At 67.0% G+C, this 111,312-nt stretch carries 108 protein-coding genes, 2 tRNA genes, 1 other RNA gene and 1 pseudogene (1 of these 112 only partly in view); 64 read left to right on the forward strand and 48 right to left on the reverse strand.

The window, feature by feature from the left end:
• Window positions 1–179: 179 nt before the first annotated feature.
• From hda to VG561_RS08370, 3 genes are read right to left on the reverse strand one after another with little or no spacing between them, the layout of a single operon-like run.
• Window positions 180–887 carry a DnaA regulatory inactivator Hda gene (gene hda / locus VG561_RS08360; protein WP_262093212.1) on the reverse strand — a complete coding sequence of 236 codons (708 nt, stop codon included), beginning with the start codon at window positions 885–887 and terminating at the stop codon, window positions 180–182.
• Complete coding sequence (locus VG561_RS08365) at window positions 887–2,056, reverse strand: AI-2E family transporter (protein WP_014646246.1); 1,170 nt, start codon at window positions 2,054–2,056, stop codon at window positions 887–889. The genes hda and VG561_RS08365 overlap by 1 nt, the downstream gene beginning before the upstream one ends.
• Window positions 2,053–3,192 (reverse strand): DUF2066 domain-containing protein, encoded by a 1,140-nt coding sequence (locus VG561_RS08370; RefSeq protein ID WP_032957235.1) that lies wholly within the window; start codon window positions 3,190–3,192, stop codon window positions 2,053–2,055. Before VG561_RS08370 ends, VG561_RS08365 begins: the two co-directional genes overlap by 4 nt.
• 99 nt (window positions 3,193–3,291) lie before the next feature.
• Between VG561_RS08370 and purM the strand changes: the two genes are divergently transcribed.
• The 7 genes from purM (at window position 3,292) to VG561_RS08405 (ending at window position 8,218) form a co-directional block, all read left to right on the forward strand.
• Window positions 3,292–4,350 (forward strand): phosphoribosylformylglycinamidine cyclo-ligase, encoded by a 1,059-nt coding sequence (gene purM, locus VG561_RS08375; RefSeq protein ID WP_134808578.1) that lies wholly within the window; start codon window positions 3,292–3,294, stop codon window positions 4,348–4,350.
• Between the two features lie 21 nt (window positions 4,351–4,371).
• Window positions 4,372–4,860 carry a hypothetical protein gene (locus VG561_RS08380; protein WP_032957615.1) on the forward strand — a complete coding sequence of 163 codons (489 nt, stop codon included), beginning with the start codon at window positions 4,372–4,374 and terminating at the stop codon, window positions 4,858–4,860.
• Complete coding sequence (locus VG561_RS08385; RefSeq protein WP_014646242.1) at window positions 4,857–5,279, forward strand: hypothetical protein; 423 nt, start codon at window positions 4,857–4,859, stop codon at window positions 5,277–5,279. The genes VG561_RS08380 and VG561_RS08385 overlap by 4 nt, the downstream gene beginning before the upstream one ends.
• Window positions 5,280–5,320: 41 nt before the next feature.
• The gene (locus VG561_RS08390; RefSeq protein ID WP_014646241.1) at window positions 5,321–5,983 is read left to right on the forward strand and encodes a DUF2238 domain-containing protein; all 663 of its coding nucleotides are present in this window, start codon (window positions 5,321–5,323) and stop codon (window positions 5,981–5,983) included.
• The gene (purN, locus tag VG561_RS08395) at window positions 5,980–6,639 is read left to right on the forward strand and encodes a phosphoribosylglycinamide formyltransferase (protein WP_262093210.1); all 660 of its coding nucleotides are present in this window, start codon (window positions 5,980–5,982) and stop codon (window positions 6,637–6,639) included. The genes VG561_RS08390 and purN overlap by 4 nt, the downstream gene beginning before the upstream one ends.
• Window positions 6,640–6,707: 68 nt before the next feature.
• The gene (locus VG561_RS08400; RefSeq protein WP_046429311.1) at window positions 6,708–7,532 is read left to right on the forward strand and encodes a DUF3108 domain-containing protein; all 825 of its coding nucleotides are present in this window, start codon (window positions 6,708–6,710) and stop codon (window positions 7,530–7,532) included.
• Window positions 7,533–7,534: 2 nt separating this feature from the next.
• Window positions 7,535–8,218 (forward strand): DUF3108 domain-containing protein, encoded by a 684-nt coding sequence (locus VG561_RS08405; protein WP_014036249.1) that lies wholly within the window; start codon window positions 7,535–7,537, stop codon window positions 8,216–8,218.
• Window positions 8,219–8,306: 88 nt separating this feature from the next.
• Here VG561_RS08405 and VG561_RS08410 read toward each other — a convergent pair whose 3' ends face one another.
• The 3 genes from VG561_RS08410 to VG561_RS08420 are packed head-to-tail and all read right to left on the reverse strand — an operon-like array spanning window position 8,307 to window position 10,144.
• Window positions 8,307–8,624: a hypothetical protein gene (locus VG561_RS08410; RefSeq protein ID WP_032957609.1), complete on the reverse strand. Its 318-nt coding sequence runs from the start codon at window positions 8,622–8,624 to the stop codon at window positions 8,307–8,309.
• On the reverse strand, window positions 8,621–9,892 hold the full coding sequence (gene murA / locus VG561_RS08415; protein WP_014646237.1) for a UDP-N-acetylglucosamine 1-carboxyvinyltransferase: 1,272 nt from the start codon (window positions 9,890–9,892) through the stop codon (window positions 8,621–8,623). Before murA ends, VG561_RS08410 begins: the two co-directional genes overlap by 4 nt.
• Before the next feature lie 21 nt (window positions 9,893–9,913).
• Window positions 9,914–10,144 (reverse strand): BolA family protein, encoded by a 231-nt coding sequence (locus tag VG561_RS08420; protein ID WP_005408396.1) that lies wholly within the window; start codon window positions 10,142–10,144, stop codon window positions 9,914–9,916.
• A gap of 54 nt (window positions 10,145–10,198) precedes the next feature.
• On the opposite strand from VG561_RS08420, the gene VG561_RS08425 reads away from it, so the two are divergent.
• The 17 genes from VG561_RS08425 (at window position 10,199) to VG561_RS08505 (ending at window position 24,351) form a co-directional block, all read left to right on the forward strand.
• Window positions 10,199–11,200, forward strand: a complete 1,002-nt coding sequence (locus VG561_RS08425) for a KpsF/GutQ family sugar-phosphate isomerase (RefSeq protein WP_014646236.1) — start codon at window positions 10,199–10,201, stop codon at window positions 11,198–11,200.
• Between the two features lie 67 nt (window positions 11,201–11,267).
• Entirely contained in the window at window positions 11,268–11,816 is a 549-nt protein-coding gene (locus VG561_RS08430) for a KdsC family phosphatase (RefSeq protein WP_014036245.1), read from the forward strand.
• On the forward strand, window positions 11,813–12,388 hold the full coding sequence (gene lptC / locus VG561_RS08435) for an LPS export ABC transporter periplasmic protein LptC (RefSeq protein ID WP_262093209.1): 576 nt from the start codon (window positions 11,813–11,815) through the stop codon (window positions 12,386–12,388). Before VG561_RS08430 ends, lptC begins: the two co-directional genes overlap by 4 nt.
• A gap of 101 nt (window positions 12,389–12,489) precedes the next feature.
• Window positions 12,490–13,056, forward strand: a complete 567-nt coding sequence (lptA, locus tag VG561_RS08440) for a lipopolysaccharide transport periplasmic protein LptA (RefSeq protein WP_032959333.1) — start codon at window positions 12,490–12,492, stop codon at window positions 13,054–13,056.
• Complete coding sequence (gene lptB, locus VG561_RS08445; protein WP_005415558.1) at window positions 13,056–13,775, forward strand: LPS export ABC transporter ATP-binding protein; 720 nt, start codon at window positions 13,056–13,058, stop codon at window positions 13,773–13,775. Before lptA ends, lptB begins: the two co-directional genes overlap by 1 nt.
• Window positions 13,776–13,815: 40 nt before the next feature.
• A complete protein-coding gene (locus tag VG561_RS08450) occupies window positions 13,816–15,237 on the forward strand; it encodes an RNA polymerase factor sigma-54 (RefSeq protein WP_014646233.1) in 1,422 nt (473 codons plus the stop codon).
• Window positions 15,238–15,295: 58 nt separating this feature from the next.
• Window positions 15,296–15,613 carry a ribosome hibernation-promoting factor, HPF/YfiA family gene (gene hpf, locus VG561_RS08455; protein WP_005415556.1) on the forward strand — a complete coding sequence of 106 codons (318 nt, stop codon included), beginning with the start codon at window positions 15,296–15,298 and terminating at the stop codon, window positions 15,611–15,613.
• 21 nt (window positions 15,614–15,634) lie between these two features.
• Window positions 15,635–16,087 carry a PTS sugar transporter subunit IIA gene (locus VG561_RS08460; RefSeq protein ID WP_032130191.1) on the forward strand — a complete coding sequence of 151 codons (453 nt, stop codon included), beginning with the start codon at window positions 15,635–15,637 and terminating at the stop codon, window positions 16,085–16,087.
• Window positions 16,084–17,034 carry an HPr(Ser) kinase/phosphatase gene (hprK, locus tag VG561_RS08465; RefSeq protein WP_005408388.1) on the forward strand — a complete coding sequence of 317 codons (951 nt, stop codon included), beginning with the start codon at window positions 16,084–16,086 and terminating at the stop codon, window positions 17,032–17,034. Before VG561_RS08460 ends, hprK begins: the two co-directional genes overlap by 4 nt.
• A gap of 27 nt (window positions 17,035–17,061) precedes the next feature.
• Window positions 17,062–17,946 carry an RNase adapter RapZ gene (gene rapZ, locus VG561_RS08470; RefSeq protein WP_014646231.1) on the forward strand — a complete coding sequence of 295 codons (885 nt, stop codon included), beginning with the start codon at window positions 17,062–17,064 and terminating at the stop codon, window positions 17,944–17,946.
• Window positions 17,947–18,426: 480 nt separating this feature from the next.
• Window positions 18,427–18,819, forward strand: a complete 393-nt coding sequence (locus tag VG561_RS08475) for a PTS sugar transporter subunit IIA (RefSeq protein WP_032958481.1) — start codon at window positions 18,427–18,429, stop codon at window positions 18,817–18,819.
• Complete coding sequence (locus tag VG561_RS08480; protein WP_005408385.1) at window positions 18,812–19,081, forward strand: HPr family phosphocarrier protein; 270 nt, start codon at window positions 18,812–18,814, stop codon at window positions 19,079–19,081. The genes VG561_RS08475 and VG561_RS08480 overlap by 8 nt, the downstream gene beginning before the upstream one ends.
• 2 nt (window positions 19,082–19,083) lie before the next feature.
• Complete coding sequence (gene ptsP / locus VG561_RS08485) at window positions 19,084–20,853, forward strand: phosphoenolpyruvate--protein phosphotransferase (RefSeq protein WP_032958484.1); 1,770 nt, start codon at window positions 19,084–19,086, stop codon at window positions 20,851–20,853.
• 228 nt (window positions 20,854–21,081) lie between these two features.
• Window positions 21,082–22,443 carry a magnesium transporter gene (gene mgtE, locus VG561_RS08490; protein WP_008266103.1) on the forward strand — a complete coding sequence of 454 codons (1,362 nt, stop codon included), beginning with the start codon at window positions 21,082–21,084 and terminating at the stop codon, window positions 22,441–22,443.
• A 106-nt stretch (window positions 22,444–22,549) separates the two neighbouring features.
• Window positions 22,550–22,816, forward strand: coding sequence for a hypothetical protein (locus VG561_RS08495; RefSeq protein WP_032958486.1), 267 nt, complete (start codon window positions 22,550–22,552; stop codon window positions 22,814–22,816).
• A 71-nt stretch (window positions 22,817–22,887) separates the two neighbouring features.
• A complete protein-coding gene (locus VG561_RS08500) occupies window positions 22,888–23,688 on the forward strand; it encodes a prolyl oligopeptidase family serine peptidase (RefSeq protein ID WP_080469254.1) in 801 nt (266 codons plus the stop codon).
• Between the two features lie 171 nt (window positions 23,689–23,859).
• A complete protein-coding gene (locus VG561_RS08505) occupies window positions 23,860–24,351 on the forward strand; it encodes an REP-associated tyrosine transposase (RefSeq protein ID WP_014646227.1) in 492 nt (163 codons plus the stop codon).
• Window positions 24,352–24,443: 92 nt separating this feature from the next.
• On the opposite strand, the gene VG561_RS08510 is transcribed toward VG561_RS08505, so the two are convergent.
• From VG561_RS08510 to VG561_RS08520, 3 genes are read right to left on the reverse strand one after another with little or no spacing between them, the layout of a single operon-like run.
• Window positions 24,444–25,394: an aspartate carbamoyltransferase catalytic subunit gene (locus VG561_RS08510; RefSeq protein WP_014646226.1), complete on the reverse strand. Its 951-nt coding sequence runs from the start codon at window positions 25,392–25,394 to the stop codon at window positions 24,444–24,446.
• A 15-nt stretch (window positions 25,395–25,409) separates the two neighbouring features.
• Window positions 25,410–25,904, reverse strand: a complete 495-nt coding sequence (gene ruvX, locus VG561_RS08515) for a Holliday junction resolvase RuvX (protein WP_046429259.1) — start codon at window positions 25,902–25,904, stop codon at window positions 25,410–25,412.
• Window positions 25,897–26,463, reverse strand: a complete 567-nt coding sequence (locus VG561_RS08520) for a YqgE/AlgH family protein (RefSeq protein ID WP_262093207.1) — start codon at window positions 26,461–26,463, stop codon at window positions 25,897–25,899. The genes ruvX and VG561_RS08520 overlap by 8 nt, the downstream gene beginning before the upstream one ends.
• Window positions 26,464–26,554: 91 nt before the next feature.
• Between VG561_RS08520 and VG561_RS08525 the strand changes: the two genes are divergently transcribed.
• Complete coding sequence (locus VG561_RS08525; protein WP_262093206.1) at window positions 26,555–28,342, forward strand: DUF4153 domain-containing protein; 1,788 nt, start codon at window positions 26,555–26,557, stop codon at window positions 28,340–28,342.
• Window positions 28,339–28,884, forward strand: a complete 546-nt coding sequence (locus tag VG561_RS08530) for a DNA-3-methyladenine glycosylase I (RefSeq protein WP_134808574.1) — start codon at window positions 28,339–28,341, stop codon at window positions 28,882–28,884. The genes VG561_RS08525 and VG561_RS08530 overlap by 4 nt, the downstream gene beginning before the upstream one ends.
• A 60-nt stretch (window positions 28,885–28,944) precedes the next feature.
• Here VG561_RS08530 and VG561_RS08535 read toward each other — a convergent pair whose 3' ends face one another.
• Together VG561_RS08535 and VG561_RS08540 are read right to left on the reverse strand one after the other, a co-directional pair.
• On the reverse strand, window positions 28,945–29,652 hold the full coding sequence (locus VG561_RS08535) for a YitT family protein (protein ID WP_014036228.1): 708 nt from the start codon (window positions 29,650–29,652) through the stop codon (window positions 28,945–28,947).
• Window positions 29,653–29,762: 110 nt separating this feature from the next.
• Complete coding sequence (locus VG561_RS08540; RefSeq protein WP_014646220.1) at window positions 29,763–29,975, reverse strand: DUF4287 domain-containing protein; 213 nt, start codon at window positions 29,973–29,975, stop codon at window positions 29,763–29,765.
• A 298-nt stretch (window positions 29,976–30,273) separates the two neighbouring features.
• Between VG561_RS08540 and VG561_RS08545 the strand changes: the two genes are divergently transcribed.
• A complete protein-coding gene (locus VG561_RS08545) occupies window positions 30,274–31,170 on the forward strand; it encodes a LysR family transcriptional regulator (RefSeq protein WP_014646219.1) in 897 nt (298 codons plus the stop codon).
• A gap of 62 nt (window positions 31,171–31,232) precedes the next feature.
• Here VG561_RS08545 and VG561_RS08550 read toward each other — a convergent pair whose 3' ends face one another.
• From VG561_RS08550 to VG561_RS08560, 3 genes are all read right to left on the reverse strand, one after another.
• Complete coding sequence (locus VG561_RS08550) at window positions 31,233–32,216, reverse strand: aldo/keto reductase (protein ID WP_049405029.1); 984 nt, start codon at window positions 32,214–32,216, stop codon at window positions 31,233–31,235.
• Window positions 32,217–32,337: 121 nt separating this feature from the next.
• Entirely contained in the window at window positions 32,338–33,480 is a 1,143-nt protein-coding gene (locus VG561_RS08555) for a PilT/PilU family type 4a pilus ATPase (protein ID WP_005408369.1), read from the reverse strand.
• Window positions 33,481–33,579: 99 nt separating this feature from the next.
• Entirely contained in the window at window positions 33,580–34,617 is a 1,038-nt protein-coding gene (locus VG561_RS08560) for a type IV pilus twitching motility protein PilT (RefSeq protein ID WP_004147099.1), read from the reverse strand.
• Between the two features lie 87 nt (window positions 34,618–34,704).
• Here VG561_RS08560 and VG561_RS08565 point away from each other — a divergent pair, with 87 nt between their 5' ends.
• Window positions 34,705–35,382: a YggS family pyridoxal phosphate-dependent enzyme gene (locus VG561_RS08565; protein ID WP_032958502.1), complete on the forward strand. Its 678-nt coding sequence runs from the start codon at window positions 34,705–34,707 to the stop codon at window positions 35,380–35,382.
• An 18-nt stretch (window positions 35,383–35,400) separates the two neighbouring features.
• Window positions 35,401–36,222 (forward strand): pyrroline-5-carboxylate reductase, encoded by an 822-nt coding sequence (gene proC / locus VG561_RS08570; protein ID WP_262093204.1) that lies wholly within the window; start codon window positions 35,401–35,403, stop codon window positions 36,220–36,222.
• Window positions 36,223–36,281: 59 nt separating this feature from the next.
• Here proC and VG561_RS08575 read toward each other — a convergent pair whose 3' ends face one another.
• Window positions 36,282–37,157 (reverse strand): LysR family transcriptional regulator, encoded by an 876-nt coding sequence (locus VG561_RS08575; RefSeq protein ID WP_014646215.1) that lies wholly within the window; start codon window positions 37,155–37,157, stop codon window positions 36,282–36,284.
• A 71-nt stretch (window positions 37,158–37,228) separates the two neighbouring features.
• On the opposite strand from VG561_RS08575, the pseudogene VG561_RS08580 reads away from it, so the two are divergent.
• Window positions 37,229–37,858 (forward strand): annotated as a pseudogene (locus VG561_RS08580) (short chain dehydrogenase); the annotation flags it as partial.
• Window positions 37,859–37,930: 72 nt separating this feature from the next.
• On the opposite strand, the gene soxR reads toward VG561_RS08580, so the two are convergent.
• Window positions 37,931–38,365, reverse strand: a complete 435-nt coding sequence (gene soxR / locus VG561_RS08585; RefSeq protein WP_021202603.1) for a redox-sensitive transcriptional activator SoxR — start codon at window positions 38,363–38,365, stop codon at window positions 37,931–37,933.
• Between the two features lie 29 nt (window positions 38,366–38,394).
• Here soxR and VG561_RS08590 point away from each other — a divergent pair, with 29 nt between their 5' ends.
• Window positions 38,395–39,816 carry an MFS transporter gene (locus VG561_RS08590; RefSeq protein WP_423179529.1) on the forward strand — a complete coding sequence of 474 codons (1,422 nt, stop codon included), beginning with the start codon at window positions 38,395–38,397 and terminating at the stop codon, window positions 39,814–39,816.
• Window positions 39,817–39,903: 87 nt separating this feature from the next.
• Here the strand turns inward: VG561_RS08590 and VG561_RS08595 are convergent, their stop codons facing one another.
• A complete protein-coding gene (locus VG561_RS08595; RefSeq protein ID WP_014646211.1) occupies window positions 39,904–41,925 on the reverse strand; it encodes an esterase/lipase family protein in 2,022 nt (673 codons plus the stop codon).
• Window positions 41,925–42,899 carry a DUF4105 domain-containing protein gene (locus tag VG561_RS08600; protein WP_014646210.1) on the reverse strand — a complete coding sequence of 325 codons (975 nt, stop codon included), beginning with the start codon at window positions 42,897–42,899 and terminating at the stop codon, window positions 41,925–41,927. Before VG561_RS08600 ends, VG561_RS08595 begins: the two co-directional genes overlap by 1 nt.
• A 171-nt stretch (window positions 42,900–43,070) precedes the next feature.
• On the opposite strand from VG561_RS08600, the gene VG561_RS08605 reads away from it, so the two are divergent.
• Entirely contained in the window at window positions 43,071–43,475 is a 405-nt protein-coding gene (locus tag VG561_RS08605; protein ID WP_014646209.1) for a GFA family protein, read from the forward strand.
• Window positions 43,476–43,753: 278 nt separating this feature from the next.
• On the opposite strand, the gene VG561_RS08610 is transcribed toward VG561_RS08605, so the two are convergent.
• Entirely contained in the window at window positions 43,754–45,271 is a 1,518-nt protein-coding gene (locus VG561_RS08610) for an MFS transporter (protein ID WP_423179530.1), read from the reverse strand.
• 106 nt (window positions 45,272–45,377) lie between these two features.
• Here VG561_RS08610 and VG561_RS08615 point away from each other — a divergent pair, with 106 nt between their 5' ends.
• Window positions 45,378–46,295, forward strand: a complete 918-nt coding sequence (locus VG561_RS08615) for a LysR substrate-binding domain-containing protein (RefSeq protein ID WP_262093201.1) — start codon at window positions 45,378–45,380, stop codon at window positions 46,293–46,295.
• A 49-nt stretch (window positions 46,296–46,344) separates the two neighbouring features.
• On the opposite strand, the gene VG561_RS08620 is transcribed toward VG561_RS08615, so the two are convergent.
• Window positions 46,345–47,208: a DMT family transporter gene (locus tag VG561_RS08620; protein WP_032958514.1), complete on the reverse strand. Its 864-nt coding sequence runs from the start codon at window positions 47,206–47,208 to the stop codon at window positions 46,345–46,347.
• A 133-nt stretch (window positions 47,209–47,341) separates the two neighbouring features.
• On the opposite strand from VG561_RS08620, the gene VG561_RS08625 reads away from it, so the two are divergent.
• Complete coding sequence (locus VG561_RS08625; protein WP_069117551.1) at window positions 47,342–48,721, forward strand: PLP-dependent aminotransferase family protein; 1,380 nt, start codon at window positions 47,342–47,344, stop codon at window positions 48,719–48,721.
• A 98-nt stretch (window positions 48,722–48,819) separates the two neighbouring features.
• A complete protein-coding gene (locus VG561_RS08630; protein WP_014646204.1) occupies window positions 48,820–49,494 on the forward strand; it encodes a class I SAM-dependent methyltransferase in 675 nt (224 codons plus the stop codon).
• A gap of 3 nt (window positions 49,495–49,497) precedes the next feature.
• Here VG561_RS08630 and smqnr read toward each other — a convergent pair whose 3' ends face one another.
• On the reverse strand, window positions 49,498–50,145 hold the full coding sequence (gene smqnr / locus VG561_RS08635; protein WP_014646203.1) for a SmQnr family pentapeptide repeat protein: 648 nt from the start codon (window positions 50,143–50,145) through the stop codon (window positions 49,498–49,500).
• 160 nt (window positions 50,146–50,305) lie between these two features.
• On the opposite strand from smqnr, the gene VG561_RS08640 reads away from it, so the two are divergent.
• On the forward strand, window positions 50,306–51,082 hold the full coding sequence (locus tag VG561_RS08640; protein ID WP_046429230.1) for a DeoR/GlpR family DNA-binding transcription regulator: 777 nt from the start codon (window positions 50,306–50,308) through the stop codon (window positions 51,080–51,082).
• Window positions 51,083–51,093: 11 nt separating this feature from the next.
• Window positions 51,094–52,227 carry an MFS transporter gene (locus VG561_RS08645; protein WP_014646201.1) on the forward strand — a complete coding sequence of 378 codons (1,134 nt, stop codon included), beginning with the start codon at window positions 51,094–51,096 and terminating at the stop codon, window positions 52,225–52,227.
• 9 nt (window positions 52,228–52,236) lie between these two features.
• Here the strand turns inward: VG561_RS08645 and VG561_RS08650 are convergent, their stop codons facing one another.
• From VG561_RS08650 to VG561_RS08660, 3 genes are all read right to left on the reverse strand, one after another.
• Complete coding sequence (locus VG561_RS08650) at window positions 52,237–53,742, reverse strand: PepSY domain-containing protein (RefSeq protein WP_041863128.1); 1,506 nt, start codon at window positions 53,740–53,742, stop codon at window positions 52,237–52,239.
• A gap of 11 nt (window positions 53,743–53,753) precedes the next feature.
• A complete protein-coding gene (locus tag VG561_RS08655) occupies window positions 53,754–55,892 on the reverse strand; it encodes a TonB-dependent receptor (protein WP_262093200.1) in 2,139 nt (712 codons plus the stop codon).
• A gap of 129 nt (window positions 55,893–56,021) precedes the next feature.
• On the reverse strand, window positions 56,022–56,417 hold the full coding sequence (locus VG561_RS08660; protein WP_014646198.1) for a DUF2946 family protein: 396 nt from the start codon (window positions 56,415–56,417) through the stop codon (window positions 56,022–56,024).
• A 241-nt stretch (window positions 56,418–56,658) separates the two neighbouring features.
• Here VG561_RS08660 and VG561_RS08665 point away from each other — a divergent pair, with 241 nt between their 5' ends.
• A complete protein-coding gene (locus VG561_RS08665; protein ID WP_032958533.1) occupies window positions 56,659–57,237 on the forward strand; it encodes a hypothetical protein in 579 nt (192 codons plus the stop codon).
• 32 nt (window positions 57,238–57,269) lie between these two features.
• A complete protein-coding gene (locus VG561_RS08670; RefSeq protein ID WP_014646196.1) occupies window positions 57,270–58,367 on the forward strand; it encodes an XVIPCD domain-containing protein in 1,098 nt (365 codons plus the stop codon).
• Between the two features lie 34 nt (window positions 58,368–58,401).
• Here the strand turns inward: VG561_RS08670 and VG561_RS08675 are convergent, their stop codons facing one another.
• The gene (locus VG561_RS08675; protein ID WP_014646195.1) at window positions 58,402–58,782 is read right to left on the reverse strand and encodes a tautomerase family protein; all 381 of its coding nucleotides are present in this window, start codon (window positions 58,780–58,782) and stop codon (window positions 58,402–58,404) included.
• A gap of 564 nt (window positions 58,783–59,346) precedes the next feature.
• On the opposite strand from VG561_RS08675, the gene VG561_RS08680 reads away from it, so the two are divergent.
• A complete protein-coding gene (locus VG561_RS08680) occupies window positions 59,347–59,775 on the forward strand; it encodes a hypothetical protein (RefSeq protein WP_014646194.1) in 429 nt (142 codons plus the stop codon).
• Between the two features lie 199 nt (window positions 59,776–59,974).
• On the forward strand, window positions 59,975–61,021 hold the full coding sequence (locus tag VG561_RS08685) for an RHS repeat-associated core domain-containing protein (protein WP_080281850.1): 1,047 nt from the start codon (window positions 59,975–59,977) through the stop codon (window positions 61,019–61,021).
• A gap of 595 nt (window positions 61,022–61,616) precedes the next feature.
• On the opposite strand, the gene VG561_RS08690 is transcribed toward VG561_RS08685, so the two are convergent.
• The 14 genes from VG561_RS08690 to VG561_RS08755 all read right to left on the reverse strand — a co-directional run bounded on the left by VG561_RS08690 (window position 61,617) and on the right by VG561_RS08755 (window position 72,969).
• A tRNA-Val gene (locus VG561_RS08690) sits at window positions 61,617–61,691 on the reverse strand.
• Between the two features lie 117 nt (window positions 61,692–61,808).
• Window positions 61,809–62,162, reverse strand: a complete 354-nt coding sequence (locus VG561_RS08695) for a PilZ domain-containing protein (protein ID WP_005412452.1) — start codon at window positions 62,160–62,162, stop codon at window positions 61,809–61,811.
• Complete coding sequence (locus tag VG561_RS08700; protein ID WP_046429215.1) at window positions 62,159–63,115, reverse strand: DNA polymerase III subunit delta'; 957 nt, start codon at window positions 63,113–63,115, stop codon at window positions 62,159–62,161. Before VG561_RS08700 ends, VG561_RS08695 begins: the two co-directional genes overlap by 4 nt.
• Window positions 63,112–63,777: a dTMP kinase gene (tmk, locus tag VG561_RS08705; protein ID WP_262093186.1), complete on the reverse strand. Its 666-nt coding sequence runs from the start codon at window positions 63,775–63,777 to the stop codon at window positions 63,112–63,114. Before tmk ends, VG561_RS08700 begins: the two co-directional genes overlap by 4 nt.
• Entirely contained in the window at window positions 63,774–64,835 is a 1,062-nt protein-coding gene (gene mltG / locus VG561_RS08710) for an endolytic transglycosylase MltG (protein ID WP_046429210.1), read from the reverse strand. Before mltG ends, tmk begins: the two co-directional genes overlap by 4 nt.
• Before the next feature lie 192 nt (window positions 64,836–65,027).
• Window positions 65,028–66,392, reverse strand: a complete 1,365-nt coding sequence (locus VG561_RS08715; RefSeq protein ID WP_262093185.1) for an aminodeoxychorismate synthase component I — start codon at window positions 66,390–66,392, stop codon at window positions 65,028–65,030.
• Between the two features lie 92 nt (window positions 66,393–66,484).
• Window positions 66,485–67,747 (reverse strand): beta-ketoacyl-ACP synthase II, encoded by a 1,263-nt coding sequence (gene fabF / locus VG561_RS08720; RefSeq protein ID WP_134808562.1) that lies wholly within the window; start codon window positions 67,745–67,747, stop codon window positions 66,485–66,487.
• A 143-nt stretch (window positions 67,748–67,890) separates the two neighbouring features.
• Complete coding sequence (gene acpP / locus VG561_RS08725) at window positions 67,891–68,130, reverse strand: acyl carrier protein (RefSeq protein ID WP_005415509.1); 240 nt, start codon at window positions 68,128–68,130, stop codon at window positions 67,891–67,893.
• Between the two features lie 152 nt (window positions 68,131–68,282).
• Window positions 68,283–69,026, reverse strand: coding sequence for a 3-oxoacyl-ACP reductase FabG (gene fabG, locus VG561_RS08730; protein WP_005408312.1), 744 nt, complete (start codon window positions 69,024–69,026; stop codon window positions 68,283–68,285).
• A gap of 82 nt (window positions 69,027–69,108) precedes the next feature.
• Window positions 69,109–70,053, reverse strand: coding sequence for an ACP S-malonyltransferase (gene fabD, locus VG561_RS08735; RefSeq protein ID WP_032958546.1), 945 nt, complete (start codon window positions 70,051–70,053; stop codon window positions 69,109–69,111).
• Window positions 70,054–70,228: 175 nt separating this feature from the next.
• Entirely contained in the window at window positions 70,229–71,011 is a 783-nt protein-coding gene (locus VG561_RS08740; RefSeq protein WP_014646187.1) for a serine/threonine protein kinase, read from the reverse strand.
• 77 nt (window positions 71,012–71,088) lie between these two features.
• Window positions 71,089–72,066: a beta-ketoacyl-ACP synthase III gene (locus VG561_RS08745; RefSeq protein ID WP_014646186.1), complete on the reverse strand. Its 978-nt coding sequence runs from the start codon at window positions 72,064–72,066 to the stop codon at window positions 71,089–71,091.
• Between the two features lie 91 nt (window positions 72,067–72,157).
• A complete protein-coding gene (gene rpmF, locus VG561_RS08750) occupies window positions 72,158–72,352 on the reverse strand; it encodes a 50S ribosomal protein L32 (protein WP_004154640.1) in 195 nt (64 codons plus the stop codon).
• 107 nt (window positions 72,353–72,459) lie between these two features.
• Window positions 72,460–72,969, reverse strand: coding sequence for a YceD family protein (locus tag VG561_RS08755; RefSeq protein WP_049404889.1), 510 nt, complete (start codon window positions 72,967–72,969; stop codon window positions 72,460–72,462).
• A 113-nt stretch (window positions 72,970–73,082) separates the two neighbouring features.
• Here VG561_RS08755 and VG561_RS08760 point away from each other — a divergent pair, with 113 nt between their 5' ends.
• Window positions 73,083–73,652, forward strand: a complete 570-nt coding sequence (locus VG561_RS08760; protein WP_046429198.1) for a Maf family protein — start codon at window positions 73,083–73,085, stop codon at window positions 73,650–73,652.
• Window positions 73,653–73,753: 101 nt separating this feature from the next.
• Here VG561_RS08760 and VG561_RS08765 read toward each other — a convergent pair whose 3' ends face one another.
• The gene (locus tag VG561_RS08765) at window positions 73,754–75,589 is read right to left on the reverse strand and encodes a glycosyltransferase family 39 protein (RefSeq protein ID WP_262093184.1); all 1,836 of its coding nucleotides are present in this window, start codon (window positions 75,587–75,589) and stop codon (window positions 73,754–73,756) included.
• Between the two features lie 42 nt (window positions 75,590–75,631).
• On the opposite strand from VG561_RS08765, the gene VG561_RS08770 reads away from it, so the two are divergent.
• Genes VG561_RS08770 through VG561_RS08785 form a run of 4 tightly spaced genes read left to right on the forward strand, consistent with a single transcriptional unit; the run spans window position 75,632 to window position 79,998 of the window.
• Window positions 75,632–76,585 carry an AAA family ATPase gene (locus VG561_RS08770; protein WP_032958559.1) on the forward strand — a complete coding sequence of 318 codons (954 nt, stop codon included), beginning with the start codon at window positions 75,632–75,634 and terminating at the stop codon, window positions 76,583–76,585.
• 23 nt (window positions 76,586–76,608) lie between these two features.
• Window positions 76,609–77,532, forward strand: coding sequence for a DUF58 domain-containing protein (locus VG561_RS08775; protein ID WP_049441032.1), 924 nt, complete (start codon window positions 76,609–76,611; stop codon window positions 77,530–77,532).
• Window positions 77,525–79,474, forward strand: a complete 1,950-nt coding sequence (locus VG561_RS08780) for a transglutaminase TgpA family protein (protein WP_197574231.1) — start codon at window positions 77,525–77,527, stop codon at window positions 79,472–79,474. The genes VG561_RS08775 and VG561_RS08780 overlap by 8 nt, the downstream gene beginning before the upstream one ends.
• Window positions 79,471–79,998: a Slp family lipoprotein gene (locus VG561_RS08785; RefSeq protein WP_014036182.1), complete on the forward strand. Its 528-nt coding sequence runs from the start codon at window positions 79,471–79,473 to the stop codon at window positions 79,996–79,998. The genes VG561_RS08780 and VG561_RS08785 overlap by 4 nt, the downstream gene beginning before the upstream one ends.
• Before the next feature lie 103 nt (window positions 79,999–80,101).
• Here VG561_RS08785 and VG561_RS08790 read toward each other — a convergent pair whose 3' ends face one another.
• The 4 genes from VG561_RS08790 to dnaX form a co-directional block, all read right to left on the reverse strand.
• The gene (locus VG561_RS08790; RefSeq protein WP_014646179.1) at window positions 80,102–80,461 is read right to left on the reverse strand and encodes a histidine triad nucleotide-binding protein; all 360 of its coding nucleotides are present in this window, start codon (window positions 80,459–80,461) and stop codon (window positions 80,102–80,104) included.
• Window positions 80,462–80,528: 67 nt separating this feature from the next.
• Window positions 80,529–81,128, reverse strand: a complete 600-nt coding sequence (gene recR, locus VG561_RS08795; RefSeq protein WP_014646178.1) for a recombination mediator RecR — start codon at window positions 81,126–81,128, stop codon at window positions 80,529–80,531.
• A gap of 82 nt (window positions 81,129–81,210) precedes the next feature.
• Window positions 81,211–81,531, reverse strand: a complete 321-nt coding sequence (locus tag VG561_RS08800) for a YbaB/EbfC family nucleoid-associated protein (protein WP_005408298.1) — start codon at window positions 81,529–81,531, stop codon at window positions 81,211–81,213.
• A gap of 6 nt (window positions 81,532–81,537) precedes the next feature.
• Entirely contained in the window at window positions 81,538–83,604 is a 2,067-nt protein-coding gene (gene dnaX, locus VG561_RS08805) for a DNA polymerase III subunit gamma/tau (protein ID WP_262093183.1), read from the reverse strand.
• A gap of 143 nt (window positions 83,605–83,747) precedes the next feature.
• Here dnaX and VG561_RS08810 point away from each other — a divergent pair.
• From VG561_RS08810 to VG561_RS08890, 17 genes are all read left to right on the forward strand, one after another.
• Window positions 83,748–83,840 (forward strand) — tRNA-Ser (locus tag VG561_RS08810).
• 1,004 nt (window positions 83,841–84,844) lie between these two features.
• Window positions 84,845–85,174, forward strand: coding sequence for a hypothetical protein (locus VG561_RS08815; RefSeq protein WP_126411778.1), 330 nt, complete (start codon window positions 84,845–84,847; stop codon window positions 85,172–85,174).
• A gap of 20 nt (window positions 85,175–85,194) precedes the next feature.
• Entirely contained in the window at window positions 85,195–86,226 is a 1,032-nt protein-coding gene (locus tag VG561_RS08820) for an OmpA family protein (RefSeq protein WP_032958215.1), read from the forward strand.
• Window positions 86,227–86,765: 539 nt separating this feature from the next.
• Window positions 86,766–87,038, forward strand: a complete 273-nt coding sequence (locus VG561_RS08825) for a hypothetical protein (protein ID WP_014036176.1) — start codon at window positions 86,766–86,768, stop codon at window positions 87,036–87,038.
• Window positions 87,039–87,228: 190 nt separating this feature from the next.
• Window positions 87,229–88,680 carry a pilus assembly protein TadG-related protein gene (locus VG561_RS08830; protein WP_100449536.1) on the forward strand — a complete coding sequence of 484 codons (1,452 nt, stop codon included), beginning with the start codon at window positions 87,229–87,231 and terminating at the stop codon, window positions 88,678–88,680.
• Window positions 88,677–89,462 carry a hypothetical protein gene (locus VG561_RS08835; protein WP_014646173.1) on the forward strand — a complete coding sequence of 262 codons (786 nt, stop codon included), beginning with the start codon at window positions 88,677–88,679 and terminating at the stop codon, window positions 89,460–89,462. Before VG561_RS08830 ends, VG561_RS08835 begins: the two co-directional genes overlap by 4 nt.
• Before the next feature lie 15 nt (window positions 89,463–89,477).
• On the forward strand, window positions 89,478–90,293 hold the full coding sequence (locus VG561_RS08840) for a TadE/TadG family type IV pilus assembly protein (RefSeq protein ID WP_014036173.1): 816 nt from the start codon (window positions 89,478–89,480) through the stop codon (window positions 90,291–90,293).
• Window positions 90,277–90,945 (forward strand): hypothetical protein, encoded by a 669-nt coding sequence (locus tag VG561_RS08845; protein ID WP_014646172.1) that lies wholly within the window; start codon window positions 90,277–90,279, stop codon window positions 90,943–90,945. Before VG561_RS08840 ends, VG561_RS08845 begins: the two co-directional genes overlap by 17 nt.
• 10 nt (window positions 90,946–90,955) lie before the next feature.
• The gene (locus VG561_RS08850; protein ID WP_014646171.1) at window positions 90,956–91,141 is read left to right on the forward strand and encodes a hypothetical protein; all 186 of its coding nucleotides are present in this window, start codon (window positions 90,956–90,958) and stop codon (window positions 91,139–91,141) included.
• The gene (gene cpaB, locus VG561_RS08855; RefSeq protein WP_014036170.1) at window positions 91,138–91,932 is read left to right on the forward strand and encodes a Flp pilus assembly protein CpaB; all 795 of its coding nucleotides are present in this window, start codon (window positions 91,138–91,140) and stop codon (window positions 91,930–91,932) included. The genes VG561_RS08850 and cpaB overlap by 4 nt, the downstream gene beginning before the upstream one ends.
• Entirely contained in the window at window positions 91,919–93,415 is a 1,497-nt protein-coding gene (locus VG561_RS08860; RefSeq protein WP_014646170.1) for a type II and III secretion system protein family protein, read from the forward strand. The genes cpaB and VG561_RS08860 overlap by 14 nt, the downstream gene beginning before the upstream one ends.
• 13 nt (window positions 93,416–93,428) lie before the next feature.
• Complete coding sequence (locus VG561_RS08865) at window positions 93,429–95,153, forward strand: ATPase, T2SS/T4P/T4SS family (protein WP_080342718.1); 1,725 nt, start codon at window positions 93,429–93,431, stop codon at window positions 95,151–95,153.
• On the forward strand, window positions 95,146–96,000 hold the full coding sequence (locus VG561_RS08870) for a type II secretion system F family protein (protein WP_014646168.1): 855 nt from the start codon (window positions 95,146–95,148) through the stop codon (window positions 95,998–96,000). Before VG561_RS08865 ends, VG561_RS08870 begins: the two co-directional genes overlap by 8 nt.
• Window positions 95,997–96,887 (forward strand): type II secretion system F family protein, encoded by an 891-nt coding sequence (locus VG561_RS08875; RefSeq protein ID WP_049404978.1) that lies wholly within the window; start codon window positions 95,997–95,999, stop codon window positions 96,885–96,887. The genes VG561_RS08870 and VG561_RS08875 overlap by 4 nt, the downstream gene beginning before the upstream one ends.
• Before the next feature lie 10 nt (window positions 96,888–96,897).
• On the forward strand, window positions 96,898–97,281 hold the full coding sequence (locus tag VG561_RS08880; RefSeq protein WP_262093182.1) for a DUF192 domain-containing protein: 384 nt from the start codon (window positions 96,898–96,900) through the stop codon (window positions 97,279–97,281).
• Complete coding sequence (locus VG561_RS08885) at window positions 97,278–97,964, forward strand: TadE/TadG family type IV pilus assembly protein (RefSeq protein ID WP_032958205.1); 687 nt, start codon at window positions 97,278–97,280, stop codon at window positions 97,962–97,964. The genes VG561_RS08880 and VG561_RS08885 overlap by 4 nt, the downstream gene beginning before the upstream one ends.
• A 1-nt stretch (window position 97,965) precedes the next feature.
• Entirely contained in the window at window positions 97,966–98,592 is a 627-nt protein-coding gene (locus VG561_RS08890; RefSeq protein ID WP_032958203.1) for a hypothetical protein, read from the forward strand.
• Between the two features lie 100 nt (window positions 98,593–98,692).
• Here the strand turns inward: VG561_RS08890 and VG561_RS08895 are convergent, their stop codons facing one another.
• Together VG561_RS08895 and VG561_RS08900 are read right to left on the reverse strand one after the other, a co-directional pair.
• Window positions 98,693–109,585, reverse strand: a complete 10,893-nt coding sequence (locus VG561_RS08895; protein WP_423179531.1) for an autotransporter-associated beta strand repeat-containing protein — start codon at window positions 109,583–109,585, stop codon at window positions 98,693–98,695.
• Between the two features lie 359 nt (window positions 109,586–109,944).
• Window positions 109,945–110,262, reverse strand: coding sequence for a DMT family transporter (locus VG561_RS08900; RefSeq protein WP_005415486.1), 318 nt, complete (start codon window positions 110,260–110,262; stop codon window positions 109,945–109,947).
• A gap of 301 nt (window positions 110,263–110,563) precedes the next feature.
• On the opposite strand from VG561_RS08900, the gene ffs reads away from it, so the two are divergent.
• Window positions 110,564–110,660, forward strand: an RNA gene (gene ffs, locus VG561_RS08905) — signal recognition particle sRNA small type.
• A 90-nt stretch (window positions 110,661–110,750) separates the two neighbouring features.
• Here ffs and VG561_RS08910 read toward each other — a convergent pair.
• On the reverse strand, window positions 110,751–111,140 hold the full coding sequence (locus VG561_RS08910) for a DUF4440 domain-containing protein (RefSeq protein ID WP_053495267.1): 390 nt from the start codon (window positions 111,138–111,140) through the stop codon (window positions 110,751–110,753).
• Window positions 111,137–111,312, reverse strand: partial view of an MBL fold metallo-hydrolase gene (locus VG561_RS08915; RefSeq protein ID WP_046429135.1) — the 3' end only. 592 nt of this gene lie beyond the right edge of the window; only the last 176 of its 768 coding nucleotides appear in the window; the start codon falls outside the window, past its right edge; it ends in the stop codon at window positions 111,137–111,139. Before VG561_RS08915 ends, VG561_RS08910 begins: the two co-directional genes overlap by 4 nt.

Consider the following 111,312-nt stretch of genomic DNA (forward strand, 5'->3'; position numbering starts at 1 on the left):
AGGCGGGGCGCTGTGGGCTTGCGGGGTGTGAGCCGCATGGATGCGGCGACCAAGCCCCCAGGGACGGGTTTACGGCGGCCCCGCAAGCCCACAGCGCCCCGCCTCCCCTCAGGAAGCCAGCTTTTGACGTTGACGTTGCTTCTGCGGGTGCAGGGCGCAGCCCTGCCGAACAACATCCCTCAGTAACGAGGCCGGCCTTCTTCCAGCACCTGGCGCAGGAACGGCACGGTGATCCGCCGCTTCGCCGCCAGCGATTCGCGGTCCAGCCAGTCCAGCAGGGTGATCAATCCACCCAGCTCACGGCCGGTGTGCGACAGCAGCCACTCGATGGCCGCTTCGTCGATGGCCAGGCCGCGTCGCAGTGCACGCTCGCGCAGCACGGCCGCCCGCCCTTCCTCATCCAGCGGCTGCAGCAGTACGCGCACGCACTGACCCAGCCGCGAGCGCAGGTCCGGCAGCACTAGGCCCAGTTCGCTCGGCGCCTTCTGTGCCGTGTACAGCACGGTCACGCCCGCAGCGCGCGCACGGTTGTGGAAATCGAACAGCGCGATCTCATCCTCGCGGTTGCCGGCAACCTCGTCCAGGCCGTCCAGCGCCACCAGTTCGCGCGCTTCCAGCCCATCAAGCGCCGCACGGACACGGCCGGCGGCGCTGGCCAGCGGCACGTACGTCGGCAACCGTCCGGCCTGCTCGGCGCTGGAGCACATCGCCAGCGCCTGGTGGGTCTTGCCGGTTCCCGCCGCACCTTCCAGGTAGACCCAGTCGTGGCTGGCGCCAACCGCGATCGCGCGCAGCTGCGCCAGCGCGCCATCCGGCGCGCCGATGAAGGTCTCCAGGCGCTGGTCCCGCGGGTAATGCAGGGCCAGCGGCAGTTGCGGCACACCCATCACTTCAGGTCGGGGCCCTTGTCGTCCGGAACGATGATATGGGGCGCGTCGACCACGCCATCAAGCACGATCGCCGGCTTCTCGCCCACGTACAGTTCGCTCTGCCGATAGCGCTGGTGGGCATAGCGCAGCAGCACGTTGGTCACCGCCGCTACCGGCAGCGCCAGCAGCATGCCGAGGAAGCCGAACAGCTGGCCGCCGGCCATCACCGCGAAGATCACCGCCACCGGGTGCAGGCCGATCTTGTCGCCGACGATGCGCGGGGTCAGCACGTAGCTTTCCAGCAGCTGGCCCACGGTGAACACCACGCCGACCAGGATCAGCAGCTTCAGGTCGAAGCCCTGCGCCTGCACCAGCGCGGCGATCACCGCCATCAGCACGCCGGTGGTCGCGCCCAGGTACGGGATGAAGCTGATCAGGCCGGCAATCAGGCCGATCAGCAGGCCCAGCTTGAGGCCGACCAGCGACAGGCCACCGGCGTAGATCACGCCCAGCGCCAGCATCACCAGGAACTGGCCACGGATGAACGCACCCAGCACCTCGTTGGATTCACGCGCCAGCGCGCTGATGGTGCCGATCTGGTTGCGCGGAATCACCGAGGCCACCCGCTCGACCAGCTTGTCCCAGTCGCGCAGGAAGTAGAACGCCAGGATCGGCAGCAGCAGGATGTTGACCACCCAGGTCACCATCGCAAAGCCCGAACGCGAGACGTAGCCCATGAACGTGGTGGCGAAGCCGCCGGCCTGCTGCCAATGGCTGCGCACCCATTCGATCAGGCGGTCCGGATCCAGCCACTGCATCACTTCCAGGCCGGTCTTGTGCTCGAACCAGGGGATGCCGGTCTGCATCAGCCACGCCTGCGCCTGCGGCGCGGCCGCGATCAGGGTGGTGATCTGGCGCTCGATCATCGGCACCAGCACCAGCAGCAGTGCCACGATCACCAGCACCATCGCTGCGAACACCAGCACCACGCCGGTCATGCGCGAGCGGCCGGTGGCCTCGATGCGGTCCACCAGGGGGTCACCCAGCCAGGCCAGCGCCAGTGCCAGCACGAACGGGGTCAGGATCGGCGCCAGCAGCCACACCACCCAGCCGATCAGGCCGGCGAACAGGATGTACTTCAGCCGGCGCAGGAACTGCGCGATTTCAGCTTCCGGGCTCAGGATCATCGCAGGCGGTACTCGTTGCTGACCGGCGCGGCCACCGGGGCACCGGTGGTGTCATCGATCGGGGTCGGCAGGGCCGGCAGCGGCGCGCTTGGCACCAGCACGCCGTTGTCGCCAAGCATGCGGTTGAAGCCGGCCAGGCCGGTGGTCATCTCCACGCTCAGCTCCAGTTGGCCGGCCGAGGCGTGCAGCGGGGTGACGTTGCGCACCACCGGCACCTCGCGCAGGCCAGCGGCCAGCCGCAGGTAGTCATCGGCGCTGTTGATGCCGGTCACCACCAGGCGGTAGGTGCCGGCCTGGCCGACGGCAACGCCGGCCTTGGCATAGCGCTTGACCAGCGCATCGGCGGCACCGTCGGCACCGGCGGCCATCGCGCGCATGGCGTTGGCGTCCTTGCTGGTCCACTTGTTCAGTTCGCGGCCGTTGTCGACGAACACCCAGTCCGCCTGCCAGCCACCGTTGGCGCGGTAAAGCTTGCCGATCAGCTGCATCGGCGGCGAGTAGCGCGAGGAGGCACGGGCCACGGCGGCGCTGTCCTGGCGCCAGATGGCACCGGCCAGGGCCTGTTCGGCAGCACCGCCGCTGGGCAGGCCCAGCTTGTAACCCCGCTCGATGGCGCGGTTCAGCAGCGGGCGGGCGGCATTGGCCTGCTGCACGCTGACCAGGCGCGGGCCACTGCCGTCGTCGACGGCCAGCCACAGCACCGGCTTCGGTCGCGGCTGCGGCCACAGCGGCAGGCCCAGCGCCGAGACCAGCGAATCGACGTCATCCTCGCGGAAGCGGGCCACCAGCAGGGTCCGGAAGCTCGGTGCGCCGCTGGCACCCACGCTCTGGTCCTGCTTGTAGTCGTAGCTGGCCACGTAGTCCTTGGCATTGCGCAGCGCCTGCACCACGCCGGGGCGTGACATCACGTTGCGGTCGCCGGACAGCTTGCCCAGCACCACGCTCAGGGCACGGGCCAGGGCACCGTTGCGATCGGCCTCGGCCTGGCTGTTGACGGGCACTTCGGCCTCGTAGGCCCCCGAAGCGGTGGCGACATCTCCCTCGGTGCGCAGGCCGCTCTGGGCCATCGTGGCCACCGGCAGGCTCAGTGCAAGGAGCAGGGTCAGAATCAGGCTGCGGCGCATCAGGACATCCATTGGCTCGACGAATCCGGGGGAATTGTTGCCCGAATACGGCCTTTGCGCCAATGCGGCCTGTTAAAATCGCTCATTCAACCCCTGCCAGCGCCGACGCCCGTGACCAACACCCCGTCTTCCGCCCCTTCCCCCCTCACCTACCGTGACGCGGGTGTCGACATCGACGCCGGCAACGCGCTGGTCGAGCGGATCAAGCCCCTGGTCAAGCGCAGCTTCCGCCCGGAAGTGATGGGCGGCCTGGGCGGCTTCGGCGCCCTGTTCGACCTGTCCAACAAGTACCGCGAGCCGGTGCTGGTGTCGGGTACCGATGGTGTGGGCACCAAGCTGAAGCTGGCCCACCAGCTGAACCGCCACGATACGATCGGCATCGACCTGGTCGCCATGTGCGTGAACGACGTGCTGGTGCAGGGTGCCGAGCCGCTGTTCTTCCTGGACTACTTCGCCACCGGCAAGCTGGACATCGACACCGCCGCAGCGGTCGTGGGCGGCATCGCCAACGGCTGCACCGAGGCCGGCTGCGCGCTGATCGGCGGCGAAACCGCTGAGATGCCCGACATGTATGCCCCGGGCGAGTACGACCTGGCCGGCTTCACGGTCGCCGCGGTCGAGAAGAGCGAGCTGAAGGACGGCGCCAGCGTGGCCGCCGGCGACGTGCTGATCGGCATCGCCTCGTCCGGCCCGCACTCCAACGGCTACTCGCTGGTGCGCCGCATCTACGACCGCGCCGGCCGCCCGGCCGACCTGGAGCTGGAGGGCGGCGTGAAGCTGGTCGACGCGCTGATGGCACCGACCCGCCTGTACGTGAAGCCGATCCTGGCACTGCTGAAGTCGCACGGCGAGGCCATCCACGGCATGGCCCACATCACCGGTGGCGGCCTGACCGAGAACATCATCCGCGTGGTGCCCGACGGCCTCGGCCTGGACATCCGGGCATCGTCCTGGACCCTGCCGCCGGTGTTCCAGTGGCTGCAGAAGGAAGGCGCCGTGGCCGACAGCGAGATGTGGCGCACCTTCAACTGCGGCATCGGCTTCGTGCTGATCGTGGCAGCCGACCAGGTCGCCGCCGTGTCCGAGGCGGTCAAGGCGCAGGGCCTGGACCACTGGACCATCGGCCAGGTGGTCACTGCTGAAGGCGCCGAGCGCGTCCACATCGGCTGAACCCGGCCCCGAGGAGCCCGCATGGACGCAATGCCCCCGCTGCCCCCTACCCCCGTGCCGCCGCCAACGACGGCGGTACCGGCGTTCAGCCCCCAGGACGCCGACCACCTGCGCATGCTGTCAATCGCGCACTACGTGGTCGGCGGCCTGATCGCGCTGTTCTCGCTGATCTTCATCGTCCACATCGTGCTCGGCGTCACCGCGCTCACCGGCAACCTGCCGATGAACTCCGGCGGCCAGCCCTCGTCGCCGGCCGAACAGCGCGTGTTCGGCTGGATGTTCGTCGTGATCGGCTGTGTCATCGTGTTCGGTGGCGTCACCCTGGGCGCGTTCGTGGCCTACGCCGGCCGTTGCCTGGCCCGCCGCCGCCGCTACCTGCTGTGCCTGATCGTGGCCGGGCTGGCCTGTCTGTTCACGCCGATCGGTACCGTGCTGGGAGTACTCAGCCTGATCACGCTGCTGCGTCCGCAGGTCAAGGCCGCGTTCGACACAGCGGGCACGGCGGCATGACGAGCCCGGGCGCACCGCCGCCGCTGCCGCAGCAGACCCTGGCGCACCTTCAGCTGGGCAGCCACCTGCAGACGCTGAAGGTGCTGTTCTACGCGCTGGCGGTTTTCCACTGGATGGCCGCGCTGGCCTTCCTCGGTTTCATCGGCCTGGTTGCCAGCTCGCGCGGGCTGGACGATGGCGCGGTACTGGCCACCGTGTACGGCGTCGTTTCAGCGCTGGCTGCCGCGCTGGGCTTCGTGCAGCTGCACACCGCGCGCCTGCTGTCGCGCCGCACCGGGCTGGCCTGGTGCCAGCGCGCGGCCTGGCTGGCGGTGCTGGCCGGCCCGCTGGGCATGGCCCTGACCGCCTATGCCTGGGTGTTCCTGTCCAAGCCTGACATGGCCGCCCTGTTCGACCGCGGCGACCATCTCCGCGTCTGAACTTGCCGGCAGACGCCCCGCCCTTTCCTGATCGACTTCCCATGTCCGCGCCTGCCCTCCCCACGACCGCTTCGCCCAGCGCCTTCCGTTTCTCGCGCCCCAAGAAGCTGGCCTTCGCTGCCGTGCTGGCGGTATTCGCGGTCAGCTGGATCCAGCCGCTGTGGCCCACCGAGCAGGCGCTGCACAGCACGCTGACCGTGATCGGCCTGGGCGCCCTGCTGTGGGTCGACCGCCGGGGTGGCTGGCTGGGCAACGGTGCCTTCATCGCGATCTGCGGCTTCATCGCGCTGCACTGTGTGGCCGCCCGCTGGCTGTACTCGAACGTTCCCTACGACGCGTGGACGCAGGCGCTGATCGGCTGGTCGCCGAATGCGGCGTTCGGCTGGCAGCGCAATCATTTCGACCGCCTCATCCACTTCCTGTTCGGCGTCTGTTTCACGCCGGCACTGCTGCAGCTGGCACGTCACGCCTGGCCGGCGCTGCGCCGCGGCCAGGCCTTCGCCCTGGCGGTGATGACGGTGATGTGCGCCAGCCTGGTCTACGAGTGGTTCGAATGGGCCATCGCGCTCGCCCTGTCGCCGGACGCCGCCGAGGCCTACAACGGGCAGCAGGGCGACATGTGGGACGCCCATGCCGACATGCTGATGGCCACCGTGGGCAGCCTGCTGACCTGGCCGCTGATCCGCCGGAGTACCCCGCAATGACCGCGCCCACCCGCATTGCCGTGCTTGCCTCCGGCCGCGGCAGCAACCTGCAGGCCATCCTCGATGCCATCGCTGCGGGATGCCTGCGCGCCGAGGTCGTCGGCGTATTTTCCGACCGCCCGGCCGCCGCCGCGCTGCAGCGGGTCAGCGCCAACCTGCGCTGGGCGCATGCGCCGAAGGAATTCCAGGACCGCGCCGCCTACGAGCAGGCACTGGGCGACGCACTGGCCGCGGTCGCACCGGACTGGATCGTCTGCGCCGGCTACATGCGCATACTCGGCGCCGCCTTCGTGCAGCGCTTCAATGGCCGCCTGGTCAACATCCACCCGTCGCTGCTGCCGCTGCACAAGGGGCTGGACACGCATGCGCGGGCACTGGATGCAGGCGATGCCGAGCACGGTGCCAGCGTGCACCTGGTCGTACCCGAGCTGGACGCCGGCGCCGTGCTGGCCCAGGTGCGGGTACCGGTGCTGCCCGGCGATGACGCCGACACGCTGGCCGCGCGTGTGCTGGCGGTGGAGCATCCCCTGCTGATCGCCACGCTGCAGCTGCTGTGCGCCGGCCGCCTGACTGAACGGGAGGGCCAGCCGCAACTGGACGGTCACCCCCTGTTTAGCCCGCTGGCCCTAGATTCCGCCGGGAACCTGAACCGGTAACGCCCACGCACACGCCCCGCTGACTGCGGGGCTGGCATCCTGCCCACCTCCTGCGGCTCCTCTCTTCCATGAAGACCACGACCCTGCTGTCCACTTCGCTGCTGCTGTCGCTTGTCGTGCTCCCCGGCGTGGGTTGGGGCCAGGCGCAGGCGCCTGCCTCGCCGGCTCCGGCGCCGGTGCCAGCGGTGCAACCGCCGGCCGAAGCGGCGGCCCCGGCCCTGCCGGCCTTGGCGTGGGAACCGCCGCCGCTGCAGCCGTTCAGCGCCACCTACCAGGCCTTCTACAAAGGCAAGGAGGCCGGCGACGCCAGCATGCAGGTCACCCATACCGGCGGCAACCAGTGGCGGGTCGACATGCAGGTGGTCGGCCGCCGCGGCTTTGCCAGCGTGCTGGGCCTGAACATCGAGCAGAGCACGGTGTTCGAGGAGCGCGCCGGCGCCTATGCACCGCTGAGCCAGAGCACGGTGCGCAAGGGCCTGTTCCTGGGCAAGAAGGCGGTCGGCACGTACAACTGGCAGGCCGGTACCGCGCAGTGGACCGGCGACGTCGAGAAGAAGCGTGCGCAGCCGATTCCGCTGCAGCCGGGCGACCAGAGCGCCCTGCTGATCAACCTGGCGATCATGCGGGATGCCCGTCCGGGTGCCACCATGCACTACCGCTACGTGGACATGGGCAAGGTCCGCCAGCACGACTACCAGGCCGCGCCGCAGACCGAGAACGTCGAGGTCGGCGACCTGTCCTACAACGCGCTGCGGGTCTACCGGACCAACGGCGGCAACAACGAAACCATCCTCTGGATCGCCAACGGTGTCCCCACCCCGGTGCGCATCCTGCAACGCGAAGACGGCGAAGACCGCGTCGATCTGCGCCTGATCGAATACCAAGGAGTCTGAGCATGAGCACCCTGACCCGCCCCCTCACCTGGATCGCTGCAGCCGCGCTGTCGGTGGCCAGCCTGCCGGCCATGGCCCTGCAGCCGTTCAAGGCCGATTACCTGGCCAGCTACATGGGCATGCAGGCCAATGGCAGCATGACGCTGAGCAGCGAGGGTGCCAACAAGTGGCGCTACACGCTGCAGGTGAAGAACCAGCTGGCCGACCTGAGCCAGAGCACCGTGTTCGAAGAAGTGCGCGGCCAGCTGCGCCCGCTCAGCAGCCAGGACCGTTCGGCGCTGCTGGTGAAGAAGCGCAACGTGCAGGCCAACTACAACTGGACCAGCAACCAGGCCACCTGGACCGGCGACATCAAGCCGGACCGCGCTGGACCTATCGCACTGAAATCCGGTGACATGGACGCGCTGCTGATCAACTTGGCGATCGCCCGTGACCTCGCCGCCGGCAAGCCGCTGACCTATCGCATGGTCGACGAAGGCCGCATCAAGAACATGACCTACCGCGTGATCGGCAAGGAGTCGATCACCGTGGGCGGCAAGAGCTACGAAGCGACCAAGGTCTCGCGTGCCGACGGCAACAAGGAGCTGATCGCCTGGATCGTGCCGGAGTTCCCGGTGCCGGCGCGCATGCTGCAGCGGGAGAACGACCGCGATGCCCTGGACCTGACCATCAAGGCGATGAACTGAGTGCCGGGGTCGGATCCCATTCCCTCGGGGATGGGCTCCGACCCCAGGCCCCGCGAAAAGAAAACGCCCGCTTTCGCGGGCGTTTTTCTTACTTCTTTTCTTCGGCCGCCGCCGGCTTGAACTCGGTACGGCAGTCCACGCGGATCTGCTCGCCGGTGCTGCGCCAGACGAAGGTGCGGCAATGGCGGTTGCCGTCCTGGCTGTCATTCACCGCAACCGCATAGAACGACTCGATGATCTCGTCGCGCGAGACCGTGCCATCGCCATTCCAGTCCATGTCCTTCTGCTCGATGCCCTGGGTGATGGCGATGTTGGCGTACCAGGCGTAGCCCAGCCACGCCAGCACGATCAGCACCAGCGCCAGCAGCGCCTTGCGACGCGGGCTGAACTTGCCGCGCAGGATCATGGCACGCGCCGGATGGTGGCACCGAGCGAAGACAGCTTCTCTTCGATGTTCTCGTAGCCACGGTCAAGGTGGTAGATGCGGTCGATGGTGGTCTCGCCGCTGGCCATCAGGCCGGCCAGGATCAGCGAGGCCGAGGCACGCAGGTCGGTGGCCATCACCGGTGCGCCACTCAGGTGCTCGCTGCCCCGCACGATGGCGGTGTGGCCTTCGACCTGGATGTCCGCGCCCAGGCGCAGCAACTCGTTGACGTGCATGAAACGGTTTTCGAAGATCGTTTCGTTGATCACGCCGACGCCGTCGGCCACGCAGTTGAGCGCCATGAACTGCGCCTGCATGTCGGTCGGGAACGCCGGGTACGGTGCGGTGGTCAGGTTGACCGCCTTCGGCCGCTTGCCCTGCATGTCCAGGGTGATGGTGTCGTCGGTGGTCTCGATCTTCGCACCGGCTTCGACCAGCTTGGACAGCACCGCGTCCATGGTGTTCGGGCGCGCACGGTTGACCGTGACCTTGCCGCCGGTCATCGCCGCAGCCACCAGGAAGGTGCCGGTCTCGATGCGGTCGGGCAGCACTTCATGGCGGCCGCCGGACAGGCGCTCGACGCCTTCGATGACCAGGCGGGCAGTGCCCAGGCCTTCGATCTTCGCGCCCAGCGCGATCAGGCAATGCGCCAGATCGGTCACTTCCGGTTCCATCGCACAGTTGTCGAGGATGGTGGTGCCTTCGGCCAGCACCGCGCCCATCAGCACGTTCTCGGTGCCGGTAACGCTGACCATGTCGAAGGTGAAATGGCCGCCCTTCAGGCGCTTGGCCGTGGCCTTGATGAAGCCGTTCTCGACCACGATCTCGGCGCCCAGCGCCTGCAGGCCCTTGATGTGCTGGTCGACCGGACGCGAGCCGATCGCGCAGCCGCCGGGCAGCGACACTTCCGCCGCGCCGAAGCGGGCCAGCAGCGGGCCCAGCACCAGGATCGAGGCGCGCATGGTCTTGACCAGCTCGTACGGGGCGACATGCTGGTTGACCGGACGCGGGTCGACCACGATCGCACTGCCGCGCGACAGCGTGCCCTGGTCGATGGTGACCTTGGCACCCAGTTCACCCAGCAGCTTCACCGTGGTGACCACATCGTGCAGGTGCGGCACGTTGGTGATCTCCACCGGCGCATCGGCCAGCAGGGTCGCGCAGAGAATGGGGAGGACGGCGTTCTTGGCGCCGGAGATGCTCACTTCACCGTGCAGCGCAGCGCCGCCGGTCACAACGATCTTGGCCATGTATTCGGGATCTTCTGCGGTTCAGCCGGCTTCGGCCGGGGTCACGGTTTTCAGCGCCAGCGCGTGGATCGCGCCGCCCATCAGGTCGCCCAGGGTGGCATAGACCATCCGGTGGCGGGCCAGCGGCATCTTGCCGGCAAAGGCCTCGCAGACCACGGTCGCTTCGAAATGCACGCCATCGTCGCCCTGCACGTCGGCGCGGGCGCCGGGCAGGCCGGTTTCGATCAGGTTGCGGATGGTGTCGGCGTCCAACGGGCTTTCCTAATAAAATGTGCCTCCATTCTACTTCCGCTGCGTGGCGTCCGCATGGCCGAATCCCTGTTGCCCCCCCGTTCCGTCGACCCTGCCGGCCTGGTCGCCAGCGGCCGCCGCGTCTTCGAGATCGAGCGGCAGGCGCTGGATGCCGTGGCCGACCGCCTCGGCGAGGCCTTCCAGCAGGCTTGCCAGGCGATCCTGGCCAGCCGCGGCCGGGTGGTCGCCACCGGCATGGGCAAGTCCGGGCACATCGCCCGCAAGATCGCCGCTACGCTGGCCTCCACCGGCACTCCCGCGTTCTACGTGCATCCGGGCGAAGCCGGCCATGGTGACCTGGGCATGATCACCGAGGCCGACGTGGTGCTGGCCCTGTCCTATTCGGGCGAATCGGACGAAGTGCTGATGCTGCTGCCGGTGCTCAAGCGCCAGGGCAACGTGCTGATTTCCATGACCGGCCGCCCGCAGTCCAGCCTGGCCACCGCCGCCGATATCCACCTGGACGTCAGCGTGCCGGCCGAGGCCTGCCCGCTGGCGCTGGCGCCGACCTCCAGCACCACCGCCTCGCTGGCGATGGGCGATGCGCTGGCCGTGGCCCTGCTCGACGCACGCGGCTTCACCGCCGACGATTTCGCCCGCTCGCACCCGGCCGGCAGCCTCGGCCGCCGCCTGCTGCTGCATATCACCGACGTCATGCACACCGGGGAGGACCTGCCCAGCGTGGGGGCCGACGCCAGCCTCAGCGAGGCGCTGGTCGAAATGAGCCGCAAGCGGCTGGGCATGACCGCCGTGGTCGATGCCGACGGTGTGCTGATCGGCCTGTTCACCGACGGTGACCTGCGCCGGGCGCTGGACAGCGCGCTGGACGTGCGCACCGCGAAGATCGCCGATGTGATGACCCGCAACCCACGTACCATCGGCGCCGACCAGCTGGCGGTGGAGGCTGCCCGGCTGATGGAGACCCACAAGATCACGGGCCTGATCGTGGTTGACGACCAGGGCCGGGCGGTCGGTGCCCTGAACATTCATGACCTGTTGCGGGCCCGGGTGGTTTAACCGACAGTCCGTAGACCCCATTCAGTCTGTACCGTCCCAACCCGAATCCACCGAGCCTGCCACCCTGATGCCCTGGTCCCCCCTGCCCGCCTTCCCCGCCCACCTGCATGCCGCCGCGGCCCGCGTCCGCCTGGCCTGCTTCGACGTGGACGGCACCCTCACCGACGGTCGGCTGTACTACGACAAGGACGGCAACGAGAGCAAGGCGTACTTCGTGCAGGATGGCCTGGGCCTGAAACTGCTGCAGCAGCACGGCATCCACCCCGTGCTGATCACCGCGCGCAACAGCCAGTCCGCGCTCAGGCGCGGCGCCGACCTCGGCATCGATACCCAGATCGCCGTGGGCGACAAGCTGGCCAGCGTGCAGGCGCTGTGTGCGCAGCACGGCATCGGCCTGGAGCAGGTGGCCTTCATGGGCGACGACCTGCCTGACCTGGCACCGCTGGGCGCGGTCGGCCTGGCGGTGGCGCCGGCCAACGCCCACCCGTGGATCGCCGAGCGCGTGCATTGGCAGACCCGCGCCGATGGCGGACGTGGTGCAGCCCGTGAGCTGTGTGACATCCTGCTGGCCGCGCAGGGACATGTGGACGCGGTCCTGGCGAGGTTCGGCGCATGAACCTGCCGAGCCTGAACTGGCGCACCCTGCTCGGCATCGGCCTGCTGCTGGCGGCCCTGCTCAGCAGCTGGGCGGCCCTGCGCAACCGCGACAAGGGTCCGGCCACTGCCGGCCAGGATGTCGGCGTGGACTACGTCCTGCACGACTTCCAGGTCGTCGCCCTGGATGAGCACGGCAAGGAATCGACCACCCTGCGCGCACCGTTGCTGGAGCGCCAGCGTGGCGACCAGACCATCAACATCGCCACGCCGCTGTTCGAGATGCCGGACAAGGATGGCAAGCACTGGACCCTGCGTGCCGAGACGGGCTGGCTCAGCGCCAAGGGCGACCAGATGAAGCTGCGCGGCAATGTCGCCGGCGACAGCCCGGCCGATCCGGGCGTGGTGCCGACCACCTTCCGCACCGACCACCTGGACGTGTTCCCGAAGGAGAACCGTGCCCGCACCGATGCGCTGGTCACCATGACCCGCCCCGGCATTGAACAGTCCGGCGTTGGCTTCGAGGTGGATTCGAAGAACAACACGTATCATTTCCTCAGCCAGTCCAAGGGCCGTTACACGCCCCGACGCTGATTCCGCCGCCCTCCTGCGACGTCCCCGGACAGGCGCAAGGCAGGCAGCCCACCCATCCGCCCCCGGTTTCCCGGGCGGCCCCACCGGTAGAACGGACCCCGATGAAGATTCCCTTTGCAGCCGTACTCGCGCTCGGTCTCCTTGTTCCCAGCGCTGCCTTTGCCAAGTCCACCGACCGCAACGAGAACATGAACATCGACTCCGGCGCGCAGTCGGGCGTGCTCACCGGCGATGGCAAGACCGTGCTCTCGCAGGGCGTGACCGTCACCCAGGGCTCGCTGGACATCCGCTCGTCCGAAGCCGAGATCTACCTGAAGGACGGCGAGGCCGTGCGTGCGGTGTTCACCGGCAAGCAGGCCACGATGAAGCAGCAGCTCGACGATGGCACTTGGATGGACGCGGTGGCTGATCGCATCGACTACGACATCAAGACCGAGATCATCACCCTGACCGGCAACTACAAGGTCACCAGCGCGCGCGGCACCAATGCCGGCCAGCGCATGGTCTACAACACCCGTAGCGGCGAAATGAATTCCGGTGGCGATGGCAGCCGCGTGCGCACCGTCATTCCGCCGAAGAACAAGAACGCGGCGGCACAGCCGGCGGCCACGCCCAAGGCGGCGGCGCCGGCCAGCACGTCGGCCAAGCCGGCCGGGAGCAAGAAGTAATGCTCGTCGCCAAGGGCCTGCGCAAGCGCTACAAGCAGCGCGAAGTCGTGAAGGACTTCGGGCTGACCCTCGACGCCGGTGAAGTGGTGGGCCTGCTCGGCCCCAACGGTGCCGGCAAGACCACCTGCTTCTACATGATCGTCGGCCTGGTCGCCGCCGATGCCGGCAGCATCGTGCTCGACGGCAAGGACATCACCAGCGATCCGATGTACACCCGTGCCAAGCAGGGCGTGGGCTACCTGCCGCAGGAGCCGTCGGTGTTCCGCAAGCTGACGGTGGCCGACAACCTCCGCCTGGTACTGGAGCTTCGCGAAGACCTGGATTCGGCCGGCCGCGAACGCGAATTGAACAGCCTGCTCGACGAATTGCAGCTGGGCCATGTGGCCGACCAGCTCGGCGCCAGCCTGTCCGGTGGCGAACGTCGTCGCTGCGAGATCGCCCGCGCACTGGCCGCGCAGCCGCGCCTGATCCTGCTCGACGAACCGTTTGCCGGTGTCGACCCGATCTCGGTGGGTGAAATCCAGCGCATCGTCACCCATCTCAAGCAGCGTGGCATCGGCGTGCTGATCACCGACCACAACGTGCGCGAGACCTTGGGAATCTGCGACCGCGCGTATATCCTCGCCGAGGGCACCGTGCTGGCCCAGGGCTCGCCGGAGGCGATCCTGGACAACGCCGACGTACGTCGCGTCTACCTTGGGGATTCCTTCAAGCTGTGACCGCAGGCGCCGGGTCCCTTTCCTTCCGTTCGGCACAGGCATGAAGACTCGGCTGCAGACATCGTTGGGACAACAGCTGGTGCTCACGCCCCAGCTGCAGCAGGCGATCAAGCTGCTGCAGATGTCCACGACCGAGCTGGAGCTTGAAATCGCCCAGGCCGTGGAGAGCAATCCGCTGCTGGACTGGGCCGACAGCAACGACAGCAGTGCCGCCAATGAGGCCAGCGACAGCACCGATGCCGACGCGCCCGCCGAACGCACCGACAACGGCGACGACTGGGCGCCGGCCGAACTCGACTGGAGTGCCGCCGGCAGTGGTGGCAGCTTCGACGATGACGATGACACCGGCAGTGCCGCCGAGCGCGTGGCGGAAACCGAAACGCTGGCCGACCACCTGCTGTGGCAGCTGCACCTGTCGCATCTTTCCACGCATGACCGCAGCATCGGCGCTGCACTGATCGATGCGCTGGACGACGATGGTTACCTGCGCGAACCGCTGGCCACCATCGCCGAAACCCTGCTGCCGGCGGTCCATGCCGGTGAGGATGAAATCCTCGCGGTGCTGCATCGCATCCAGCGTTTCGACCCGGTCGGCGTTGCCGCGCGCACGCTCGGCGAGTGCCTGCAGCTGCAGCTGGACGTGTTGCCTGCCGACACGCCGGGGCTGGCGCTGGCGCGACAGATTGCCGCAGGCCCGCTGGAACGGCTGCCGCGCAGTGGCGTCTCCGGGCTGGCGCATGAACTGAAACAGCCGCTGGACGAGGTCGAGACGGCGGTCGCGCTGCTGCGCTCGCTGGACCCGCGTCCGGGCACGCAGATCGCCCCGCTGTCGCAGGACACCTATGTGGTGCCCGACGTGGTGGTGTGGCGGCAGAACGGCATCTGGCGCGCAGCGCTGGCGGCCCATGCCGGGCCGAAGGTGGTGATCCACCGTGGCTACGAACAGCTGATCCGCCGCTGTGGCGAGGCCGACGCCGGCTACCTGCGCGGCCAGCTGCAGGAGGCGCGCTGGCTGCTGAAGGGCCTGCAGCAGCGCGGTGAAACCCTGCTGCGGGTGGTGCGCAGCCTGATCCTGCAACAGGCCGGCTTCCTCGAATTCGGCGAGCAGGCGCTGCGCCCGCTGACCCTGCGCGAGATCGCCGCCGAGCTGGGCCTGCACGAATCCACGGTGTCGCGCGCGATCGCCCGCAAGCACGTGCGCACGCCGCGCGGCACCCTGCCGCTGCGCGCCTTCTTCGCCTCGGGCATCGATACCGAAGGCGGTGGCGAGGCGTCCAGCACGGCCATCCAGGCGATGATCCGCCGCCTGATCGACGACGAGAACCCGCGCAAGCCGCTTTCTGACGCCAAGCTGGCTGACCTGCTCAAATCGTCGGGAATTCCAGTAGCGCGACGCACCGTGGCGAAGTATCGTGAAGCCATGAACATTTCCGCCTCGCACGAAAGGGTCAGAATCGCTTGACGCGCCGCCGCGCCCGGCGGAGAGGTTCATTGGCACATCCGAACACAGGAGAAACCCGATGCGCATCGAAACGTTTGGCAAAGACGTCGAAGTCACCCCGGCCCTGCAGTCCTATGTAGAGGAGAAGCTGGCCCGGATCGGAAAACACTTCGACCAGCACTGCGAAGCGCGGGTGACCCTCAAGCTGCAGAAGACCGAACACCACGTCGACGCCAGCCTCAACATTCCGGGGCAGACCCTGCACGCCGAGGCGGGCGGCCAGACCATGTATGCCGCGATCGACCTGCTTGCGGACAAGCTTGACCGCCTGGTCATCAAGCACAAGGAGAAAAAACAGCAGCACGCACCGCTGCCGGTGGGCGACAATGGTGGCTGATCGCCACCGTTCCCCGCAGACATGCCCCTGACTGACCTCCTGGCGGCCGTGCAGACCCAGCTCTGCACGGCCACCGACCGTGACAGCGTCCTGCAGGCCGCCGCCGGGTTGCTGGCCTGCCGCCAGGCCAACGCCGAACAGATCTATCTGAACCTGTGCCAGCGCGAAGCCCTGGGCAGCACCGCGATCGGCCACGGCATCGCCATCCCCCACGGCCGCGCGCCGACCCTGGACCGCCCCCGTGGCGCCCTGCTGCGACTGGCGACCCCGGTCGATTTCGGCGGCGACGAACCGGTGGACCTGGTGTTCGCGATGGCCGTCCCCGCCCACTACACCCACCAGCACCTGATGCTGCTGTCCGAGCTGGCCGAGCTGTTTTCCGCACCGGACATCCGCCAGGCCCTGCGCGAAGCCGGCGATGCCCGGGCGCTGCGCGAGGCGCTGGACATGACCCCACCTGCGAGTGCCGCATGAATACCAGCATCACCGCCCGTGAACTGTTCGAACAGCAGCGCGAGCGGCTGGGGCTGCGCTGGGCCGCTGGCAAATCCGGTGAGAAACGCGAGCTGGAGGCCGGCAACACGGTCTCGCGGCGTCCGTCGCTGGCCGGCTACCTCAATGCGATCTATCCCAACAAGGTGCAGATCCTGGGCACCGAGGAACTGTCCTGGCTGGACGCGCTGGAACCCCGCCAGCGTTGGGAGACCATCGAGAAGATCATGCAGTCGCATCCGCTGGCGCTGGTGCTGACCCGCAACCAGGCGTGCCCGGAAGACCTGCGCGCGGCCGCCGATGAATCCGGCACACCGCTGTGGCTGTCGCCCAAGCGCGGCCACGAACTGCTCAACCACCTGTCCTACCACCTGGCGCGCACGCTGGCGCCGCGGGTGATCCTGCATGGCGTGTTCATGGAGATCTATTCCATCGGCGTGCTGATCACCGGTGAGGCCGGGTCGGGCAAGAGCGAGCTGGCGCTGGAGCTGCTAAGCCGCGGCCATCGCCTGGTAGCCGACGATGCGCCCGAATTCACCCAGATCGCCCCGGACGTGCTCGACGGCACCTGCCCCGAACTGCTGCAGGACCTGCTGGAAGTGCGCGGCCTGGGCGTGCTGAATGTGCGCGAGATGTTCGGCGACACGGCTGTAAAGAAGAACAAGTACCTTCGGCTGATCGTCCACCTGACCAAGCCGATGACCGAACCCACCCCGCATGGCTACGAGCGCCTGACCGGCGACTCGGGCACCCGCCATGTGCTGGACCTCGACGTTCCGCTGATCACCCTGCCGGTGATGCCCGGCCGCAACCTGGCCGTGCTGACCGAAGCCGCCACCCGCCTGCACATCCTGCGCACCAAGGGCATTGATCCGGCAGCGATGTTCATCGCCCGCCACAGCAATCTGCTGGAACGGCGAACACCCTGATTCCCCTGCCCCTCGGAGAGCCTGTTCATGAGCACCGCCACCCCCTCCGCCCCGACCCTGATCATCGTCAGCGGCCTGTCCGGCTCGGGTAAATCCGTCGCCCTGAAGACCTTCGAGGATCAGGACTACTACTGCTCGGACAACCTGCCGATCCACCTGCTGCCGGACTTCGTGCGCAGCCTGCTGGCCAACCACGATGGTAGCGCGCCGCGCCGGCTGGCGGTGGGCATCGACGTGCGCGGCCAGGCCGACCTGAGCCAGCTGGGCGACTGGCGGCAGCTGGCCACCGACGCCGGCGTGGAAGTGAAGGTGCTGTTCTTCGAGGCCAGCGACGAAACGGTGCTCAAGCGCTATGCCGACACCCGCCGCCGCCATCCGCTGAGCCAGCTGGGCCTGTCATTGCCCGAGGCGATCGCCCGCGAGCGCGAGCTGACCGCGCCATTGCGCCGCGAGGCCGATGCGGTGATCGATACCAGCAACCTCAACGTGCACCAACTGCGGCGGCGGATCATCACCGAGTTCGCGATGGACCATGCCACCGGCCTGTCGCTGCTGTTCGAATCATTCGCCTACAAGCGCGGTGTACCCGCCGAGGCAGACTTCGTGTTCGATGCGCGGGTGCTGCCCAATCCACACTGGGACCCGGACCTGCGTGCGCTCAGCGGCCGCGAACCGGGTGTGCGCGACTACCTGGAAGCGCAACCGGACGTGCAGCGCTACCTGGCCCAGCTGATGGATTTCCTCGATACCTGGCTGCCGAAACTGGGTGATGGCACCCGCAGCTACGTGACCGTGGCGTTCGGCTGCACCGGCGGCAAGCACCGCTCGGTGTTCCTGGCCGAGCGCATGGCCCGGCATGCCCGCGAGATGGGCTGGCAGGACGTGGCGACGTACCACCGCGAACAGGATTGAGGGGGGCCGGCCGGGCTGCGCCCGGCACCCGTCGGTAGTGCCGGCCGCTGGCCGGCAACAGCAACAGCAAAAGCGGCATTCCGTGGGATGGCGGGGCGGTGTGGGTAGGCAGGACACGCCGTGAACCCCCCTCCGGGGTCCGGCCCAGCCGCTGGCGGCTGGGCGTTCGGGCGCTTGCGAAGCAGTGCTTCGCAAGCAAAGCGCCCTCACCCATGGGGGCTCGATGGCGCCAACGGTCCTGCCTACCCACACCGCCCCGCCTCTGACAGATTCCGTGCGCTGTTGGTAGGTGTCGACCTTGGTCGACACGATGGATCCACACCATGCCTGGATGAATCGCTGCCAGGCATCGAAAAACGCATGGGGTCGGATCCCTTTTCCAGGGGAAAAGGGCTCTGACCCCGATAACGCTGAATACGGGACACAGTGCCCCTCATCTGCTGCTATCGCCGATTCACCTTGACCTGTTAACGTGCAGTAATGACCTGTGGCATTCTCCTCGTAACACATCCCGGGGTCGGGACCGCCCTGCTTGACGTGGCGACCCGGCTCCTGCGGCAATTGCCGCTGAAAACCGAAGCTTTCGAAGTACCGTTCGACGCAGACATGGACGCCCTGCTCCCGCTCGCCTCGGCCGCCCTGCGGCGGGTCGACAGTGGTGAGGGCGTGCTGATCCTGACCGACCTGTACGGCGCCAGCCCCGCCAACCTTGCAGGGCAGCTGGCCCGGCTGGGGACCCCGGTTCGCCGGGTGTCGGCACTGAGCCTGCCGATGTTGCTGCGGGTGATGAATTATCCGGAACAGGGACTGGATCAACTGCCCGCCACAGCCGCGGCGGGTACCCGTAATGGAGCGATAGTCGACGATGCTTGAACGAGAACTCACCGTCAGCAACCGCCTGGGCCTGCATGCCCGGGCCACCGCCAAGCTGGTGCAGACCCTGGCGCCGTTCCGCTGCAACGTGACCATGGCCGCCAAGGGCCGTGAGATCAACGCCAAGAGCATCATGGGCGTGATGCTGCTGGCCGCCGGCCAGGGCACTCCGGTCACCGTGCGCATCAACGGCGAAGATGAAGCCGCCGCGATGGAGGCGGTGGTCGGCCTGTTCGAACGCCGCTTCGACGAGGACAGCTGAGCGTGCCACGCGCACGCGCCGGCCAGCTCCCTTCCGGCCAACGGCCGGTACAGCTGTTGGCCGGCCATGGCGCGGCGCGCGGAACGGCGATGGGCCGGGCGCGCGTGCGGCTGCCGCATGCACTGGAAGTGGCCGAGCAACGCGTGGCCGCCCATCAGGTCGAGGCCGAACTGGCCCGCCTGCACCGTGCGCTGGATGCCGCGCGTACGGAAATGCACGAACTGCGTCAGCGCCTGCATGGCGCACTGAACCAGGAAGTGGGCGAGTTCCTCGACCTGCACGCGTTGCTGCTGGACGACCCCGAGCTGCTGTATGGCCTGGACGAACTGATCCGCAGCGGCCCGTACAGTGCCGGCTACGCGCTGCGCCTGCAGCGTGACCGCCTGGCCAAGGTCTTCGATGGCATGGACGATGCCTACCTGAAGAGCCGCATGGACGATCTCGACCATGTGATCGGCCGCATCCACGCCTTCCTGCAACCCGAACGCCCGCCGGTGATGAAGGGCCTGGCCGGCGAGATCCTGGTCTGCGACAACATCGCCCCATCCGAACTGGCGCAGCTGCAGGCGCAGGGCGTGGTCGGCATCGTCACCGCCGCCGGCAGCGCGCTGTCGCACAGCGCGATCCTGGCGCGCAGCCTGCACCTGCCCCTGATCGTCAATGTGCCGCAACTGCTCAGCCGCGTCGCCGACGGCGACGTGCTGATCATCGACGGTGCCGACGGCAGCATCACCGTCAACCCGCTGGCCGACAACCTGCGTGACTACCGCGCACGCCTGAAGGAACACGCGCGCGAGCAGCGCGAGCTTGGCCGCCTGCGCAGCAAGCCCAGCCGTACCCGCGACCAGGTCGACATTGCCCTCCTGGCCAATGCCGAATCGCTGGAGGACGTCACCCAGGCGCATGCGCTGGGCGCGCAGGGGCTGGGCCTGTACCGCACCGAATTCCTGTTCCTGCAGCGCAACGAGCTGCCGGACGAAGAAGAACAGTTCCAGACCTACCGTGATGCCGCACTGGGCATGAGCGGCCGGCCGGTGACCATCCGCACGCTCGACCTGGGTGCGGACAAGGCCGATCGTACCGGTCTGACCCTGAGCAACGAAGAGAACCCGGCACTGGGCCTGCGCGGCGTGCGCCTGTCGCTGGCACGGCCCAAGGTGGCCGACACCCAGCTGCGCGCGATCCTGCGCGCCTCGGCCTACGGCAAGCTGCGCGTGCTGGTGCCGATGGTCAGCACCCGCGAGGAACTGCTGGCGGTGCGCCGGCGCATGCTCAAGCTGAGCGAACAGCTGCGCAGCGAAGGCCATATGGTGTCCGAGCACGTGCCGCTGGGCGCGATGATCGAAGTCCCGGCGGCGGCATTGGCGCTGGAGAGTTTCATCGATCTGGTCGATTTCCTGTCGATCGGCACCAACGACCTGGTGCAGTACCTGCTGGCCGCCGACCGCAACAACGAGGCGCTGGGTGAGTTGTATTCACCGTTGCACCCGGCGGTGCTGCGGCTGTTGCAGATGGTGATCGAGACCGGCGCACGCCACCGCATTCCGGTGGCGGTCTGCGGCGAGATGGCCGGTGATGCGCGGATGACCCCGTTGCTGCTGGCGCTGGGCCTGAGCGAGTTCAGCCTGCATCCCGGTACGTTGCTGGAGGTGCGCCGTGCCATCCGCGAAGCCGATCTGGGTGCGCTGCGCGCCCGTGCCCCGAAGCTGCTGGCCGCGCGCGACCGCCGCGCCATCGAACGCTGGCTGGCGCTGGTGGCCGATACGCCCTGACACCACCCGCTCGCCGGGCATGCACGCCTGGGGTCAGATCCCTTTTCCGCGGGAAAAGGGATCTGGCCCCGTCTCGTTGAAGGCCAAGAGGTTGCCGGCCAGCGGCCGGCACTACCGCCACCCGGCGGCTATGCGCTGAAACATCCCCTTGCGATAATGACGCGCTGAACACCCCTGTTGCCGCATCCTTGCCGGGATCGCGGCTTTTCTTATCCCGCGGGAGCTGCGATGGCTGAAGCTGTACGCCACGACAAGACTGCGCGCCAACTGCGGATGTTGTCCGATGCACTGGACAGCGGCCGGCTGGGCCCGGTACGTCGGCTGGTCAACACCCTGGCCCCGGCCGAGATCGGCAACCTGCTTGAATCGCTGCCGCCGGGCAAGCGCGAGGTGGTGTGGGGCCTGGTTGATCCGGAAGATGACGGCGAGGTGCTGGTCCACGTCGGCGAAGACGTGCGCGAGAGCCTGCTCGCGGACATGGACCCGGACGAGATCATCGCCGCGGTCGAAGACCTGGACATCGACGACCTGGCCGACCTGGTCGAAGACCTGCCCGATACGGTCATCGACGAGGTCCTCAAGTCGATGGACCGCGAGAACCGCGAGCGCCTGGAGCAGGTGCTGTCCTATCCCGAGGACAGCGCCGGCCGCCTGATGAACCCGGACGTGGTGACCGTGCGCGCCGACGTCAATGTCGACGTGGTGCTGCGCTACCTGCGCCTGCGCGGCGAACTGCCGGACCATACCGATCACCTGTTCGTGGTCAGCCGGCGCCATCAGTACCTCGGCCGGGTGTCGCTGGCGGCACTGGTGACCCACGAGGACACCACCCCGATCAACCGCCTGATCGACGACGAGCAGCCGGCCATTGACGTCGGCGAGAGCGACCAGGAGGTCGCCCGCCAGTTCTCCGACCATGACTGGATCTCCGCGCCGGTGGTGGACGACAACAACATCCTGATCGGCCGCATCACCATCGATGACGTGGTCGACATCATCCGTGGCCAGGCCGAGCACCAGGCACTGGGCGCCGCCGGCCTGGACGAGGACGAAGACCTGTTCAGCCCGGTCTGGCGCGCCATGCGCCGACGCTTGATGTGGCTGTCGGTGAACCTGTGCACCGCCTTCCTGGCCTCCAGCGTGGTCGGCCACTTCGAAGGCACCATCGACAAGCTGGTGGCGCTGGCCGTGCTGATGCCGATCGTGGCGGGCCTGGGCGGCAATGCCGGTACCCAGGTGCTGGCGCTGATGGTGCGCGGCCTGGCACTGGGCCAGGTGGGCGCGTCCAACGCACGCACGCTGCTGTGGAAGGAGGTGCGGGTCGCCTTGTTGAACGGCGTGATGCTGGGTTCCGTGCTGGGGCTGATCGTGCTGGCCTGGTTCCACTCGCCCGGGCTGTCGGCAGTGATCGCCATCGCGCTGACCTGCAACCTGCTGTTCGCCGCACTGGCCGGCGTGCTGGTGCCACTGACCCTGAAACGCTTCGGCTTCGACCCGGCGCTGGCCAGCGGCATCTTCCTGACCGCCGTGACCGACTCGATGGGCTTCTTCACCTTCCTCGGCCTGGCCACGCTGGTGCTGCTGCACTGAACCCTGCAGGGTCCGATCCCCGCCGCGCGGAGTTCCGACCCACGCCAAAACCCAGGGTCGGATCTCCCGCTGCGCGGGGCTCTGACCCGTTTCCAACTGGACACCCATGGCCACCACGATCGAAAACTATTTCCAGCCCGGCTGGCGCGACCAGCAGCACACCTGCCCGGCCTGCGAATGGAAGGGCAGCTCGCGTGCCATGGAGATGGAGCTGGACGAGGACGCCACCGAGTACGCCTGCCCGGTCTGCGAGAACCCGCTGCTGGTGGTGCTGCATCCGGACATCGCGCAGGTGCAGGCGGCCGCCGCCGAGGGCAATGCCGAAGCGCAGGAGCAGCTGGACATCATTGCCAGTTTCCCGCGACCGGAGTGACGCGCCGCACGATGCCGCGTTGACCTGCGGCGGGCTAGGATGCAGCTGACCCTGCCGCCCCGGGAAATCCCATGGTCCGATCGATGTCGCGCTGGCTGCCGCTGCTGGCCTTTCTGATGATGAGCGGTTGCACTTCGCTGCCGGACAGCGCGCGCGGCCGCTTCGAGGGCCGCGCAGTGAAGGTGGACGGCGAGACCGCCTACTACCAGGTGTTCATTCCGGCCGGCGTTCAGGCCACCGCTCCCACCAGACTCCCGGTCATCCTGTTCCTGCACGGCTCCGGCGAGCGTGGCGGCGACGGTGTCAAGCAGACCCATGCGGGGCTGGGGCCGCACCTGCGCAGGCACGCGGCCGACTTCCCCGCATTGGCCGTATTCCCCCAGGTGCCGGGCCACCAGGAATGGAGCGGGCGCAACAACCGCGTTGCGCTGGCCGCCCTGGACGCCACCATCGCCGAGTTCGGTGCCGATCGCTCACGGCAGTACCTGACCGGGATGTCGATGGGCGGCTATGGGAGCTGGAACATCGCGCTGGATGACCCCGGGCGCTTCGCCGCGATCGTGCCCGTGTGCGGCGCGGTGCTGGCGCCACGCGCGGTGCGCCCGACCCTGTTCGTCGAGCAGGTCGCCCAGGAAACCGATCCGTATGCGGCCATCGCCCAGCGCCTGAGAGGCACGCCGATCTGGATCTTCCACGGTGCGCTGGATGATGTAGTGCCACCGGACGACGATCGCAGACTGCACGCCGCATTCCGGAGCGCCGCTGCACGCGACGTGCGCTACACCGAGTACCCGGAAGGCAACCACAACGCCTGGGACGCCACCTATGCCGACCCGGCGATGTGGGCATGGCTGTTCGCGCAGAAGCGCTGAGCCGCAGCTTCAGTAGTTGCCAACCTTGGTTGGCATTGACTGCCCTGGTAGTTGCCAACCTTGGTTGGCACTGACTGCTCTGGTAGTTGCCAACCTTGGTTGGCACTGGCCTACCTGAAACCAACCCATTCCCCGATGTTCACTGGAAGCAGGCCCGTCCATGCTTGCTCCATGCAGAACACACGTCTCCTGCTCGGTCGTCGCTCCAGCATCGGCCTCAGCTATATCCTCACCGCCGTCGTCCATGACCGCGCGCCGCTCTTCACCAACGCCGCAGCGGCCGCCTTGGCAGTCCGCGAATTCCAGCGACTGGATCAGGAAGGCTTCACCCGCTCGATTGCGTACGTGGTCATGCCCGACCACATCCACTGGCTGGTCGAACTACGTGCGGGAACGCTGGAAACCGTCATGAAGCGTTTCAAGTCGCGCACAGCCCAGCAGGCAAACCGGTTGCTGGGGCGAGTCGGGCGCTTCTGGCAGGCCTGCTATCACGATCATGCGATCCGCTCTGACGAATCGTTGCACCGGCGTGCGATGTACCTGATGGGAAATCCGATCAGGGCCGGACTGGCGACGCGGCTTGGGCAATATCCCCATGCATGGTGCGAATGGGAGCTTGGGGCTTCGTGTGATCCGCTCGACAACTTGGGCGCGGATGGATAGTGCCAACCAAGGTTGGCATCTACCAGAGCGGTGCGCGGACAAGCCGCGCGGCAAGTGTGTCAACCAAGGTTGACACCTACCAGAGCGGGTGGTCAGCCCAGCAGGGTTTCCAGCACGGCCATGCGCACGGCGACGCCGTTGGCGACCTGGCGCAGCACCCACGACTGCGGGCCGTCGGCCACGTCGTCGGTCACTTCCACGCCGCGGTTGATCGGGCCCGGGTGCAGCACCGCGGCATCCTTGCCGGCGCGCGCCAGGCGCTCGCGGGTCAGGCCGTACTGGGCGTGGTACTGCTCCAGCGACGGCACCAGGCCTTCTTCCATTCGCTCGCGCTGCAGGCGCAGCATCATCAGCGCGTCGACGCCTTCCAGCATCGCGTCGAAATCATCGCCGACCACGCAGCCCTTCAGGGTCTCATCGTCCGGCAGCAGCGACTGCGGGCCGCACACGCGGATCTCACCCACGCCCAGCGTGCGCAGCGCATGCAGGTCGGTGCGGGCCACGCGCGAGTGCTTCACGTCGCCGACGATCACCACTTTCATCTTCGAGAAATCCGGGCCCTTGGCCTGGCGCAGGGTCAGCATGTCCAGCAGGCCCTGGGTCGGGTGCGCGCTGCGGCCGTCACCGGCGTTGATCAGTGCGGTGCCCTCGCCCGCCGCTTCTGCCAGTGCGGCTACCGCGCCATCCTCCGGGTGGCGCACCACGAAGCCGCGCACGCCCATCGCTTCCAGGTTGCGCAGCGTATCGCAGGCGGTTTCGCCCTTGCGGGTGGACGAGGTCGAGGCATCGAAGTTGAGCACATCGGCGCCCAGGCGCTGCGCGGCCAGCTGGAATGAGCTGCGGGTGCGCGTGGACGGCTCGAAGAACAGCGTGCACACCGCCGAACCGGCCAGCACGTGGCGCTTGTTGCCGACGCGGCCGACTGCGGCATCGCGGATCTGACCTGCCCGGTCAAGCAGCTGCAGCAGGGTCCCGCGCGGCAGGCCCTCCAGGGTCAGCAGGTGGCGCAGGCGTCCGGAGGCATCGATTTGCTGGGCGGTCATGGCGGTGTCGGGCAGTCAGGGAATGGGGGTGGCGTCGTCGGGGGACGACAGCCAGCGGTCGATGATCACCGCCGCGGCCACGGCATCGAGCGCGGCCGCATCACGGCGGCGCTTGCGCCCTTCGGCGCGCTCGACGGCGAAGCGGCGGGCGGCCTCGACCGAGCTGGAACGCTCGTCGATCATCACCACCGGCAGCTTGAAACGTTCCCGCAGCTGGCGGGCGAAGCCCTGCGCGCGCTTGCGGTTGGGTTGGTCCTGGCCGTCCAGGGTCAGCGGGTCGCCGACCACCAGGCCGTCGGGCTTCCATTCCTTGAGCAGGCGTTCGATCGCGGTCCAGTCCGGGCCATTGCCGTGCACATCGACCACCGCCACCGCGCGCGCATGCGCAGCGAAGGCACTGCCGATGGCCACGCCGATCCGCCGCGAGCCGACGTCGAAACCCAGAACGGTGCCGTCACGGCGGATCGCCGGGACAGCAGGAGCCGGTACGGGCGTGGCCGGCTCAGACATGGCCGCTGTAGTCGGTCAGCCGGAACAGGTCCACGCCGATGCGCGAGGCCGCACCCTGCCAGCGCTGCTCCAGTGGCAGCTGGAACACCAGCTCGGCATCGGCCGGCACGGTCAGCCAGCTGTTCTCGGACAGCTCGCTTTCCAGCTGCCCTGCGCCCCAACCGGCACAGCCGAGGGTGACCACGGCATTGGCCGGGCCTTCGCCACGCGCCATCGCTTCAAGGATGTCGCGCGAAGTGGTCAGGTACAGGCCGTCACCCACGATCAGGCTGGAATCCCACGCCCGCGCGTCGTCATGGATGACGAAGCCGCGCTCGGGATGCACCGGGCCGCCGTTGAGCACCATGCGCGCCTGCAGGTCGCCGTCACCGGTGGCGATGTCCATCTGTGCAAGCACTTCACCCAGCGTGTACTCGGAAGGCTGGTTGACCAGCACGCCCATCGCCCCGTTCTCGTCGTGCTGGCAGATCAGCGCGACGCTGCGGGCAAAGGTCGCGTCGAGCAGCGACGGCAGCGCGACGAGGAGGTGATCGGCGAGGGAGGTCGGCGTTACAGGCATGGTCCCATTCTACCTGCTGGGGGCGGGATGGTCGCGCAATGGCGGCGAACCGCGATGGGCTAGGATGGTGCTTTGCCATGGAAGGTCATCGATGCAGTCTTCATCGCCCCTGACCCTGCCGGCACGCAGCGCCATCGTCCTGATTGCCCTGCTGCAGGGTCTGATGCTGTATGCCGCGCAGGAACTGTCCGATGCGTGGCCGTTCCGCGATATCGGCTGGCGCTACTGCTGGTACGCCTGGGTGCTGGCCATTCCCAGCGCGGTGGCGCTGAGCCTGGTCGAGCTGGGCCAGCGCCGCCTGTGGCTGCAGGCCGTGCTCGGCTCGGCGGTGGTGCTGGCGCTGGCCGCCTGGATCGGCTGGAACCTCACTGGCGAGACCGCGCTGGAGTCGAGCGCGCTGCAGTTTCCACTGACCCTGGGCATGGCCGTGGCGGTGTTCGTGGTGCTGCCCTGGTGGCAGTTCCAGCTGCAGCACGGGCACTGGCGCGCCAGCTACCCCGGGCTGTTCGAGCGCGCCTGGCAGAACGGTTTGACCCTCGCCCTGGCGGCACTGTTCACCGGGCTGACCTGGCTGCTGCTGTGGCTGTGGGCGGCGCTGTTCCAGCTGCTGGAGGTCACCGTCTTCCGCGACCTGTTCCGCCAGGATGCCTTCATTGCGCTGGCTACCGGCAGCCTGGCCGGGTTCGGCGTGCTGATCGGGCGCACCCAGCACCGCGCGATCCAGATCACCCGCCAGGTGCTGTTCGCGATCTGCCGCGGACTGCTGCCGCTGCTCTCGTTCATCGCCGTATTGTTCGTGCTGAGCCTGCCGCTTACCGGGCTGGAACCGCTGTGGAAGACCCGCTCGGCCGCCAGCCTGCTGCTGGTGCTGTCGCTGTTGCTGGTGACGTTCACCAATGCGGTCTACCAGCAGGGGGACGACACCGCGCCCTACCCCGTCGTGCTGCGCCGTCTGGTTGAAGCCAGCCTGCTGGCGCTGCCGGTCTACGCCGCACTGGCGCTGTACGCACTGGGGCTGCGCGTGGTGCAGTACGGCTGGACCGTGGACCGGTTCTGGGCGGTACTCGTCGCAGTGGCCGTGGCCGGCTATGCCGTGGGCTACGCGCTGGCGGTGCTGCGCCGGCAGCGCCGCTGGTTGCAGATGCTGGAGCCGGTCAACCGCTGGATGTGCTGGGCGGTGCTGGCACTGGCATTGCTGGGCAACTCGCCGCTGCTGGACCCGGTGCGGCTGACCCTGTCCAGCCAGCTGGCGCGCCTGCGTGCCGACCCGCCCGCGATCACCAGCAGTGACGTCAACGTGCTGCGCTTCGATCTTGGCCACCGCGGCGTGCGGGCGCTGCGCGAACTGCAGCGTGATCCAGCCATCACCGCCGATGCCAACGCGCCACAGGTGATCGCTGCCGCGCTGGCACGTACCTCGCGCTGGGATGACGGCCAGCGCCTCGACAAGGGGCCGCAGGACGTCGTCGCCCTGCAGCGCGCGTTGAAGCTGGCCAAGGGATCCAGCTCGCCACCGGACGACTGGTGGCAGGCACTGGCCACGCGCGCGATCGATGGCGAATCCTGCGCCCAGAGCGAGCGCGACTGCCTGATCGTGCATCGCGATCTGGATGGCGACGGGAACACCGACGTGCTGCTGTGCGAGCTGTACACCATCCGTGGGCCGGACTGCGTGCTGTACGCACGTGGCAGGGATACCCACTGGCGCCGGGCCGGTTCGCTGTTCGGCACCGCCAGCGGCCAGGCCGAGGCGATCAACCAGGCGCTGCGTGATGGCAAACTCACTCTTGAACCGCCGCGCTGGCCGATGCTGTCCATTGGTGGGCGCCCCGCAGTGGCCATCGATCCCGAACCCGAATCCAGCGAGTCTTCCCCATGAGCGGCTACTGCCTCATCGCCCCGGGCCATCCGGTGCACGACTACTACCACGCCAACGAGTACGGCTTCCCGCAGCGTGACGAGGGCGAACTGTTCGAGCGGCTGGTGCTGGAAATCAACCAGGCCGGGCTGAGCTGGGAGACGATCCTGAAAAAGCGCGAGGGCTTCCGCGCGGCCTATGACGGCTTCGATGTCGACCGCGTGGCGGCCTATGCCGAGCAGGACATCGAGCGCCTGCTATCGGACGCGGGCATCATCCGCAACCGGCTGAAGGTACTGGCCGCCATCCACAACGCGCAGGTGATCCAGCGGCTGCGGGCCAGTCATGGCAGCTTCGCGGCGTGGCTGGATGCGCATCATCCGCGCAGCAAGGCCGACTGGGTGAAGCTGTTCAAGAAGACCTTCCGCTTCACCGGTGGCGAGATCACCGGCGAGTTCCTGATGAGCCTGGGCTACCTGCCCGGCGCGCACGCCGAGGATTGCCCGGTGCATGCGCGGCTGCTGAAGCTGTCGCCGCCGTGGTTGCAGGCCGCCGTCCGCTGAGGGATCTCCGCGCGTGGATGCCGGTAGTGCCGGCCGCTGGCCGGCAACCCCGTTGAACGGTCACACGCCCATGTAACGGCCGGGGCGGTGGTTGAACATCAGCACCAGGCTGAGCACCACCGCGCCGATGGCCGAGTACAGCACCTTCGATGGCGACAGCACGAAGAACGCGGCCACCATCAGGCAGGCGTCGTAGGACATCTGCACCTTGCCGGCGCTCCAGCCTCGGGTGCGCTGCAGGTACACCGCCAGGATGCCGATGCCGCCAAGGCTGGCGCGGTGTCGGATGAAGAACAGGATGCCGAGGCCGGACAAGGCACCACCGACGATCGCCGAATACAGCGGGTTGATGTGCGAGAAGTCGATCCAGCGCGGCAGCAGGTCGGTCAGCACGCCACAGGCGGTGACCGCAGCGAAGGTCTTCAGGGTGAATTCCCAGCCCATGCGCCGCAGCGCCACCCAATAGAACGGCAGGTTGACCAGCACGAACACCAGGCCGAAGTTCCAGCCCATCGCGTAGTGCAGCAGGAAGGCCATGCCCGCCATGCCGCCGATCATCAGCCCGCCCTTGGCGAAGATGGCCAGGCCCAGCGAGGCCACCATCGTGGCCAGCACCATGCCCTGCACGTCCTCGGCGATCGAGTGACGCAGCGCTTTTTCGTCGGCGGTGGTGCCAGCACTGTCGGGCGGCGGGGTCAGCGGACCGGCGGTGACCAGGTGGCCGTCAGCGTCGTCGCACGGCGCGGGGCCATGGGAAGGAAGGGACATGCGGTGGGGGAACAGCAGGTGGGGAGCGGTATTAGACACGATCTGCATGACAGTTGCAGATGAAATCGTTCAGCTGAATGCGCCTCGCACTGCCCCGGGCTCGGCGCTGCTCAGCCCTTGCCGGCCAGATGGTGAGCCACCAGTGCGTTGGCATGGCCATGGCCCAAGCCATGTTCACTCTTCAGGAAGCTGACCAGTTCCATGTGTTTCAGGCCCTTCTTCCCGGCCAGCAACCCGAACCAGTGCGCCACCGGCTGCCCGTAGGTCTTCTCGATGGAGGGGAAATACGAGGCCGGGCCTTTCGGCTTGGTGTCAGTGCTCATGTGCAGCTCCCGTTGAAGTCATTCATTCGACGAACCACAGACGCAGAAATCGACACACCCAAACGTCCGACCCCGCCTCGCCCGACAGGCCGCAGCCAACTGTCGAAGGCGGGGTGGGTCCGGTTGAGGGGGTGTGAGCGGCATGGATGCCGCGACCAAGCCCCCGTGGATGGGTTTACGGCGTCCCCCTCAATCGGGCCCACCCCGCCATCTCACGGATAGCCAGTTTTTGAAGTTGACGTGGCCGTTGACGTTGCTTCGGCAGGTGCCGGGCGCAGCCCGGCCGTATCATTCCAGCATGCCCCGCGAAAACCTCAACGACCTGCAGGCCTTCGTCCACGTTGCCCGCGAGGGCAGCTTCACCCGGGCCGCCGCCCAGCTGGGCGTGTCCCAGTCCGCGCTCAGCCATGCCATGCGCGGCCTGGAACAGCGCCTGGGCGTGCGCCTGCTGACCCGTACCACCCGCAGCGTATCGACCACCGAAGCCGGTGCCCGCCTGCTCGACACCCTGGGCCCACGCCTGGCCGAGATCGAGGACGGGCTGGCCGCACTGGCCGAGTACCGCGAACGCCCGGCCGGCACCATCCGCATCAACGCCACCGGCCATGCCGCCGAGTACATCGCCTGGCCGCGGCTGGCGCCGTTGTTGCAGCGTTATCCGGACCTGAAGGTGGAACTGACCACCGACTACGGCCTGGCCGACATCGTCGCCGAGCGCTACGACATCGGCATCCGCCTCGGCGAGCGCCTGGCGCGCGACATGGTCGCGGTGCCGATCAGCCCGCCGCTGCGCATGCGCGTGGTCGGTGCACCCAGCTACTTCCGCCAGCACGTGGTGCCGCAGCATCCGGACGACCTGGCCAAGCACAACTGCGTGACCCTGCGCCTGCCTACGCATGGGGGACTGATGCCGTGGGATTTCGGCCAGGATGGCAACGAACTGAGTGTGCGCGTTGGCGGGCAATGGACGTTCAACACCATGGGCATGACCCGCGCCGCTGCGCTGGCCGGCAGCGGACTGGCCTGGCTGCCGGAAGACCAGGTGCAGCCGATGCTGGACGATGGCCGCCTGCAGTCGGTGCTGGACGACTGGTGCCCGCACTTCGATGGCTACTACGCGTACTACCCGTCGCGCCGCCACGTCACCGTGGCGATGCGCACGGTGCTTGATGCGCTGCGCGGGCCGCTGGGGTGAGGGGCAAGGCGTGCGGACCAACGGTCCGCACCCACCACCAACGGTCCGCACCCAGCTGGTGATCAGCCCTTGGCCTGGGCGGCACGCTGCGCGTTGTAGCGCTCGCCGACGATCGACACTTCGTCCAGCGCCTGTGCGATGCGTTGCAGCTCCTCCGGTGCCAGCTGCAGGTCGGCCGCGCCCAGGTTTTCTTCCAGGCGATGGATCTTGGTGGTGCCTGGGATCGGCACGATCCACGGCGCCTGTGCCAGCAGCCAGGCCAGCGCCACCTGCGCCGGCGTCGCGCCCCGTGCTGCGGCAATCGTACTGATGCGATCCACCAGCGCCTGGTTGGCGCGGCGCGCCTCCACTTCGAAACGCGGAACGCTGTTGCGGAAATCGTTGGCATCGAAGGTGGTGTCGGCATTGATCGTGCCGGTGAGGAAGCCGCGGCCAAGCGGGCTGAATGGCACGAAGCCGATGCCCAGCTCCTGCAGCGTCGGCAACAACTCGCGCTCCGGTTCGCGCCACCATAGCGAGTACTCACTCTGCACGGCGGCAACCGGCTGCACCGCATGCGCGCGGCGCACGGTGGCAGCGCTCGCCTCGGACAGCCCGAAGTGGCCGACCTTGCCTTCGGCGATCAGGTCGCGCACGGTGCCAGCCACATCCTCGATCGGCACGTTCGGGTCGACGCGGTGCTGGTAGAACAGGTCGATATGGTCGGTGCGCAGGCGCTTGAGGCTGGCTTCGGCGACGGCACGGATATTCTCGGGGCGGCTGTCCAGGCCGTCATCGGTGCGCGCGCCCTTGAATCCGAACTTGGTGGCAATCACCAGCCTGTCGCGGTAGGGCGCCAGCGCCCGGCCGAGCAGGTCTTCGTTGGTGTACGGACCATACACCTCGGCGGTGTCGAAGAAGGTCACGCCGCGCTCGACGGCGGCCTGCAGCAGGGCGATGCCCTGGCCCTGCTCCACCGGCTGACCGTAGGCATGGGTCAGGCCCATGCAGCCCAGGCCGAGGGCGGAAACCTTCAGGCCACTGCGGCCCAGTTCGCGTGTCTGCATCGTCGTGCTCCAGAGGGGGAGTGATGACGATACGCCTGTCGTGGCGCTGGATTGAGCCAGCCCGGCCGCAGTCGGTCATGACCGGAATTCATCAATCCAGCCACGACCGATGCCGGCCAGGTCAACGGATCTCGGAGATCTCCACGCCGTCCAGCCCCTGCGACAGGGTACGTGCGTCGCCGCCCTGGCTGAGCTTGATGCGCAGGCGCACCTCGTTCTGCGAATCGGCGTAGCGCAGCGCGTCCTCGTAGCTGATCTCGCCGGCCTGGTACAGCTCGAACAGGCTCTGGTCGAAGGTCTTCATGCCCAGCTGGACCGAGTCCTTCATCACTTCCTTCAGCTTGTGGATCTCGCCGTCGCGGATGTAGTCCTGCACCAGCGGCGTGCCCAGCAGGATCTCCATCGCCACCTTGCGCGAGCGGCCATCGGGCGATGGCACCAGCTGTTGCGCGACCACGCCCTTGAGATTCAGCGACAGGTCCATCAGCAGCTGGTTGCGGCGGTCTTCCGGGAAGAAGTTGACGATGCGGTCCATCGCCTGGTTGGCGTTGTTCGCATGCAGGGTGCACAGCACCAGGTGGCCGGTTTCGGCGAACGCGATGGCGTGATCCATGCCTTCGCGGGTACGCACCTCGCCGATCATGATCACGTCCGGCGCCTGGCGCAGGGTGTTCTTCAGCGCGGCTTCCCAGCTGTCGGTATCGATGCCGACTTCGCGCTGGGTGATGATGCAGCCCTCGTGCTTGTGCACGAACTCGATCGGGTCTTCGATGGTGATGATGTGGCCGGTCGAGTTCTGGTTGCGGTAACCGATCATCGCTGCCAGCGAGGTCGATTTACCGGTACCGGTGGCGCCGACGAACAGGATGATGCCGCGCTTGGTCATCGCCAGCGTCTTGATGATCGGCGGCAGGCTCAGCTCTTCCACGGTCGGAATGCGCGTCTCGATGCGACGCAGCACCATGCCGACCTGGTTGCGCTGGTAGAAGCAGCTGACGCGGAAGCGGCCGACGCCGGACAGGCCGATGGCGAAGTTGCATTCGTGCGTCTTCTCGAATTCCTCGCGCTGCGCCGGGGTCATCACGTTGAGGACCAGGTCGCGGCTCTGCTGCGGCGTGAGCGGGGTCTGGGTGATCGGCGAGATCTTGCCGTTGACCTTCATCGCCGGCGGCATGCCGGCCGTGATGAACAGGTCCGAGGCGCGCTGGTGCGCCATCAGCTTGAGGAACGAAGTGAAATCGATGGTGGTCGCGGTGGTGTTCACGGCGGGCTCCCAAGAGGGCATGTACCAGGAAACGGTCGGTGGAGGAAACGGCACGGGGACGGCGCCGCACTGGTGCACGCCGCCCGTGGTTGTCCCGCCTTACTCGAACAGGCGCTTGTCCTTGGCGTACTCGCGGGCCTGGTTGCGGGTGATCAGGCTGCGCTTGACCAGGTCCTGCAGGTGCTGGTCCAGGGTCATCATGCCGTACTGCTGGCCGGTCTGGATGGCCGAGTACATCTGCGCCACCTTGTCTTCGCGGATCAGGTTGCGGATGGCCGGGGTGCCGACCATGATTTCCCACGCTGCGGTACGACCGCCGCCAACCTTCTTCAGCAGCGCCTGCGAGATCACCGCACGCAGCGACTCGGACAGCATCGAACGCACCATCGGCTTTTCGCCCGCCGGGAACACGTCGATGATACGGTCGATGGTCTTGGCCGCCGAACTGGTGTGCAGGGTGCCGAACACCAGGTGGCCGGTTTCCGCGGCGGTCAGTGCCAGGCGGATGGTTTCCAGGTCGCGGAGTTCGCCCACCAGGATGATATCCGGGTCCTCACGCAGTGCCGAGCGCAGTGCTTCGTTGAAGCCATGCGTGTCACGGTGCACTTCGCGCTGGTTGATCAGGCACTTCTGCGAGGTGTGCACGAATTCGATCGGATCCTCGACGGTGAGGATGTGGCCGTATTCGTTCTTGTTGATGTAGTCGATCATCGCCGCCAGCGTGGTCGACTTGCCCGAGCCGGTCGGGCCGGTCACCAGGATCAGGCCCTGCGGTTGCTGGATCACCTCGCGGAACAGCGGCGGGCAGGCCAGGTCTTCGAGGGTGAGCACCTCGGACGGAATGGTACGGAACACCGCACCGGCGCCGCGGTTCTGGTTGAACGCGTTCACACGGAAGCGCGCCAGCGACGGGATCTCGAAGGAGAAGTCCACTTCGAGGAATTCCTCGTAATCGCGGCGCTGCTTGTCGGACATGATGTCGTACACCAGCGCGTGGACCTGCTTGTGGTCCAGGGCCGGGATGTTGATCCGGCGAACGTCGCCGTCCACGCGGATCATCGGCGGCAGGCCTGCGGACAGGTGCAGGTCGGACGCTTTGTTCTTTACGGAAAACGCCAGCAGTTCGGCGATATCCATGAGCGGCTACTCCCCAATAACGGCTTCGACTGGAAGGATCTTTCCCCGGGCGGCAGTATAGCCTCCTGATTCAACGGAACGCGTTACGTGGCCACTCCCCTGCCCCAGATCCTGAGCAACCTGCATGCCGCCGCCGAGGCGGCCGGCCGGCCCGATCCGCGCCTGCTGGCCGTTTCCAAGACCCAACCGGCCGAGGCCGTGGCCGCGCTGGCCGCGCAGGGCCAGCAGGCCTTCGGCGAGAACTATGTGCAGGAAGCGCTGGCCAAGATGCAGGCGCTGCAGCACCTGGCGCTGGAGTGGCACCTGATCGGCCACCTGCAGTCGAACAAGGCCGAGGCCGTGGCCACCCACTTCGATTGGGTGCAGAGCGTGGACCGGCCCAAGCTGGTGACGGCGCTGGCGCGCCATCGCCCGGCAGCGCGTGGTCCGCTGAATGTGCTGATCCAGGTCAACATCGACGATGAATCCAGCAAGCACGGCTGTGCGCCGGAGGATGTCGAGGTGCTGGCCGCTGCGATTGCCGCCGAGCCCACCCTGCGCCTGCGTGGCCTGATGGCGATTCCCGCGCCATGGCCCGAGGCGGAACGCCGTCGGGATGCGTTCGTGCGCATGCGCACACTTTTCCAGTCGCTGGCCGCCCAGCACGCGCAGGTCGACACGCTGTCGATGGGCATGAGCAGCGACTACGCCGACGCCATCGCCGAGGGCGCCACTTTGGTGCGCATCGGCACCGCCCTGTTCGGCGCGCGTCCTCGCCCGGCCTGATCTTGCAAGGAGAGTTTCATGACAGCTGATTCCATCACCTTCATCGGCGGCGGCAACATGGCGCGCAGCCTGATCGCTGGCCTGATCCGCCAGGGCGTGCCCGCCGCACACATCCACGTGGCCGAACCGGTTGCAGCACTGCGCGAGTCGCTGGCCACCGATTTCAGCGTGCAGGTGCACGACAACGCCGCCGATGCCGCCGCACAGGGCCGCACCTGGCTGCTGGCGGTGAAGCCACAGGTGCTGCGCGAGGTCTGCCAGTCGCTGCAGGCACTGGCCCAGGCAAGCCGGCCACTGGTGGTGTCGATTGCCGCCGGCATCACCAGCGCGCAGCTGGAACGCTGGCTGGGCGGCAACCTGCCGGTGGTGCGTGCAATGCCCAACACGCCGGCCCTGCTCGGCGCCGGCGTGACCGGCCTGTATGCCACGCCGTCGGTGGATGCACAGCAGCGCTCGCAGGCCGAACAGGTATTGGCCAGTGCCGGCCGTACCGTGTGGATCGAGCGCGAGGCGCTGATGGATTCGGTCACTGCCGTGTCCGGCAGCGGGCCGGCCTACGTGTTCCTGCTGGCCGAAGCGATGGAAGCGGCGGGCATTGCCCAGGGCCTGCCGGCCGACGCCGCGCGCACGCTGGTGGTGCAGACCCTGCTGGGCGCTTCGCGCATGCTGGATGAAGCCGGCGAAAGCCCGGCCGAGCTTCGCCGCCGTGTGACCTCGCCGAACGGCACCACCCAGGCCGCGATCGAGAGCTTCCAGGCCGGTGGTTTCGAAGTGCTGGTGGACAACGCGCTGCGTGCTGCGCAGGTGCGCGGGCAGGAATTGTCTGCGGCGAATGATTGATCCCGATGTGTGCCGACCAACGGTCGGCACCTACCATCATCCACGCATGGCGTGGATGCTCATTGCCCAAATGTGGCCATGACGAAATCCACGAAGCACTGCAGCCGCGGGCGCGGCCGTCGATCCGGCAGGTAGATCAGATGCATCGGTCGCGGTTCGGGCAGGTAGTCGCGCAGCAGCGGCTTCAGGCGCCCTGCTGCGATCTCCCCCGCCAACAGCGCGGTGGGCTGCAACACCAACCCGGCCCCGGCCACGGCGGCTTCGCGCAGCGCGAACCCGTCGTTGCAGGTCAGCCGCGCCTCCCAATCCACCTGTTCACCGTTGGCCAACTGCCAGCCATGGCCACCACGCCAGGCAAGATGGCTCAGGCAATCATGCCCCTGCAGGTCCGCCGGCGTGCGTGGCGTGCCGCGCCTGCGCAGGTAAGACGGCGCCGCGCACAGGCTCATCGCATACGGCGGCAGCGGCCGCGCCACCACCTCCTGCGATGGCAACGGCCCGACCCGGATCGCCACGTCGAAGCCGTCCTCGATCAGGTCCACACGGCGGTTGCTCAGATCCAGTTCGATGTTCAACTGCGGCTGCGCGCGCAGCAGGCCGGCCAGCTGCGGCGCCAGCACGCAGCTGCCCCAGGTGGTCGGCGCACTGACCCGCAGCAGGCCACGCGGCTGTACCTGCAGACCGGCCACATCGGCCTCGGCCTGCTGCACCTGCTCCAGCACTTGCCGGCATCCGGCCAGATAGGCGCTGCCGGCTTCGGTCAGGCGCTGGCGGCGGGTGTTCCGTTGCAGCAGCGCGGTACCCAGATGCGCCTCCAGCTGCTGGATGTACTTGCCCACCATCACCGCCGAGACCTGCAGCTGTTCGGCGGCGCCGGCGAAGCTGCCACGCTCGGCCACGGCAACGAAGGCCTGCATGCATCGAAGGGTATCCATTACTAATCCTTAGTTAGGAATCTGCGAATCATACGCCGCTTACCTAACCCCATTGTGAGGGCGCAGACTGCGCTCACTCCCTTACGCAAGGAACGGCCATGAAGATCCTCCTCGTTGGTGCCAGCGGCACCCTCGGCCAGGCAGTCGCCCGCCAGCTCGGCCAACAGCATCAGATTCTCGCCGCCGGCCGCAGCAGCGGCGAACTGCGCGTGGACCTGACCGATGACGCCAGCGTCGCCGAACTGTTCGCACGTACCGGCCCGGTCGATGCGGTGATTTCCACCGCCGGCAAGCTGCACTTCGGCCCGCTGCAGCAGATGACGCCGGCGCAGTTCAACCTCGGCCTGCAGGACAAACTGCTGGGCCAGGTGAGGCTGGCACTGGCCGCGCAGCATCATCTCAACAGCGGCGGCTCGATCACCCTGACCAGCGGCATCGTCAGCGCACAACCGATCCGCGACGGCGTCAACGCCACCTCGGTGAATGCCGCACTGGAAGGCTTCGTGCGCGCAGCCGCACTGGAGCTGCTGCCGCGCGGCCTGCGCATCAACGTGGTCAGCCCGAACGTACTGATCGAATCGATGGCCGCCTACGGCCCCTACTTCCCGGGCTTCGAGGCGGTAAGCGCACAGCGCGCGGCACTGGCCTTCCAGCGCGCGGTGGAAGGCATCCAGAGCGGCGAGACGATCACGGTCTGGTAAGAAAAAGGGGACGGAGGGGATTAAGTCGCAAGTGCACAAACGACATAATCCCCTCCGTCCCCTTTTTGTCGCTCACTCCCAGCGCATCGGGCCGTCGCCGCGTTCGCCGAGGACGTCGCCGGGATTGGCCAGGCGGCAATGCTGCAGCGACAGGCAGCCACAACCGATGCAGCCGGTCAGTTCGTCGCGCAGCAGCTGCAGCATGTGGATGCGCTCTTCCAGCTCGGTGCGCCAGCGCGCGGACAGCCTGGCCCAATCCGCTTTGGTCGGTGCGCGGCCGTCAGGCAGGCTTTCGAAGGCACGGCCGACTGCTTCCAGCGGCATGCCCACCCGCTGCGCCACGCGGATCACCGCCAACCGGCGCAGCACGTCCCGGCTGTAACGCCGTTGGTTGCCCGAGGTGCGCAGGCTGCTGATCAGCCCCTTGCGCTCGTAGAAATGCAGTGCGGAAACGGCCACGCCACTGCGCTGGGAGACCTCGCCAACGCTGAGTTCCTGGGATGCCATTGCTTGACCTCAACTACAGTTGAGGTGGCATGCTGCTACCTTCGCCGCCCGTTGACAAGCGCGGCCTGCACCTGACCCGTATGACCCCGACCCTCTCTCCCGCCGACACCCACCTGCCGGCTGACAGCTCGATCCTGTCCGCGCGCTACCGCGCCACGACCATCGGCATGGTTGCGCTGGTCGCGCTGCACGCCTTCGAAGCACTGGCCGTCGCGGCCGCGATGCCCACCGTGGCCGAAGCACTCGATGGCCTGCGCCTGTACGCGCTGGCCTTTGGCGGCACCCTGGCCACCAGTGTGATCGGCATGACCCTGGCCGGGCGCTGGGCCGATCGCCACGGCCCCGCGCGGCCACTCTGGTACGGCCTGGGCTGCTTCGTGCTGGGCCTGCTGCTGGCCGGCTTTGCGACGCGCATGGGCATGCTGGTGGCCGGGCGCCTGATGCAGGGCCTGGGCGCGGGCGCGATTTCGGTCTCGCTCTACGTGATGGTCGGCCGCAGCTACCCCGAGCACCTGCGACCGAAGGTGTTCGCGGCGTTCTCCGCAGGCTGGGTGGTGCCCTCGATGGTCGGCCCGGCGTTGAGTGGCCTGATGGTGCAGCACCTGGGCTGGCGCTGGGTATTCCTGGCAGTGCCACTGCTGGCGATACCGGCCGCACTGCTGCTGCGCCCGGCACTGGCGCGCATGCAACCTCCCGTTGCGGTCTGCAACGATGGCGAACGCAGCAACGTGGTGCGCTGGGCCTCTGGCGCCTCACTGGCCGCACTACTGCTCTACGTCGGCGGCCAGCAACAGGGCATGGCCGCCCTGCTCTGCATCGGCGTGGCGATGCTGGCGCTGCTGTTCTGCGTGCATCGGCTGCTGCCGGCCGGAACCCTGATCCTGCGCCGCGGCCTGCCCAGCGTGATCGCGTTGCGCGGCATTGCTGCAGCGGCGTTCTTCGCCTGCGAGGCCTATCTGCCCCTGCTGCTGCAGCGCGAACGCGGGCTCTCGCCCAGCTGGGCAGGCGCCGTGCTCAGCCTCGGTGCGCTGGGCTGGTTCGCCGGTTCATGGCTGCAGGGCCACCAGCAGCGTGGCTGGTCACGCCAGCAGCTGCCGCGCGTTGGCACGGTGATGATGACGTTCGGCATCGCCGCAACGCTGTCGGTGCTGTTCAACCCGATGCCGCTGCCGGTCGCGCTGGTCGGCTGGGCCGTGACCGGCTTCGGCATGGGCATGATCTACGCCAGCCTGTCGGTGCTGACCCTGTCGCTGTCAGCACCGCATGAGCAGGGTGCCAATACCTCGGCGCTGCAGCTGAGCGAGGCGTTGTCGGTGACCACCGCGCTGGCGGTGTCCGGCGCGTTGTTCGCCATGTTCGTGGAAAGCGCGCCGCACACCGGCTACCTGCTGTGCCTGGCCATCACCTTCGGTCTGGCGGTGCTGGCCGCAGTGATCGCGCGGCGGGTGTAGCGCCGCCGGATTCCGGTAGTGCCGGCCGCTGGCCGGCAACCTCCGCGCACGCGGGAATCCCATGATGGCGACGGCCAGAGGCCGGCATTACCGTGTACCGGCTCCCACATCATCGATATCCCGATGCAGGATGCGGCGCACTTCCAGTACGGCCTGCGGGGTCTCCTGCACGCTGTGGCCGGAAATGATCACCTTCTCCGACAGCGCGCCCGGCAGATGCGCGCTCCAGTACGGCACCAGCCCGTCATCGGACTTCTCCACCGGCAGCTCCGGCTTGCGCTGGGCGATGATCGAGTGGTACTTCAGGCCCGCTTCGATCGGCAGCTGTGCGGCGGCCTTCACGAACGGATCGCTGGCCTTGAGGTTGTCGATGCTGTTGGGAATCTTCGGCTTGGCGGTGCCGTCGACCTGCTGCTCGGCCTGTGCCAGTGCCATGAACACGTCCTCGAACTTGCCGAGAATGGTCAGCGGCAGGCGTACCAGGCGCCCGATCAGCCGCCCGACCTTGTTGCCTGCGATATCCGTGCCCTGGTGCGGCGCGGCGATGAAGATCGCGCGTTCCACGTTCGGCTGCGCCTTGAAATGCAGCAGTGGCCCCAGCTTGGCCTGCACCCGCTTCAGCCGCTCGCCCTTCAGGTCATAGTTGGCCAGCAGGTCATCCCACAGCACATCACCCGAGTCGCTCACCAACAGCCGCGCGAGCACGCCGCCCATGCTGTGGCCGATATAGACCATGTCCTTCGATGCGCGTGTGCTGCCGTTGGGGTCGAAGTGCTTGAGCGTGTCATTGAACGCGTTGGCGATCTCGTAGCGGTTCAGCGCGATCGGTGCATTGGTCGGGTAGTAGACCTGCCACACCTGGAACTGCTGGCGCAGCTCGGGGTCGCCCATGATCTCGTTGGCCAGGTTCACCCAGGCTTCCGGGCTGCTGGCCAGGCCGTGCAGCATGAAGATGATGCGGCGGTTCGGGTCCCACGGCTGCATCAGGTAGATGTGCGGTTCGCCGATGCCCTCACTCATGCCGAACAGGGTGCGCAGTGACTGCCGGGCGAAGCCACTCTGCGCCAGCCACAGGCCGTAGGCAGCGGTGAAATTGCCGGCCAGCGGCACCTGTTCGCCGTGCAGGGTGATGCGTTCAGTGGCCTCCGGCGAATAGGCGTCCAGTTCAACCCGGCGCGTGCGCATCACGTCTTCCAGGCTGCTGCCTTCGAAACGCAGCAGCGCGGTGACGTTGATCGAGGACATCTCGCTGAATTCCGGCACCGAATCGTCATGCCGATGGCGGCGGCCACGGCGCTCGTCGTCAGCATCATCCGCCGCTGTTTCCGCCTTCGGCCCATCGCCCGCGATCACCGGCGCGACCAGCTTGGGCGGGTCCATCACCATCACCAGCTCGGCACCGAAGCCATCGCGGCGATAGGTGCTGCGCAGGCCGACGAAGCTGACCGTGCCGGCCGGCACCAGCTGCGCCGGAATGCTCTTCAGGTTCAACTGCTGATAGTTGGAGGCCAGCGACCAGCTGCCGACCGAGATCGGCTTCGTATAGTCCTCGCCGGCCAGTGCCGCTGCACGCGCGCGCACGAACAGCACCACCGCCGCCTTCTCGGCGGCGTAGTTGTAGTAGTCGCGCACCTGCGTCTGCCGGTCCTCGAAGGCGCGGTCGGACGGCGAGCGGCCGCTGTAGAACAGGTAGGCATAGGCATAGCGCGCGGCTTCCAGCCAGGCATCCAGCGCCGCATCGCTCATCGGCGGATCGCCGGCGGCGGTCTTCTTCGGCGTCAGCGCCAGTGCGGCCTTCACCCACAGTTCGGACAGCGCCGACAGCCGCTGCTCGACGTTGAGGTCATCGGTCATCAACAACGTGCTGCGGCAGACCAGGAAGTCCTTCTCGCACTGCGACTCATCCAGGCCCGCCGCGCTGAGCGTCTCGCGCGCGGCCGGGCTGAGCTTGCCGGTGTTGAGCACATCGGCGCGCTTGTTCACCAGCGAATCGCTGGACTTCACCTGCTTGACAGTCACCATCGCGCAGCCGCTGCTGCCCAGCAGCAGGAAGGCGGCGAACAACACCGGCAGCGCGCGCTGCCAGCGGATCAGGAAGAGTCGGGTCATTACTGCGGGTCCTGCTCGGTGCCGGGCACGCCCTGGCGGATCACGGTGGAGAAGTGGTCGCCGCTGCCCAGGTCCAGCGCACGCTGGGTGATGCGGCCCTTGTCATGCAGTTCGGCATAAGGCACGCCCGGCGTGAGCGCGCCGACCTCCTGTGCGTATTCGGCCAGGTAGCCGGACAGCAGCAGGCGGTAGTCCAGCGGCAGGCGCGGCGCGATGTGGCGGGCCAGATCGAAGACGATGGTGGTGCAGTTGCTGGTGAGCGTGTTGTAGAAGCCCGGCTTCGCATCCAGTTCGCGCGCCTGCGCGATGTACGCGGCGAACAGTTGCTTCAGCTGCGCCTGGTCCATGCCGTGCAGGCGGTACAGGTAGACATCCTCGCCACGCGCGTTGGTGCGGGTGCGGATGATGTCGGTCTCCTCCGCGGCCACCAGGGTCATCTCGAATTTGCGGAAGAAGCCGCCCAGCGCCGAGAACGATTCGCCGCGTTCCTTGCGGATCTCCAGCGAGAACACCACGTGGCGCCCATCCTCGAAACCGAACGAGATCAGGGTGTGGGCGATCGCCGGGCCCATCCAGTACGACAGCACCAGATCGGCCGAGCGGAGTTGGTCCAGGTCGTACGCGCGGCGCACCCAGTGCGCGTCGTAGTCGGTCTCGCTGCGCCAGGTGAAATCACGCACGTTGTCGAGCACCACGTGGCGCCCGTCGAAGGACACCACGTGCAGGCGCTGGGCCACGTCATCGGCCCAGACGCGGTCCTGGCGCGGGGTGAGCAGCAGCCACCACAGGCCGGCTAGCGCCAGCGACGCGCCGAACGCCATGCCCAGGCGACGATGGCCACGGCCACGCGCGACCTGCCACGACGCCCACAGCGCAACCAGCAGCCACAGCACCGCAATGCCATTGGCCAGCCAGCCCGGCCCCGGCATCTGATAGGCCAGCAGCCCGGTCACCCACAACGCTGCCAGCGCCATGGCACTTCCTGTCATCCAACGTCCTGCGGCTCTCACTGGCATCCTGTCGCGGTCCCGAAGCCGCATAGTTAGCCACAAGCGGGTTCACCGTGGCATCTACGGCCCGTTCAGGGACCGCGGCGCACCGTCTGCGGCGGTCCATGCGGCCAGGTTCACCTCACAGGAGCAACGATGGGCATCACTTCCGTGGCCGGCGTTCCGGTCCAACCCCAGCACCGCGCCACCTGCCACTGCGGCACGGTCGAGCTGTTGCTGGACCTCCCGGACGGCATCGTCGACCCGCGCCGCTGCGACTGCTCGATGTGCCGGCGCCGGGGTGCCATCGCCGCCAGCGTCCCCCGCCAGGGCCTGCAGGTGGTGCGCGGGCAGCATCACCTGCAGAAATACCAGTTCAACACCCATGTGGCCGAGCACTACTTCTGCGGGGTGTGCGGCATCTACACCCATCACCGGCGCCGCTCCAACCCCGACCAGTACGGCTACAACGTGGCCTGCCTGGAGGGCATCGACCCGTTCGCGCTGGGGGTGATCCCGGTCAGCGATGGGGTCAACCACCCATCAGACCGCACCGGCTAGTGGCGCGTGCGCCGCGGTGGCGTGGCCACCTTCTGCCAGGGCGCCATGCCGCTGCGCCCGGCCCGCGCCGGGCGTTTCAGCCAGGGCCGGCGTGACGGTGCCTGTGGCGCGTCCTCGACCGGGGGAGGAAGGGGTCGACGGCTGGGCCAGAGATGGTCGAGCAGCCACATGGCGGGTCTCCGTGGGGGACGGGGACGATCAACACTAGGCCCGGGTGGGCATAGGCGGCGTGAGCGGGACACGACAACGGGATGACGGCGGAGGCGGCGATGAGCCAGCTACACCATGTTCCCGACCAAGGCACCTGTCCTTTTCCGCAGCAACAGGCGCAACACGGCGGCACAGGCGGCGGTCAGCAGCGCCAGTACGCGCAGCAGTGTCGCCAGCGCATCACTACTGGCGTGCTGCAGCTGCATGCGGCTCATCGTCGGTAGCAGTGCCTGCGCCTGTTCCCGCGCCCCCGTGGCCAGATAGGCACCGGCACGCACCAGCGATGCGGGCGACGCGCCCTGCAGCTGACGGCCGATCAGCAGCGCAAGCAAGGCAGTGACTGCGGCCAACGCGATGCCTTCGCCGGCCACCCGCACGGTTCCGAATATGCCTGCGGCCATGCCGGCACGTTGCACCGGTACCACGCTCACCGACAGTCCATCCATCAGCCCCCACGGCAAAGCCGTGCCTGCGCCGACCAGCATCAGCAGCGGCACCCACTGCAAGGGCGACGGGTGCGACGCCTGCCGCGACAACAGGTACAGGCCGGCGGCACACACCAGCAGACCCAGCGTGCACAGCCGCGCACTTCCCACGCGCTCCGCCCAACGCGCGGCCAGCATCGGCAGGACCAGCATCGGCGCGGACAGCGCCAGCATCTGCAGTCCCACCAGCGTCGCGCTCTGGCCATGCACGCCCAGCAGTTGCACAGGTAACACGACCAGCAGCACCACGTAGCCGAAGCAGGTCGCCACCGGCAGCAGCTGGACACCGAGGAACGCCGGTTGTGAGAACAGTGAGAGGTCCAGCAACGGTGAGGGGTACCGCCGTTCGATGAAGACGAACACCCCGCCCAACAGCAGCGTCACCAGCAGCGCCAGCCGCACGCGCGCGGCATGCAGGCCGAACTCGCCCAGCCACAGCAGCGCCAGGGTCAACGTCGCCAGCGTCAGGCTGAAACTCAGCATGCCGCCGATATCCAGTGGTCGGCGCTCGCCATGACTTTCAGGCAACGCGCGTGCCCCCAGGCCGAAGGCCACCAACGTGAGCACACCGCCCGCGGCGAACACGCCGCGCCATCCCAATGTCTGCAGCAGCAGGCCCGCGAGCAGGGGCCCCAGCGCCAGCCCCATGCCGAACGTGGTGCCCAGCAGGGCGAAGACACGGGCACGCGCCGGCCCCTGCCAGGCCTGTGCCAGCAGCGCCGTGCCGGATGCCAGCGCCGCCGCCGCGGCAACACCCTGCAACCCGCGCGCCAGATCCAGCCATAGCAGCGTGCGAGCAAGGCAGACGGCGGCGGTGGCGGTGGTGAAGCCCGCCGTGCCCAGCAGGAACAGCCGCCGACGGCCATATCGATCGGCCAAGCCGCCCGCAGCGAGCAACAGACTGCCGAAGGTGAGCATGAAGGCGTTGGTCACCCAGGCCAGCGCGGTGGGCGATGCCGCCGCGGAACGGGCCAGCGCCGGCACCGCGACTGCACCGGCAGAGAAGGACAACGGCAACGCCAGCGCGGCCAGGCAGACCGCAAGCAGCGCCCAGCGCTGCTGCGCGCGGACAGGTACAGGGAGCATCGAATCCGGGGCCATGCGGGCCTCCATCCATCAGGGGCATTGATGATGGACAGGCCGCTATTCCAGAAAAACAGGCTCGGTGGACGTTGATTGCGGCGAGATGTTCCGCAATCATCCAAGCATGGACTCCATCTCCGCCCTGCTCGCCTTCGTCCGCACCGCGGAGTCAGGCAGCATTGTCGGTGCCGCCCGCGTACTCGGCCTGTCAGCCTCGGCCGTCGGCAAGCGCATCGCCCGGCTTGAACAGGAACTCGGCACGCGCCTGTTCCAGCGCACCACCCGCCGCGTGCATCTCACCGACGAAGGCGAACTGCTGCTGCAACGCTGCCGGCGTGCGCTGGATGAGCTTTCCGAAGCACAGGCGGACCTGGCGCAGCGACAGCACGCCCCCAGCGGGCTGCTGCGCATCGGCCTGCCCACCATCGGCTACCGCTTCCTGCTGCCGGTGCTGCCCGGCTTCCAGCAACGCTATCCGCAGGTGCAGCTGGAACTGGACTTCAACGACCGCATCGTCGATGTGGTCAGCGAAGGCCTGGATGCGGTGATACGCAGTGGCGAACTGGCTGATTCCAGCCTGACCGCACGGCGGCTGGGGGGTTTTCGTTTCATCCTCTGTGCGGCGCCGGGCTATCTGCAGATGCATGGAACGCCCGGCGATGTGGGCGACCTGCGCATACATACCGCGCTGCGCTTCCGTTACCCCACCACCGGAAAGCTGCATCCGTGGCAGCTGCCCGGCATCGAAGGCGACGCCGGGGCGCGCCTTCCCACGGCGATGACCTGCAACAACATGGAGGCCGTGCTGGCCGCTGCGATCGGATGCATGGGCCTGGCCTGGATGCCTGACTTCCTCGCCGCTGACGCGCTGGCCGATGGCCGCCTGCAACAGGTGCTGCCCACACTGCCCACGCACCAGGGGCAGTTCTCGCTGCTGTGGCCCGGCGGGCGCCATCCCAGTGCACGCCTGCGGGTGTTCATCGACTACGCCGTTGCGCACCTTTTCCGCCCGGAAAAGGGGACGGAGGGGATTAAGTCGTAATTGGTCCTGCTGTGCCTGAAACGACTTAATCCCCTCCGTCCCCTTTTTCCTAGCGGCTGAAGCGGCGCGCGCCGGCGACGCAGATCACCGCGACCAGAGTCACCAGCACCATGCTGAGGCTGACCGACTCGTGCAGCAGCAGCGCGGCCAGGGCCAGGCCGAAGAACGGCTGCAGCAGCTGCAGCTGACCGACGGCAGCGATGCCGCCCTGGGCCAGCCCGCGGTACCAGAACAGGAAGCCGATCAGCATGCTGAACACTGCCACGTAGCCCAGTGCCCACCACGCCGAGGCACCGACCGCGGTGAACGAGGCCGGGCGCATCAGCACCGTCAGCGGCAGCATCACCGGCAACGCCAGCAGCAGTGCCCAGCTGATCACCTGCCAGCCGCCCAGATGACGGGCGAGCCGACCACCCTCCGCGTAGCCCAGCCCGCACACCACGATCGCCGCCAGCATCAGCAGGTCGGCCTGCAACGAGGCTTCGATTCCGTTGCGCGCGGCATAGCCGACCACGCAGGCACTGCCCAGCAACGAGAACAGCCAGAACGCCGGGCGCGGCCGATCGCCACCGCGCAGCACGCCGAACACCGCTGTACTCAACGGCAGCAGGCCAAGGAACACGATGGTGTGCGCCGACGACGCGTGACGCAGCGCGAGCGCGGTCAGCAGCGGGAAGCCGACCACAACGCCGAGGCTGACCACCACCAGCCCCGGCAGGTCGCCGCGCCGCGGCCATGGCTGGCGCAGCAGAAGCAGCAGCCCCAGACCGAGCACCGCGGCGATGGTGGCGCGTGCGGCGGTGACGAACCCGGCATCCAGCTGCAGCACCGCCAGGCGGGTGGCCGGCAATGAGCCGGCGAAGATCACCACACCGATGAAGCCATTGATCCAACCACTCGCCGACCGTTCCACGCCTGTACTCCTGAAGGTGCCGGACGATGCCCGGCTGCACCTGTATGGAAGCATCCGGCGCGGAACGACCCCAGCTACAATCCAGTACAGCCGCAAGTAACTGTACTGCCCACACTTCCACTACGGTTCCACCATGCCGCGCCCGCTCACCCGCATCGAATCGGTCATCCAGACCGTCCGCACCCGCATCAGTGCACGGGTGGATGGCCCCGGCTCCCGCCTGCCTTCGGTACGTGCGCAGGCGGCGACCATGGGGGTTTCAGTCTCCACCGTGGTCGAGGCCTACGAGCGCCTGGCGGCCGAAGGCCTGATCAGTGCGCGCGCAGGCTCGGGCTTCTACGTCAGTGGCCCGGCCGCACCGCTGGCGCTGGCTGAAATGGAGCCGCGGCTGGATCGCGCGGTGGATCCGCTGTGGGTATCACGGCAATCGCTGGAAACGCCCGCGGGCGATCTCAAGCCAGGGTGCGGCTGGATGCCCAGTGACTGGCTGTATCACGATGGCGTGCGCCGCGGCCTGCGCCGGCTGGCGCGTGCCGATGCCATGCAACTGGTGGACTACGCCGGTCCGCTCGGGCTGCCCGCGTTGCGCCAGCTGCTGCAAAGGCGCAGCGCCACGCTTGGCATCGATGCACCGATGGAGCAGATCCTGCTGACCGAATCCGGTACGCACGCGGTCGATCTGCTCTGCCGTTTCCTGCTCAAGCCCGGCGACTGCGTGCTGGTCGATGACCCGAGCTACTTCAATTACCACGCGCTGCTCAAGGCGCACCAGGTGCAGGCCATCGGCGTGCCGTACACGCACAGCGGCCCGGACCTGGAGGCGTTCGCGCAAGCCCTGCAGGCGCATTCGCCGCGGCTGTACATCACCAATTCCGGCCTGCACAACCCGACCGGCGCGGTGCTTTCGGCCAACACCGCGCACCGCCTGCTGGGCCTGGCCGAACGCAGCGAGTTGATCATCGTCGAGGACGACATCTTCGCCGACTTCGAACTGCAGCCGGCACCGCGGCTGGCCGCGCTCGATGGACTGTCACGGGTGATCCACGTCGGCAGTTTCTCCAAGACGCTGTCGGCAGCGTCGCGCTGCGGCTACATCGCTGCGCGCCACGACTGGATAGAAGCACTGACCGACCTGAAGCTGGCGACCAGCTTTGGCGGCGGCCATCTGGCCGCGCAGTTGATGCACATCGCGCTGACCGATAGCGGTTACCGCCGCCACATGCAGTCGATACGTTCGCGCCTGGCCGATGCACGCCGGCACACACTGCGGAAACTGCAGGCGCTGGGCATCACGCCGTGGCTGCAGCCGGAAGCCGGCCTGTTCCTGTGGTGCCAGCTGCCCGACGGCCGCGACGCCGCCGCACTGGCGCGGCAATGCCTGCGCGAGGGCATCGTGCTGGCGCCGGGCAACGCGTTCAGCCAGTCGCAGCGCGCGGCCGACTATCTGCGCTTCAACGTCTCGCAGTGCCAGGACCCGAGGATCTGGCAGGTGCTGGCGCGGGCGTTGCGCTGAGCTGGATGCAAGCCGGTGCGCGCAGGCAGGAGCGACCCGCGGCAAAGGCACTTGCATGCCACGGTACAGTGGTATGTCCCTGTTGCAGGAATGCACGCATGTCTTCGTTCTCCGATCCGCAGGCCGTTGCCCGCTATGCCGAGGGCCCGCTGCGCCAGGTGCCGGGCTTCCTCGCGTTGCAGCAGATGAGTCGCCTGCTGCTGGCCGAACACGTTCCTGCGCAGGGCCGCGTGCTGGTGCTGGGCGCCGGTGGCGGGCTGGAGCTGAAGGCATTTGCCGAGGCGCAGCCGGGCTGGCAGCTGCTGGGCGTGGACCCGGCTGCACCGATGCTGGCCCTGGCCGAACAGACACTGGGCCCGCTGATGTCGCGCGTGCAGTTGCTGGAAGGCTACATCGACGATGCCCCCGACGTGCGCTTCGATGGTGCCAGCTGCCTGCTGACCCTGCACTTCCTCGACGGCGCGCAGCGCCTGCACACGCTGCGGGAGCTGCACAGGCGCCTGCAGCCCGGCGCGCCGCTGGTGGTGGCCCACCACAGCGTGCCGCAGGATCCGGCCGGCAAGCTGCGCTGGTTGCAGCGCTACGCCGCGTTCGCCGAAGCCTCCGGCGTTGCCCACGCCGATGCACAGCGCGCGATCGACGCCATTGCCGAGCGGCTGCCGCTGCTGGCCCCCGAACAGGAAGTGACGCTGCTGCAGGAGGCCGGCTTCGACGGCGTGGAGCTGTTCTATGCAGGCTTCAGCTTCAAGGGCTGGGTGGCGTACGCCGGCTGATGCCTACGGCACCACCGTGATGCCGATGCGCTGCATCAACAGCGCCACCTGCTGGACATCCAGCGTGGCGCCACGCAGGTTGGTGCTGCGCAGGTCCAGCTCGCCCAGATCGGAATTGGTCAGGTCGCAGTCGGTGAAGTTGGCGCTGTTCCAGTCGATTCCCTCGAACTGGCCACCGGACAGGTCCGAGCCGGCAAAGCTGGCGCCGCTGACGTTTGCACCGTCCCAGCGGTTCTCCCACAGTTCGCATTTCTCCAGCGTGACCCGCGAGAAATTGGCATAGCGCAGGTTCGACTTCTTGATGAAGGCGCTGCAGAACCAGCTGCGCGTGGTGATCTGGTTCATGAAGCTGGCGTTGCTGAAATCCGCACCCTGCGCGCGGCACTCGCTGATCTCCAGGCCCAGCGCCTTGATGAAGTTGAAGTGGCACATGCTGATGTCGCAGCTGCGGAAGCTGGCCTCCTTCAATGTGGCGCCATTGAAGCGGCAGCCGCTGCGGCTGTCGGCATCGTAGAAGCTGCAGTTGATGAACTCGGTGGCGGTCAGGTCGGCACCGGAAAAATCGCACTCATGGAACTGCTGGTCGACCACTTTCTGGCCGGTGTACTGGTCCGCGCCGATGCGCAGCTTGCGGTGAACGGTGGGGGACATCAGGGATTCCATGCCAGGTGCCCCGCCATCATGCCGGGCCGCGAGGGCGATCCATAGACGTGGGCACGGGCGGATTCACCGGCAGTCCAGCCGCCCTGCGTCCCCCCAACGCAGCATGCATGTTGTTGCACGTTAATGCACGAACGTGCAGACTTGCAGCATGAGCTCCGATCCCGGCCCCCTCCCCGCCCAGCGCACCCGGCAGATTCTGGAGGAACTGCGCCAGCAGGGCCGCGTGGTTGCCGCCGAGCTGGCGCGCCGCTATGCCGTGTCCGAAGATTCGATCCGCCGCGACCTGCGCGAGCTGGCCGCGCAGGGCCTGTGCCAGCGCGTCTACGGTGGCGCCGTGCTGCCACCGCCCAAGGAACGCCCGCTGCGCGAGCGGCTGACCCGCGACCGCGGCGACAAGGCCGAGCTGGCCGCCCGCGTCTGCGCGTTGCTGCAACCCGGCCAGGTCGTACTGCTCGACGCCGGTTCAACCAACCTGGCGATCGCCCAGCAGTTGCCGGCCGCCCTCGGCTTGACGGTGATCACCAACGCGCCACAGATCGCCACGGCCGCCAGCCTGCTTGAAGGCACCTCGGTGCAGCTGATCGGCGGGCGCCTGGCCAGCGGTGGCGGCGCGGTCGGCGCCGAAGCACTGGCCCAGGTGCAGCGCCTGCGCGCCGATGTGTACCTGCCCGGCCCCTGCGCGGTGGACGGCGACACCGGCGTGTGGGCAATGGATGCGGAAGAAGCCACGCTGAAGCGCGCGATGGTGGCCTGCAGCAGCCGTGTCATCGTCGCCGCCACGACTGAAAAGCTGGGTGCACGCGGCAACTGGCAGATTGCCAGCCTCGACGAGATCGACGACCTGGTGCTGACCACCACCGCACCGCCCGCATTGGCGGCACGCTTCCGCGCCGCAGGCATCGCGGTACACCCCACTCCCCCCTGACCGTACCGCTCATGTCCCTTGCCAACCGCGCGCGCGCCGAACAGCACGCGACCCGCGCTGCGTTCTTCATTCCCGGCTTCGCCACCGCGCTGTGGGCCACCTTGGTGCCGTTCGCAAAGGCACGCACCGGGATCAACGACGCCACGCTGGGGCTGGTGCTGCTCTGCCTCGGTGCCGGTTCGCTGCTGGCAATGCCGTTGTCCGGCGTGCTGGCCGCGCGCCTCGGTTGCCGGCGGGTGATGGTGGCCAGCAGCCTGCTGATCTGCCTGACCGTGCCCGGCCTGGCGCTGGCCGGTTCGGCCTGGACACTCGGGCTGGTCCTGTTCGTGTTCGGCGCCGCCGTGGGCGCGATGGACTGCACGATGAACGTACAGGCCGTCATCGTCGAGCGCGAAGCACGGCGCGTGATGATGTCCGGCTTCCATGCCTTCTTCAGCATCGGCGGCTTCCTCGGCGCGGCCACCATGACCGTGCTGCTGTCCGCACAGCTGCCGCCCTTGGCATCCGTGCTGGTCGGCGTCGGCGCCATGTTGCTGGTGATGCTGTTGTCGGCGTCGTACTGGCACAGCGAACGCATGCCGCATGACACACCGATGCTGGCCCTGCCACACGGCATCGTGCTGTTCATCGGCGTGCTGGCGTTCGTCGCCTTCCTCGGCGAAGGTGCGATGCTCGACTGGAGCGCGGTGTTTCTCAGCGACGTGCGCCGCGTCGATGCCGGCCTCGCCGGCATCGGCTATGTGACCTTCACCCTGACCATGACCGTCGCACGCCTGTTCGGTGATGCACTGGTGGCACGCGTGGGCCGCCAGCGCGCGATCGTGTTCGGCGCGTTGCTTGCCGCCGCGGGCGTGCTGGTGCTGACCCTGGTCACGCCGTGGCAGGCGTCGCTGATCGGCTATGTGCTGGTCGGCCTCGGCTGCGCCAACATCGCACCGGCGCTGTTCTCGCTGGCTGGCCACCAGACACGCATGCCCGGCGCGCTGGCCATCACCGCCGTTTCCACGCTGGGCTTTGCCGGCATCCTTGCTGGCCCGGCACTGATCGGTTTTGCCGCCAACCACTTCGGCCTGATCGCTGCATTCATCGGCGTGGCCACGGCCTTGTTGCTGGTGGCGATGTCCACGCGTTGGCTGCGGGTGTAGCCCAGGGCATCAGCGCCGCCTGCGCCGCAGCTTCATCCGCAATCGCCGATAGCCGATCACCGTCGCCGTGGCACACAACGCGGTGCCGGCAGCGCTCAGCAGCAGCAACACCGCCAACCGGGCACCTTCCTGGCGCAGCATCGCCGGCAGGTCCCAGCTATGCAGGAAGTAGAACAGCCAGCGCCCCACCCGCTCACGATGCCCCATCGTCAGCAACGGATCGCCGGTCGCCAGATCGAGATAGACGCGTGTCGCCTCGGCATCACCGAAATCCACCACTGCCACCGGGAAGCGACGTACCGCTGCACCATTCATGGCCTCGGGCGCACGCGGGTAGAAGTACGCATCCGCTGCATGCTGCACCACGAAACCCTGGATGGGTGTAGCGGACAGCGCACGTGCCCTCTGCTGCAACCACGCGGTCGGCAGCCACCGTGCGACATGCAGGTGCCCATTGCCGCCGGACACGATGCGCGTATCACCCTGCCCGTCCAGCAACACCGCGAACAGCTCACCACCGATCCGTCGCCACTGGATCTCCACCGGCTGGAAGCGCGCAGCTTCGGCCATCGCCAGAAGCTTCGCAGGATCACCCAGCGCACCATCCACCGCCACCGCGCCGCCACGGTAGTGCTCAACATCGATCGCTTCACCCGTACTGCTGAAGACACCCAATGGATTCATCGACATCAGGCCGCTGAAAATCCAGGTGAACACGAAGGCCGCAGCACACAATCCGATCAGATGGTGCCAGCGCATCCACGACTCCACGTACGGCGTCTTCGCACCGGAACGATAGTGCCCACGGAAACGCCAGCGCCATACGCCCACCACGATGCCGCTGATCGCCGCCACCGTACACAGTGCGGACAGCACGATCACCACCCACGTCCACACCGGGTCGACCGACTGCATGCGCAGGAAGTACAGCCAGTGCAGCCAGGCGCCCACATAGTTCCAGCGCTGCTGCACATGCGGAGCGTCCAGCACCACTTCACCGGTACGCGAGGACACATACAGGTCGCCCGGCTGCGCGCCGCCCACCTCCACCCGATACAGCGGCCGATGCGCGTCCAGTGCACGCGAATGCGTCCAACGATCCTCATTCACGCGCATCGCACCCACGAAGGCCTGGCCGCCCGCGAACTGCGCAGCGGATGCTTCGGCGCGCTGTGCCGACACCGGCAGCAGCGCCTGGCCGGTCACGGCAGACCAGGCGCCCACGTTGCTGCCACTGCGCACCACATACGCCGGCTCGCCACGCAGCGTGGTCAATGCCACAGCCTCCGGCTCGGCCTGCACGGCGGCAGGCAGTACCGACAGCCCCTGCAGGTCGCGGGCCTCACCCAGCACCGGCAACGCCGCCAGCCGCTCGCCGGGCGTCAGCTTCGGGTAACCAATGAACAGCATCACCATGCCGCTGACGAACCACAGCAGCATCAGCAGGCATCCGCCGATGCCCAGCCAGCGATGCACCAGGTAGGTCCAGCGCTTGGCGGTGGAACGCATCGTCATCGCCAGCGCCCTCAGAAGCGATGGTCGACGGTGAATTCGACGCGCCGGTCCGCCCCCAGCAGCCACTGCGTGCTGGTGTAGTACGCGGTGGCGTAGTACGCCTTGTCGAACACGTTGAACAGGCGTGCGGACAATCGCGTGTGCGGTGCCGCCTGCCAGGTCAGGGCGAGGTCGGTGGTGCTGTAACCGGGCAACTCCAGCGTGTTGGCATTATCGGCGTAGCGCTTGCCGACATAGCGAACGCCACCCGCCGCGCTCCAGTCCGGCGCGAACTGCCAGCTCAGCCACACACTGGCCAGGCGCTCGGCCACGTTCGGCGGCACGTTGCCATCGCGCGACACCAGCATCGGCGGCGAACCCGTGGTTTCCAGGAAGTCCTCGAACTCGGCCTTCAGCACCGTCGCGTTGGCATCGAGCGACCAGCGCGGCGCGAAGTTCCAGTTCAACGACGCTTCAATACCGCGCGAGGTCTGCGCGCCCACCTGCACCCGGCGATCCGGCACCAGCGGATCGCGGCTGAGCAGCCCGGTCTTGCGGATGCGATACGCCGCCAGCGTCCACTCGCCACCGTCGAAGGCCTGCTTCAGGCCCACCTCGATCTGCCGGCCCTTGGCCAGGTCAAAGGCGCCGTTGGCCGGGCTGATCATCAGCAGGCCACTGACCGGGTCCGCCGCCTGCGAATACTGCGCATACAGGCTCAGCGTCGGCTGCAGCGCGAGTACCGTACCCGCACGCCAGCCTGTGCTGCTGTAGGTCTTCGAGAACGCGTTCTGGCCGCTGATCAGATCGGTGCGATCAATGCGCGCGCGGTCGTGGCGCAGGCCACCCAGCACCGACCAGCGCTCGCTCAGTGCCAGCCGGTCTTCCACGAACAGCGCGTACTGCTCGGCACGGTTGCGGTAGCGCGGCAGGTTCGGCGCGTCGCTCGCGAACTGGCCCGGGACCGGATCGAACGGATCGACCGGGCCCGAGCTGCCGGCATAGGTGTTGTTGGTGTGCTTGAAGTGCGCGCGGTTGGCGTCCAGGCCCACCGCGAAGTTGTTCTGCAGGCCACCCGCCGTTCCCTGCACACGCAGCGTCGAGGTCAGTCCGGTCTGGTCCTGGTTGTGGGTGATCTCGGTATTGCCCGAGCGATCGATCAAGCCGGTAGCGCGGTTGTAGACATAGGCCTCGGCATTGCGCCAATCACGCTGGCTGTCGATCTGGTAGACGCGGGTTCGCCATTCCACGTTCGCGTTTGGTGTCCACAGCGCGTCGAGCTGGGTCCAGCGGTCGCGGAAGCGGATCTCGCTGTCGTCCACGTTGTAGTTGCGGTGGCGCAGCGCCTCCAGCTGGCGGCCCTCGACCAGCGGCGTGCCGAAGTAGCGCATGGGTTTCTGGTAGCCCTGCGCATGGGTGAGCATCAGCTGCAGGTCCGCACGTGGCTGCCACAGCAACGCACCGGAGAATGTCGCGTCGCTGTTGCGTCCACGATCAACCCAGCCACCGCTGTAGTTGCCGCTCACATCCAGCCGGTAGGCCAGCTCGGGCGTCAGCGCGCCACCACTGCCGAAGCCCAGCCGCGCGGTGTCCTCGCTGCCCACGGTCACGCTGATCTCGTTCTCGATCGCCCCACGCGTGGGCTTCTTCGGCACGATGTTGATGACACCGCCGATCGCACCGTCGCCATGGATGACCGAGGCCGGGCCGCGCAGCACTTCGATGCGCTCGATCGACCAGGTATCGAACGGGAACGTGATGCCCACGCCGCCGTACTGGCGCAGCCCATCGTACAGCCGCATCACCGAGGCACCGTCGGTGAAGCCGCGGCTGGACAGCGCACTCAGGCCATTGCCCGGATGCGGCATGGCACTGATCGCACCCGCTCGGCTGATCGCATCGTTGAGGTTGCTGTCGCCGCGCTGCTCCAGCTGCTCGCGCGAAATTACCGTCAGGCTGGCCGGTGTCTGCAACACGCTCAGGCCCAACGCAGAGCCCGCGCTGGCGATGGACGACAGTTCACCGCTGCGGGTATCGACCACCCGCACGGTATCCAGCGTGGTCGGTGGGGCCGCGTCAGCGGCAAGTACGGGGGCGGTGTGCAGGAGCAACGCGCACAGGACAGGCAGCGTCGCCCGGCGCAGGCGCGCGGAGTTGGGGTTCGTTTTCATTTTTTCACGGCATGCAAGGCCACCCCGCAATGGCAGGGCAGCAATCAGAAAGGGACAGACACGCGCGTGCGGGCACCGGCCGTGGCCGGCAACCTCATGGAAGAACGTTCAATACAGCGCGCGTGCGGCTCAGGCGGCCATCAGTGCCGGCGGCCCACGCGCGCCCAATGTGCCGCTGATCCGTTGCGGCAACGCCCGCACCGCGCCGCGCAGTGCGCGGCACACCGGTGCCATCGGCGCCAACAGCAGCACGGCCGCCACCAGCAGGGTGATCAGCCGTGCAGCGATCAGGCAGTAATCGCAGTCCACACCCATCTCATGATCGGCATGTGGATCGGCGGGCGGCTTCTTCGTGGCCCCGCCGTGCGGCATGGCCATTGCGTGATGGTCGTGGTGCCCTTCCATCGCGTGCAGCGCGTGCTCTGCGTGCATTGCGTGGTCCATGGCCGCCACCGGCGCAGCGGCAGCCACGTGACCATGCGCCAGCCAGCGGCTCACCAGCGGGGCGAGCAGCACCAGCAGCATGGCAAGCCATGCCAGGGCCTGGAACCGGCGGTGGAGAACAGAATGGCGCACGCCGCCATTCTACGGGGCCATAGCCAACCTTGGACCCCGTTCAGGGTTTGGCCCCTGCGACACGGTGACGCAGGGGCTCGCCTCCAGCGGCGACATGTGAATGCACCGCACCGCGGTCCCTACGCTTGCAGGCCCCGCCTCGCCAACGTTAGGGTTCAGATGGCCACGGCAAGGAGCCAGAGGGATCCGCATGACCACTCGCATCACACACCGGCTGCGCATCAGCCTGCTCGGCCTGACCGCGTTGCTTGCCGCCTGTGCCGACAAGGGGCCGCCCCCACCGCCAGAGCCGCTGGAACTCTCACAGCCCATCGCCGTGGACACGCCGGGCCAGCAGGTGCAGTTCGAGTTCGAAACCACGGCGCGCAATTTTGCCAGCTACCGCACTTATGCGGTGGAACTGGAACTGCAGCGGCGAAGTCCAGCTACAACGGGCACGCCCGATATAGCAAGTATCAACATCCCATTCGAAGTATCCCTGCAGCGTCGGGAAGGTACTACCTGGCAGGAGATTGCAACACAGGACAGCTATCAGGCACGCGCGCGCAACGGTGTTGAGCCGCTCCCCTCGTGGCACCACTCTGAGAGCTGGCGCTATGCCTCGCTCGCATCAGGCAGCGACGGCAGCTACCTCCTGAACGTGACAGCGCTGCCGCTGGAGCTCGATAGCAGATACCGGCTGCAGATTCAAACGGTCCATGCCATATCAGGACTGCAAGACTATTCGGCAAGGCTAGTCGTGCACGCCTCGCGTCCTGCAGGGAAGTGACACCATTCATTCGAAGGAACGAAGGAGTTTCCATGAACAAGCCCCGCTACAGCCTGGACATTGTCATTGCCGCACCCGGCACCCCACTGCTCGATCCCGATTCGGGAAAGCAGCAGCTGACGCCCGATGGCACTCCTGATACTTCCGGGCCTGGCCACATGTTCTACGTTCTGCACGCTCCAGGTAAAGCGGCGCAGAGTTTCGGCTTCGCACCCGTCGAGCATGGCAGCATGAATGGTCCCGGGCGCATCGTCAGAGACGACGTGAAAGTCTATAAGGACCCCGCCCATGTCCGTACCATCGAAATCACCGAAGCCCAGTACAACAAGCTCAAGGCGTTCGGCGACGATCCAGTGGCGCACGGCTTCAGCAAGCACTACGCCGACGTGCGTCACAACTGCGTGGACTTCACCTGGGACGCATTGAATCATGCCGGCATCCAGCGCAAGCACAGCCTGGACGTGAACAGCATCGGCGGCCCCGTCGGCCAATTGCTGCCAGACGTCCGCATTCCGCTGGGCGTCCAGTCACAGGGCAAGGACGGTTATCGCCCCCTGCGCAACATCCATGGCGTGGACAGCATTGAACCGCCCTTCCCCAACAGCGAACTCAACCGCACCACCACCCATCCCCTGCCCGAGCGCAGCTTGAAGCAGCGTCTGCTCAGCGAAACCGATGGTATTGATGGCCCCTTGGGCGAGCGTCTGGCTGCGGACGCGCGCGCACCGGGGCACAGCCTTCATGCCTTGGACCAGAAAGTGCGTACCGCACTCGCCCAGGCCAGCGAACAGCAGGGACTGCCCCCCGGACAGGAGCACGAACGACTGGCCGGCCATCTGACCCACGCGGCGGTGCAGGCCGGCTTCAGCGAAAAGGACACGCTGCAGGTGGCATTCAGTTCAAACAGCACCGCCGAGGCACCCGGCTACGTATTCCTGCATCGCAGCGGCGACACCGCCTCGCCGGACCCTGCCGCCAATCGCCAGCGCCTGTCCCTGCTCGATACGCAGCAGGGCGACGCGGACACGCTGTATCAGCAGGTCAACGTGCAGCAGCAATCCCGCGACGCAAGCCGGCTGGCGCAGGACGAGCAACAGGCACAACAGCAGGCGTCGCCGCGCATGGCCTGACCAAACCGCGTGAGGCGCAGGCACCGTTCCCGCATCAACTCACGTACTGCGCCTGCCCATTGCCAAACGACCAGTTCTCCTTCTTCACCTCCACCAGGTTGATGAACACATCCTCGCGGCGGATACCCACCGCCGCATGCAGGCCATCGGCAATGCCCAGGTACAACGCCTTCTTCTGCTCCAGCGTGCGCCCTTCGTTCCAGGTGATCTGGATGCAGATGAAGTCGTCGGTGCGATCCACGCCCAGGTAGCCGGGGTCGTGGATCAGCGTGCCGGGCGCGTGTTCCTGGAAGATCTGGAAGCGATCATTTTCCGGCACCCCCACCGCGCGCATGGCCTGGTAGATGGTTTCGCCGACGCGTTGCAGGTAGTCGGCGGATTTACCTTTGCGAAGATCGATGCGGGCGAGCGGCATGGTGGCACTCCAGAGTGGATGGGCACGGCAACGGGCTGAGACTACGCCTGCCCGGGGCGGCGGGACAGCGCAGGGATGGAACCCTCTGGCTCCATGCGTGGCATGGTCCCGCCTCGCCGCGCAGGGTGACGCGATTGCCGTGGCGGCGCCGCTCTGGAGTCGTCTCGTGCACGGTCGGCAGGGCGGCGATGTGCGCCATCAGTGATGGGCCGCACTACTCGCAGGTGTCCGACGGCACACATCGGAAAACGTCTGGCCTGCCTAGGGCCAGTTGAGAACTTTCCTTACAGACTGATGTGATGGCCCGGCTTGAAGATCGCCGCGCCGAGGCAAGACGCCTTGGCCGGGATTGGCGTCTCGAATAAACGAACAGGCTTCAAGGACTGCGAGAGAAATCGCAGTTGAGAGAATGCACCGACTGCCCTCAATGGCGGGCGGTGCGTGGGGATCGCAAGATCCGCCAGGCGTTCTTCTCCCTTGAAGCTTGTTTGCCTTGGCACGCCAACCCGCACCGTCCGCCACCTTCACTCCAGAAGGTGGCCCTACGCCAGTGAGGGTTTCGCCATGACCAACCGAACCGCCATCCATCCCCGCCTGCACGCGCTTATCGGCGACGTCGCAGCCGACGTGCCCGAAGACCTTGCGCGTGAGATCGAATGCGCTCTAGCGGAGCGACTGCTGCCGCCTTCGCGCCCAACGTTCCTTTCCTGCCTCGATGCCATCCGCGCCGGTGATGACCAAGCCGGGCGCGCATGTACCCCGCAGACACTCAGCGCCACAGGCTTCGGCTCGCTCGACCGCTCGCTGGCCGCTTTGAATGCCGTACTGGATCTACTGCATGCCGCCGAACGTGCGCGCCTGGATGGCGATCCGCAGGATCAACTCGGTGACTTCCATCGGGACGGATTGATCGTTGCCGCACGCCAGATCGCGCGCGCTGCACAGGATGGGCTAGGCCATGCCATGGGATTCGCGGCAGGAAGACCTGGCTGATGCACGCGCAGCAAAGATGGCCCATTGCTGGAGGCCCTTTTTGTTCTGCAACATGGTAGGTGGCACAGGGATGGACGCGGCTCTTCTACCCAGCGAAGGCGGCCATTGCGGTATATGATCCACTCGGATCGGTGCACGAACGCCACGGTCATACTGCCTAGTCAAGTCATCTTGGACAGCGCTTTCGGGGAAAGAAAGGATGCATACATTCAAAAGGAACGCGGGCGATGAATCCGCCTGCGCATCAAGGGTTGGAGTTCGTCTCCGAACACTGGTTGCAGCAAGTACTTGGCTACACATTGCGCTGCCAATTGGGCTTGGCCTGCCTCCATCCGCGAACGCTGCAGGTCCGGAGACGGTTACCTACATTCATACCGACGCCCTTGGCTCCCTTGTTGCTGAGAGCGACGCCAACGGCAACGTGATAAAGCGTTATGACTACGAGCCCTATGGGACCCTGGTAGGAGGACAGGTCACCGACGGACCCGGATACACAGGGCATGTGAGCGACTCGACTACGGGCTTGAGCTACATGCAACAGCGATACATGGATCCGGAGCTGGGAGTCTTCCTCTCAGTGGACCCGGTCTCAGCGTATGACCAGCCTGTAGGCCAGTTCAATCGCTATCGGTATGCCAACGGGAATCCGTACAAATTCACTGATCCAGATGGGCGAAATCCAGCCCTGCCATTCATCTATGGCGCGATAGCGGGGGGCCTGTCCAATATTGCCATCCAGAAGCTGATGAATCCGGATAAACCAATCGATCAGACGCAGGCATTGATAGCAGCAGGGGTGGGTTCGGTCTCAGGCGGCGTGGGCGGTATCGCTGTCGCAGCCGTGGAGTCTGGAGTGATTTCTGTCGGCCGAGCCGTTGCCATTCAAGCAGCGGCGAATTTCGTCACTGGCGGCGCCGGTGCCGCCGCAGAGAGCGCCCTCAAGGGAGAGCCGATTTCCGCTGGTGGAGTGCTCACGGCAGCGACCGGAGGCGCTGTTGGTGGTCTGGCAGGTTCCGGTGTTGCAGCTGCAGCAGGCGACTTCGCGGGACCAGCCGCCAAAGGCGCTCTGAATAGGCTGAGCAGCTCCGCATCTCCCGGCGCCCCGAACATCGCCTCCACCACCGCATCAACAGGAGTCGCAATTCCTCGTCAGTCGATCACACAAGCGGGAGCATCACAGCTAGGGCAGAGCACCGCCGGAGCCGCCGTAGATGCGGCACAAAAGACGATGGAGAAGAAGAAGTGAATCCAGTACTACGTGGCTTTCTCGCATACCAAGCCGGGGGCATTCTCGTTCTTGGCGCCCTCTACTTCATTGCGATTCAATCAGGAAATCCGCATCCCTTTCGCGCATCATTCAGATTGTGGGCGGCGTATGCAGTTTTCTTTGCTGCCATATCTGCATTTGAGCTAGTAAAGCGACGACGGTATCGCAATCGGCGATGATCGGCCTCTGAAGTCGGGCTGCGCTCAACAATCGAATGAGAATCGAAAAGCGCTGAACCTAAAATCGGTCATCCAGACGTCCTCGAACTTCGACCATCGACTTGCAAGGACACGGATAGTGGAGTTCACGAAGGGTTTCGAGTACGAAAGCGTACAGGTGATAGTGGAGCGGGTAATCGAACGCAGAGACCTGCTTGACTATGTACGCACAAGCCTTTTCGCTAGGGAAAAAGTCAAAGCGGGCCAGGGTAAGCTAGTAGAGTCCCATATCCATCTGACGGCGAGTCACCGGTTACTTGGAGCCGACACGACCTCCATGCACTTACTCTGCGCATACGAAAAAGCCGGCTGAAAGCCGGCTTCTTCATAACACCTGAAAAGTCAGGTCTACTATTTGGTGGGCGGTACAGGGATCGAACCTGTGACCCTTGCCGTGTGAAGGCAATGCTCTACCGCTGAGCTAACCGCCCGGTGTGTTGCTGAGCCGCTCATTATAGGGGCTTTTCAGAGGCCGTCAACAGTTTTTCACAGTCGTGTTCACGGGCATTTCGGGGCACGCAGCCGGGCATGACCCGACGCTACCGGAATCACATCGTATGGGTCGGTTTGTCCGAACCGGTCAGCCCGGCCAGCAGGGTCTCGATCTTGTGGCGCACGCCCTCGCCTTCGGCACCGTCGGCCAGCTGCACGCCGATGCCGGCGGTGCGGTTGCCCTGTGCGCCGGCCGGGGTCACCCAGATCACCTTGCCGGCCACCGGCAGGCGCTCGCTGGAATCGGGCAGCGTCAGCAGCAGGAACACCTCGTCGCCCAGGAAATAGCGCTTGGGCGTGGGCACGAAGATGCCGCCATTCTTCACGAACGGCATGTACGCGCTGTACAGCGCGGCTTTGTCCTTCACAGCCAAGGACAGGATGCCCTGGCGGGCGTTGCTGGCACTCATCGATTTCCCCTTGCGGCAGGCCGCTCGTTCACCTTGTTCCAGGCCAGCAGCAACTCGACCACCGCAAGGTCTGCACGCACCGTGGTGCGCAGCAGGTCGCGGGTGCGGTTGGCCGCATCGAACCAGGCTGCAAGCTTGTGCAATCGCTCCGGCGTGGTCAAGGCATCGGTACTGGCCTGGGCCAGCGCCAGATCGGCAGCGAAGCGCAGGCGCAGCGCCGCGTTGTCATCACCGCACCACTTCTGCGCCAGCTCCACCGCGCCGGTCTTGCCGGCGGCCAGCTGTTCCAGATCTCGACCAACTTCGCGGCGCAGGCTCAGGCCGTCTTCGCGCAGCCAGTTGTCGGCCTGGCCGGGATGGCCGCGGGCGGCCTCCAGCGCTTCGCGCGCCGATGCTTCACTGTGGCCCAGCTGCTGCAGCCAGGCCAGTGCTTCGTGCTGCGGCGGCAGCTTGAATTCCAGTCGCTGGCAACGGCTGCGGATGGTCTGCGGCAGGCGTGCCGGGTCGCTGCTGATCAGCCACAGGTAGCGGCCGGGCTGCGGCTCTTCCAGGGTCTTCAGCAGCGCATTGGCCGCCGAGCGGTTGATCGCATCGGCCGGATCGACGATCACCACCTGCGCCACGCCGTACTGCGGGGTCAGCGCCAGCTTGTCGGTGATCTCGCGCACCTGCTCGATGACGATCTCGGTACGCAGCTTGTCGCCGCTCTTGTTCGGAATGAAGCTGACCAGCTGCAGGTCCGGATGGGTGCCGGCGGCGATCAGCTGGCGCGTACGCGTGGCGTGCGTTGCATCACCCTGCGCCAGCACGTGGTCGGCCAGCGCCAGCGCCACCTCGCGCTTGCCCAGCCCGGCCGGGCCGCAGATCAGCAGGCCATGACCGAGGCGACCGGCGTCGAGCGCAGCCACGGTCTGGTCGAACGCGCGCTGCTGCCACGGCGAAAACGTGCTCATGCGCCCTCCCCGTCCTGCAGCCAACGCTCGATACGTGCGACCACATCGGCGGCCACGCGTTCCTGCACCTGGCCGGCGTCGATCAGCGCGAAGCGCTGCGGGTCCTGCTGTGCGCGGCTGCGGAACACGGCGCGCACGCGCTGGAAGAAATCGTCCTGCTCGCTCTCGATGCGGTCCGGCCACAGGTCGCGGCCATTGGCACGGGCGCGGCCCACGGCCACGTCCACATCCAGCAGCAGGGTCAGGCCCGGCAGCAGGCCGACCGCGCGGCGCTCCAGGTCGGCAATCCACTGCGGGTCCAAGCCACGGCCACCGCCCTGGTAGGCGTAGCTGGAATCGGTGAAGCGGTCGCTCAGCACGTAGGCACCGCGCTGCAGCGCCGGCCGAATCACCTGGCGCACATGCTGCGCGCGTGCGGCGAACACCAGCAGCAGCTCGGCTTCGGCGCTGAGCGGTTCGGCAGCGATCTCGGCATCGGGCTTCAGCAGCAGGCCGCGGATGCGCTCGGCCAGTGGCGTACCGCCCGGCTCGCGGGTCAGCACCACCTCGTGGCCGTGGCGGCGCAGGCAGTCACGGATGGCATTGATGGCGGTGGTCTTGCCTGCGCCCTCGCCGCCTTCCAGGCTGACGAAACGCGGGTGGCGAAGCAGCGCGGGACTCATTGCGCCGGGGTCTCCTGGGTACGTTGCTGGCGCAGCTGCTGCAGGTAGCGGGCTACGGCGGCGTTGTGCTGGTCCAGGCTGGGCGAGAACACGTGCGCGCCGCTGCCGTCGCCCACGGCGACGAAGTACAGCGCATCACCGGCGGCCGGCTGCGCCGCGGCCATCAGCGCGTCGCGACTGGGCATGGCGATCGGGGTCGGGGTCAGGCCCGCACGGGTATAGGTGTTGTACGGCGTATCGGTGGTCAGGTCGCGGCGGCGGATGTTGCCGTCATACGCGGCACCGATGCCGTAGATCACGGTCGGGTCGGTCTGCAGGCGCATGCCGATCTTCAGGCGGCGCATGAACACGCCGGCGATCTGCGGGCGTTCGCTGGCCAGCGCGGTTTCCTTCTCGATGATCGACGCCAGCGTCAGCAGTTCGTAGGGCGTGTTGATCGGCAGGTCCGGCGCGCGGCTTTCCCAGGCTTCGTCCAGCGCCTTTTCCATTGCGGCGTGGGCGCGCTTGAGCACGTCCAGATCACTGTCGCCGCGCTGGTAAACGTAGGTCTCCGGCAGGAAGCGGCCTTCCGGGTGCTGGCCACCGAAGCCGAGGCGCTGCATCAACGCGGCGTCATCCAGGTTGTCGGTGGTGTGCAGCAGCGGCTCGGCGCGCTTGAGTGCGGCACGCAGCTGGCGGATGTTCCAGCCCTCGACAATCGTGACGCGGTGCTGCAGCACCTTGCCGGCGCGCATGCGAAGCAGCAGCTCGCGCGGGGTCAGCTCACCACTGAGCGCGTACTCGCCCACCTTCAGCTTGCCGGCCGCATCGAGCTGGCGCGCCAGCAGTTGCCACTGGGTGTCCTGGCCCTCGTCCACGCCGGCGTCGCGCAGCTTGCGCAGCACGCTGTTCATGCCATCGCCGCTGGCGATGACCACGCTCTCGGCGGTCGGGGTGATCGGGGCGTCGGCGAACCGGGTCTGCTGGTAGAAGAACCACGCGCCCGCGCCCGCCACGACGGCAGCCAGCACCACCACCAGCGTTACCACGAACAGACACCCGCGCTTGGCTCCCGCCATGGATTACCTCTGAACTCGATTCCGTCGTGCAGGATACCGTGCCGATGGATTGGGGTCATGACCGGGGTGGCGCCTGCGTGCCGGCCAACGGTCGATCAGTAGATCCACGCCATGCGTGGATGAACGCCCGGCGGCATGACTGCGGGGGTCAGAGCCCTCGCGCGGTGCGCAAGGGATCCGACCCCGACCGGATCAGCCCTGCTGGCCCAGTGCGCGCAGCAGGCCGCGGGCCTTGGCGCGGGTCTCGTCCAGTTCCTTGTCCGGGTCCGAATCGACCACGATGCCGGCGCCGGTGCGGAAGCTGACCTGGTGGCCATCCACTTCGGCGGTGCGGATCAGGATGTTCAGGTCCAGGTCGCCATCGCGGTTCAGCCAGCCGAACGCGCCGGTGTAGGCACCACGCGGCACCTGCTCCAGCTCGCTGATGATCTGCATGCAGCGCACCTTGGGGCAGCCGGTGATGGTGCCGCCCGGGAACGTGGCGGCGATCACCTCGCCGGGCGTGACCTCCGGGCGCAGGTGGCCGCTGACGTTGCTGACGATGTGGTGCACATGCGCGTAGCTCTCCACCGTCATCAGCTCATCGACCACCACGGTGCCGGGCAGGCAGATGCGGCCCAGGTCGTTGCGCTCCAGGTCGATCAGCATCACGTGCTCGGCACGCTCCTTGGGGTGGCCGACCAGCTCCTGGATGCGTGCGGCATCATCGTCCCCCTCGAAGCGCGGACGCGTACCGGCAATCGGACGGGTCTGCGCGTGGCCGGCATGCACCGACACCAGCCGCTCCGGCGAGGAACTGACCACATGGCGGCCGTGGGCGCTGAACAGGCCGGCGAACGGTGCCGGATTGGCACGGCGCAGCTGCGCGTACAGCGCCTGCGGGCTGACCGGCGCAGCGAACTGCGCGCTCCAGCGCCGCGACAGGTTCACCTGGAACACGTCGCCGGCACGCAGGTACTCGATCACCCGACGCACGCCGTCGGTGAAGCGCTGCGGCGCATCCTCGCCCACCGCCTGCGGCGGCTGCCAGCCCTGCCCGGCTTCGGGCAGCCCGGCCGAGGCCAGTGCCACCAGCGCATCCAGCAACGCCTGCTCGCCGGCCTCGGCGATGACGAAGCTGGCATCGTTGTGGTGGTCGTGCAGCACCGCGGCCGGGCAGCGCAGCGCCAGCGCGGTCGGGCGGCCGTCCTCGCGCGCACGCGCCGGCAGCACCGGTTCGATCTGGCTGGCCACTTCGTAATCGAGCATCAACGCCCAGCCGCCGCGGAACGGCAGGCTGTGGCTGCCGTCATGCGGCAGGCGTTCGCGCTGCCAGGCACGGTCCAGCACCTGCAGGAAGCTGCCGGCGTGCACCGCGTCGTGCTGGTCGCGCACCTGGCCATCCGCATCCAGTCGCAGGCCATCGCCCTGCGCGGCCAGCAGCAGGCTCCAGCGGCCCTGCGCGGTGCCCGAGGCAGTGGATTCCATCAGCAGCGGAAAGCGCGCCGGGTCATGCTGCTGCAGGGCCAGCAGATCGATCGGGTGCGGCAGCGGGTGGATCAGCGGTGCGTGGGTCATGGCAGCCAGTTCTGGGGTTCAGATGCACGGAAGCCGCCTTGCGGCGGCTCCGTAGAACGCGGCGTCGAGCATGGCCCGACGCTACACCTCGGTCAGACGCGCTTGAAGACCAGCGTGCCGTTGGTGCCGCCGAAGCCGAAGCCATTGGACATCACCACGTCGACCTTGGCCTGGCGTGCTTCGTTGGGCACGTAGTCCAGGTCGCAGCCTTCGCCCGGCTGCTGCAGGTTGATGGTCGGCGGGATGACGTTGTCCTGCAGTGCCATCACCGAGAAGATCGCTTCCACGCCGCCGGCAGCACCCAGCAGGTGGCCGGTCATCGACTTGGTGGAGCTGACCATCATCTTGTAGGCGTGGTCGCCGAAGGCGGTCTTCATCGCCATGGTCTCGCCCAGGTCGCCCAGCGGCGTGGAGGTACCGTGCGCGTTGAGGTAGCCCACCTGTTCCGGGCTCACGCCCGCGTCCTTCATAGCCATGGCCATGCAGCGCGCGGCGCCTTCGCCGTTCTCGCTCGGTGCGGTCATGTGGTACGCGTCGGAGCTTGCGCCGAAGCCGGCCAGTTCACAGTAGATCTTCGCGCCACGCGCCTTGGCGTGCTCGTACTCTTCCAGGATCAGGATGCCGGCGCCGTCGCCCAGCACGAAGCCGTCACGGTCCTTGTCCCATGGGCGGGAGGCCTGTTCCGGGGCGTCGTTGCGGGTACTCATGGCCTTCATCGCGCAGAAGCCACCCAGTGCGGTCGGCGACGAGCCACGTTCGGCACCGCCAACCACCATCACGTCGGCGTCGCCGTACTGGATCATGCGCATCGCGGTACCGATCGAATGGTTCGAGGTCGCGCAGGCCGACACCGCCGAGAACGACGGGCCCTTCAGGCCGGTGATGATGCTCAGCTGGCCCGGCAGCATGTTGATGATGGTCTTTGGCACGTAGAAGGGCGAGATCTTCTTGCCCTCGTGGAACTCGATGGTCTGCTCTTCGATGCCGAGCAGGCCGCCGATGCCGGCGCCGACGATGGCGCCGATGCGCTCGGCATTGGCGTCGGTGATCTCCAGGCCCGAGTCGTGCAGGGCCATGAACGAGGCACCGAGGCCGTAATGGATGAACGGGTCCATCTTCTTGGCATCCTTGCCGCTGACCCGGAACTTGCCGAACAGTTCATTGTCGGCGGTGATGTCGAATCCCTTGACCTCACCGGCAATCTTGGTGGTGAACCGATCCAGATAGGCATCCGCAACGTTGGTCAGCGGACCGATGCCCGAACGACCGTGGGTGATGCCTTCCCAGCTGCTGGCCAGATCATTGCCCAACGGCGAGACGATACCCAGGCCGGTTACGACGACGCGACGCTTCATTGCTGATTCTCCTGGCCCGGCTGATTTCAACGGGCAACGCGGTTTGCTTCGGTGTGATGCTCAAACACACGGGGCCGCAACTGCGGCCCCATGGGGTGCGGTGCGCGGCGAGCGTGGGCCCGCGCGCGCACTGCCGTCTGACATCAGGCCTTGACGTGGGCCTTGATGTAGTCGATGGCGGCCTGCACGGTGCTGATCTTCTCGGCTTCTTCGTCCGGGATCTCGCACTCGAATTCTTCTTCCAGGGCCATCACCAGCTCGACGGTGTCCAGCGAGTCAGCGCCCAGGTCATCGACGAACGATGCGCTGTTGGTGACTTCTTCTTCCTTGACGCCAAGCTGTTCGACGACGATTTTCTTGACGCGTTCTTCGATGGTGCTCATGGGATCTCGCTCCAGATGGAGTTGTGGTTCAAAAGTGGTCGCCATCAAAGGCGATGGCCGTGGGATAGTGTAGTGGAAACCGGCGCGGCCTTGCATTGCAGCAAAAACCTCCGCAGATCAACCACTTGCGGCGCAATCCCTGCGCCCCTTGCTTACGGCATGTACATGCCGCCGTTCACATGGAGGGTTTCGCCGGTGATGTAACCGGCAGCCGGGCTGGCCAGGAAGGCCACCGCATGGGCGATGTCTTCCGGCGACCCCAGGCGTTCGAGGGCGATGTCGTTGATCAGCGCGGTGCGCGCTTCTTCCGGCAACGCCTTGGTCATGTCGGTGTCGATGAAGCCAGGTGCGACAACATTGACGGTGACGCCGCGCGAACCGATTTCCTTGGCCAGCGACTTGCTGAAGCCGATGATGCCCGCCTTGGCCGCGGCGTAGTTGGCCTGGCCGGCATTGCCGGTCACGCCCACCACCGATGCGATGTTGATGATGCGGCCCTTGCGCGCCTTCATCATGCCGCGCATCACCGCCTTGCTGGTGCGGAACACGCTGGTCAGGTTGGTGTCGATGATCGACGCCCAGTCCTCGTCCTTCATGCGCATGAGCAGGTTGTCGCGGGTGATGCCGGCATTGTTGACCAGGATCGAGATCGGGCCGAATTCCTTGGCGATGCCATCGAGCACGCTGTCCAGCGCGGCGGCATCGGTGACGTTCAGCGCGCGGCCGTGACCACCGTGGGCGGCCAGGCGTTCGCCGATCGCGGCAGCGCCGGATTCAGTGGTGGCGGTACCGATGACGGTGGCGCCCTGGGCGGCCAGCAGATCGGCGATGGCGGCACCGATGCCACGGCTGGCGCCGGTGACCAGTGCGATTTCACCCTGCAGGGGCTTGCTCATGATGTTTTCCTCAGGCTGGGGCGACCGCCGCACCCGTGCCGCTTGCCGCGGCCACCGGTACGGTCGGCAGGAACAGGGGGGATCAGGCCGACCATGCCTCGCGGGCGGCTTCGAAGTCGCCCGGCGTGGCCAGCGAACGGCCGTCGATGGCCTTGTCGATGCGCTTGACCAGGCCGGTCAGCACCTTGCCCGGGCCGCACTCGGCGATCCGGGTGACGCCACGGGCAGCCAGCGCCTGCACGCACCCGGTCCACTGTACCGGCTGGTACAGCTGCTGGACCAGCGCGGTGCGGATCGCGTCGATGCCGCTGTGCACCTGGGCGTCGACGTTCTGCACCACCGGCAGCTGCGGCGCGTGCCAGGACAGGCCGGCCATCACTTCGGCCAGGCGGTTGGCGGCTTCGCGCATGAGCGGGGTGTGCGAGGGCACGCTGACGGCCAGCTTGACCGCCTTGCGCACGCCCTTCTCGGCCAGCAGCGCCAGCGCACGGTCGACCGCGTCGGCGTCGCCACCGATCACGATCTGGCCCGGCGAATTGAAGTTGGCCGGCACCACCACCTGGCTGCCTGCCGCTTCGGCGCAGACGTCCAGCACCAGCTGGTCTTCAGCGCCGAGCACGGCGGCCATGGCGCCGACACCTGCCGGTGCGGCTTCCTGCATCAGCTGGCCGCGCAGGCGCACCAGGTGCGCACCGTCATGCAGGCTCAGTGCGCCTGCGGCAACCAGGGCGGTGTACTCGCCCAGGCTGTGGCCGGCCAATACCGACGGGCGCGGACCGCCCACGGCGTTCCAGGCGCGCCACACGCCGATGCTCGCGGCCAGCAGGGCCGGCTGGGTGTATTCGGTACGGTTGAGCATTTCCTCCGGGCCGCCCTGGGACAGCGCCCACAGGTCGACGCCGGCACCATCGGATGCCTCGGTGAAGGCTTCACGCACCTGTGGGTGCAGTTCGGCCAGCTCGGCCACCATGCCCACAGACTGCGAGCCCTGGCCGGGGAAGACAAAAGCGAGGGTGGATACGGTCACGCGGTCATCCGCTTGTTGCAATCGAAGCGGGCCATGATAAGGGGGAACATGCCGTGTCGTCTGTACGTGCGCGTATGCACGCGTATGGTGAATGGCCGGGCAAGCGCAACGGGGTCAAGCGCAACGGGGTCAGATCCCTTTTCCTGCGGAAAAGGGATCTGACCCCTGTCAGCCATCAGCAGAACAGCTGCAGGACGTCCAGGTCGCCGTCGGCGAGGAAATCCACGCACAGGCCCACCAGCATCAACACGCCGGCGGTGCTGGCGCCGTGGGCGATGAAGATGGAATGGGCCAGCGCGCGCGCCGAACGGCCCAGCTTCATGCAGACCCGGGCCAGGCTGCGCAGGCGGCCGCTGACCGCATGCACGTGCTCGCGCACCGGCGCCTGAACGTCACCCATCGCCTCGGCCATCATCGCCTGCAGGTGCCCGGGGCGGTCGGCGTAGTACTTGGCCACGCCGTAGCCGAACATCAGCCAGTCGCGGGCCTGCGCTTCGGACAGATCCATCACTTCCAGCGGATCTTCCTCGAAATCGATGAAGCCGACCTTCTCGCCATCCCATGTGAGGTTGCGCGGCAACGGCTGGCCGAAATAGGCGCCGCGGGCATGAGCTTCAGCAATGGCCAGCATCGCCGCCATCACCAGCCGATCGCGACCGGCTTCGTCGGCTTCGCGCAGGCAGGTATTGAACGAGCTGCCGTTGTCGCCGATCACCAGAGCGGCATGACCGGTGCCCAGTACGTCCGGCACGTTCACACCCTGCGCCTGCAGTTCCGCGAGGCGGCGGGCCTCGGTTTCGCGTGCGGCGTCGCCACCGCGGTGCGGCGGCGGGCGCAGCGCATCCAGATGGAAACGGCGCGCAACAAAATTGAGCAGGCCCAGGGCCATTGCCCGGCTTCCCTTGCCGTACTGCTTCAGCCAGGCACGTTGCCCTTCGATGACGATGGGCTCAACCATGACAGGTCCTCCTTAAACGCGTTACGGCCCCGGAGGGGCCGTAACGACAAGACTTCACATTGTCGTAACTTGCACTATCAATAGCGCAGCAGGGCCGAACCCCAGGTGAAGCCGCCGCCGAAGGCCTCCAGCAGCAGCAACTGGCCACGCTCGACCTTGCCCGAACGCACCGCGGCATCCAGCGCCAGCGGCACCGAGCCGGAGGAGGTGTTGCCGTGCTTGTCGACGGTCACCACGACCTGGTCCATCGACATCTCCAGCCGCTTGGCGGTGGCTTCGATGATGCGCAGGTTGGCCTGGTGCGGGATCAGCCAGTCCAGGTCGGACTTGTCCAGGCCGTTGGCGGCCAGGGTCTCGTCCACGACCGAGTCCAGCGCCTTGACGGCGTACTTGAACACGTCGTTGCCCTTCATGTTGATGGTGCCGCCACCGTTGGCGCCGTCCTTGAAGCCGGTCGAAACGCCGACCGGGTTCCACAGCAGTTCCTTCTTGCTGCCATCGGCATGCAGGTGGGTGCTGAGGATGCCGGTGTCTTCGTCGGCCTTGAGCACGACGGCGCCGGCGCCATCGCCGAACAGCACGCAGGTGGTGCGATCGTTCCAGTCGACCATGCGGGTCAGCGTTTCGGTGCCGATCACCAGCACGTGCTTGCAGTCGCCGGAGCGGATGAACTTGTCAGCCACACCCAGCGCGAACACGAAGCCGGAACAGGCTGCGTTGACGTCGAAGGCGGGGCACCCGGCCACACCGAGCTTGGCCTGGATCAGGCACGCGGTGGACGGGAAAATGAGATCAGGGGTGGTCGTGCCGACCACGATCATGTCGAGCTGCGAGGCATCGATGCCTGCGGCTTCAAGCGCGCGCAGGGCGGCGTTGTAGCCAAGGTCGCTGGTGGTTTCGCCTTCGGCCGCGATGTGCCGTTCACGAATACCGGTGCGCGACTGGATCCACTCATCCGAGGTTTCGACCATTTTTTCCAGGTCGGCGTTGGTCAGGACTTTTTCCGGCAAATAGCTACCGGTGCCCGCGATCCTCGAATAGATCCGCTTGCTCATCATGTTTCCTGTTGCGCGGGCCGCCGATCACCGGCACGCCCGGGAAAGAAGGCAAAGGCCGCTGCCCGGAGGCAGCGGCCTTCCCGGCACATCAATCTTCTTCGACAGCCGAGGTCTTGGTCTGGATGACCTTCTTGCCGCGGTAGAAACCGTCGGCAGTGATGTGGTGACGCAGGTGCACTTCGCCGGTGGTCGGGTCGGTCGACAGCTGCTTGGCGCTCAGGGCGTCGTGGGCACGACGCATGCCGCGGCGGGACGGGGTGACACGGGATTTCTGCACAGCCATGGGATTGCTCCAAACTCGGTTCGATTTGCTTCGTCGTATCGTCGCGCAGGACGCCAGCGCCCAGCACACTTTCGCTTTCGCCGCAGCCGCCGACGACAATCCGGCTGCTATTGTTTCTTCAGTGCTGCCAACGCCGCAAACGGGTTGGCCTTCTTCGTTTCTTCTTCGCTCGGTGCCCAGTCCTTGTCGACTGCTTCACCGTCGGGCGACAGCGGCACCACGGGCACCGCCAGCACCAATTCGTCCTCGACCAGATCCAGCGGACGCAGCTGGCCGTCTTCCGGCACCAGCAACGCCTCGTATTCCTCCGGCAGGGACGATTCCTCGTCCTCGTCGCGGATCAGGCCAAGCCTCTGGGTCACCTTCACCGGCAACAGGAATCGCTGCATGCTGCGCTGACAGGTCAGCGGCAGCGCGGTGTCGATGGTCAGTTCCACATAGGATACCCGCAAGACGTCGTCGCGACCGAATTCAAGCGAGTAGACACACTCGCCGTCGGTATCTGCGACCAACCCCTGCAGGCGGGTCAATTCAGCCAGGGAGACCTGACCGTCGAAGCGCCTTCGCGCTACAACCATCCGCCAGGCATCCAGCGTTTCGGGCACGTTCGCGGACATAAGCCGCTGAATACTAAGGATCGCACCGCCCGCTGTCAAATGCCCGCCCTGCAGCACTTGCCGCTGGCGCCGTGGAGGGGCCAGACTGCCGCGCCCTGCCCCGGTATTGTCACATGTCACTGGTCCTGGCCTCCACCTCCCGCTACCGTCGCGAACTGCTGGAACGGCTGGGCCTGCCCTTCGACTGCGCACGCCCGGACGTGGATGAAACCCCTCTGGGCGCCGAGACCCCGCTGGCCCTGGCCACGCGCCTGGCCGCCGCCAAGGCCGCCGACGTGGCCGCCCGCCATCCGGGCGCCTGGGTGATCGGCTCGGACCAGGTGGCCGACCTGAACGGTCAGCCGCTGGGCAAGCCGGGCACGGTCGAGGCGGCCTGTGCGCAGCTGGCGGCAATGTCCGGACAGACGGTGCGCTTTCACACGGCAATCAGTCTCAGGCGGGATGGAGAATCCCTCGCCACCCTGGATCTGACCGAAGTACGCTTCCGCGTGCTGGACCCGCAGGAAATCATCCGCTACGTCGCCGCCGAGCAGCCGCTGGACTGCGCCGGCAGCTTCAAGTGCGAGGGCCTGGGCATCAGCCTGTTCGAGGCAATCGACAACCGCGACCCGACCGCGCTGGTCGGCCTGCCACTGATCGCGCTGTGCGGCCTGCTGCGCAGGGCTGGATTCGCGGTGCCGTGAACGGTGGAGCCGAGCCCTTGCTCGGCCGTTTTTTTCGAGGCTGCCCACCATCTGTAGCAGAAGCAGCCGAGCATCGGCTCGGCTCTACAGGACCAGGGACCTCAACGAACTTCGAACGGCTGCTCCTGCCACGCCTCCACACTGCCGTCGCGGCCGTGCAGGCGCAGGCCAAGCCAATGCCGCCCCGGCGCCAGCGTGGTGGTATCCAGCAATGCGTCGAAGCCCACCGCCGGATGCTGCGGATCGGTGCTGTCCGGCCAGGTGTGGCGGATGTCGAACATGCGCCCGTAGCGCGCATCGCCAATCGAATGGCCATCGACCAGCACTTCGATGCGCGCCAACCCCACGCCATCCTTGAATGCCCAGCCCTTGATGGCGAGCGTTCCGGAGACCTTCTCACCGTTGGACGGCGCATCCAGCCAGGCCATTGCCGGCGTCACGCAGGGCCCCTGCGCGCGCTGCACCGGCAGCTGGAACAGCAGGAAGCGCTGGAAACCATGATCGCTGCTGACCACGCGCGGCGCCGGCAACGGCCCCACCTGCTCGCAGATCGCGTGATAGCGCGCCAGCAGATCGCGGTAGCGCTGGTCGCTGGGTGACAGCACCAGCAGCATCGGCGCACTGCGCGGGCCTTCGTGCAGCAGGCCCCACTGTGCCAGCTGTGCGGTCCGCCCATGCTTGTCGTTGAGCGGGTGCGGCAGCACCTCGATATCACCGTTGCCCAGCTGGAAGCCCAGTTCGGCACCGACCTTGAAGTTGCCCGCCAGCACACGCGTGCCCGGCGGCATCTGCCGCAGTTCGTCGCGCACCGCCACGGCCAGCGGCTGCCAGCCGGCAAAGTTGCGCGGGTAGTACTTGCTGCCAGCCATCTGCTCGCGCAGCGCCGGCGTGGACGCCATCAGGTAGTAGCCGAAAGCCAGTACGGTGCCTGCAGCTGCCAGCCACCAGCCGGTGCGGCGCAGCCAGCGTGGCCAGCCGTTGAGGACCACCGGCACGGCCACCAGCAGCGCCAGGTAGCCCGGCAACGGCCAATGGAAACTGATCCGCTCGACATCGGTGAAGAAGCCCAGCAGGAAGATGCCCAGCGTCGACACCCCGCCCACCAGGCCGAAATAGCGCCATTGCACCCGCACACCACCACCGCTGCGGGTACCCGCCAGGGCGACCTTCCACATCGCGATGCACAGGATCGGCGTCACCAGCATCGGCTGGATCACCAGGAACCACAGCCCTTCCCACTCGAACGTCCACGGGTGGCGCTCGACCACCTGGAACTTCAGGCCGGCATCATGGTTGTCCGCATTCCACGCCAGCAACGGCAGCCAGGCCAGTACACCCACCGCCAGCGCCACCCATACGCGCGGGTCGGCCAGCATGCGGCGGCCCTGCGGCAGCGCCAGCAGCGCAATGAAGCCGACACCGATGACGCCAATGAAACGGTAGTGGCTGAGCGCACCGATCAGCAGGCCCAGCGCCAGCTTCATCGCCGACGACGCATCCACGTTGTGCAGCAGGCGCGCACCGGCGTGCAGGCAGATCACCGCCGCAAGCGCCATCGGCACATCCGGCACGGCCAGCAGGCCCAGCGTGGCCGACAGCGGCATCAGCAGGGTCAGGCTGCCCGCCTGCCACCCTGCGACGTTGCCAAACCAGCGCGTGGCGATGCGCACCACCAGCAACGGCAGCAACGCACCGATGGCCAGGAACGGCAGGCGCAATGCGAGCACGTGATGGCCACCGATTTCCACGCCCAGGCGTGCAAGCCATGCTGTCAACCCCGGCAGGTCGGAATAGGCGGCGGCCAGGTGCTGGCCTTCCTGCCAATAGAACGCCTCATCGACGAACAGCGGCAGGCGTGCAGCCACCACCAGCTTGGCCGCTGTGATCAGCGTCCATAACCAGAGAAATATTGCCCGTGCGCGCTGTTCGCCTTGCATTGCTCTATGGATAATCGAGTGGATTCCAGACCTGAGACGATCATGCCAGCCTCGTCCCCCAATCCCAGCATGCTAACCGATCAACTGCGCCAGGCCCTGCGGGAGGCACAGGATCAGGTGAACGCACTGGTACTGGGCAAGGTGCCGGAAGTCAGGCTGGCCTTTGTCGCCCTGCTTTCCGGCGGCCACCTGCTCATCGAAGATCTGCCCGGGCTGGGCAAGACCACGCTGGCGCATGCATTGGCCAGCAGCCTCGGCCTCAGCTTCCAGCGCGTGCAGTTCACTTCCGACCTGTTGCCGGCGGACGTACTGGGCGTATCGGTGTACGAGGCCGGCAGCCGCCAGTTCCAGTTCCACCCCGGCCCGGTGTTCACCCACGTGCTGCTGGCCGATGAGATCAACCGCGCACCGCCGCGCACGCAGAGTGCGTTGCTGGAGGCGATGGCCGAGCAGCAGGTCACCCTGGATGGACAGACGCATCCACTGCCCGATCCATTCTTCGTGATCGCCACGCAGAACCCGGTCGACCTGTCCGGCACCTTCCCGTTGCCGGATTCGCAGCTCGATCGTTTCCTGCTGCGGCTGGCGATGGGCTACCCGAGCGTGCAGGCCGAGCGCGAGCTGCTGCGTGGCAGCGATCGCCGCGACCTGATCGCCCGCGCGGTGCCGAAGCTGGATGACACCCAGGTGCGTGCGCTGCGTGAAGCCGTTGGCCAGGTACACGCCAGCGACGCGCTGATCGACTACGTGCAGGCACTGTTGACCCGCAGCCGCCAGCATGCCGGCGTACGCGTGGGCCTGTCACCGCGCGCCGGGCTGGCCCTGCTGCGTGCCGCCAGGGCGCATGCACTGCTGCTCGGCCGCGGGCATGTGGTGCCCGAAGACGTGCAGACCCTGTTCGTGGCAGTGGCCGGCCATCGCCTGGTGGCGGAGGCCGAATCCAGCTCCGGGCCGGCACTGGCGCGGGCGATCCTGCAGACCGTCGCGGTGGACTGAAGGTGGCCACACGCTGGGCACGCATGCAGCTGCTGGCACGCCCACGCAGGCCCGAAGCCCTGCCGCAGCGACTGGATCGCCATCGCATCTATGTACTGCCGACGCGCTTCGGCCTGTTCGTCGCCACCCTGCTGTCGGCGATGCTGCTGGGCGCATTGAACTACAACAACAACCCGGCCCTGCTGCTGGCACTGTTGCTGGCCGCAGCAGCGATCGCCAGCGCCATTGCCGCGCACCTGCAGCTGTCCGGCATACAGATCGATGCAATCTCCGCCGAGCCGGTTCCGGCCGGGCACCCCCTGCGCCTGCGCGTGGACCTGTCGTTGCGCGACCCGCGCGCGCGCCACGGGCTGCACCTGCAGCTGGGCGCAAGCGAGGCGTGGGTCGCACTGCCTGCACACGGTCGCGGCGAAGTGGAGCTGGATGTCCCCAGCGAGCGCCGCGGCTGGCTGGAACTGCCGCGCATCCGCCTGTCCAGCACGCAGCCGCTGGGGCTGGTGCGGGCATGGTCGTGGGTGTGGCCGGAGCAGCCGCTGCTGGTCTATCCACTGGCCGAGGCACTGGCCCCCCCCCTTCCGGAAAGTGGCAGCGATCCACTGCACACCCGCGCCCATGCCAGTGGCGAAGAGCTGCACCAGCTGCGCCCCTATCGTGCCGGCGACGCCCCGCGCAGCATTGCCTGGAAACACTCGGCACGCCGCGACAGCCTGCTGGTACGCGAATACGAGAAGCCGATCGGCATCGAAGTGGTGCTGGACTGGCGCACGCTGGCGCCGCTGGGCCATGAAGCACGCATCGCGCGGTTGGCACGCTGGGTCGACATGGCCGAGCGCGAAGGCCGGCGCTACACGCTGCTGCTTCCAGCCCATCCCCCGTTCGGGCCCGGCCAGGGCGCCAGCCACCACCACCTGTGCCTGCGCGCACTGGCGCTGATGCCCCATGACTGAGCCTGCCGTCCTGCTCGATCGCAACGCCCGCAGCTGGACCCTGGCCAGCGCAGCGCTGGCGCTGCTGCCACTGCTGCTGCAGCTGCCGCCGGTGCTGGCCGTCGTGATCGCGATCACCGCCGTGCTGACCGCTGCGCTTTCCTGGCGGCGGGTGCTGCCGATGCCGGTGCGCCTGCTGCTGGTGCTGGCCATGCTCGCCACCATCGTCTGGCAGATGGGCATGGTGCGGCCGGGGCGTGATACCGGCTGTGCGCTGCTGGCGGCGATGCTGGCCATCAAATCCAGCGAACTGCGCAACCTGCGTGATGCGCGCAGCCTGCTCGGTTTCGCGCTGTTCTCGCCGTTCGCGGCCTTCCTGCTCGACCAGGGCCCGCTGACCACGGGACTGGCCGCGCTGGCCGCGGTTGCCGCACTGCTGGCCCTGCAACGCCTGGCCCAGGACGAGGGCCGCAGCCCACGCCTGCCACTGCACGGTCAACTGCGCGGCGTCGGCCGCCTGCTTGGCATCGGCCTGCCGCTGGCACTGGCCTGCTTCTGGCTGTTCCCGCGCTTGTCCACGCCGTTGTGGGGCGTACCCGAACGAGCGGTGGGTACACCCGGCCTGGCTGACAGCATGGCGCCGGACCAATGGCTGGACCTGATGGCCGACGACACCCCGGCGCTGCGCGTGCAGTTCTTCGGCGCCGTGCCCGAGCCCACGCAGCGCTATTGGCGCGGCCCGGTGCTGACCTCCTTCGATGGCCACCGCTGGAGCCGCGATCGCGCGACGGCCCGGCGCCCCGCCCCCGTGGTCGAAGCCGCCGCACAGGGATGGGACTACCAGATCGACTACGAACCCACCGACCGTCGCCTGCTGGTGGCCCTGGACCTGCCCAGCCGCGCACCGGAAGGCAGCAGTTTCGATGCGGACATGAGCCTGCGCAGCGACCGCACGCTGTCCGCGCTCAGCCGCTGGCGGTTGCATTCGGCGCCTCCGCAACGGTTCGACACCGATCTGTCGCCCTACCTGCGCCGCGCCGCGCTGCAGCTTCCCCCCGGCTTCAATCCGCGCACCGCCCAGCTGGCACGGCAATGGCGGCAGGAGGCCGGCAACGATGACGAAGCCATCGTCCGCCGAGCGCTGCAGTGGATCACCCGCGACTTCTCCTACACGCTCGATACCCCGGTGGCCGGGCGCGATCCGGTCGACGATTTCCTGTTCAACTACAAGGCCGGCTTCTGCCAGCACTTCAGCTCGGCCTTCGTGGTGCTGATGCGCAACGCCGGCATTCCGGCCCGGGTGGTGACCGGCTTCGCAGGTGGCACCCGCAACCGCATCGGGGACTACTGGGTAGTGCGGCGCATGGACGCCCACGCCTGGGCCGAAGTCTGGCTGCCCCAGCGCGGCTGGGTCCGGGTGGACCCGACTGCGGCCGTGGCACCGGAACGCATCCTGGACACGCTGGACGACCGCTTGCAGGCCGGCACGGACACCCCGCTGCAGCAGCGCTGGCTGCAGCTGGGGCAGATGGGTGACTGGCTGCGCCGTGGCTGGAACGACCTGGTGCTTTCCTTCGACGCACGCCGTCAGCAGCAGCTGCTCAGGCCGTTCGGGCTGGATGATCTCGGGCCGGCGCAGCTGGTGGCCGGCTTCGTGGTCGCCGCACTGCTGGCATTGGCATGGATGGCCTGGCTGCTGGCCCGCGGCGAGCGCGAGCGCGACCCGCTGCTGCGCGCCTGGCACCGGCTGGGGCGGCGCTATGCGCGCCTTGGCCTGGCCCGCGCCCCCCACGAGACGGCATGCGACTGGTCACGACGGGTACACGCCGTGCGCCCCGACCCCGCCCTGCTGGCACTCAGCCAGCGTTTCGCCGACGCGCGTTACGCTGGAACTTGCACCGACCTCGCTTCATTATTGCGGGACCTGCGCAGGCATCGCCCGACTTCCGGAGCCTCCCCATGAACACCAAGTTCCTCCTCACCGCTGTGGCCACGCTGGCCCTGTCGGCCTGCGCCACGGCCCCCAAGCCGCTGCAGGGACAGTTCAGCCTGGTCTCCCCGCGCGACTCGGTCGCCACCCAGCAGGTCGGCACGCCGGTCCGATGGGGTGGTCGGATCATTGAGACCAAGCCCGGCCAGGGCGAGACCTGCTTCCAGATGATCTCGCGCCCCCTCAACGCCAGTGGCCGCCCGAACACCACCTCGTCCGACGCCAGCGACGGCCGCTTCATTGCCTGCCGCGCCGGCTTCTACGACCCGGCCGTGTTTGAAGCCGGCCGCGACGTGACCTTCATCGGCAAGATCGACGGCTACCAGAACACCCGCATCGGGGAGTACGACTATCGCCTGCCGAAGCTGTCGGCCGATGTGATCTACCTGTGGCCGGAACAGCGCCAGGTCGATGTGGTGCCCTACCCCTATGGCCCGTGGGGCCCGGGCCCGTATGGCCCGTACTGGGGTGGTTACGGCCGTTGGGGCTGGTGGTGATCGCCACCGGCCATGCGTGATCGAAAAAGGCCGCCTTCGGGCGGCCTTTTTTTCATCCACGCATCGCATGGATCCACTGCGGGCAATGGTGGATGCCGGGCGCTCAGCGCCCCGGCGTACCGAAATGCCCCAGCGGCGCACCGGCCAGCAGGTGCATGTGGATGTGGAACACGGTCTGCCCGGCATCCTCGCGGCAGTTCATCACGATGCGGTAGCCGTCCTGCGCGAACCCTTCGCGGCGCGCATATTCGGCGGCAGCCAGGGCAAGCTTCCCGATCAGGTGCGCCTGCGACGGCTGCAGGTCGTCCAGGGTCGGGATGATCTCGTTCTTCGGAATGAACAGTACGTGCACCGGCGCCTGCGGTGCGATGTCCTTGAAGCCCAGCACCTCGTCGTCCTCGTAGACGATGGTGGCCGGGATCTCGCGACGGATGATCTTGCTGAAGAGGGTTTCGTTGCTCATGGTCGGCCTCGGCGGGAGTGTCTTCCGCATTGTAGGCCGGCCGCGCCGGGCGATGCCCGGGTGGCGCTCAATCGCGGAATTCGCTGCGCGTTCCGAACGCGTGCGACAGCGTGCCGCGGTCAACGTATTCAAGCTCGCCACCGAGCGGCAGGCCCTGTGCCAGCCGGCTGGGCTGCACCTTGCGCGCGCGCGCCAGCTGCGCCAGGTAGTGCGCGGTGGCTTCGCCTTCGACGGTGGCACTGGTGGCGATGATCAGCTCCTGCACCTCACCGTCGGCCAGACGCTGCTCCAGCTGCTCCAGGCCCAGCTCGCGCGGGCCGATGCCATCGAGCGGCGACAGCCGGCCCTGCAGCACGAAGTAGACACCGCGGAAGCCGGTGGCGTTTTCGATGGCCAGGCGGTCGGCCGGCGATTCGACCACGCACAGCTGGCTGCGCTCGCGGCTGCTGTTGGCACAGGTCGGGCACAGCTCGGTTTCGCTGAAGTCGCGGCACTGCGCGCAGTGGCCGATGCGCTCCACCGCCAGCGCCAGGGCTTCGGCCAGTCGCTGGCCACCTTCGCGCTCGCGCTCGAGCAGGTGGTAGGCCATGCGCTGTGCGGTCTTCTGGCCCACGCCAGGCAGCACCCGCAGTGCGTCGATCAATTGTTCAAGCAGGGGTGCGGACACGGCGGCATGCTTTCATGGCGTCGAGCAGGCTCGACAGCTACAGATTCTGTGGCACCCGCTTGCACGGGTGCCACGCTGGCAATCAGAACGGCAGCTTCATGCCCGGCGGCAGCTGCATGCCGGCGGTGGCCGAACCCATCTTCGACTTCGACTCGGCGTCGATCTTGTTCGAAGCGTCGTTGAAGGCGGCGGCGATCAGGTCTTCCAGCATCTCCGGGTCGCTGGTCAGCGACGGGTCGATGCGCACCTTGCGGCATTCCTTGGCACCGGTCAGGGTCACGCTGACCATGCCGCCGCCGGCACTGCCGGTCACTTCGATCTTGGCGATTTCTTCCTGGGCCTTCTGCAGGTTTTCCTGCATCTTCTGGGCCTGCTGCATCAGTTGGGCGATGTTTCCGCGCATGGTGTCTTACTCGTCAAAAGAACGGATGGAATCGGAAACAACCCGGGCACCGTGCTGCTGGATCAGCACCTGCACTTCCGGGTCGTCCATGAAAACGGCCTCTGCCACCTGTTGCCGCTCGCCACGCTGGCGGTCGGCCCGCTGATGCAGGGTCTCGGCCGGAACGTGTTCGGTTTCCACGGTCTCGACCACGATCTTCGGCGCCTGGCCGAGGGCCTTCTGCAGCATCTCGCCCAGGGCAGCCAGCGCGCGCTCCGAGCGCAGGTATTCAAATCCGGGCGAAAGGCCCAGTTTCAAGGTCCCATGCTGGCAGCTGATGAAGGCGGCGTTGGCGGCCAGCTGTCGCGAGGGGCCGCTCAGGCCACTGTTGGCGACCAGGTCCAGCCAGTCTTCGGCCGTGGCCAGCTCGCTGACACCTTCCTGCGGCGCGGCGGCATGCGCCGGGGCCGGCTTGGCATGTTCGGCCGGCGCAATGGCAATGCCTTCGGCGCGGAACGGGCGCTCGGGCGGCGCAGGCTCGCTGGGAGCCGCGACGGGAGCCGGCGGTTCGTGCCAGGGCGCAGCCATGGCGGCGTCCGGGCCGGACATCTCGGCCGCCAATGCCTCGTCACGCGCCTCGGCTTCGTCAGTGGCCCACGGCGGCAGGTCGTCGCCTGCCTCTGCAGTGACGGCAGGCGCCGGCGCCTGTGGCTCAGCCTTCACCGGCGGCGGCGACACGGGCTCTTCCACCGGCACCGGCTCGGGCTCCGGCGCCGGATCTGGTTCCGGTTGCGGGGCCGGTTCGGGCTCGGGTTCAGGTTCGCGCGGCGCGGCCTGCACCGGCGCGGCGGCCTGCGCCGCTACCGCCGGGCTGCCCGAAGCGGCAGCAGCGGCCGGCGTCGCATCGCGGCTACCGGTACCGGCGCCACCACCGGCAGCGTTGCCATCCGGCGTGCCGCCCAACGCACCGTCGACGGCCTTCGGCACCGGCGGTACCGCTGCGGCCGGACGGAACGCCAGCATGCGCAGCACGGCCATTTCAAAGCCCGCGCGCGGGCTGGGTGCCAGCGGCAGGTCGCGGCGGCCATTCAAGGCCATCTGGTACCAGAGCTGCACCACTTCCGGGCGCAGGCGCTCGGCGAATGCGGCGACATCCAGGCCTTCCGCCGCGGCAGCGCCCGGCACCAGCTGCTGCACCTGGATGCGGTGCAGCCCTTCGGCCAGCGCTTCCAGCACACCACTCCAGTCCGGCGAGAACTCTGCCAGCGCGGCTACCACCTGCAGCAGGCGCGGGCCATCGCCGTCGGCCAGCGCATCGAGCATCGCCGCCACTTGGGTGCGGTCCACGGTACCCAGCATGGTGCGCACCACGTCCTCACGCAGCGCGCCGCCGGCATAGGCGATCGCCTGGTCCAGCAGTGACAGGCCATCGCGCAGGCTGCCGTCAGCGGCCTTGGCCAGCTGCACGATGGCGCTGCCATCGGCCTCGATCGCTTCCGCCGCCAGGATGCGGGTCATCTGGCCCTGGATCTGGTCTTCATCCAGGCGCTTGAGGTTGAACTGCAGGCAGCGGCTGAGCACGGTGACCGGCAGCTTCTGCGGATCGGTGGTGGCCAGCAGGAACTTCACGTGCTCCGGCGGTTCTTCCAGCGTCTTCAGCAGCGCGTTGAACGCCGCCTTGGACAGCATGTGCACTTCGTCGATCAGGTAGACCTTGTACTTGCCGCGCGAGGGCATGTACTGCGCGTTCTCGATCACCTCGCGCACGTCATCCACACCGGTGTTGGACGCGGCGTCGATTTCCAGCAGGTCGATGTAGCGGCCGGCGTCGATGTCCAGGCAGGCCGCGCACTGGCCGCACGGGTCGGCGCTGGTACCCTGCTCGCAGTTCAGCGACTTGGCGAAGATGCGCGCGATGGTGGTCTTGCCCACGCCGCGGGTGCCGGTGAACAGGAACGCGTGGTGGACCCGGCCGCTGTCCAGCGCGTTGCTGAGCGCACGGACCACGTGTTCCTGGCCCACCAGCTCGGCGAAACGCTTCGGACGCCACTTGCGGGCAAGGACGAGATAGGACATCAGGCCACCGTTTTCCATCGGATGTTCCATTGTGCCATGCCTGTCCAGCCCCCTCGCCACCCATGGCCATGGATACGCCGTCGATCGGGGTGCTTGTGTCCGGCCGCGCCGCCCGCTAGAATCTGCGCCCCTGCTGAGGCGTTTGCCGATGGCAGGGATCCGGAGAGGTGTCCGAGTGGTTGAAGGAGCACGCCTGGAAAGTGTGTAAGCGTCTAAACCGCGCTTCGGGGGTTCGAATCCCCCTCTCTCCGCCAGACAAATGAAGAAGCCGCCCTCTGGGCGGCTTTTTTATTTGGCTGGCGGAGAGCATCGGGCGAGAGAAGCCCTGCCGGGGTTCGACGGTTCTGCAGGAGCAGAACCGGACCGCCGAAGGCGGGTCCCGGGGCGCAGCGCGCACCGGGATCGGGTGCATGGATGCACCCGACAATCCCCCTCTCTCCGCCAGATAACTGAAAAAGGCTGCCTTCGGGCAGCCTTTTTCAGTTATCTGGCGGGGGATGCGAAGTGCGCTGCGCGCGCTTCGCCCCAAACGTTGCTGCGCAACGTTCGGGCCCCTCCCCTTGCCGGCCTCTCCCCGCCCCTGTCGGGGCAGCCCCTCAACAGAGGGGCTTGTTGCTCCAGAGCCATCAATGGGTTTCCGCCGTGCGGGGATGCCTGGTCGGCTGTACCTCGCAGAAGCCACTGGCGGGGGATGCGAAGTGCGCTGCGCGCGCTTCGCCCCAAACGTTGCTGCGCAACGTTCGCGCCCCTCCCCTTGCCGGCCTCTCCCCGCCCCTGTCGGGGCAGCCCCTCAACAGAGGGGCTTGTTGCTCCAGATCCATCAATGGGTTTCCGCCGTGCGGGGATGCCTGATCGGTTGTACCTCGCAGAAGCCGCTGGCGGGAGATGCGAAGTGCGCTGCGCGCGCTTCACCCCAGACGTTGCTGCGCAACGTTCGGGCCCCTCCCCTTGCCGGCCTCTCCCCGCCCCTGTCGGGGCAGCCCCTCAACAGAGGGGCTTGTTGCTCCAGATCCATCAATGGGTTTCCGTCGTGCGGGGATGCCTGGTCGACCGTCCCGCTTCCACGTTCGATGGCCGTCCAACGACAGGATCTGCCCCACGTCGTGGCACCCCGCGCTTCCTGTCCACGCCCTGACCACTGGCCGTGCCGTGGCGATGCAACGACACGCTGGCACTCACTGCCTGTTGCTATGCTCGGGCCACAGGGGATTGATGCCCGCTATCGGGCCGGATGAGGAACATCAACATGCGGTATTTCATGACGAAGCTAGTGATCACCTCCGCCTTGCTGATCGGCAGCGGCACCGCAGTCGCACAGGGCGGCGGTGCGGCGCAGTTCGGCGCACTGGGAGGCACGCATGCAGGCAATGCCCTGGCGTGCGGCGCAACCCCGGAACAGGCCGCCAAGCTGCGCGCAAGCCACAAGGCACAGGCAAAAACCGTGTTCGGCGCCGAAGCAGGCTTCGACCAGGCCTATGACACGGCCGAAGCGCAGACACAGAAGAAGATCACCGATGCCTGGAAGAAGGGCCAGTACAAGCCCACCAGCGAAGTCTGCAACGAACTGATGAAGCAGGTGCGTTCATGACGCAGAAGCACGGATCGACGATGTCCGCAGTGCGCGCGAGCCTGTTGGCCGCCAGCCTGGTACTGGCACTGGGTGCCTGCAAGCGCGCTGGCGAAGCGCCTGCAGAGGGTGGCGCTTCCTCGGCCGCACCTTCCAGCACCGCAGCCGAACCATCACCGCAGGCGGCTGCGGCCACGGATGGAAGCCAGAAGGCCGCAGCGTTCAATGTTGCCGAGCTGCCCGTATCGCAGGCAACGATCGGCAGCTTCCCTTATCTCGGACTGCCGCAGGGCTACACCAGCCAGGACGTCGTAGACAGCGAATTCGATCGCGTACCGTTCTGGACCGGCGATCGCGTGGAATGGATTGAAGGCAAGGTTCATTCTTCGGTCCTGCAGAGCAGCAGCGATCACCCTTATTCGCAGCTGGAGCTCAGCCGCAATGTACAGAGCCTGGTCGAGGCCCTGGGGGGCAAGCGCATTTTCTCCGGCACCATCCCGGCCGATGCATCGCGTGACATCGGCAACAGCAAGGCGGCGACCACCTATGTCGGCGGCATCGGCGACATCTACAACGAACCCGCAGAAACCTATGTCATCCATCGCGAAGATCGCGATATCTGGATTCACCTGGGCTCGGGTGGAAACTCCGGCGGCCTGCTCGTCGCAGAGACAAAACCGGTGCAGATCACGGCCAAGGTCATTGAAGCGGACACGCTGAAACAGGCACTGGACAGCAGTGGCAAGGTATCCATCCAGGTGAACTTCGCAACCGACGCCGCCGAGATCCTGCCCGATTCGGAACCGCAGATCGCACAGGTCACCCAGCTGTTGAAGGCCGACCCACAGCTTCGCCTTTCCGTTGAAGGACACACCGACAACAGCGGCAGCCAATCGCACAACCAGACGCTCTCGCAGGCGCGTGCGGAGTCGGTGCGCACGCGTCTTGTCGGCGGTGGAATCGCAGCCGAACGCCTGAGCGCGAAAGGCTATGGGCAGAGCCAGCCGGTCGCCGACAACGCAACCGAAGAAGGGCGCCGCGCCAATCGTCGCGTGGAACTGGTCAAGCGCTGATATCACCACGACGTTACTGCGTTGAAGCACTCCGGAAAAAGCACATGCCCTGCATGTGCTTTTTTCTTTTCCGCGCCGCACGGTCATTTGTTTTGCCGCGGATGCAACGAGATAAAAACACGCGGATCTCTCATCCCGTTCGAACAAGAAGCAGGCCGTGCACGCGCCCTCTGTAGCGCGCCAATATTCCGGCACCACAAGCCGCCTGCGTGACACAAATATGTCAGTTAAGTGTTAATTTCCTTAACGAAAAGCGGTGCATCTAGCTCAAATTTGACGTGATTATGTGCAGGCAATTGTTAATCTGCAATGTGCATCACATTTTCAAATATTTCATTGCATATCGGAAAAACCTGACTTGTATCGTCAATTTTCTGTCGATAGGCTTGGCCCCGTTCTCGAACAAGCGACAAATTTTCGACGAACCAGGGTGTGAGCTTCCTGTCTTTACCTCGCCCTGCCATTAATCAGGATCCCCCAGCGGACACGCCGAATATCCCGCACACCCGGGAGGATTCCTGCCATCAAGGAGGAAATACATGGAACGCAGCCGTCGTCACATCCGTTTTTCCCGTAAGCAGGCCGGTCAGGGCATGACCGAGTACATCATCATCACCGCGCTGATCGCCATCGCCGCGATCGGAGCCGTCACCTTCTTCGGAGGCACGGTTCGCAGCCAGGTGGCAGGCATGTCGAAAGAACTTTCCGGCCAGAGCGCGACGCAGTCGATCAACCGCGCCAAGAACCAGGCCAACAGCGCCCAGCAGGAAGCTGACAAGACCAAGGGCATGGACGCGTACAAGAACAAGTAATACCCCAGCCCTGGCGGCATGAAGCCGCCAGGGCCCTCCCAGCATAATCTCCCTGCGCGCACCGCACGCGGCGCGCGACGGGCAGCCATGGCCTCCGGCCCAGGAATTCGTTATGCGCAGCGCATTGGCTTTGGCACGAAGCCGTGCGGCCCGGGGCGTTTCCAGCCACCGAACGGTCGCCGGCCAAGCAATGGTTCTCGGGCTGGCACTCATTCTGGTTCTATGCATCGGGATTGTCCTGCTGTTCAACACAGGGCAGGTGGTGAACAAGAAGGTGGAGCTGGTCAATGCGGCCGACGCCGCCGCCTACAGCGTTGCGATCCAGCAGGCACGCGCACTGAACTACGCGGCCTACATGAACCGTGCCCGCGTTGCCAACGAAGTGGCCGTGGCACAGACGATCAGCCTCTATTCGTGGCTGAACCAGATGCACACCACCTCCATCGTCATCCGCACCACGCTGGATGTGCTCTCCGCCATTCCCTACATCGGCGTGGTGTTCAAGGCATTGGCAACCGCCTTCAAGGTCGCCGAACGCATTCTCAAGGTCACCCGCCAGACGTTCCAGCCTGTCGCGCAGGCGGCCATCATCGCCATCGACAAGCTCAACATGATGTTCGCCGCCTCGGTGCAGCTCGTCATCGAGGGCGTATCGCGGCTGGACAGCTACACCATCGCCAAGGATGTGCTGCAGCGGAACTCACCGCAGGCACAACTGGGCACCATCGGAACCGCGGTGCTCGGCACGCAACTGGCCACGGCCGAGAACCGGCTGCTGCAGCGCTACAGCATTCCCCGTACCGCCAACGGTGGCTCGGCCACGCAGCGCCAGGGTGCCGACCGCTTCCGCAATGTGGTGATGCAGTCGCGTGATGGCTTCAGCAAGAGCCGCAGCGATGATTTCCTCGGCTTCCTGGTGCAGTCCGGCGGCACCGACATGGTCGACTACAACCGATGGGCAGCGCTGGACACCATGGCCGTCGAGCTTCCGCTGCCATGGCCGCTTTCCGATATCGATATTCCAGTCGGCTGGGGCGGTGCGCAGGCCGTGGAAAGCTATCGCAACCAGCGCTTCCTCAACGGCTTCGGCAACGGCAACGGCTGGTACTCGGACTGGGACCGCCGCCGCTACCGCCCGTATGGCGAAGCGGTGCGCCGCAATCGTGGCGCGGCGTGGATTGTCGACCGCAGCCAGGATGCCAACGTGCGCTTCGCCAATGGCCAGCATCGCAAGGCCTTCTTCACCGGCTACAACGGCCTGCGCGACTATCACGACGTCAAGGCCGGGCAGGCACTGCAGCCCTACGCCGAGAATGATCGTGACCGCGACAAGGTCGGCCCGGTCTTCACCATCTATGCCGAGACCGCCGGCACCAGCGCGCGCACCACGTCCGGCGCCGGCATCGGCGCCCCGGCCGGCTCGCAGATGGAACTGCCGGACAGGATGGCCAACAACAAGATCGCCGCACTTTCCTCCGCGCAGGTGTTCTTCGACCGCCCGGTGCAGCTGCGCATGTTCAGCCGCGATGACCGCAAGCGTGAAACCGGAAACCTGTTCAGCCCTTACTGGCAGGCACGACTGGTCAAGACCGATGCCACCACCAAGGCTGCCCTGGCGGCAGCCGGAGCCTTGATGCCATGACGTTTGCTGTTTTCAATCGCCTGCACCTGTCGATCGCCACACTGCTGATCAGCGGCTGTGGCAGCGCGGCGGACAACGGCGAGCCCGCCGCTGCCAGGAACATGCCGGGCATCCATCTTGACCAGATTGCCGAAACCCTGGTGGATGGACGCAACGCGGCGCGCACCAGCTACCAGCAGGCACTGAGCGACTGCCAGGCGGCAGGATTGCCGACCCGCGCACTGGATGACGCCGATGTCGCCCGCCTGGGAACCGTTCGTTACGAAGCCTGGCTTTCCAGCAAAGAGGAAGTGTTCCGTACCCGCGAATGGCGCCTGCTCAACGATGGCCCTGCGACCAGCTGCCAGTTCCGGCTGGAGGCCACCGGCCTGCAGGAGACCCAGAGCGCCTCCGGCGTGGAGCAGGTCGATCTGGCAACGGGAGAGCGTAGCCAGTCCCCCGCCGACAGCGACGGGCTCACCCGCTTTGCCGCCGAAGCCGACGAAGGCAGCGCCTCGCCGGGCTTCCAGCGCGCGGGCAACCGCAGGGTCGCTGGCCAGCCGTGCAACGTGTGGAAGGACGAGAACGGACGGTTCAGCCAGTGCGTGTGGTCGGCTGGTGCCAGCTGGGGCTTCACCCCCGGTGCACTGAACGACTACCGGCCGAGCCGCTACGCCATTGTCCTGGAGCAGGAACCCCTCGACGGCAATGGCACCCGCCTGACCACGCAGCGCATGACGGTGGGCCAACCCTTTGAACGCGGCGACCTCGAGGTACCGCGCGAACCGTCCTCCCAACGATGACCTGCTGAGGTAGCCATGGACAGGGAACGCCCATTCCGCGGCGCGCGTCGCCAGCGCGGCCAGAGTCTCACCGAAGTCGCCGTGCTCTGCGCCGTGCTGGTGCCGATCTTCCTGCTGATCCCGATCCTGGCCAAGTACATCCACGCCCGCCAGGCCACCCAGCAGGCCGCGCGCGCGATCGCCTGGGAAGCCACCGTATCGCCGGACTACAAGCTGCCGGCCAGCGGCCGCCAGCGCGATCTTGCCGTCGACCGCTATTTCGGGCGTGCCAACGATCCCATCGTCAGCCAGGCGCAGACCGGCGCACGCGATGCCGCCGTCGGCGACGTCCTGATGAATACCTTCTCCAACCAGCCGCTGGTGCGGCGCGGTGACCTCGCCCTGGTCTCCTACACCAGCACGTCGGCAGGCGGCATGATGAAGAAGATCGGCGACGTGACCTCGATGTTCGGTTCGTTCCCGCCCAACCGCAACGGCCTGACCCAGGCCCAGCTGCGGTTGGATGTGCAGGATCTGAAAAGTGCCAACGGCAGTGCTGCCGCCTATCTGGAACCCTTCGATTCGCTGGGCCTGAAGCTGCAGGCCACCCATGTGGTGCTGGCCGACCCCTGGAATGCAGCCGGTTCCGGGCTCAAGGTCAACTCGTCACGCTCGGTGATCGCGCAGGTCAAGCCACTGGTGCCATCCCAGCACATGGCGGGCATCGCCAAGGCGTTTGACGGCCTCTCCGGCATCCCGATGATCGGGACGCTGAGCAGGCTTGATCCCGGTTACATCGCGCCCGACGTGGTGCCTGTCGACAAGTTGCCTGCCTATGCGCCGTCGCGTTGACCTGCTGGCGGCACTGGCCGCGCTGCTGTTCGCCTGGCCTGCGCTGGCCGCGTCCTGGCCGGACATTCCCGAGCCCGAGGGCGCGCAGAGCGAGTGGGTGGCCAAGGACATGCTCTACAACGGCCTGCCCATGCGCATCTCGCGCTTCACGTCCGCATTGCCGGTGTCGTCCATCGTCAGCTACTACAACCGCGAATGGCCAGGGCAGACCGTGATCAACGAGGTCGGCGGCAAGACCGTGATCGGCCACGCACACGGCGAGTACTACGTAACCATCGAGGTATCGGCCAAGGGCAGTGGCAGCCAGTCACAGATCGGCATTACACGCCTGCTCAAGCGCAAGCCCGATGCCGCGGCCGGCGCCGATTTCCCGAAACCGTCCGGGACGCAGGTGATCAATGACATCACCTACCTGGACACGCCCGGGCGCAGCCTGTCCATGGAAAGCACGCTGTCTCCGTTCCAGACCGATGCCTTCTATGCCAGCCGCCTCCCTGCGGACGGCTGGAGCCGAAGTTCCGGCCCTGCGGGGTGTTCGATGATCGCGCTGCAGTGCGTTGTCCGCTACAGCAAGGGCAGCCAGGAAATGACCATGACCTTCAACCGGCACGAGCAGGGAACCTCGATTGTCGTCAACCAGTCGCAGCACTGAGACCACCGCCATGAGAAAACGCATTCCCCCGTCCCTACGCCGCCAGCGCGGGGCCGCACTGATCGAGTACGCCGTGGTCGCTTCCGTCGGTGTCCTGGTCCTGGTCGCCGAGCCGAACATCGTGCTCGAGCTGATCGATTCACTGCGCAAGGCGTACCAGGGGTTCACCTACATGCTGTCGATGGGAGTCGTATGAAGGCGCTCCCGCTGAAAGCCAACCGCAACGTCGTCTTCATCATCATCGCCCTCGCGCTCGGCCTGTTCGCGGCCCTGGTCGCCGTGCGCTACGTGCAGAAGGCAGTGAACGAGCGTGCCGCTCCGCCGGTGGAAATGGTGCCGGTAGCCGTGCCCAAGACCGACATGGAGCCGGGCAGCATTGTCACCGTTGCCGACCTTGCAGTGCGCGAAGTCCCCGCCGACCTGCCGCCTGCCGATGCGATCACGCCGGACAATGTGTCCGAGTACAGCGGCCGCATGCTGCGCGCGCCGATCCGCGAAGGTGCACCGCTGGGTGCCAGTGCACTGGTACCGCTGTACGACCAGTTCTCGCGCGTGATCGCCAAGGGCAACGTGGGCTACACCCTCCAGGTGGACGAGACGAACTCGATCTCCGGCATGATTGCTCCCGGAGATCACGTCGACATCCTGCTCACCGTCGAGCAGGAACAGACCGGTGCCCGGGTGCTGCCGCTGCTTGAGGACATCAACGTTCTGGCAACCGGCAACCGCGTCGGCGAAACGCCGGCCTCGGAAGATCAGCAGGGCTATTCGAACATCACTCTGGAACTGACACCGGCACAGGCGCAGCGACTCACGGTCGCCGCCAAGGCCGGTTCGATGCGGGTGATGCTTCGCCAGGTGGAGGATCGTGGTGCGTTCGGCCTCAGTGGCATGACGCAGAGGGAACTGCTCGGCAACGGCACGCAGGGTCGTGCTGGCGTGCAATTCATCATTGGGGGCAAAGGGTCGACGAATGCGCAGCAATAATGGAATCCGCAGCCTCATCGCCGCCACTGCGGCCATCGCTGTTGTCACCTCGCCACTGCTGGCCGTGGCACAGACCACTGGCACCCAGCTGACCCCGGTACCGGTCATGGCCGCACCGCGCCCTGCTGTCCAGGCGCAACCGCAGCCCAACACCAACCATGCACCGGTACCCGGTGGGCAGAGCGCCTTCCCGGCGCCGGTTCCCGATCCCGCCTATCGCACCAGCGCGTCGGCCATGCCCGCGGTGCCACTGCCCACCCGCGCCCGGATCTATGCCGGCCAGGCCGCCGTCTACACGCTGCCCAGCGGGCTCAAGCGCGTGGCCGTCGGTAGTGGCGAGATGCTCGAGGTCACCAACGTCGGCCCGCGCGACCTGATCATGATGGGCATGAAGCCCGGCTCCACCACGGTTCACCTGTGGCTGCAGAACGGCAAGCAGCTGCAGGTGCAGGTGGACATCTCCGAGAACGATGCCGTCAGCCTGGCCGAGACCATCCGTACCCTGCTGGCCGACGTGGAAAAGATCAATGTGCATGCGGTCGCCGACCGTGTGGTCATTACCGGCCAGGACATCAACCCGGGCATCGGCAGCCGCATCGATGCGATCCAGAAGATCTACCCGACGGTGTTGAATTTCACTACCGCCGACCCGGTGGGCATGCGCCCGATGGTGCAGATGGACGTGAAGATCATGGAATTCGACACCAATGCGCTGGAAGAACTCGGCATCCAGTGGGACAACGTCATCCGTGGCCCGGTGGCGGGCATCGTCAAGGATTTCACCAACAACAACTACTACCGCATCAACCCCGAGCAGAGCCCGGCCAACGGCGTGCTGCTGCCGAACAAGCTGCAGGGAACCCAGGCCTTCTTTGGCATCGCCACGCAGATCGGCTCGGCGATCAACCTGATGATGAACAAGGGCAAGGCGTTCCTGCTTGCCTCGCCCCAACTCAGCGCCCGCAGCGGCGGGCAGGCCAAGTTCCTGGCCGGCGGCGAAGTGCCGATCCCGGTTCCGCAGGGTTTCGGCCAGGTCACCGTCGACTACAAGGAATACGGCATCAAGCTCGACATCGAGCCCCTGGTCAACTTCAACCAGGACATCTCCACCCGCATCCTGGCTGAGGTCAGCCGCGTCGATCCGACGGTGACCGTGCAGGGCGTGCCTGGCTTCACCACCCGCCGCACCGAGTCGGAAATCAACGTCCACGCAGGGGAAACCATCGTCATCTCCGGGCTGATCGACTCCAGCGCGCAGCAGGATGCCAAGCGCCTGCCGCTGCTGGGCGATATCCCGATCCTCGGAAAGCTGTTCCGCTCCGATGGCTTCCGTGGCAATCGTACCGAGCTGGTGATGTTCGTTACTCCGCGCGTGGTGACGCCGGGCTCGCAGGAAAACCTCGATGGCCTGGAGCGTGCGCGACAGATCCAGGAGCGCGGCCAGCAGGCCATGCCGCGCAGGAACAAAGATTTCGTGCAGTGACCGGAGCCGTCGCATGTTCAACATCCTCATCGACACACCCAACCGCGACCAGCGACGTGTCCGCTGCCTGCACCGTGAATGCGGGATCGGCCGTGGCGACGGCAACCTGGTGGTGCTGCAGGGCTGGAGCATCGCCCAACGCCATGCGGCGCTGAAGCGCGAGGACGAGGGCATCTTCATCGAGAGCCTGGGAGGCCGCTCGCCGGTACTGGTGAATGGCGAACAGGTCAAAGGCAGCCGTGGCCCGCTCACCAGCCGTGACCGCGTGCAGATCGGCGACTACCTGCTGCAGGTGGTGGACGACGACCCGCCGGCCGAACCCACCGCCGATGCTGGAAGTTTCAATGCGGGCGCGGCCAACGATGTACCGGTGGACGCCACGCCCGCACCGGCACCCGCACCGGCGCAGCCATCCAGCGAACGCCAGCTGGCGCGGCCGGAGCAGCTGCCGCCGGACATGGCGGTCTATCGTGCAAAGCTGCATGCCTCGCTGGTCAAGCAGATGGACCTGCGCCGGCTTGACGTGCGCAGCATGGACGATGAGTCGCTGCGCAACGCCACGATCAAGCTGATCGATGAGGTGATGCAACGGGAGTTCTCCGAGCTGCCCAAGACGATCAACCCACGCAGGCTGGCCAAGGAGGTGCTCGATGAGGCCATCGGCCTGGGCCCGCTGGAAGACCTGATCGACGATGCGACGGTGACGGAAATCATGGTCAACGCGCACGACCAGATCTTCATTGAACGTGCGGGCCGGATCGAACGGTCCCCCATTGTCTTCACCAGTGACCGCGCGGTGCTGTCAGCCATCGAGCGCATCGTGACGCCCCTCGGTCGCCGCATCGACGAAAGCTCGCCGATGGTCGACGCGCGACTGAAGGATGGCTCCCGCGTCAACGCCATCATTCCGCCGGTGGCGCTGCGCGGCCCGAGCATCAGCATCCGAAAGTTCGCCAAGCGCAAGCTGGAAGGAAAGGACCTGCTCACCTTCGGTTCGCTCAGCCAGCCGATGCTGGAATTCCTGATCGTTGCGGTGCGCGAACGGCGCAACATCGTCGTCACCGGCGGCACCGGCTCCGGCAAGACCACCCTGCTCAACATCCTTTCCAACTTCATTCCCGATACCGATCGCATCGTCACCATCGAGGACGCGGCCGAACTGAAGCTCGTCCAGCCCAACCTGGTTGCCTTGGAAGCGCGTCCTCCCAACATGGAAGGCAAGGGCCATATTTCCATCCGCGACCTGGTGCGCAACGCGCTGCGCATGCGCCCGGACCGCATCGTGGTCGGCGAGTGCCGCGGCGGCGAAGCACTGGACATGCTGCAGGCCATGAACACCGGCCACGAAGGATCGCTGACCACCGCCCATGCCAACAATCCGCGCGAGGCGCTGTCGCGCCTGGAAGTGATGGTCATGATGTCCGGCATGGAGCTGCCGATGACGGTGGTGCGCGAACAGATCTCGTCGGCAGTGGACCTGATCGTGCACCAGAAGCGCTTCCCCTGCGGTTCGCGCAAGGTCAGCCACATCACTGAGTTGACGGGCATGGAAAGCGGAACCATCCAGCTGCAGGATGTGTTCCTGTTCAAGGCACGCTCCACTGCCGGACGCGATGGCAAGGTGGTGGGCGAGTTCGTCGCGACCGGTGCAGTGCCGGAGTTCTATGAAGAGCTTGCCGAGCGCGGCGTCGCCGTTGACCTGGACATTTTCCGTACCGGGGGACGGCGGAATGAGTGACATCCTGCTGATCGCCCTGCTGTGTTTTGCCTGCGTGACGGGCTCGGTGCTGTTGCTGGCGCGTGCCAGCTCCGGCTTCATGGACCGTTACCGCGCCAACTTCATGGACCAGGCGCGGGTCAATCTGGCCGACATGTTCCTGTTCGTCGACCCGCGCGTGCTCTTCAGGACCAATGTCCTGATGCTGCTGGCGATTCCCGTGCTGCTGTGGATCGTCACCGGCGGCAACCTGCTGCTGCCGATCCTGGCCCTGATCCTGCTGGCCATAGCGCCACGCAAGATCTACCTGTGGCTGAAGCAGCGCCGCCTCGACCAGATCCAGCAGCAGTTGCCCGACGGGCTGCTGATGCTGGCCGGCAGCCTCAAGGCCGGCGTCGGCTTCAATCCTGCGCTGGAAGCACTGGCCCATGACGGCCTGCCTCCGCTGGCCCAGGAGCTGGCACTGGTACTGCGCGAGCAGCACATGGGCGTGCGCACGGAGGAGGCGCTGGACAACTTCGCCGCCCGCGTGCCCATTGCCGACGTGAAGCTGTTCGTGGCCGCCGTCAGCATTTCGCGCGAGGTTGGTGGCAATCTCGCCGAGAGCCTCTCCACGCTCGCCGAAACGCTGCGGCGCAAGCTCATCATGGAAGGCAAGGTCAAGGCACTTACCGCGCAGGGGCGCCTGCAGGGCATCGTCATGGCGATGCTGCCAGCCGGCCTTGTCGGCTTCCTCGTGCTGTTCTATCCAGAAACGATGAACCCCATGTTCCACACCTTCATCGGCTGGTGCGTCATGGCCCTGATCGGGGTACTGGAATACCTCGGCTACCGCATGTGCCGCAAAATCATGACGATCGATATATGAACGCCCTGCTCATCCTGGTCGCACTGCTTGCCGCTGCCGCTGTTGGGCTGCTTGCATTCGCGCTGCGCGGACTGGTGCAGTCGGTCGAGGTGGACCAGCGCAACTACCAGGATCCGCTGCCGCTGCTGCTGCGCATCCTGTGGCCGCTGATTACGGTCGCTACGCGCCTGGCCGGGCCGCGCCTGTCCTCGGCACAGCTGGAGCGCGCGCATCGCAGCCTGCAGTCGGCCGGCCAGGACTTCGTGCTGTCACCGGAAGAACTGTATGGCGCACGCATCGTCTCCGCCGCCGTGGCCAGTAGCTTCCTGTTGCTCACCATCATCCTGCTGGGCCGGTTCGGAGTCGGCTCCGTGCTGATGGCCCTGGCATTCGGCGCACCGTTCGGGTGGATGTATCCCACGCTGTGGCTGGGCGAACGGCGGAAAGCGCGCTCCAAGCATGTGATCCGCGACCTGCCTATCTTCCTCGACTTCATCACCATGGCCGTCGAAGCGGGCCTGAACATCACCGGTGCGATCGAACAGTCCGTCGACAAGGGTCCACCCGGTCCGCTGTCACAGGAGTTCTCGCGCATGTTGCGTGATCTGCGCGCCGGCCTTCCGCGTGCCGAAGCGCTGCGGCGCATGTCCGATCGCGCCGACATTTCCCAGTTGACCAGCTTCACCAGCGCCTTGATCCAGGCGGACCGGGTGGGTGCCAGCCTGAGTGACACACTGCGCTCGCAGGCCATGCAGCGCCGCGAAGAGCGCTTCCTTCGCGCCGAGAAGCTGGCCCTGGAAGCACCGGTGAAGATGATGCTGCCGCTGGTGCTGTTCTTCTTCCCGCTGATCTTCGTCGTCCTGGCCTACTTTATCTTCCTGCAGATGAAGCAGCAGGGCATCCTGTGAGTCCCCGCACATGAGAACCGGCGCCCTGATCCGCGACCACCAGCAGTTGCTCAGCTGCGTCTGGCATGCCGATCGATGGCACCAGCGGCTGCGCGGCCTGCTGTTGCGCGCGCCACTCCAGCCTGGGCAAGGCCTGCTGATAACCCCCTGCTCGAGCGTGCACACCCTGGCCATGGGGTATCCACTCGACCTGTTGTTCCTGGACCGCGATCAGCGCGCCGTTGGCTGGCGCGAGGCCGTGCGCCCATGGCGCGGCGCCTGGTGCCCCGGCGCCTACTCGACGCTGGAAATGCCGGTGGACAGCCTCAGGCATATTGCTCCGGTGCTGGGCGAGACGTTCCAATGGTGCCCTTCTCCGCCTGCGGCACCGCCATCCACGAGGGCGTTGCAATGAAGCACATCCGCACATCCATCCGCCAGCAGCGGGGGCAATCGCTGATTGAATTCTGCATCGTGGTTCCGGCCTTCGTCTTCCTCATCCTGGTCATCTTCCAGTTCGTCCTGATCTATCGCGCCAAGTCGCTGCTGGATTTCGCCACGCTGCAGGCCGCGCGTGCCGGCGCGGTCAGTGGCGTCAATCATTCCGAGATGCGCAGCGCACTGGAAATGGCAATGGCTCCCCTGTACGCGACCTCGCCGGATGCCGCCGGTGCCGTCGCCGCCCGCGCCAAGGTCGCCCTGCTGTGGAAGAACCCGTTGCTGTCACCGAAGATCGAGGTCATTTCACCCAGCCGCGCGGCGTACAACGAGTTCCGCGAGCGCCAGTTCGATGGGCGCTATGCGCTGCCGAACGACAATCTTGCCTTCCGCGATGCACGTGTCGGCAGCAGCCGCGTCAGCGTGCAGGACGCCAACATCCTCAAGATCAAGGTCACCTATCCGATGCCCCTGATCGTTCCCTTTGCCGACCGGGTGATTGCCGGTCTTTCAGACCTGGTCAGCGAAGGCGACAGCTTCCGCCCGGCCTCGATGCTGATCGAGGACCCGATCACCGGCCATCGCCGCATGCCGATCGAGTCCTACGCGATCGTCCGCATGCAGAGCCCCGTGCATGACAGCAACAACCTGGCGCGCTGACATGCAGGTGCTGCTGGCCAGCCTGTTGATGGCAGCAACCTGGGCCGTCGCCGCGCAATCCACGGACGCTGCTGACAACGAACCTCCACAGGCGCGATTGCTGGCACGCGCTTATGGCCTGGGCCCACTCGGTCCAAGCTCGCCTGGTGGTGAGGTCGAGGTCGAGATCCGTTTGCGCGGGCCTGCCATCCGTATTGATTTCCGCGGCGACAATGCGCCCGATGCATGGCTGACCACCCAGGGCCAGCGCGGCCGGGCATGGCTGGTGAGCGAGCGCGGCAACTACACGCTGCCGGTCGCCGACGCCAGTGGTCCCTACTGGTACGATCCTGCCGCCCCATGCCACACGATCGGAGGGCGCTGCTCTCCCGCACCCGGCGAGTTCATCCTGGGTCGCCTCGCTGCCGGCTGGCGCTATGACAATGCGCAGGGCCCTGATGGCACCACCTCCGGCACGTTGTGGATCGATACCCGCACGGGCCTGCTGCTGGGTTACCGCGGACGCACCGGCAACCAGCGTACCGAACGCGGCCTGCGGGTTACCGAGGTCACATTCGATGAGGTGCCGTCGAGCCTGTTCGACCCGCCCGCCGGATTGCGGCGACGCACGCAGGATGCGGCGAACTGAGCGAGGTGGTTGCAGTGCCGACACCGTGGCGCGGGAGGTCTCACTCCCTCCGCGCCGGTAGATCCACGCAGCGCGTGGATCTACCGCTGGCCCGCCCCCCTTAGAAGCCTACCCGCAGGTTGATCTGCCCGCCGACATCGCGGCGGCCATCACCGTGCTGGCCCTGCACGAACATCGACAGCTGGCTGTTGCGACCCAGGCCGACCGCCACGCCGAGCTGGCTGACCAGCGCATTGCGTGCCATCACCGCGCTGTAGACATCGAAGGCATCGCCACCGACCGCGAAGCGGTTGCGGCTGGCCACATCGGTGTCACCCGATGCATGCTGCCAGCCCAGGCCGACGGTCAGCTGCGCCGGGAAGCGCGCGCCGCTACCCACGTCCCAGCGGCCCCGCACGCCCACTGTGCTGACGTTGAGCGTGTCCTTGCCACCTTCCAGCACCAGTGCGGCACTGCCACCCTGCTCCAGCGCACGATCACTGTCGACCCAGTGCCGGGTGAACTGCACGTACGGCTGCAGTTGGGTCCTGCCATGGGTCCAGGTCCAGCTGCCTTCGACCTGGGCGATGGTCACGTCCGAATCCTGGCGGCTGTACAGGGTCTGGCCCAGCAGAGGCACTTCACGCGTGGTGCGCGTGCGGTAGTCACCGCGCGACACGCTGCCACCGACCGCAAAGCCGTTGTTCCACTGTCCCTGTGCATACAGGCCGAACGTGTTGCCGCGCAGGCGGGCGCGCGAACTGCGATCGTACAGGCGCGTATCCAGCCGTTCGTTGCCGGCCGCCGCACCCAGCACCACGTGTTCACCCAGCTGCCAGTCCACACCCGCCATCACCGCATTGCGATTGGAACGGATCTCATCGCCATTGCCATCGCCATCCTGCTTGAACACCTTGCCGCTACCGGCCAGCCAGGCCGAGGCACGCTCACCACGCACGGTCGGCAGCTCACTGCCCAGGCGCTGGCGGATGCCCTCTTCCAGGTAGTTGTCGTACAGCAGCACCGCGCGGCTGGCCGCGTGCACTTCGCCGGAGAGCTGGTCGAATGCGCTGCGCGCAGTGCTGGCGTCATACAGCAGCACCGTGTTGTACAGGCCCAGCGCCGCGCCACTCTGCGGCAGGCTGTCCAGCGCCGCAGCGGTGTTGTACTGGTTGCGCGTGTTGGCCACGGTGGTGAACGCCGCCGTCTGCGCCACGTCGATCTGCAGGTTGGCGGTGTTGGCGGTGTAGACCGGGGTGATGGTCAGGAAGGCCGACGGCGAGTTCGCCGAGGCGAACTGCCCGCTCACCCCACCGCCCGCGTTGATCACCGTGTACTGCTGGCCCTGCTGGTAGCTGGTGCTCGGCGAGATGGTGTTCACCTTTACGGTGCTGCCACCCACGTTGGCGCTGCCGCCCACCTGTACCGTATCGCTGCCGCTGGCACCCAGATCGATGCCCAGCGTGCTGCCCGGCGACAGGGTCAGGTTGCCACCCACGGTGATCGTGCCGGTGCCATTGCCTGTGCCGCTGCCGTTGCCCGGGCCATTACCCGGCGACAGCACGCCACCACTGGACACCGTCACGCCACCGCCGGTGCCACCAATGGTGCCGGTGCCGGACAGCGTGGTACCGCTGCCGATGGTCCACTGGCCACCGATGGTGCCGGTGACATTCAGGCCGCCGCCGGTGACCTGGCCGGTACCGTTGAAGCCACCACTGTTGCCGCCGAGGTTCAGGCCACCGGGGCCGGCCTGCACGATGCTGCCGCCGCCGCTGATGCTGCCGCCCAGCGTGGTGGTGCCACCGGTGTTGATCACCAGGCCACCGTTGTTGGTGATGTTGCCGGTGATCGCGCCGCTGGCCCCACCGTTGCCGACCTGCACCGTGCCACCGGCGTTGATGGTGGTGCCACCGGTATAGGTGTTGTTGCCGGTCAGGATCACGGTGCCGGTGCCGGCCTGGGTCAGGCCGCCGCTGCCGCTGATGGTGCCGCCGACGGTGGTGTTGCCGCCCACGTTGAACACCAGGCTGCCGTTGTTGCTGACGTTGCCGGTGATCGCACCGCTCGCGCCACCGTTGCCGACCTGCAGCGTGCCGCCGGTGTTGATGGTGGTGCCGCCGGTATAGGTGTTGTTGCCGGCCAGGACCACGGTGCCGGTGCCGGCCTGGGTCAGGCCGCCGCTGCCGCTGATGGCGCCGCCGACGGTGCTGTTGCCACCCACGTTGAACACCAGGCTGCCGTTGTTGACGACACTGCCGCCGATCGCACCGGTCGCACCACCATTGCCAACCTGCAGCGTGCCACCGGCGTTGATGGTGGTCGGGCCGGTATAGGTGTTGTTGCCGGTCAGGGTCAGCGTGCCGCTGCCGGCCTGGGTCAGGCCGCCACTGCCGCTGATGGTGCCGCCCAGCGTGGTGTTGCCGGCCACGTTGGACAGCAGCGTGCCATTGTTGGTGACATCACCGACGATCGAACCGGTCGCACCGCCATTGCCCAGCTGCAGCGTGCCACCCGCATTGATGGTGGTACCGCCGGTGTAGCTGTTGGTGCCGGTCAGCAGCAGCGTACCGCTGCCGGCCTGGGTCAGGCCACCACTGCCGCTGATGGTGCCGCCCAGCGCGGTGTTGCCGGCAACGTTGGAGATCAACGCACCGTTGTTGGTGATGTCGCCGACGATGGCGCCGGTTGTACCGCCATTGCCCACCTGCAGCGTGCCGCCGGCATTGATGGTGGTACCGCCGCTGTAGGTGTTGTTGCCGACCAGGGTCAGCACCCCGCTGCCGGCCTGGGTCAGGCCACCACTGCCACTGATCGCGCCGCCGACGGTGGTGTTGCCCGCGACGTCGAAGACCAGGCTGCCGTTGTTGGCGACATTGCCGGTGATCGCACCGGTGGCACCGCCATTGCCCACCTGCAGCGTGCCACCGGCATTGATGGTGGTACCGCCGGTATAGGTGTTGTTGCCGGTCAGGGTCAGCGTACCGGCACCGGCCTGGGTCAGGCCACCGGTGCCGCTGATGGTGCCGCCCAGCAAGGTGTTGCCGGCCACGTTGGACACCAGCGCACCGTTGTTGGTGATGTCACCGACGATCGCGCCGGTCGCACCGCCATTGCCCACCTGCAGCGTGCCGCCGGCATTGATGATGGTACCGCCGGTGTAGGTGTTGTTGCCGGTCAGCACCAGCGTGCCACTACCGGCCTGGGTCAGGCCGCCGCTGCCACTGACCACCGCGCCCACGGTTGCCGTCGTGCCCAGGTTGTAGACCAGGCTGCCATTGTTGGTGATGTCGCCCAGCACCGAGCCGGTGCTGCCGCCGTTGCCGATCTGCAGCGTGCTGCCACCATTGATGGTGGTGCCGCCGGTATAGACGTTGTCGCCGCTCAAGGTCAGCGTGCCGGTGCCGCTCTGCACCAGGCCACCAGTGCCACTGAGCACACCGCCGAAGGTGGTGCTGCCGTTGTTGCCGCCGATGGTCAGGGTCGCACCGCCCAGCACCACGCTGGATCCGGTCACGCCGGCCAGGCCACCGATGCTCTGGCTGCCACCGGCACTGATGTCCAACGTGCCGGCACCGGACAGGTTCACCGTGCTGGCACCGGACAGGCTGCCACCGGCCGCCACCGCCAGCGTGCCGCTGTTGATGGTGGTGGTACCGGTGTAGGTGCTGGCGCCGCCCAGGGTGACGGTTGCCGCGCCATCTTTCAGCAGGCCGCCAGCGCCGCTGATCGGGCCATTCAAGGTCAGCGCGTTGCTGCCCGCCAGGGTCAGCGTGCCATTGGCCAGCTGCACGGTGTTGGCCAGGGTCAGCGCGCTGGTGCCGTCCAGGCTGGCGTTGCCGCCCACGGTCAGCGCGCCGGTGCCCAGCGAACCGTCGTTGCCCAGCAGCAGGCCACCGGCATTGAGGGTCACGCCGCCCGTGAAGACGTTGACGCCAGTCAAGCCCTGGATGCCTGCGCCGTTCTTTACCAGGCCACCGGCCCCTCCGATGGTGCCGGCGAACGTGGTATTGCCCACGCCATTGAGGGTCAGCGTGCTGCCGCCCAGCGCAACGGTCGAACCCGCCACGCCTGCCAGCGAACCGATCGCCTGCGCACCACCCGCGCTGATGTCGAAGGTGGTACCGGCATTGGCCAGGTTCACCGCACCGGTCGCCGCCAGGCTGCCACCGGCGCCGATCGCCAGCGTGCCGGCGTTGATGGTGGTACCCCCGGTGAAGGTGTTGGTGCCGGTCAGCGTCTGGGTCCCCGAGCCTTCCTTGATCAGGCCACCCGAGCCGGCCAACGAACCACTGAACGTGCCATTGCTGGCATCACCGATCGTCAGCGTGTTGGCCCCCAGGTTCACCGTACCGTTGCCGACCAGTGTGCCGAACTGCTGCGTGCCGCTGCCCGCCGACAGATCGAAGATCGCACCCGAGGCCAGGTTGACGATGCCACTGGCGTGCAGGCTCGCGCCAGCGCCCAGTGCCAATGTACCGGCGTTGATGTTGGTGCCACCGGTGTAGGTGTTGGTGCCGTTCAGGGTCAGCGTTGCGGCTCCCTCCTTGGTCAGGCTGCCGGTGCCGCTCAGGTTGCCGTTGAGGGTGAGGTTGTTGCTGCCGAGGACGGTCAACGCGTTGTTGAGGGTGAAGTTGTTGGCGAGGGTGACCGCTGTGTTCGAATCGAGCGTCGCAGCGCCCGCGACCGTCACCGCACCGGTGCCCAGCGCAGCATTGTTGCCGACCACCAGGCCGCCGGCGTTGAGCGTTACGCCGCCGCTGAAGGTGCTGCCGCCGTTGAGCGTCTGCACGCCTGCACCGTTCTTGACTAGGCCTCCGTTGCCACTGATCGCACCGCTGAAGGTGCTGTCCACGGTGCCGCCCAGGGTCAGCGTGCTGCCACCCAGCGCCACCGTGCTGTCGGCGACGCCGGCCAGCGAGCCGATGGCCTGGTTGCCCGCTGAAATGTCGAACGTGCCGGCACCGGCCAGGTTCACCGCGCCGGTCGCGGCGAGGCTGCCACCCGCGCCGATCGCCAGCGTGCCGTTGTTGATGGTGGTACCACCGGTGTAGGTGTTGGCACCGCTCAGGGTCACGGTGGCCGCACCGTCCTTGACCAGGCCGCCGGTACCGGAAATCACACCGCCCAGTGTCAGCGCCTGGCTGCCAAGCAGGTCGAGGTTCGCGCCCGCTGCGAGCCCGATGTTGTTGGCCAGGTTGACGCCTGTCGATGCGTCCAGCGTCGCGTTGCCGCCCACTGCCAGCGCACCGCTGCCGAGCGCAGCGTTGTTGCCGACCACCAGGCCACCGCCGTTGAGTGCGACGCCACCACTGAACAGATTGGCGCCTCCCAGTGTGAGGACGCCGGCGCCATTCTTGACCAGGCCACCGGTGCCGGAAATCGCGCCATCGAAGAGGCTGTTGCCCACACCACCGAGTGTCAGCGTCTGTGCACCCAGGCTCACCGTCGAGCCCGCCACGCCGTTCAACGAGCCGATGGTCTGGTTGGCACCTGCGGTGGAGATATCGAAGCCGGTGCCTGCAGCGCTCAGCGTCACCGCGCCGGTGGCTGCAAGGCTGCCGCCCGGACCAATCGCCAGCGTACCGGCAGTGATGAAGGTGCCGCCGGTGTAGGTGTTGGCACCGGTCAGCGTCTCGATGCCCGTACCGACCTTGGTCAGGCCACCCGTGCCTGCGATCGAGCCACTGAAGGTGCCATTGGTGGCGCCGCCGACTTCGATCGAGTTGGCGCCGAGGTTCACCGTACCGTTGCCGACCAGGGTTCCGAACACCTGCGTGCCGCTGCCGGCAGACAGATCCAGCGTGGCACCTGTGGCGAGGTTCACGGTACCGCTCGCCGCCAGGCTGGCACCGGCCCCCAGCGCCAGCGTGCCGGCGTTGATGTTGGTGCCACCGGTATAGGTGTTGATGCCATTCAAGGTCAGCGTCGCGCTGCCGTTCTTGGTCAGGCTGCCGGCACCGGAAAGGACGCCGTTGAGCGTCAGTGCGTTGGTCCCGAGCACGGTCAGCCCGGCGTTGAGCGCGATGTTGTTGGCCAGCGTTGCCAGGCCGGTGGTATCCAGTGTGGCAGCACCGCCGACCGTCAATGCACCGGTGCCCAGCGCCGCGTCATTGCCGAGTACCAGCCCGCCTGCATTGAGGGTCACGCCGCCGCCAAAGGTGTTGGCACCGGACAGCGTCTGTACGCCCGCGCCCACCTTGACCAGCCCCCCGCCGCCACTGATCACGCCGTCGAACGCGGCGTTGCCGGCCGTACCGAACGTCAATGAGTTTCCGCCCAGCGCCAGCGTGCTGCCGCCCAGACCATTGAGTGCGCCGATGGTCTGGCTGCTGCCGGCACCGGAGATATCGAAGCCGGCGCCCGCGCCCAACGTGACGTCACCCGCCGCGGCCAGGCTGCCGCCCGTGCCCAGCGCCAGCGTGCCGGCATTGATGGTGGTACCGCCGGTGTAGGTGTTGGCACCGGACAGCGTCAGCGTGGTAGCGCCGTTCTTGATCAGGCTGCCATTGCCGCCGACCACGCCCGACAGCGTCAGCGCATTGCTGCCCGGCACCGTCAGTGCAACGCCCGAGCCCAGCGTGACCGCATTGCCGAGCGTCACTGCCGCGCCCGCATCCAGCGTGGTGCTGGTATTCACCGCCAGCGCGCCGGTACCAAGCGCACCATCCGCACCGACGACCAGGCCACCACCGTTCAGGGTCAGGCCGCCAGCGAAGGTGTTGGTGTTGTTGAGGGTCAGCAGGCCCGTACCGTTCTTGACCAGGCTGCCATTGCCGGCCACCACGCCACCGAGCGTGACATCGTTGCTGCCGCCCAGCGTCAGCTGCGTGCCCGCACCGAAGTTCACTGCATTGGCCAGGTTCAACGCCACCGTGCTGTCCAGCGTGGTGGTGCCACCGATGCCCAGCGCACCGGTGCCGAGCGCGCTGGCATTGCCGAGGATCAGGCCACCCGCGTTGAGTGCAACACCGCCACTGAAGGTGTTGGCACCGGACAGCGTCTGCACGCCGGTACCCGTCTTGACCAGGCCGCCAGTGCCACCGATCACGCCGGCAAAGCTGCCGTTGCCGGCGCCGCCAAAGGTCAGCGACTGCGCGCCCAGCGCCAGCTGGCTGCCTGCGACGCCGTTGAGTGCGCCAATGGTCTGCGCGGCACCGGCTGCGGAGATGTCCAGCGTCGCACCGGCACCGGCAAGATCCACCGCACCGGCCGCGGCAAGGCTGCCACCGGCCCCCAGCGCCAGCGTGCCGGCGTTGACGGTGGTGCCACCCCCGAACGTGTTGGCGCCAGACAGCGTGAGGCGCGCCGCGCCATCCTTGATCAGCCCGCCGGCGCCGAACACCGGACCGGTCAGCGTCAGGTCATTGCTGCCCAGCACGGTGAGGTTGGCGCCGGCGGCGAGGCCGAGGGTGTTGCCCACCGAAAGCGCCGCAGTGGCATCCAGCGAAGCGTTGCCGCCCACGTCCAGCTGGCCGGTACCCAGCGCCTGTGCGTTGCCAAGCTGCAGTACGCCCGCGTTGAGCCCGACGCCCCCGCTGAACGTATTGGCGCCGTTCAACGCCAGCGTCGCCGCACCGTTCTTGACCAGCCCGCCGGTGCCGCTGATGACGCCCCCCAGCGACACGTTCTGGCTGCCCAGCAGATCCAGCACCGCACCGGCGCCGAGGTTGACGCTGTTGGCCAGGTCCAGCGCCACCGAACTGTCCAGCGTGGTATTGGCCCCCACCGACAATGCACCGGTGCCCAGCGCGCCGGCATTGCCCAGCAGCAGGCCGCCGCCGTTGACGGTCAGCCCGCCACCGAAGCTGTTGGCGCCATTGAGGGTCAAGGTGGTGGCACCGTTCTTCACCAGCCTGCCCGCACCGGACACCACCCCACCCAGCGTGATCGACTGCGAACCCGGCAGCGACAACGCGGCGCCTGCACCCAGTGCCACGTTGTTGCCCAGGTTCAGCGGCGCACTGCCGTCGAGCGAGACGTTGCCACCGATGCCCAGCGTCCCCGTGCCGAGTGCGCCGCTGTTGCCCAGCAGCAGGGCGCCAGCGTTTGCGTTCAGTCCACCACTGAAGGTGTTGGTACCGTTCAAGGTCAGTGTCGCCGCGCCGTTCTTGACCAGGCTGCCGGTGCCCGTGATGTTGCCGGCCAGGGCCAGGTTCTGGCTGCCCGGCAGGGTCAGGACCGCGCCGAGGTTGATCGCATTGCCCAGGTTCAACGCTGCCGTGGTATCCAGCGAACCGTTGCCGCTGACCGTCAACGCCCCGCTGCCGATCGCACTGCTGTCGCCCAGCAGCAGGCCACCCGCCGTCAGATTCACGCCGCCACTGAAGGTGTTGGCGCCGCTCAGCGTCTGCACGCCGGTGCCCTGCTTGATCAGGCCACCGGTGCCGCCGATCACGCCGGCGAACGTCTGGTTGGTGGCATCACCGAAGGTGAGCGTGCTGCTGCCCAGCGTCACCGTGCTGCCGGCAATACCGGACAGCGCGCCGATGGTCTGGTTGCCGCCGAGCGAGATGTCCAGGTCCGCGCCAACGCCGGCCAGGCTGACCGCACCGCCGGCGGCCAGGCTTCCGCCGCTGCCCACCGCAACCTTGCCGGCATTGATCGCCAGGCCGCCGGTGAAGGTATTTGCGCCACCCAGCGTAAGCGTGGCGGCACCGTTCTTGACCAGGCTGCCGGTGCCACCGATGGCGCCGCCCAGCGTCAATGCGTTCGAGCCCAGCACATTGAGCGAGCCACCCGCGCCCAGCGTGATGCCATTGCCGACCGCAAGCGCCGCGCTGGTGTCGAGCGACACCACGCCACCAACATTCAGCGCACCGGTTCCCAGTGCTCCAGCGTTGCCCAGCACCAGGCTGCCGGCATTGAACGCCACGCCGCCGCCGAAGGTGTTGGCGCCATTGAGCGTCAGCGACGACGCACCGCTCTTGACCAGGCCACCGGTGCCACCGATCACGCCGTTGAACGTCAACGCCTGGTTGCCGAGCAGATTGAGGCTGGCACCCGAACCGAGGTTGACCGCGTTGGCCAGTGCAAGCGCCCCCGTGGTTCCATCGAGCGTCACGTTGCCGCCGACACTGAGCGCACCGCTGCCCAGCGCAGCAGCATTGCCCAGCAGCAGGCCGCCGCCGTTGAGTGCCACGCCGCCACTGAGGTTGTTCACGCCCGACAAGGTCTGCACGCCGGTGCCCAGCTTGACCAGGCCACCCGTGCCTGCGGCGAACGTGCCGCTGTAGCTGGTATCGCCCAGCCCGGCGAGGGTGAGCGTGTGGCTGCCCAGGTTGACCGAACCGCCGAGGCCCGCCAGCGAACCGATGGTCTGGTTGGCGGCCGCCGACAGGTCCAGGGTGGTACCGACGCCGACCGTGATCGCACCGGTGGGTGACAGGCTGCCGCCCCCGCCCAGCGCCAACGCGCCTCCGGCCAGGTTGAAACTGCCGGTCAGCGCATTGGCGCCGTTCAAGGTGAGGGTGCCGGCGCCGCTCTTGGTCAGGTTGCCGGCACCGGAGATCGAACCGTTCAATGACAACGCATTGCTGCCGAGCAGGTTCAGCGAGCCCCCGCCATTGATCACCAGATTGTTGCCCAGGGTGAAGCCCGCCGTCGTATCCAGTGAAGCGCTGCCACCCACGGTCAGGTTGCCGCTGCCCAGTGCACCGGCATTGCCCAGTACCAGGCCGCCGGCATTGAGGTTGACGCCGCCGGAGAACAGGTTTGCGCCGCCGAGAGTAACGATGCCGGTGTTGTTGACCGTCAGCCCGCCAGTACCGGACAGCAAGCCCCCCAGGCTGAACGCATTGGTCCCTGCCAGGGACAGATTGCCACCAAGGCTGAAAGCGTTGGCCAGGTTCAGACCGGCCGTGGCAGAGGCGATGGCACCGCCGTTGGCGGTGAACAGCCCTGTGCCGAAGGAACCGGCATTGTTGAAATTGACCAGGCCATCATTGAGCGTGGTCGTACCTGCACCCGCCCACGCACCCTGCAGGTTCCAGGTGCCGCTGTTGACGGTGAGCTTCTGGAAGTTGAGGTACTGGTTCCAGCCCAGCGTGGTCACCGCTCCGCCGGTGCCGGACCCCGGACCGCTGACGACGTTCTGCAACACCAGCGTGTTGTTGGCCGCACCACTGCCGGTACCGGCGTCGACCGATCCCGCAGCCGCAACCTTTACCCCGGTGACACCGGTAATCACGCCGGCAAGAGCGCTGCCGCCGCCGCTCACAACGCTGGAACCCGACACTGCGGTGAAGGTGTTGCCGCCGGTTGAATCACCCAGGTGAACGCTGCCACTGACCGCCCCCGCATTGAGGAACGTGTTACCGCCAGAAGCACCCAGGCCGACGCGTCCGTCGATGGTGCCTGTGTTGGCCACATTGGCGGCTGCACCACCATAGGTCACCACCGTGGTCGCGTCGGAAACGCTGCCTGCACCAATCAGCGACGTGCTGATCAGGCCGGCGTTGTTGATGGTGGTGGTGCCGTTGACATTCTGTGCCACCAGCGCCTGTCCACCGAAGCCCAGCAGCGTTGCGATGTTGACGACACCCTTGATCTGTCCGCTGGCGTTGTTGTTGACGACGATCGCGCTGTTGTTGGCAGAACCATTGCCGATGACCAGGCCGGGCGAGGCGAGGATGATCGAGCTCGGATCGATCGTGCCATTGTTGTTGACCGTCACGTTGTCGCCGGTCAGCGTTGCTGCGTTGCCGCCGCCTACAATCGGCGGCGTACGCAGCAATGCACCCGCGTCGATGTTCAGCGTGAGGCCGTTGGTCGCGTTGGAGTAGTTGTTGATGCTGGTGGTGCTGTCGCAGTTTACGGTTGTGGTGCCGGTGCACGCTGCGAATGCCGATCCGCTGGCCAGTGTGGCGGCCAAAGCCGCCGCCAGCTGGTGCGCCCGCAATCGCGGCACCCGCCCTGCGCTGACCGCGCTTCCGCCGGGGTTCTGGGCGACCTCCGAAGCAACCTGCATTACCCCAAGGGCACGATTGAAAACCAGACGGTAAATGCGGTTCATCGGTAAATCTCCATGAAAAGACCGGATGGCACAGCTGGCAGGTTTTTTGGAGACAATGCGGCCCACCCCGGCTCCCCGAACGGGAACAAGGCCTGAAGGCATTAACTCCTGAAAATCTTCACATCTTCACGCGATCGCACCCGGGGACAGGTGCGCCAGCGCGTCCGTCAAGGCGAAAACTCCCCGATTTCGCCCGACGAATGGCGGCACTGTGCGACCGACGGTGCCAGCGGCATGTGAATCACGCGCGCTATTTTTATGACGTGCGTCAAATAACAGGGGCGGACAAAATGGTTTTGCCGAAAATGCATATTGCTGCATGTGGCGGAGAATCCATTCCCCGCCATGAGTAAATAAATTCAGCTGCTGGAGAGTTTCATCAGCACCAGGCCGGAAACGATCAACACCGCCGCACCGATCCGCATCGGGCTGACCTGCTCGCCCAGGAACACAATGCCAACCACGAACGCCCCGACCGCGCCGATGCCGGTCCAGATCGTATAGGCGGTTCCCAGCGGCAGGCTGCGCATGGCCACCGCCAGCAACCAGAAGCTGGCGATCATGCCGATGATGGTGACCACGGTGGGGGTGAGCCGGGTGAAGCCTTCGGACTGCTTCATGGACACGGCCCAGACGATTTCCAGCAGGCCGGCAAACAACAGATAGATCCAGGCCATGACGGCCCTCCTCTTGGTAGGGCCAGGCCGTCCTGGTCATTGGTTCCCGATGTGGGGGAGGTCGTTCCTCCTGGCCGGCATTCTAGCAACGGGGGTGGGTACCGGCCGCTGCCGCCGGGAGCGGGTTACAGCCGATTCAGTGCATGAAGCTGGCGTCGATGGGCCCGTCTGCGCTAGAATGCGCGTCTGCCATCGGCCAGCCCGATGTGCAGTCCGGCTGTGGGCTCCGGCGCGCCGCGCGCTGTTTCCCCTGATCCGTGAACTGGCCGCCCACCGGGCGGCCAACGTCTCTATGGTGGCCCCGTCGGCCCCTCGCGACGCTAGGTCGAAAACCCCGCCAGGGCCGGAAGGCAGCAACGGTATCGATCGACGCGGGCGCCGAGGTCAGCCGGCGGGGCCACCGCCTTTTCCGCACTGGGCTCAGATCCCTTTGCATGGCAGAGGGATCTGACCCCGGCTTCGCATTCTTGGCCCGGCATGGCGCCGCGCTACCCTGCCTCGGGCGTGCCCTGGTGGAACACCATGCGCCATCTGTCCCCGTGCCGGCGCCACAGCGAACTGCGCAGCACCCAGTGCTGCAGCTGCCCATCAAGGTGATGGCGGCTGCGGTAGCGCACCTGGGCCAGGTCCTGCGACAGCAGCCAGACGGCGTACTGCTCCGATTCGATCTGCACCTGGGCACGCTCCAGCGGAATCTCCACCAGCGCGGCCGCACGGTCGTAGCACTGGCCGGAGCTGCCGATCTCGCTGAAATCCTCATCCAGCAATGCGGCCAGTTGCTCGCGGTCGGCACGCACCTGCGGCGCATGCAGTGCGCGCTCCAGCGCCTCCAGCCCGGCAGCCAACGCCGCATCTGCGGGCTGGCCGGTACCCCTCACGGCGGGTCCTGGGCCAGCACGTGTGGGGCGGTCGGGCTCGCCAGCGGCACGCACTGCCCCGGCTGCGCCACGCGGTGCCCACGCGCAGCCAGCGCCAGACCATCGGCCGCGCTGGCGTAGTGGTACAGCATCATCCGCGCCTGCAGTTCGGCGCTGTACTCACGCTCCAGAT

This window comes from Stenotrophomonas sp. CASM110 (genome assembly GCF_049384345.1).
GTDB classification, from domain to species: Bacteria; Pseudomonadota; Gammaproteobacteria; order Xanthomonadales; family Xanthomonadaceae; genus Stenotrophomonas; species Stenotrophomonas muris.

Excerpts from the sequence above, each read along its gene's own strand:
- VG561_RS08615 (WP_262093201.1), top strand. The coding sequence starts at position 45,378 with ATGGACTCCATCTCCGCCCTGCTCGCCTTCGTCCGCACCGCGGAGTCA.
- VG561_RS08410 (WP_032957609.1), bottom strand. The coding sequence starts at position 8,624 with ATGATCCTGCGCGGCAAGTTCAGCCCGCGTCGCAAGGCGCTGCTGGCG.
- VG561_RS08640 (WP_046429230.1), top strand. The coding sequence starts at position 50,306 with ATGAGCTCCGATCCCGGCCCCCTCCCCGCCCAGCGCACCCGGCAGATT.
- VG561_RS08655 (WP_262093200.1), bottom strand. The coding sequence starts at position 55,892 with ATGAAAACGAACCCCAACTCCGCGCGCCTGCGCCGGGCGACGCTGCCT.
- lptC (WP_262093209.1), top strand. The coding sequence starts at position 11,813 with ATGAACCTGCCGAGCCTGAACTGGCGCACCCTGCTCGGCATCGGCCTG.
- VG561_RS08790 (WP_014646179.1), bottom strand. The coding sequence starts at position 80,461 with ATGAGCAACGAAACCCTCTTCAGCAAGATCATCCGTCGCGAGATCCCG.
- VG561_RS08840 (WP_014036173.1), top strand. The coding sequence starts at position 89,478 with ATGGACAGGGAACGCCCATTCCGCGGCGCGCGTCGCCAGCGCGGCCAG.
- VG561_RS08540 (WP_014646220.1), bottom strand. The coding sequence starts at position 29,975 with ATGAGCACTGACACCAAGCCGAAAGGCCCGGCCTCGTATTTCCCCTCC.
- VG561_RS08740 (WP_014646187.1), bottom strand. The coding sequence starts at position 71,011 with ATGGTTGAGCCCATCGTCATCGAAGGGCAACGTGCCTGGCTGAAGCAG.
- VG561_RS08370 (WP_032957235.1), bottom strand. The coding sequence starts at position 3,192 with ATGGATGTCCTGATGCGCCGCAGCCTGATTCTGACCCTGCTCCTTGCA.
- VG561_RS08785 (WP_014036182.1), top strand. The coding sequence starts at position 79,471 with ATGAACACCAAGTTCCTCCTCACCGCTGTGGCCACGCTGGCCCTGTCG.
- VG561_RS08575 (WP_014646215.1), bottom strand. The coding sequence starts at position 37,157 with ATGGATACCCTTCGATGCATGCAGGCCTTCGTTGCCGTGGCCGAGCGT.
- VG561_RS08895 (WP_423179531.1), bottom strand. The coding sequence starts at position 109,585 with ATGAACCGCATTTACCGTCTGGTTTTCAATCGTGCCCTTGGGGTAATG.
- VG561_RS08650 (WP_041863128.1), bottom strand. The coding sequence starts at position 53,742 with ATGACGATGCGTTCCACCGCCAAGCGCTGGACCTACCTGGTGCATCGC.
- soxR (WP_021202603.1), bottom strand. The coding sequence starts at position 38,365 with ATGGCATCCCAGGAACTCAGCGTTGGCGAGGTCTCCCAGCGCAGTGGC.
- VG561_RS08850 (WP_014646171.1), top strand. The coding sequence starts at position 90,956 with ATGAGAAAACGCATTCCCCCGTCCCTACGCCGCCAGCGCGGGGCCGCA.
- acpP (WP_005415509.1), bottom strand. The coding sequence starts at position 68,130 with ATGAGCACCATCGAAGAACGCGTCAAGAAAATCGTCGTCGAACAGCTT.
- rapZ (WP_014646231.1), top strand. The coding sequence starts at position 17,062 with ATGAGCACCGCCACCCCCTCCGCCCCGACCCTGATCATCGTCAGCGGC.
- VG561_RS08600 (WP_014646210.1), bottom strand. The coding sequence starts at position 42,899 with ATGGCGCTGGCAGCGTTGTGGGTGACCGGGCTGCTGGCCTATCAGATG.
- VG561_RS08590 (WP_423179529.1), top strand. The coding sequence starts at position 38,395 with ATGCTGCTACCTTCGCCGCCCGTTGACAAGCGCGGCCTGCACCTGACC.
- VG561_RS08625 (WP_069117551.1), top strand. The coding sequence starts at position 47,342 with ATGCCGCGCCCGCTCACCCGCATCGAATCGGTCATCCAGACCGTCCGC.
- VG561_RS08660 (WP_014646198.1), bottom strand. The coding sequence starts at position 56,417 with ATGCTGCTGGTGCTGCTCGCCCCGCTGGTGAGCCGCTGGCTGGCGCAT.
- VG561_RS08480 (WP_005408385.1), top strand. The coding sequence starts at position 18,812 with ATGCTTGAACGAGAACTCACCGTCAGCAACCGCCTGGGCCTGCATGCC.
- VG561_RS08700 (WP_046429215.1), bottom strand. The coding sequence starts at position 63,115 with ATGAGCACGTTTTCGCCGTGGCAGCAGCGCGCGTTCGACCAGACCGTG.
- hpf (WP_005415556.1), top strand. The coding sequence starts at position 15,296 with ATGCGCATCGAAACGTTTGGCAAAGACGTCGAAGTCACCCCGGCCCTG.
- VG561_RS08365 (WP_014646246.1), bottom strand. The coding sequence starts at position 2,056 with ATGATCCTGAGCCCGGAAGCTGAAATCGCGCAGTTCCTGCGCCGGCTG.
- fabF (WP_134808562.1), bottom strand. The coding sequence starts at position 67,747 with ATGAAGCGTCGCGTCGTCGTAACCGGCCTGGGTATCGTCTCGCCGTTG.
- VG561_RS08495 (WP_032958486.1), top strand. The coding sequence starts at position 22,550 with ATGGCCACCACGATCGAAAACTATTTCCAGCCCGGCTGGCGCGACCAG.
- VG561_RS08680 (WP_014646194.1), top strand. The coding sequence starts at position 59,347 with ATGACCAACCGAACCGCCATCCATCCCCGCCTGCACGCGCTTATCGGC.
- VG561_RS08475 (WP_032958481.1), top strand. The coding sequence starts at position 18,427 with ATGACCTGTGGCATTCTCCTCGTAACACATCCCGGGGTCGGGACCGCC.
- lptA (WP_032959333.1), top strand. The coding sequence starts at position 12,490 with ATGAAGATTCCCTTTGCAGCCGTACTCGCGCTCGGTCTCCTTGTTCCC.
- VG561_RS08880 (WP_262093182.1), top strand. The coding sequence starts at position 96,898 with ATGAGAACCGGCGCCCTGATCCGCGACCACCAGCAGTTGCTCAGCTGC.
- VG561_RS08550 (WP_049405029.1), bottom strand. The coding sequence starts at position 32,216 with ATGCAGACACGCGAACTGGGCCGCAGTGGCCTGAAGGTTTCCGCCCTC.
- VG561_RS08760 (WP_046429198.1), top strand. The coding sequence starts at position 73,083 with ATGTCACTGGTCCTGGCCTCCACCTCCCGCTACCGTCGCGAACTGCTG.
- VG561_RS08815 (WP_126411778.1), top strand. The coding sequence starts at position 84,845 with ATGACGAAGCTAGTGATCACCTCCGCCTTGCTGATCGGCAGCGGCACC.
- VG561_RS08520 (WP_262093207.1), bottom strand. The coding sequence starts at position 26,463 with ATGCCTGTAACGCCGACCTCCCTCGCCGATCACCTCCTCGTCGCGCTG.
- VG561_RS08830 (WP_100449536.1), top strand. The coding sequence starts at position 87,229 with ATGGTTCTCGGGCTGGCACTCATTCTGGTTCTATGCATCGGGATTGTC.
- rpmF (WP_004154640.1), bottom strand. The coding sequence starts at position 72,352 with ATGGCTGTGCAGAAATCCCGTGTCACCCCGTCCCGCCGCGGCATGCGT.
- VG561_RS08845 (WP_014646172.1), top strand. The coding sequence starts at position 90,277 with ATGCGCCGTCGCGTTGACCTGCTGGCGGCACTGGCCGCGCTGCTGTTC.
- VG561_RS08460 (WP_032130191.1), top strand. The coding sequence starts at position 15,635 with ATGCCCCTGACTGACCTCCTGGCGGCCGTGCAGACCCAGCTCTGCACG.
- VG561_RS08825 (WP_014036176.1), top strand. The coding sequence starts at position 86,766 with ATGGAACGCAGCCGTCGTCACATCCGTTTTTCCCGTAAGCAGGCCGGT.
- VG561_RS08400 (WP_046429311.1), top strand. The coding sequence starts at position 6,708 with ATGAAGACCACGACCCTGCTGTCCACTTCGCTGCTGCTGTCGCTTGTC.
- VG561_RS08775 (WP_049441032.1), top strand. The coding sequence starts at position 76,609 with ATGCAGCTGCTGGCACGCCCACGCAGGCCCGAAGCCCTGCCGCAGCGA.
- dnaX (WP_262093183.1), bottom strand. The coding sequence starts at position 83,604 with ATGGAAAACGGTGGCCTGATGTCCTATCTCGTCCTTGCCCGCAAGTGG.
- VG561_RS08425 (WP_014646236.1), top strand. The coding sequence starts at position 10,199 with ATGGCCGAATCCCTGTTGCCCCCCCGTTCCGTCGACCCTGCCGGCCTG.
- VG561_RS08530 (WP_134808574.1), top strand. The coding sequence starts at position 28,339 with ATGAGCGGCTACTGCCTCATCGCCCCGGGCCATCCGGTGCACGACTAC.
- ruvX (WP_046429259.1), bottom strand. The coding sequence starts at position 25,904 with ATGTCTGAGCCGGCCACGCCCGTACCGGCTCCTGCTGTCCCGGCGATC.
- VG561_RS08595 (WP_014646211.1), bottom strand. The coding sequence starts at position 41,925 with ATGACCCGACTCTTCCTGATCCGCTGGCAGCGCGCGCTGCCGGTGTTG.
- VG561_RS08390 (WP_014646241.1), top strand. The coding sequence starts at position 5,321 with ATGTCCGCGCCTGCCCTCCCCACGACCGCTTCGCCCAGCGCCTTCCGT.
- tmk (WP_262093186.1), bottom strand. The coding sequence starts at position 63,777 with ATGAGTCCCGCGCTGCTTCGCCACCCGCGTTTCGTCAGCCTGGAAGGC.
- VG561_RS08665 (WP_032958533.1), top strand. The coding sequence starts at position 56,659 with ATGACCACTCGCATCACACACCGGCTGCGCATCAGCCTGCTCGGCCTG.
- VG561_RS08535 (WP_014036228.1), bottom strand. The coding sequence starts at position 29,652 with ATGTCCCTTCCTTCCCATGGCCCCGCGCCGTGCGACGACGCTGACGGC.
- VG561_RS08670 (WP_014646196.1), top strand. The coding sequence starts at position 57,270 with ATGAACAAGCCCCGCTACAGCCTGGACATTGTCATTGCCGCACCCGGC.
- VG561_RS08380 (WP_032957615.1), top strand. The coding sequence starts at position 4,372 with ATGGACGCAATGCCCCCGCTGCCCCCTACCCCCGTGCCGCCGCCAACG.
- VG561_RS08560 (WP_004147099.1), bottom strand. The coding sequence starts at position 34,617 with ATGGATATCGCCGAACTGCTGGCGTTTTCCGTAAAGAACAAAGCGTCC.
- VG561_RS08715 (WP_262093185.1), bottom strand. The coding sequence starts at position 66,392 with ATGACCCACGCACCGCTGATCCACCCGCTGCCGCACCCGATCGATCTG.
- fabG (WP_005408312.1), bottom strand. The coding sequence starts at position 69,026 with ATGAGCAAGCCCCTGCAGGGTGAAATCGCACTGGTCACCGGCGCCAGC.
- VG561_RS08860 (WP_014646170.1), top strand. The coding sequence starts at position 91,919 with ATGCGCAGCAATAATGGAATCCGCAGCCTCATCGCCGCCACTGCGGCC.
- VG561_RS08545 (WP_014646219.1), top strand. The coding sequence starts at position 30,274 with ATGCCCCGCGAAAACCTCAACGACCTGCAGGCCTTCGTCCACGTTGCC.
- murA (WP_014646237.1), bottom strand. The coding sequence starts at position 9,892 with ATGGCCAAGATCGTTGTGACCGGCGGCGCTGCGCTGCACGGTGAAGTG.
- VG561_RS08885 (WP_032958205.1), top strand. The coding sequence starts at position 97,278 with ATGAAGCACATCCGCACATCCATCCGCCAGCAGCGGGGGCAATCGCTG.
- VG561_RS08770 (WP_032958559.1), top strand. The coding sequence starts at position 75,632 with ATGCCAGCCTCGTCCCCCAATCCCAGCATGCTAACCGATCAACTGCGC.
- VG561_RS08685 (WP_080281850.1), top strand. The coding sequence starts at position 59,975 with ATGCATACATTCAAAAGGAACGCGGGCGATGAATCCGCCTGCGCATCA.
- VG561_RS08870 (WP_014646168.1), top strand. The coding sequence starts at position 95,146 with ATGAGTGACATCCTGCTGATCGCCCTGCTGTGTTTTGCCTGCGTGACG.
- VG561_RS08385 (WP_014646242.1), top strand. The coding sequence starts at position 4,857 with ATGACGAGCCCGGGCGCACCGCCGCCGCTGCCGCAGCAGACCCTGGCG.
- VG561_RS08890 (WP_032958203.1), top strand. The coding sequence starts at position 97,966 with ATGCAGGTGCTGCTGGCCAGCCTGTTGATGGCAGCAACCTGGGCCGTC.
- VG561_RS08525 (WP_262093206.1), top strand. The coding sequence starts at position 26,555 with ATGCAGTCTTCATCGCCCCTGACCCTGCCGGCACGCAGCGCCATCGTC.
- hda (WP_262093212.1), bottom strand. The coding sequence starts at position 887 with ATGGGTGTGCCGCAACTGCCGCTGGCCCTGCATTACCCGCGGGACCAG.
- VG561_RS08875 (WP_049404978.1), top strand. The coding sequence starts at position 95,997 with ATGAACGCCCTGCTCATCCTGGTCGCACTGCTTGCCGCTGCCGCTGTT.
- VG561_RS08405 (WP_014036249.1), top strand. The coding sequence starts at position 7,535 with ATGAGCACCCTGACCCGCCCCCTCACCTGGATCGCTGCAGCCGCGCTG.
- VG561_RS08610 (WP_423179530.1), bottom strand. The coding sequence starts at position 45,271 with ATGGCCCCGGATTCGATGCTCCCTGTACCTGTCCGCGCGCAGCAGCGC.
- cpaB (WP_014036170.1), top strand. The coding sequence starts at position 91,138 with ATGAAGGCGCTCCCGCTGAAAGCCAACCGCAACGTCGTCTTCATCATC.
- VG561_RS08780 (WP_197574231.1), top strand. The coding sequence starts at position 77,525 with ATGACTGAGCCTGCCGTCCTGCTCGATCGCAACGCCCGCAGCTGGACC.
- smqnr (WP_014646203.1), bottom strand. The coding sequence starts at position 50,145 with ATGTCCCCCACCGTTCACCGCAAGCTGCGCATCGGCGCGGACCAGTAC.
- hprK (WP_005408388.1), top strand. The coding sequence starts at position 16,084 with ATGAATACCAGCATCACCGCCCGTGAACTGTTCGAACAGCAGCGCGAG.
- mltG (WP_046429210.1), bottom strand. The coding sequence starts at position 64,835 with ATGGCGGGAGCCAAGCGCGGGTGTCTGTTCGTGGTAACGCTGGTGGTG.
- mgtE (WP_008266103.1), top strand. The coding sequence starts at position 21,082 with ATGGCTGAAGCTGTACGCCACGACAAGACTGCGCGCCAACTGCGGATG.
- VG561_RS08835 (WP_014646173.1), top strand. The coding sequence starts at position 88,677 with ATGACGTTTGCTGTTTTCAATCGCCTGCACCTGTCGATCGCCACACTG.
- VG561_RS08645 (WP_014646201.1), top strand. The coding sequence starts at position 51,094 with ATGTCCCTTGCCAACCGCGCGCGCGCCGAACAGCACGCGACCCGCGCT.
- VG561_RS08505 (WP_014646227.1), top strand. The coding sequence starts at position 23,860 with ATGCAGAACACACGTCTCCTGCTCGGTCGTCGCTCCAGCATCGGCCTC.
- VG561_RS08510 (WP_014646226.1), bottom strand. The coding sequence starts at position 25,394 with ATGACCGCCCAGCAAATCGATGCCTCCGGACGCCTGCGCCACCTGCTG.
- VG561_RS08430 (WP_014036245.1), top strand. The coding sequence starts at position 11,268 with ATGCCCTGGTCCCCCCTGCCCGCCTTCCCCGCCCACCTGCATGCCGCC.
- VG561_RS08745 (WP_014646186.1), bottom strand. The coding sequence starts at position 72,066 with ATGAGCAAGCGGATCTATTCGAGGATCGCGGGCACCGGTAGCTATTTG.
- lptB (WP_005415558.1), top strand. The coding sequence starts at position 13,056 with ATGCTCGTCGCCAAGGGCCTGCGCAAGCGCTACAAGCAGCGCGAAGTC.
- VG561_RS08695 (WP_005412452.1), bottom strand. The coding sequence starts at position 62,162 with ATGAGTGCCAGCAACGCCCGCCAGGGCATCCTGTCCTTGGCTGTGAAG.
- VG561_RS08865 (WP_080342718.1), top strand. The coding sequence starts at position 93,429 with ATGTTCAACATCCTCATCGACACACCCAACCGCGACCAGCGACGTGTC.
- purN (WP_262093210.1), top strand. The coding sequence starts at position 5,980 with ATGACCGCGCCCACCCGCATTGCCGTGCTTGCCTCCGGCCGCGGCAGC.
- VG561_RS08500 (WP_080469254.1), top strand. The coding sequence starts at position 22,888 with ATGGTCCGATCGATGTCGCGCTGGCTGCCGCTGCTGGCCTTTCTGATG.
- VG561_RS08450 (WP_014646233.1), top strand. The coding sequence starts at position 13,816 with ATGAAGACTCGGCTGCAGACATCGTTGGGACAACAGCTGGTGCTCACG.
- VG561_RS08675 (WP_014646195.1), bottom strand. The coding sequence starts at position 58,782 with ATGCCGCTCGCCCGCATCGATCTTCGCAAAGGTAAATCCGCCGACTAC.
- VG561_RS08765 (WP_262093184.1), bottom strand. The coding sequence starts at position 75,589 with ATGCAAGGCGAACAGCGCGCACGGGCAATATTTCTCTGGTTATGGACG.
- VG561_RS08605 (WP_014646209.1), top strand. The coding sequence starts at position 43,071 with ATGGGCATCACTTCCGTGGCCGGCGTTCCGGTCCAACCCCAGCACCGC.
- proC (WP_262093204.1), top strand. The coding sequence starts at position 35,401 with ATGACAGCTGATTCCATCACCTTCATCGGCGGCGGCAACATGGCGCGC.
- VG561_RS08800 (WP_005408298.1), bottom strand. The coding sequence starts at position 81,531 with ATGCGCGGAAACATCGCCCAACTGATGCAGCAGGCCCAGAAGATGCAG.
- VG561_RS08755 (WP_049404889.1), bottom strand. The coding sequence starts at position 72,969 with ATGTCCGCGAACGTGCCCGAAACGCTGGATGCCTGGCGGATGGTTGTA.
- VG561_RS08630 (WP_014646204.1), top strand. The coding sequence starts at position 48,820 with ATGTCTTCGTTCTCCGATCCGCAGGCCGTTGCCCGCTATGCCGAGGGC.
- VG561_RS08820 (WP_032958215.1), top strand. The coding sequence starts at position 85,195 with ATGTCCGCAGTGCGCGCGAGCCTGTTGGCCGCCAGCCTGGTACTGGCA.
- VG561_RS08900 (WP_005415486.1), bottom strand. The coding sequence starts at position 110,262 with ATGGCCTGGATCTATCTGTTGTTTGCCGGCCTGCTGGAAATCGTCTGG.